Here is a 97,329-nt window from a genome sequence, read left to right as displayed (position 1 = left end):
TGCGCAAGAATTATAACAATCAGTATGGAAACATTTTATTTGTTCTTGGTCATATTTTTGTTTGTATTGGCCATCGTAGATTTATCGGTCGGTGTTAGTAATGACGCCGTGAATTTCTTGAATTCAGCTATCGGCGCAAGAGCCGCATCCTTTAAAGTTATTATCGCTATCGCTGCCGTGGGAGTCTTTGTTGGTGCGGCGTTATCCAATGGTATGATGGATATTGCCCGGCATGGTATTTATCAACCCCAGCATTTTTATTTCTCGGAGATCATGTGTATCCTTGCGGCCGTTATGCTTACGGATGTGGTGTTACTGGATATTTTTAACTCGTTAGGTATGCCGACCTCGACAACGGTTTCCATGGTGTTTGAGTTGGTGGGTGGAACGGTAGCGATTGCCTTGGTAAAGATCGCTAGTTCTTCAGGCGCTTTGCAATTGGGGGATCTGCTGAATACAGAGAAGGCTTTTACCGTGATTCTGGGTATCTTTCTTTCTGTGGCGATCGCTTTTTTCTTTGGTGTGATCGTGCAGTATCTGTCCCGGATATTGTTCTCATTTAATTATAAGAAAAGTTCTAAATATTTTATTGGTCTGTTCGGAGGTTTAGCGGCCACTTCCATCATTTACTTTATGCTGATAAAGGGACTGAAGACAAGTTCTTTTATGACGGGTGAGTTCAAGGATATGGTGTATGCCAATACGGGGATGATCGTTTTGGGATGTATGGTATTTTTTACGATCTTGATGCAGGTATTGCATTGGTTGAAGGTGAATGTATTCAAGGTGGTCATTTTGATGGGTACGTTTGCCTTGGCGTTGGCTTTTGCCGGGAATGACTTGGTGAACTTTATCGGAGTCCCCTTGGCTGGCTATTCCTCTTATATGGACTTGATGGCGCAGGGAGGGACCACTACCACGGATACATTTTTGATGACCTCCTTGTTGGGACCGGCCCAGACACCTTGGTATTTCTTGGTGGGGTCCGGGATCGTGATGGTAATCGCCTTGGCTACCTCCAAAAAGGCTCAGAACGTGGTGAAGACTTCCTTGGATCTGTCTCGTCAATCGGATGGAGAGGAGTCTTTCGGTACATCGCCTGTCGCACGGGTATTGGTACGGAATTGCAGTAATATATCCGCTACGATATTAAGTATCGTGCCCACTCCGGTTAAGAACTGGATTGATAGCCGTTTCAACCAAAGCGAGATGATCATGGATGACAAGGCTAGCTTCGACTTGGTACGTGCCTCGGTGAACGTGGTTTTGTCCGGATTGCTGATCGCTTTGGGAACCTCCTTGAAATTGCCTTTATCTACGACGTATGTGGCTTTCATGGTCGCTATGGGTACTTCGTTGGCAGACCGTGCTTGGGGGCGTGAGAGCGCCGTATATCGCATCACAGGCGTATTGTCCGTGATAGGTGGTTGGTTCATTACGGCAGGGGCTGCTTTTACGATCTGTTTCATCGTCGCTCTTTTGATTTATTGGGGAGGTATTCCAGCTTTGGTCGCTATGATTGGTTTGGCGATCTATTCGTTGGTTCGTAGCCACTTCGCTTATAAGGCTAAATTGCGGAAAGAGGCATTGAAGGAGGAGGTGAATTCTACGGTGTCTAAACTTCGTAAGGCTACGGATACCCGTGAGGCTTTGGCCCTGTTCCGCGAGCATAGCCGTGAGGAATTACAATCCGATCTGGATTTTACGGCGGAAGTATTCGGTAAGGCGGTAAATGGATTCATGAATGAGAACCTCCGTGAGTTGCGCAAGGTCTTGACTGCCGTGGAGGAGAAGAAGATTCATTTGAAGCAAGTGAAACGTGTCGGTACGCTTGGCGTTACCCAATTGGATCACGATATCGCCGTGGAGAAGGGGCTTTATTATTATCAAGGAAATGACTTCGCCAGCGAGATCATATTCAGTATCCGTCGCTTGGCCGAGCCGCTGAAAGATCATATCGATAATAATTTCAGCCCGTTGAGTCCGGTACAGAAAGATGATTTTGGTAAGGTATCTGAACAAATCATCTCCTTCTTGAGAAATTGCGCTACTATGATCCGTAAAAACGATTATATTGGTTTTGAGGAGCTGATCGCTGAGTCGATTACCTTGATGAACCAACTTACCGCCTTGAAGAAAGGGGAGTTGAAGCGTATCCAAGGGCAGTCCGGCAGCACGAAGGTGAGCATGGTTTATTTGAACATGGTACAAGAGGCCCAAAACGTGGTTTCTTTTACGGCGAACCTTTTGAAGGTGAGTAGGAAGTTCCAGAAGGAATAATCAGTCTCTATTATATTGGGATGATGGGAGACGGGGCATGCCCCGTCTCTACTGGTTTATAGGGTTAGCATCTTCTTTTCTTTGACTAAATCACTCTCGTCCATCCGCAGGGATGGGACTGTACACATCTTGATAAAATCTCCTGTCTGGCAAGTATAATCATAGTAGACCTGTTGTTCCGGGGTAAAATCTTCTTTATCGATCAGTCCGCTTTTCCGGCTCATGAATTCATCGATCTCCGTGCTTTCTGATTCCTTGATAAGAAGGATTCGGCGGGCGATCGGGTTACGATTATAATCTTGCCCGATGTATAATCCTCGTAATTGGCGAGGATTCTTGAAAAATGGTATTTGCAGGTATATCGTTACCATCGTGAATTGGGGCGCTTGGTTCTCGTTCAGCATGCAATGGAAATTCTGAGGATCGGGCATGATCCCGAATCCCCATTGAGCCTCTCCATAAGCGCTGATCCGCCCTACACGGACTTGATTATCCGAGGGGGAGAGTAGGAAGGGTTCCATCTTGAGGCAGTCCGAGGAGGAAGAAAGGCTGTAACTGGTATAGATTCCTTTGAAAGCCTCTATTTTAGAGGCGGAGAGCCGTGTCTCCTCCATCAATTGCTTGGCGAAAGGATTATCTTTTAGGCTATCCGGTTCGGCGAGCTCCATCTGGTCTAGGCGAAGGATCATCTCCTCTATATGGGAAAGCAAACGTTTTTTCGACACGTTATTCACTAGGGCGAGCGCCGAGTCCAGTGCTTCTTCCGGCGGGTAACTCTTGATGCCCTCGAAATAATTCGGCAATACGGTCGTATATAGGGAGGACAATATGCTGGGAGCCATATCGATCCAGTTGGCTATCTCTTTCATCTTAACCCCATTGCTTCGTAGATATTCGATCTTTCGGTAGAATTCTTGAAGATTGTTCATGTGTTTATATTCTTGATTTACTTTACAAAATAAGAGGACATATGTTGCGTTTCCGTTTCATGAATGTTACATAAATATTTCTTTATAATTTATTGATTCCTAGTTGGGTATTAATAATATACATTCATGGGTTCAGTAATATGTCTGTAACATGGCGGCTGTACTTTTGCCTTCGAAAATAAAACGACAGAAGATTATGGACACTGCGATACAGAGCAATAAAACATCCCGGAAACGGATTTCCGATCTCCTTTTCATCCTATGGGCCGGAGGGGCCGCCTTGCTTTCTTATTCCTTGGTATATATGTTGCGTAAGCCGTATACGGCTGCCGCTTTCGAGGATCTGGAGGTATTCAATATGGACTATAAGGTGGCGGTCACGATCGTGCAGATCTTGGGATACGTGGTGTCGAAGTTCATGGGAATTAAGTTGATATCGGAGTTGCGGCGGGAAGAGCGTTTGCGGTTCATCTTGATGTCCGTGGTGATGGCGGAACTTTCGTTGGTATTCTTCGGGTTGCTCTCGGCTCCTTATAATATAGCGGCGATGTTCTTGAACGGGCTTTCGCTGGGGTGCATGTGGGGGATTATTTTCAGCTTTATAGAAGGACGTAGGATGACGGATGTCCTCGCTAGTTTGTTGGGCGTAAGTATGGTGATCAGTTCCGGTACAGCGAAGTCTGTCGGCTTGTACGTGATGGATATATGGCAGGTCAGCGAGTTCTGGATGCCGGCTTTGATCGGGGCGGTGGCATTGCCTTTGCTAGCCTTGTTGGGATATGCGCTAAACCGGCTTCCACAACCTACGGAGGAGGATATCGCCTTGAAGTCGGAGCGGGAGACCTTGAACGGGCGGCAGCGTTGGGAGCTTTTCAAGAACTTCATGCCTTTCTTGACGATGCTTTTCGTGGCGAATATAGCGATCGTGGTGTTACGGGATATCAAGGAGGACTTCTTGGTGAATATCATTGATATGTCCGGTTACTCGCCTTGGTTGTTCACGCAAATAGATAGCGTGGTGACCTTGACTATCTTGGCGATCTTTGGTTTGATGGTGCTCGTGAAAGATAATTTTAAGGCGCTTTCAGTCCTGTACGGTTTGATTATTACGGGCATGATGGTCATGGCGTTCGTGTCGTTTGGGCAGGAGCGGATGGGATTGAGTCCGGTGACATGGCTTTTCTTGCAGAGCCTCTGCCTGTATATGGCTTACTTAACCTTCCAGACGATTTTCTTCGATCGCTTCATCGCTTGTTTCAAGATACGGGGAAACGTCGGTTTCTTTATTGTCTTAACAGATTTTCTGGGGTACACGGGTACGATACTGGTATTGGTGCTAAAGGAATTCGTGGGTACGAGATTGGATTGGGCAGTATTTTATAACCAACTTGCCGGATATGTAGGGATCTTTTGCTGTGCCACTTTTGTCGCTTCCTTCGTATATTTGCGGCAACGCTATCGCAAGGAGACCGCTTTATGTGGCTGCGAGGAAATAGCAACTCTTGAGCCTACCGAAAACAATGTCCTTACGATCGCTTAAACAAGAAAATTATTAAATACGATACATACAGAATATGAAGAAGATTTCAGGTGTCATTATGGATTGGGCCGGTACGGCCGTGGATTATGGATGCTTCGCTCCGTTGAACGCTTTCCTCAAGGTATTCTCGGAAGAGAAAGGGATTGATATCACTTACCGGCAGGCCCGTGAGCCGATGGGTCTCTTGAAGATCGATCATATCAAGGCGATCTTGAGTATGCCGGAGGTGAACGAGAAGTTCCGTGCCTTGTATAAGAGGGACTGGAACAAGAGGGACGTGGATGAGATGTACACTAGTTTCGAGAAACATTTGTTCGCTTCCTTGAAGGATTTCACCACTCCGATACCGGGAGTCTTGGAGACGATGGCGATGCTTCGCGAGCAAGGTATAAAGATCGGCTCTACGACCGGGTACACGGCGAAGATGATGGAGATTGTCCGTCCCGGAGCCGAGGCCAAAGGATATAGGGTAGATAATCTGGTGACACCGAACGAGGTCCCGGCCGGTCGCCCCGCTCCGTATATGATCTATAAGAATATGATCGATTTGGCGATTCCTTCCGTAGATCAAGTGGTGAAGGTAGGAGATACGATCGCTGATATTAAGGAGGGCGTGAACGCCAAGGTATGGAGCGTCGGTATCGTGACCGGTAGCAACGAGATGGGCGTGAGCGAGGAGGAATATAACAGCCGTCCGGCGGAAGAATGGGAATCTCTGAAGAAAGAGGTGCGTGAGCGTATGTTGGCGGCGGGGGCTCATTTCGTCTTGGATACGATCGCCGAGCTGCCTGCTTGCATTGAGAAGATTAACAACAGGGATCAAGCCTGATAACCGAATAAAATAAAACAATCATATGAGAAACTATTTATTATTGACACCGGGTCCGTTGAGTACGTCGCAGACGGTACGTGAGGCCATGCTTCAGGATTGGTGTACGTGGGATAAGGATTATAACGAGGGTATCGTTACCCCGATCCGTAAAGGCTTGCTGGCGATAGCGGGACTGGACGGGGATGCGTACACCAGTGTCCTGCTGCAAGGTAGCGGAACGTATTGTGTGGAGGCTACGATCGGGGCCACCGTGCGTCCGGAGGATAAATTGTTGATCCTCGCTAATGGCGCTTATGGCAAACGTATGGCGCAGATCGCCGATTATTATCATATCAATTACGTACTGGTCTCTTTGCATGAGACGGAACTGGTAACCGGCGAGGTAGCCCGACGTGCCTTGGAGGAGCATCCCGGTATCACGCATCTCTCAATGGTACATAGCGAGACCACGACCGGTTTGTTGAATCCGATTGAGGAGGTAGCCGAGGTGATCAAGGGCCGGGGGATTACCTTTATCGTGGATGCGATGAGCAGCTTTGGCGGTGTCCCTATCGACGTGAAAGGTTTAGGTATCGACTTCTTGGTCAGTAGTGCGAACAAATGTATTCAAGGAGTTCCCGGCTTCGGCTTTATCCTCGCCCAAAAAGATAAATTGATGGCGACGAAGGGGAATGCCCGCTCGCTTTCCTTAGATATCTATGCCCAGTGGGAAGCGATGGAGAAAGGGGGAGGCAAATGGCGTTTCACGTCTCCGACGCACGTGGTTCACGCTTTCTACCAAGCGATGAAGGAATTGAACGAGGAAGGCGGTATCACGGCTCGTTATAAGAGATATCAAGAGAATCACCGAGTATTGGTGGAAGGTATGCGTGGATTGGGCTTTAAGACGTTACTGTCCGATAACGCGCAAGGACCTATTATCACTTCGTTCTTATATCCCTCTGCGGATTTCGATTTCGCCTCGTTCTACGTGCGGCTAAAGGAGAAAGGCTTCGTGATCTATCCGGGTAAGATCTCGGATGCGGATACATTCCGTATCGGTAATATCGGAGATATCTTCCCGAAAGATATGGAAGCCTTGATACAAGCGATTAAAGAGATCCGGTAATCGATGCCCGTAACGTAACGAGTCCTTCGGGGCCCATATTGAACAGCAAATCAGCAATACTCAGATTGGGGAGGAATCCGAATTTCTCCCGGAATACTTGATAATAAGGTTCCGGGCGGAAGGCGGGATCTTCCCCTTCGTGTTTCGGGCGGATCGTTTCCCGGAAATCGTTGGCTACCTCCGGTTCATAATGCTCGGTGTAGACGACTGCGGGTTGCATATCCAACAGGTCACAGACCAGACGGCGCAATTCCTCGTTGAAGTCGAGGAGGAACTCGTATTTCTTTTCGTAGAAAGGAGCGAGGTCATCGGCATAATACTCGAAAAACGGACTCATATTGTAGGCCGACACCAAGGCGTTCCAGTGTAGGTGCCGCCAGTTTCCGTGGTCGGAGATACGGATGTCCTTGGTCTGGCATTTCAAGGTATCCGGCTTGACGATGGGGATGGATAGGGAGAGCGGGCCGTTCGCGGCGGCGATGACGCAGCGGTTACGATAGGTTTGCTTCACGTAATTCTCGGCGGTCTCGATACGGACTTCCGGGTATTGGAGCATCTTGCAATATTGTTGTATGGGGCCTAGATAGGCGGTCGCTATATATACAGGTCGCATGATTAATGAACGGGTTTAAAGATTCGTTGTTTGTCGGGGCTGTACCAGCAGAGCCAAGCGTTGCCGACGATATGGTCGGCCGGTATGAAACCGAGATGGCGGGAATCTACCGCCTCGTTGGTATTATCGGACAGTACCCAATAGTAGTCTTGTCGGAAAAAGAAGAAATTAGTCTCCCGCCCGTCCAGATATAACTTTCCGTCGCGGAAGGAAGCCTTGCCATCCGTCTCCCGCAGGATGATCTCCTTGCAGGCGGTGAGCGAGGCTGCGTCCAGCGGGTAAGCCCGGTCTTTCCGGGGGACGATCAACATGTATTCTTGCATTTGTTCCCCGATAAAATGACGGTTTATGGCATCGGGCAATTCCTCCCTCAATTGATATTCCTCGAAAGCCGTGAGGCTGAGCATGCAGCCAAAACTTTCCTGCCTGAAATCCCTAAGTGGGATGTCCAACTTCTCTAACGTCTCCAAGAACGTCTCCTTGGCGCTCAGTGTTATGAAATAGGAGCTGAGGGAGCGGGGAGAGCGGGGGATTTTCTGCCCGTTTATCGTATATCCGTCCATGCTGACCCGGATCGTATCGCCCGGCATACCGATGCAGCGGCTGATGAATAAGGGAGCATCCGCTGAATCTCGAGAGAGCGGACTGGTAAAAAGCACGACCTTGCCCCGGACGGGCTTATTCTTCCCCGGTATTTTATTGACTAGGATATAATCCCCTTTATGCAAAGCCTCTTCCATAGAGTCCGTGGAGATGCGATAGGACTCTATGCAGAAAAGGCGTATGAGCATGACGATCCCCGAGGCTAGCGCGAAAGCTGCCAGCCATTTCATGAGAACTATCAGGAATCGTTGGATTGTCATAATACGAAGTTTTCACCTCTTAATCCGGATGAACCCAGCGGAACAGGCGGTTCCAACGGATACCACCGTCGAACAGGCTGCGATCCTTGTCCAAGGATAGCCAAACCAAGATCGGCTTGCCGACAATGTGATCCTCGGGTACGAAACCCCATGAGCGGCTATCTGCGCTATTATGGCGGTTATCGCCCATCATCCAGTAATAATCGTATTTAAACGTATAGGAAGTCTCGGGCTTGCCGTTGATGTAGACCTTGCCGTCCTTCACTTCCAAGGTGTTGTTCTCGTAATTCTTGATACAACGGCTGTACAACGCCAGATTACGTTCGTCCAACGGGATGGTAGCCCCTTTCTTCGGGATCCAAAGCGGCCCGAAGTTATCACGGGTCCAGCCAGTATTGTATCCGACCGGATAGGTAGGGCCGCCCAACGTCTCCGGCTCGATGATAACCTTCTTCACGGTAGGTAACTTCTCCGCTATCGCCAAGGCCTTTTTCGTGAGTGGCAGGCGATATACCGGGTTGTACTGTCCCTTCGCGTTAGGCGTAAAGCCTAGGTATGACAATAGGTTTTGGTAATAACCGCCGCTGGAGGCCAGCATACGGTCATCCTTGCTTACGTCCATCAAACGGAATTGCTCCTCTGTGATCGGGGAACCGTCTGTTTCGATGAAGTAGTTGAACTGCATATCTTTCGGGTTCTCGGCGGGTTTACCGTCTATGTACACTTGGTTGTCTATGAGTTGGAGCGTATCACCCGGCATACCGATACAACGTTTCACGTAATTCTCCCGTTTGTCGACCGGGCGGTACATTACCTCGCCGAACGTGGCCTTATCCAATAAGATACGTTCCCGTCCGTACTCCTCGACCAAGGAGTAGTAATCCGGGTTTTGCACTTTCACGGCGATCGTGTCGCCTGCGGGGAAGTTGAACACTACGATATCATTACGTTTCACGTGGCCCAAACCTTTCACCCGTTTGTAGCCCCATTCCGGCCAATCCAGATACGATTTGCAGTTAAAGATCGGCAACGTATTTTGTACCAACGGGAAGGAGATCGGAGTGTTCGGAATGCGAGGGCCGTAACTTAATTTGCTGACGAACAGGTAATCTCCTACCAGCAAGGATTTCTCTAGGGAAGAACTCGGTATCTGATAGTTCTGGAAGACGAACAAATTGATGAAATAAACGGCTACCAGTGCGAATACGATATCGTCCACCCATTCCAATACGTTGCGTACCGCCGGGTTCTTAGACCGTTTCCAAGCTCCCCAAGGGATGTAGTGCGTCAAGAATATATCGACTAGGACGATTAATCCCAGCAGTAACCATAAGTTTTGCATCCAGATAGCGAACAACGTGTATAATACGGCCGCTATACTAAACTTGATCCATTGTTTTTTCGTGAACTTCTTCATCTTTTAGCTAATACGTTTAGAATTTGAATAAGTCATTCATGCCTAGGAAACCTTTCTTTCCGGCGGTAAACTCTGCCGCTATTACGGCGCCTAGCGCAAATCCGGCACGGCTCTTGGCATCATGCTTGATACTGATCGTATCTACGTCCGACTCATACGTGATCTCGTGGATACCCGGAACCTCACCCTCACGGATGGCGTGGATCGGCAGGTCGGTCACGCTCTCGGCGTTCTCTAAGGTCCAGCGGTCTTTACGATCGATGTTTTCCAAGATACCTTCGGCCAACGTGATAGCCGTTCCACTGGGTGCGTCCAGCTTGTGGATATGGTGGACTTCCGTCATCTTAACGTCGTAGGAGGGGAAGTTGTTCATGATTTTCGCCAGATACTTATTCATGGCGAAGAAGATATTTACGCCGATGCTGAAGTTGGAGGCGTAGAAGAAGGTTTTGCCCTCTTTCTCGCATTTCTCCTTGATCTCGCCGATACGGTCCAGCCATCCGGTAGTACCCGATACGACCGGCACGCCTACCTCGAAACATTTCATATAGTTATTGAAAGCGGTAGCCGGGGTAGTAAACTCAATCGCCGCGTCGGCGCTCTTGAACGCTTCTGAATATATATCCTCAGCGTTATTGATATCTATGATGGAAACAATTTGATGTCCTCTTTGGATGGCGATCTGCTCGATCGTTTTGCCCATTTTCCCGTAACCTATAAGTGCAATTTTCATACTTTAATTCAATTAATGTCGCAAATATACAGAAAATGAATTACATTTGAATCCAAAATCTTAACTCTGAAAGAATATGGAACGTTTATTACACTATGTTTGGAAATACAAACTCTATGCGAGTACTCCATTGACTACCACCGAGGGGCTTCCTATCGCTGTTATCGATCCCGGAATACAAAACACCGACGCCGGTCCCGACTTCTTCAACGCCAAGGTAAAAATCGACGGCACGGTATGGGCGGGAAGCGTGGAGATCCACGAAAAAGCTTCCGATTGGTTGCTGCATCATCATGATTCAGATAAGGCATATGACTCCGTTATCTTGCATGTAACGGGTGTGAATGACGCATCTATCTGCCGGATGAACGGTGAGCCTATTCCTCAATTGATATTATCCGTTCCGGAACCTGTCCGGAAAAATATCGATTGGTTATTGGTAAGAGAGGTGCCCGTCCCCTGCCTCGAGCGGATTCAAGATGTGGACTCCGTACATCTGGCCTCATGGATGGATGCCTTGCTCGGTGAGCGGCTGGAACGAAAGACAGAGGATATATACCGTCTGTTGGATCAGTATCAAGAGGATTGGAACGAGGTGTTCTATATCCTATTAACCCGTAGTTTCGGCTTTGGCGTGAATAGCGACGCTTTCGAGTGGTTGGCGAAAAGCCTCCCCCTGCGATATATCCAAAAGCAAAGGGCTAGCGAGTCGCAAGTAGAGGCGATGCTTTTCGGACAAGCGGGTATGCTCTCGGAAGAGGGCTCCTGCCATTACTACCGTCTGCTGAGGCGGGAATATGAGTTTCTCCGCCATAAGTTCGGGCTCAAGCCTTTGGATGACTCCTTGTTCAAAAGCCTCCGTATCCGTCCGACCAACTTCCCGCATGTGAAGTTGGCGCAACTGGCCGCTATCTGGCATCGGTACGATACGTTATTCTCGATGATCCTGTCCGCTTCTTCTCCTAAAGAGATCAAGGATTATTTCCGTATCCAACCCTCGGATTATTGGAAGAATCATTATCATTTCCAATACGCCTCGGTGGAAAAAGATAAAATGATCGGGGAGAATGCCTTGAATATCCTGTTAATAAATACGGTAGTCCCTCTGCTATTCGCTTACGGCGGTCGAAATAAACTTCCTGAGTATTGCCTGCGTGCGACCCGCCTCTTGGAGAGTATCCCGCCGGAACGCAATCATATCGTAACCGCTTTCGCTCGATCCGGTATCGAAGTCCATAACGCTGGTGATACGCAATCACTCATCCAGTTAAAACGAGAATATTGCGAGAAGCGAAAGTGTTTGTATTGCCGGATTGGGTTCAGGTTGCTGAAACGGAGTGTTAATCCTCCTCCTTGATGGGGGCATGTATGTATTTGCCGTCTTTGTGGTTGTTAGTAATATAATTATATATAAGTCTTCCTGCCGGGAGAAAAATATATACCAAGTGGTATGCTTACTGCTTTTCCTTTTAAAAAAGGTATATTGTAAATTCTGCCCGTATCTGCTGAAATAGACTTGAGCGTAGGGGGTAAGATGATAATGTGGCGCATAGGGGATCGTTTTTACGAAGTCAATGATATCATCTACGATGTTTTCTCCATGTTCTATGTATGAGACGTAATCTTTCTCAAGTAAGGTTTGGGCTAAAACATCTAAAAAATCGTAAACTTCAGGGAGTAAGGCTACTTTATTGGTTTACTTCATGGCTATGTTTTTGATTGAATAATTCTCTTAATCGTATTTTCGCTTCTTTCCGGAATGTCTCCGGGTCGAGTGCTCTTTCCCAATCCTTGTCAAATTGAGTTTGTCCGATAACTCCTAGCTGTTTCAATATAGGATTGATCATATCCCCATATTTCTTTAAGTCGATACGGACGTAGCTGTTGTTCCCTGCCGCATCTTTCTCCAATTCGATACCTGATACTTCTGACATAGTCGTTGTATTTATTTGGTTATATTCCTATTAGATGCAAAGATACTGTTTTATATAAATGCCCGCTTCATTTTTAGTGATTTATTTTACAATAAGTTCGATACGAATTGCCATTTTGTAAATGATTGATAACCAATTTCAGAAAAACACGTACATGTTTTTTGCGAAACACTATGGTGTTTTTTCGAAAACATGTACGTGTTTTCTGGAAAACAAGCTAATGTTTTTTCCTGTCTGAGTTGCGATGACATACTTTAAGAGAAAAAAATGACAATAAGGGCTTCTGTTTACTGTCTTACAAAAATTAGTTGATATGAAATCCGTGATGTGGGAATATCCGGACAATGCTTTATTTATAACATGATATGATTAAGAAAATCTCTCTTTATCTACTCAAATATCTTGGAATAGTTAAATATAAGACCTATATTTGTTGATAGGATTTAACCTATTGTTAATAAAGAAAGGACGGTGGAAGTAAACAAAAATTTTATCATGTTATTGGCATATTTATGCCTTAGTCATATACTGACGAATATTCGGGGATACGGAGTACTATATATGCTTGATATCTCTGAGGTTGGATCGGGAAGTTATCAGTTAACTGGTAAGGGCTTTGGGAGGCTATCTTTATGGAGTTATTGAAAGATAGTTTTTATATCGAATATTTATGAACGTGCAATATGGGATGGAGTATGAGTAAGAAGTATATACTGAGGAGTAAATGGTTTTTGTCTATGGCTGTTCTTTTATTATTTGCGACAGCCAATGCGCAGGAGATTACAAAGGAAAAGGAACCGGCTCGGTTTGGTATTGGTATCGCCTATGGTTTTAAAGATCGGGTGAAGGAGCTAATACATCCGATAGAGCTTACGGTACGGTATAATCTTTCAGAAAAGCATTCATTTTATGTGAATGTGCCGTTGGGATGGAAAAGTTGGAGAGACGATTATGCTTCTGTAGATCCCGTCATACGGGGTTACTATACTCATAAAATGCGATTGTATGGTTTGGGCATTGGATATGATTATTCCATTGTGTCGTATAAGAACTTAGATCTGTTTGCGGGTGGAGGATTGGAATACCAAAGATTCTATTTTCGATATCAGGAGGTTCAAGAAGGAAAGCCTTACCCTTTTCTGAGAGATAGATTCAATGATTATTCTTTATATCCCAAAGTGGGATTGAGATATACGTGGCGATTTGTAGGTGTTGAGTTTGATTATAGATGCTATTTCTCCGTGAGAGGGTTGGATCATTATTCCGAACAATTCTCAGAACTTCCTCGTGAAGTGGATTATGATACACATATCGATCATGCTTTTCGATGTGGAGTGTATTTTTTGTTTTAAACCTTTAAATTGATTTATTATGAAACGAACAAAGTTGTTTTTATCCATTTTGGTATGTTTTCTTTTGCTATTTGCGACATCCAATGCGCAGGAGATTACAAAGGAAAAGGAACCGGCTCGGTTTGGTATTGGTATCGCCTATGGTTTTAAAGATCGGGTGAAGGAGCTAATACATCCGATAGAGCTTACGGTACGGTATAATCTTTCAGAAAAGCATTCATTTTATGTGAATGTGCCGTTGGGATGGAAAAGTTGGAGAGACGATTATGCTTCTGTAGATCCCGTCATACGGGGTTACTATACTCATAAAATGCGATTGTATGGTTTGGGCATTGGATATGATTATTCCATTGTGTCGTATAAGAACTTAGATCTGTTTGCGGGTGGAGGGTTGGAATACCAGAGATTTTATAATCGATATCAGGAGGTTCAAGAAGGAGAGCCTTTCCCTTTTCAACGTGATAGATTCAATGATTATTCTTTATATCCCAAAGTGGGATTGAGATATACGTGGAAATTTGTAGGTGTTGAGTTTGATTATAGATGCTATTTCTCCGTGAGAGGGTTGGATAATTATTCCGAACAATTCTCAGAACTTCCTCGTGAAGTGGATTATGATACACATATCGATCATGCTTTTCGATGTGGAGTGTATTTTTTGTTTTAAACCTTTAAATTGATTTATTATGAAACGAATGAAATTGTTGTTATCCGTTTTGGTATGTTTTTTTCAGTATAGTTAGTGCGATGGCACAGCATCCAGTGTTAAAACCAGACAAAGACGTACCAGAGTTCGTTACTCCAAAAATGGGATATTATTATGTATTGGATGCAGGGAGTAATATTGCCCGAGTAAATTGGACTGTCTCGGGTGGGTCTTTTTCCCTTGGTTCATCCCAAACCTCAATCCCCGGTGGGAATTTCTATGGTATAACCGTATATTGGGATAATGTGAAGTCTACAAATGGTAGTACTCCTCAAGGGAAATTAACGGCTGAAGTTTATTATAGTTCGGGAGTTAGCGGAGTGCAGTCAGCCTCTTACACTCAAAAAATAAAAAGTTTGAATGGAGTAACTCCGCCTTCTCTTACTTCAAAAACTTCTACTAATTTAGACTATGGAGTTCAGAATATAACAGTTTTGCTTGGTCAAAAATTTTATTACCCGGGACAAACAACAACTGGAGATAAAAATCTGGTTACTAAATATGAGTAGACTTTACCTGAAGGATGGAAAAGTGGTACTCAAACAGGTGTATTTACTACTTCTTCTGAATCCATCAATATTACGACAAATAATGTCGGTACAGGAACAGTCAAGGTACGTGGTGTAAATCAAGGTGCTGAATTTGATAAAAGTGGGTATTCCTCTATATCTTTCACTCGTAAATTTGGCTTTACGGCTTATCCAACTTCTGTTCCTTTTGGAAAAACTCAGACTAATACATTTACCACTCAATTAGTGAAAGGAATGACTTATGAATGGAGTACGCCCTCCGGATGGAAAATCAATAATGGAGGAAATACGAAGGAAGGGTTGGAATAGAATAGCGTAAGTATCACCTCAAGTGTGTGCCCTACAGATGGAATAGTTAAGGTCCGGTTGAAGAAAAATGGTGAAGTATCTCAATGGTATAATTGTCCTTATAAAGGAATTTCAGATCCAGCGATAACTTCTACAGCTGCTTACCAATTTGAATATAGTACGTTAGCGTTGGATGTCGCTTCTTCTTCGTTAAGCAAGGCTACATGGTCCGGAACGGGTATATATGTGGCATCAGGGCAAGGAACAGCTGCCCCTAAAGTGATATTTACGAAGTCCGGATCTGTTACGGTGCAAGCTGTTGTTAGCTTGTCGGGTTGTTCCGGTGTGCGAACTATCTCTAAGACATTTACCGTATCACCTTTCCGTTATCTGATTTCTGGAGAATCCATGATTTGCTATAATGGTAATTATACGATTAGTAATGTAACTGTTCCTTCTGAGGTACAATTGACTTGGAGCTATACTAATGGCAAGCTAGAGATACAGGGAGGACAGAGTACGAAAACAGTATCTGTAGGGATAGCTCCGGGTAAGTTTGGAGATGAGTGGATACGCTTGACCGCTAGTTTAGGAGGACAAAGTGCTGCGGTATCTAAAGCGATTTATGCAGGATATCCAACAGTAACTAAAGTTACCGGACCTTCGAGTGTACGCCTAAATCAAGGGGGGAGTTTTATAGCGAATCCTCTTTATGATAATAGTGTTTGTGAGTGTAAATGGACCGTATCACCAAGTCAGGGAGCGAGCCAATCTCCTTCTCGTAATACAAATTATATAACATTCTCGATTCCGGGCAGTTATTATATAGCGTGTCGTGCTTATACTACTCAGTGTGGGGCGGCGGGCTCTGCGGCATCAACAACTGTATCCGTGCAAAGCTCTTATATGGTTTATTCTGATGGATCCAGTAAAATTGTGGATGTCATAGAAAATCAATTAGAGAATGACGAGTCATCTATTTTGTCTGATGTGGTTGTTTCAAATCAAGTCTCTTATCAGCTATATAATCAAGCGACAGGCCTATTAGTCGCTGAGGGGAAAATGGAACGAAGCGGGGGTACGCTTGATTTTAATCAAGTGAATTCCGGCATATATATTTTAAGGATACAAGTAAGCGATGCGATTTTTGAGGTTCATAGAGTAGCGTTCAAATAATTGAGATACTTGTAGAGCCCCTATCTCTTTTATTTAATAGGAGATAGGGGTTTTTTCATTTTAAGATAGATTAATTAGCGTATATATCCTTATCGTTCACGGGATTTTTCCCTATTTTTGTCCCTCAATTGAAATGAGAGTATTGAATGGAAGATAAATATGTGAGAAATAGTTTACGGTTCTTTATAGGGGTACTTCTGCTGGTCGTGCTGTATTCGTGCGCGAATATAGCCTCGCCGAACGGAGGGCCTTATGATGAGGCTCCGCCTAAGTTCGTAAGCAGTACGCCGTTGCCCGGCCAGATAAACTATAAGGGAAAGAAGGTGGAGATTATTTTTGATGAGTTGATCCAGATCGATAAGCCTACCGAGAACGTGATCATCACTCCACCCCAAATGGAGCAACCCGTTATCCGGGCGAACGGCCGGAAGGCGGTCATCGAGCTGATGGATACGTTGAAGGAGAATACGACCTATACGATAGACTTTACCAATTCGATCTCCGATAATAATGAGAAGAATGTATTGGAGAATTATTCCTTCGCGTTCTCTACCGGCGAATCCATTGATAGTATGGAGGTGTCCGGAGTTTTGCTGAACGCCGAGAATCTGGAGCCTATGCCGGGTATTACGATCGGCGTGCATACGAATCTGGAGGATTCCGCCTTTACGACGATCCCATTTGTCCGTACTTCCCGTACGAACGACAAGGGAGAGTTTACGATTCGTAATATGGCCCCCGGAACCTATCGGATCTATGCCTTGGAGGATGTGATGCGCTCCTACAAGTACAGCCAGCCCGGGCAGCAGATCGCTTTTTACGATTCCTTGATCGTCCCCGCGTTCGAGTTGACGACCCGTCAGGATACGATTTGGAAAGATAGCTTGACGATCGATACGGTGATGACAGTCGGTTATACCCATTTTATGCCGGACAATATCGAGTTGCGCCTGTTTAAGGAAAAAGTAGAGCGTCAATATATGTTGAAGCCGGAGCGTACGGATGAGAAAATACTAACCTTGCGTTTCAATACCTCCTTGGATACTATTCCGGTACCGGTTCCTTTGAATTTCACCCCGGCGGATAGCAATTGGTATTTCTTGCAGACAGCGGAGGAAGGAAAAGCCGTGCATTACTGGTTGACCGATTCTTTGATCTGGAAGCAAGATACGCTGCAAGTGGAGGTGAATTACCTGAAAAGCGATTCCATGAATATACTTCGTCCGCAGACCGATACGGTACAATTTACCATGCGTCGCCGTCCTGTGGAGAAGAAGAAAAAGAAAAAAGACGATGAGCCGGAACCCATCGAGTTTCTGGGAATGAACGTAAACGCTTCCGGTTCGATCAACCTGTATGATACGGTCGCTGTTACGTTTAGCGAACCGGTAGCGGGGTTAACGAAAGATCATTTCTATCTGGATCAGAAAGTGGATACGCTTTGGGAAGCCGTAGACTTCGATTTCTTTCCGGATACGACGAACTCTTTGAACTTCTTCATCAAGCGCCCGTGGAAGTATGGAGAGGAATACCGTTTGGAAGTAGACTCCGCCACGATATTCAGTGCCTATGGTAAATGGAACGATGTGTATAGCGGGGAATTCAAGATCAAGAAGGAAGATGAGTACGGGCATTTATATATCAATATTGAGGGAGCGGATACCACCGCTTTCGTGGAATTATTGAATAGCAGCGACCAGCCGATCCGTAAGGTGAAGGTAAAAGATGGCGGCGTGCTTTTCATGGACTTGAAACCGGATAAATATTATGCCCGTTTAGTATTAGACGTGAATGATAACGGTGTCTGGGATACCGGTAATTACGCCGATAAACGGCAGCCGGAACTTGTCTTCTATTGCCCGAAGATATTCAATATCATGCAGAACTGGCAAGTGGAGGAGACTTGGAATATCAAGGCTACACCGATGAAACGGCAGAAACCGATCGATATCACGAAGAATAAACCGAAAGAGCTAACGAAAAAGAAAAGAGATTACAAAAATGAGGGAACACAGTCTTCGTCCAATAGGAACAGCGGTGTGGGCGGCTTGCGCTTCTAAACTGTATATATGCGTTTTCTTTTTGTGTGTAGCGAGTCTTACGTCTTTGCGGGCACAAACGTTGCCGTTATCCCATGGGGAACGGGTGGATTACGATCTTTATTTCAAATGGGGGCTGATCATGTCGAAGGCCGGATTGGCTACCCTTTCCGTGAAAGAATCGGAATACCAAGGAGCGCCGTCATGGCATTATAACCTGTTGTTCCGCTCTGCCGGCGTGATCGAGAAAGTCTTCAGGATGCGTGATACGATGGATTGCCATTACTCAAAGGAGCCTCGGCTCTTGTTCAGCTCGAAGCGCACGAACGAGGGAGACTACTATCTGGTGGATAATCTCCAGTTTGAGTATCAAGGAAGCGGTAGGATCGATATCCACTCGCATCGCCATACATTAAAGGAGACGAAGATCGACACGATGCTAATGGCGAAAGGGCGTGTATTCGATATGCTGGGAGCTACGATGTATCTCCGTTCGCTGGATTGGCGGACGATGAGTTATGGTGCGGAGTTCCCTTTCATGATCGCTATCGGCCGGGAGCTCGTGAACGCTCGTTTCCGCTATACGGGACAACAGATCGTCGAGCATAAGGAGGCGAAATTCCGTACCCGTCATTTCTATATCGATATCTACGATGAGGCATTTTCCCAAGCCAAGGAAGCGGCGGAGGTTTGGATCGGTGATGACGAGAACCATATCCCGGTAAAGATCCGGGCGAAACTGAAGATCGGGGCGGCCGAGGTCTATTATAAAGACTCCTATAACCTGCGTGCCCCGCTTACTTGCCGTATCGTGGTGCAGAAGAAATGAAAGCTTTTTAGATAGGCTTGTGTTTCTCGCACCCAGCTCATCACGGAGCTGGGGCGAGAGCTTTTTATAGAATTTCTTTTTTAAACCAACGGAGTGAAGGGTAATTCCGTGTCTTTGCGGTAACCTGTACCATTAAAAGTCGCGATTAATTCTTCGGCTTCATTGGTGATACGGACTTCGCAATTCGCCAGTCTCTTATGGCTGAACGCTTCTTTCGCTTCCGCATATAAGTATCCCTTACTCTCCGCCTTAAAGAAATTGATGTTTGAGGTAATGGATAATGTCAGGCGTGCGTGGCTATTAGTCGCCGCGGCGAAAGCCAGATCCGCCAACGTGAAGATCGCCCCACCTTGACATACGCCTCCACCATTTAAATGTTCGGGCTTGATGAGCATACGCGCCTTGGCGTAACCGTTGCCCGTTTCTAATAATTCAACGCCCGCAAGCAAGGCGAATTTATCGCCTTGAAGAAATTCATGGATTGTCATAACCTCTTACTATTCGCTTGGTGGATTATTTGCTTAGTTTCCATTCCGCTCCATCCTTGGTATCCTTGATCTCGAATCCCATAGCGGTTAATTCGTTACGGATTTTATCGGAAGTTGCCCAGTCTTTGTTTGCCTTGGCTTGCTGGCGGATGGACAGCAATAAATCCACGGCTTTGCCAAACGCCTCGTAATGGTTGCCGCTGGCGGAAGCCTCGTCTTTCATGCCAAGGATATCGAACAAGAATAAATGGAATACCTCTTGTAACTCTTTCAAGTCTTCCTCGGACAGAGTAGCCTTACCGTCTTTTACGGAATTGATCGCACGGGTAGCGTCGAATAGATGAGAAATCACGATTGGTGAGTTCAAATCGTCATTCATGGCCTCGAAACATTTCTCACGAAGACCTTTCGTGTCTACGGTAGAGGTAGCGGACGGCTGCAACTTCATCAAATGTCCGTATGCCTCCATCAAGCGTGACAAGCCCTTCTCGGCAGCCTGTAAAGCCTCGTTGCTGAAATCGACCGTGCTACGGTAATGCGCTTGCAGGATGAAGAAACGGATGGTCATGGCGGAATACGCTTGTTGCAAGGAGGGATGATCACCCGTGAAGAATTGCTCCAGCGTGATGAAATTACCTAATGATTTACCCATCTTCTGCCCGTTGATGGTGATCATATTGTTGTGCATCCAATAATGAACCATATCATCTCCTTGGGAAGCCACGGCTTGTGCGATCTCGCATTCATGGTGCGGGAAGATCAAGTCCATGCCACCTCCGTGGATGTCGAAATGCTCCCCGAGGTATTTCTTGCCCATAGCGGTACATTCGCAGTGCCAACCGGGGAAGCCGTCGCTCCACGGAGACGGCCAACGCATGATATGCTCCGGCTGGGCGCATTTCCAAAGGGCGAAGTCGATGGCGTTATGCTTCTCGTCCTGCCCGTCCAACGCGCGGGTCGTATTCAACATATCCTCGATATTGCGACCCGAGAGGATGCCGTATTTATGATCTTTATTATATTTCTCTACGTCGAAATAGACGGAGCCTTGACTTTCGTAAGCGTAGCCGTTATCCAGAATCTTCTTGACTAACTCGATTTGTTCGATAATATGTCCGGAAGCGTGCGGCTCGATGCTGGGAGGAAGTACGTTCAGCGCATCCATCGCTTGATGATAACGATTGAGGTAATATTGAACCACTTCCATCGGCTCCAACTGTTCTAGCCGTGCCTTCTTGGCGATCTTATCCTCCCCATCATCGGCGTCGTGCTCCAGATGCCCTACATCCGTTATATTACGTACATAACGCACTTTATATCCTAGGTGGGTAAGGTAACGGAATAGCAAGTCGAACGTGATCGCCGGACGTGCGTGTCCCAAGTGGGCGTCACCATAAACCGTGGGGCCACATACGTACATACCTACATGCGGCTCGTGCAGGGGTATGAATTGCTCCTTCTTTCTCGTAAGCGTGTTGTAAATATTCAATGGATGTTCCATATTCTATTATATATTTAGGAATCGCGAACTTACATAAAATCCTTGGTATTATCAAGCTGATCGTGAATAGTCTGTAGTTTTCATAGGCATTCATTGACTCTTGATGACTTCCGACGGATTCTCATTGGCTGCCTTACATACCTGTTCACGTATCGTACCTAGAACCATGCTGGTAATGGTGATGAATATTCCCACCAACCACCAGATCTGGATTTGGATGCGATAGGCGTAGCCTTGCAACCAGTAGTTCATGACGAGATAGCTGATCGGGAAAGCGATGATTCCGGCGATGACAATTAATCGCATGTATTCCTTGAAGAACAAGAAAATGATCTCGGAGGCTTTCGAGCCTACTACTTTCCGGATAGCGATTTCTTTACGCCGCCGTTTCGTGGAGGCTGTAGCGACGGCGTAGATGCCGAACAAGGAGATTAGCAAACAGGCGAAAGCGAGGAACGAGAATATTTTCAGCCCGACGATCTCGGATTGGTTCAGTTGATCGTAAAGCGTTCCGATCGGGGTGATCCGGGTATCCGCTAATGTCGGGTCTATCTTGGGCAGTAGCTCCGTGATATGGTGGGCGATGTCTCCTTCCTCGCCCGGTATGACCCGGATATACAGATTATTCACCAGTCCACCCGAAGGAATGAATAGCATCGGATGGATACTTTCCCGGAAAGATAGCGCATGGAAATCGTTGACGACACCGACGATCTCGTATTCTTTGATCACGCTGAAATCTGACCACCACGGCATACGGATGATGCTGCCGACTGGGTCTTGTAAGCCCATGGCACGAACCGCCGACTCGTTGAGCACGACACTAAGTTCGTTGCCTTCTGTCCACCATCGGCCCATTAACATCTTTAGGTCGAAGGTCTCACCAAATCGGTGATCGGTTCCATAGAGGTGGAAGTCCACCTTTGTGTCCAGCGGTTTTCCCTCCCATTCCACATTCGTGAAGATCGCCATGGGATCGACATGATGTTGAGGCTTAAAGTTCGTGTCGGTGAAACTTTTGACCTGCGGCAGGGCACTTAACTCTTGCATCAACGTGGATTCTATTTTTCCGGATACGTCTACGAAGCCGGATAGTTGGATAAGGCCTTTTGGATCGAAACCTAAATCTTTTTGATTTACGAATCGCATTTGCTCCATGACAACCAGCGATGCTACGATGAACAGGATACTGATCATCAATTGTAAGGTCACGGCCATGCGGCGTAACAAAAGGGGTTTGACTGTCTCTTTGGGAACGAGCGAGGTGGTTGCCGTATGGCTGAACTGCCCGAAGAATACTAATCCTGCACATTGGAGGATGAGGAATGTACCTATACCTACCCCTGCGAAAAGAAACAGGAACCGGCCCATCTCCAAATCAATCTCTAGCCATCGGGCGAAAAGCGGCTTGACTTGGACTATGAAGATCAAGGCTACCAACAAGGATGCAAGTACGGAACAGCCTAACTCGACAGACATTTGTCCGATCAATTGCTTTCTCGTAGCGCCGTTGACCGTCCGTAAACGCCATTCCCGCACACGTTGCCGAAAGAGATCCATATAGGAATTCAAGAAATTGAAGAGGGCGGCAAACAATAATAAGGCACCAGATACGACAAACAAGCCGATGAAATTTAAGGTAAAAGGTGTATCTTCATTCAGATGATGCCGGATCTCACGGATGGGGAGTATTCTCAACTCGATCTCCTTGTTCACCCCGATACGTTCGGGTAGCTCTTTTAGTTGATTGGCGAAGGCTTTTGGGTCTGCGCTTGGATGGAGTTTCACGTATAAGTCCATCACGAAGAAGCTCCATTGTGCCTCCGGAGGTAACTGGGAGAAATGCTGTATCATGTTATGGTTGATGATTGCGTCGAACGGTAGATTGGTATGAGCCGGTGGATCTTTTACCACCGCCGTGACGATGTAGGGAGGTAAGGAGGCTCTCATCAAGGTGTGTATCGGTTGTCCGATCGCCTTTTCCGCGTCGCCAAATAGACGGACCGCCATGCTTTCGCTCAAGATCATGTTGTTTACGATTTGTAGCGGATGACTCATTTCTCCACAAACGAAAGATTGCGGGAATACCTCTAGGAACGTGCTGTCCGTATAAAGCATATTCATTTGGATATAAGGAGTCGCTTGGGTACGGCAGTTTTCGGTTGAAAGCATAAGCGTGGTGGAGGCTTCGATAGCTGGGACTTGCTCTCGTAGGCTATTCTCGATACCTTTCGAGGCTCCTTTGTTTACTTTCCCGGATTGTTTCTCTACGCTATAGACACGGTAGATGGATTCGGAATCCTTGTAGAAAGAATCGTAAGCGGTCTCATGATCCATCCAATAGAGTATGGGCACGAAACAGACGAGGGCGAAAGCCAACCCTAGGATACTGATGGAGGCGCTGACTTTATACTTCCAGATGTTTTTGAAGGCAATGACACAGTAATGTATTAACATGGCAATTCCGTTTTTTGATAATATCGCTGATGACTCAATTTCGCTGAATCCGATTCAAATATCATGCCATAAATGTAACGTATTAGAAAATAGAATCATAGAAAAATCTGTATTTCTTCATGTAGTGCGATAGCGTACATTTTTTGTGCGATAATGCACGTACAAGCTGTCTTTATTCCCTTTATCTTTGTCCGTATGGAAGAAAAAGGAAAGATATTGATCATCGACGATAATAAGGATGTGTTGTTCGCATTGAACTTACTGTTGGAGCCGTACATGCAAAAGGTGAAGGTAACGACACAACCGGCACGCATCGAGTATTTCATGCGGACGTTCCAACCGGACGTGGTCTTGCTGGATATGAATTTCCATCGGGATGCCGTGAGCGGGCAGGAGGGTTTTGAGTATTTGGGACAAATCTTGGAGATCGATCCGCAGGCGGTCGTGATCTTCATGACGGCCTATTCGGATATAGAGAAAGCGGTCAAGGCCATTAAGGTTGGCGCTACCGATTTCATCTCCAAGCCGTGGGAAACGGAGAAGTTGCTGGCTACCCTCTCGTCGGGCATTCGATTGAGCCATTCCCGTAAGGAGGTAGGACGTTTGCGAGAGCAAATGAAAGCCATGAAGGAGGACGACACATTGCCGGAATTGATCGGTGAGTCGCCGGCTATGCTGAAGGTAAAAGACACGATCTACAAACTTGTGGAGACCGACGCGAATATATTGATTACCGGTGAGAGCGGTACCGGAAAAGATCTGGTTGCCCGTTTGTTGAGGCATTACTCGCCCCGGCGTGACGATGCTTTCGTGACGATCGACTTGGGAAGTATCCCGGAACAATTATTTGAGAGTGAGTTGTTCGGCTATGAGAAAGGTGCCTTCACGGATGCCCGAAGATCCAAGCCGGGACGTATGGAGATGGCTTCCGGCGGTACGCTCTTTCTGGACGAGATCGGTAACCTGTCCTTGCCGATGCAATCTAAATTGCTGACAGCTATAGAGAAACGTCATATCACCCGTTTGGGAGCGGTGGAACCGATCTCGATCGATGTTCGTTTGATCTGCGCCACCAACGCCAATCTGCGTCAGCTGGTGGGCGAGGGGAGTTTCCGGCAAGACTTGCTCTATCGGATCAATACCATAGAGATAGCCATACCACCGCTGCGTGAGCGGGGAGAGGATATCTTGATGCTGGCCGATCATTTCCAGAGGCTGTATAGCCGGAAATACAAGAAAACGATCAAAGGGTTGAGCCGGGAGGCGGGGAGTAAGCTGATGAAATACCCTTGGCCCGGTAATGTCCGGGAGTTGCAGCATGTTTTGGAGCGAGCCGTGATCTTGAACGAGGGTACGGTGCTGAGACCGGATGATTTCCCTCTCTATACAGCCTCTTACGAGCGGAAGAAGGAGCTGGACCCTGATTTGAATCTAGAGCAAGCCGAGCGGAAAATCATCGAGCGAGCCTTGCGGCAAAGCAATGGTAATATGAGCTATGCCGCCGAGCTATTGGGTATCACCCGTTTTTCCTTGTATCGTAAAATAGAGAAGTTCGGCTTATGAGATCGTATGCGTTCACGGTCATCTCGCACATCCTAGGCATCGTCTTGTCTACGGGACTCCTGTTCTATTGCGTGCATGAGGAGATTATCTTTTGTCCTACTTTTTGCGGGATCGCGATCTTGTATTTCTCGATTCATCTTTATTTCATACAGATGCGGCAGGTGAAGTATTGGCGTTATGTGGTGGATTGCTTGCGGCAGCAAGACTTGATCCAGATCGTTCGTTCACCTTACGAGGATAAGGTGATGCGGGAGTTGGCGGACGATTTGTCCGCAGCCCTGCGATCCTTGCGTGGCCGATTGATGGACGAGGAGGTGAGGCGGCAGTATTTTGAGAGCCTGTTGAATAAGGTGGATACAGCCGTACTTGTTACCGACAAGGAAGGGGCTATTGAATGGAAGAACCGGACCGCCGACGCGTTGCTGGATACGAGGTGTCGGTTACCCAATGAGTTTTTGGAGGCTATCAAGGCGGGGAAGACGGTGGTGCGTTACGGAAAACCATCCGTTCCGCAAGATTGGGCGATCGATGCCACTCGTATCGACTTGCGAGGTTGCGAGCGTTGGATCGTCAGCTTGAAGAACATCCATTCTACCTTGGAGCGGAATGAGATGGAGGCTTGGCAGAAATTGATCCGTGTCTTGACGCACGAGATCATGAACTCCATCACACCCGTTATCTCGTTGTCCGAGACCTTGAGCAAACGTTGCAAAGCAGATCCGGATGATGTCCGGAATCGTTCGTATATCCAGCATGGGGTAAATGTCATCCATCGCCGGAGTAAAGGGTTGCTGGATTTCGTTGAGAATTACCGGAGATTGACCCGGATCGCCTCTCCGGTAAAGACCCGTATCTTAGTGAAAGATTTCTTTTCGGATTTAAGGCGTTTGTGCCCTGAGCCTTCTATCCGTTTCCGCTTGCCGGACGAGCCTCTGGAATGGTTCGCGGATCGGGCGCAGATGGAGCAGGTCTTCTTGAACTTAGTGAAGAATGCTTGTGAGGCTTGTGCGGAAAAGTCAAACCCTGAGATTATCGTGGCGGCTCAGCGGGAGGGAAACGAACTTGTCTTTACCGTGCGAGACAACGGTATCGGTGTCTTACCCGAGGTTATCGACCGGGTTTTTGTACCTTTCTTTACCACCAAGCCCTCCGGCTCGGGTATCGGTTTAAGCATCTGTAAGCAAATAATCACCTTGCATGGCGGCCATATCTCGGTAGAATCCGAGAATGGAAAGGGTAGCTGTTTCTTTTTGTACTTTAATTGATTATCAGCCTATTGCAGTTTTTCTAAATTTCTTATACGGAAAACTTTAGTTTCTTCAAGGAAAAACTTTCGTTTCTATATAGGGAAACAAAAGTTTCTTACTGAGGAAACTTTTGTTTTATTAGGAGAAAACTCAGGCTGCTATTATAGGAGATTCGTGATAGGATTCATGAGACGGAAAGTTGTTGTCTGTTTTTAGTGCGCTTACCCTGTAAAATACATACCTTCGCGGATATATTTAATTGATTTTCTATGAAATGGTATCTATGGGGGGCAGTTGTCCTGCTTTATTCCCTGTTTGGAAGCGCTTGTTCTACGGAATGGAGGTATGATTTGTCGGCTTATGGTTTATCCCCGGTCGAGAATGTGGATAATGCGCCCGCTATGGCGAGGGCATTGGAGCAGATACGGGAGAAATGCGAGGAAAACCAGACAATTGTGGTGACCTTGCCTAAGGGCCGCTATGAGTTTTATCCCGATAGCGCGGCGGAGCGTGTCTATTTCATCTCGAATCATGATCAAATGAATCCGAAGAAAGTAGGCTTGCCTTTCGAGGGGATGAAGAATATGGTGTTCGACGGGCAAGGTTCGGAGTTAATCTTCCACGGCAGGATGTTGCCGGTCTCTTTGCTGGATTCGAGGAATTGTGTCTTGAAAAACTTTAGTATAGACTTCAAGCACCCTCAGATTTCACAGGTAAAAGTGGTGGAGAACGATACGGTGAATGGTGGGATCACTTTCGAGGTGGCTCCGTGGGTACACTATGAGATACGGGATAGCGTGTTTGTAGCGAAGGGAGAAGGCTGGGAGTTGACTCCCGGTTCCGGTATCGCCTTCGAGGGAGATACACGTCATTTGGTGTATAATACAAGCGATATCCCGGTAGGCGTGCGGGGCTTGATCGAGGTTTCTCCAAGGCTGATAAAGTCTCCCCGTTGGAAAGACAACCGTTTGGTGCCCGGTACGGTGATCGCCATGCGTTCTTGGGAACGCCCGGCTCCCGGTGTCTTCCTGTATCATGACGTGAATACGACTCTGGAGAATATCAAGGTTCATTATGCCGAGGGAATGGGCCTCTTGGCGCAAATGAGCGAGAATATCACGCTGGATGGTTTCTCCGTTTGCTTGAAAGGGGCGGACGATCCGCGGTATTTCACGACACAGGCGGACGCTACCCATTTCTCGGCCTGCAAGGGAGCGATCATCTCCAAGAATGGTTTGTACGAAGGGATGATGGACGACGCTATCAATGTGCATGGAACTTACCTGAAAGTGGTGAGACGAGTGAATGACTCTACCTTGGTAGGCCGGTATATGCACCCGCAATCGTATGGTTTCGAATGGGGAAGGGTAGGGGATTCCGTGCAGTTCATCCATTCGAGCACCATGGAATTGATAGGGGCGAGAAACCGGATTACCGCTATCAAGGCGGTAGATCAACCGGATTACCGAGGGGCGAAGGAGTTCGAGATCCGGTTTGAGAATACGGTGAATCCTTCGATCCATGAGGGAAGCGGTTTCGGCATAGAGAATCTGGAGTGGACACCGACGGTCCTATTCTCGGATAACTTAATCCGTAATAACCGTGCCCGCGGTTCCTTGTTCAGCACGCCTCGGCAAACGGTCGTAGAGAATAATGTTTTCGATCATACCTCGGGGACGGCGATCCTGCTGTGCGGTGATTGCAACGGCTGGTTCGAGACCGGCGCTTGCCGGAACGTGTTGATCCGTAAGAATAAGTTCATCAACTCCTTGACGAATATGTTCCAATTTACGAACGCTATTATCTCTATTTATCCCGAAATCCCGGATTTAGCGTCGCAAAGGAAATATTTCCATAGTGATATCGTGATCGACGCGAATGAGTTTATCACGTTCGACAGACCTTTGGTATACGCCAAGTCCGTGGACGGGTTGGTGTTCACGAATAATATTGTCAAACAAAATAAGGAATATCCGGCTTTTCATTGGAATAACTATCGTTTCTATTTCCAGCGGGTGATCCACTCGAAAATAGAGAACAACTATTTTGATGAAGGGTTTATCCGGGAGAGGGATGTCTTAGAGGAAAATAACGGATATGATATATAGGAAATTAATCGTCTTGGTAAGCCTTTTGATAGGCTTCGTAAACATTGCGTTCGCCGGCGTTGGTGATCTCGATACGTTAAACGTACGTTCTCAAGCCCCTGTCAAGGAGAGAATGCCTGTCGTTGCCTATAAGTTTAACCCGAAAAGCTTGATTCTTCCGGCCTCATTGATAACGGTGGGAGCCGTAGGCACGGCGATTGACGGGATGAATGACTTTCACCTGTTTTCCCGGAAAGATTCCGTGAAGCAAATCCATATCGACAATTACTTGGAGTGGGGAATGCTCGGTTGGGTATTTGTCTGCGACCTTATGGGAAAAGAGAAGCATAACTGGGTGGACCAACTTTGCTTGGTCGCTTTAGCGGAGGGGATGAACGGATTGATGGTGCATGGACTGAAGAACTGGGTAAATGAGCCTCGCCCGGATGGGGCGCCTTATTCGTTTCCTTCCGGACATACCTCGAATGCTTTCTTAGGGGCGCATATGGCTTATAAGGAATTTAAGGATAGCTCACCTATACTCGCTTACTCGGGTTATGCGATAGCGGCGTTCGTGGCGGGTTCCCGCTTATACAATAACAGGCATTGGGTGGCGGATGTAGTGGCTGGTGCCGGCTTCGGTATCTTGTCGGTTGAGTTATCGTATCTGATCTATTTCCCGATTCGTAACGCTATCGCCCGGCGGATCAATCGAAATGTGAAGAACTGCCCGATCGTGGCCGCTCCGGTATTCAGTTCGAATATGGCGGGATTCTATCTGACTTATCAATTTTAATGCGTCTTATGGATCAAGCGCATGTCGGCTTATAGAGACTGGTTGATGCGCAAAAGCTCCTCTATATGCGTGCGGTCGTTGCTGAGGCGTGGGATCTTGTGTTGGCCGCCTAATTTGCCTTTCTGCTTGAGCCATTCATAGAAAGCGCCGTCGTGGGCGATAACGATTTCCAGCGGTTGGAGGGAGATCTCTTTATACCGCTTCGCCTCATAGTCCGAGTTCAGCTTTTGTAAGTTCTGATCTAATAAAGTGGCGAATTCATCGAGAGATTCCGGTTTCTTGTCAAACTCGATAAACCATTGGTGCCGTCCTTTCGCCTTATCCAGCATAAAGAGTGGGGCGGCGGTATATTCTTTTACTTTCGCCCCGGTTCGTAGGCAAGTCATGGCGATCGCTTTATCGGCGTTATCCACCATTAGCTCCTCGCCAAAGGCGTTGATAAAGTGCTTGGTGCGTCCGGAGATGACAAATTTATGAGGGAATAACGAGGTGAAACGTACCGTATCCCCGATCTGATAACGCCATAATCCTCCCGAGGTCGTGATTACCATCGCATAGTTTTTCCCGGTCTCTACCGATTCCAGCGGCAACACGGTCGGATGGGCGTTACCCACCTCGTTCATCGGGATGAACTCATAGAAAATACCGTAATCCGGCATCATAAGCAAACTGGGGTCTGTCGGATCGTCTTGCAGCCCGAAGAAGCCCTCGGATGCGTTATAGGTCTCCATATAATGCATCTTATTCGATGGAATCAAGGTTTTATATTGCTCCCGGTAAGGCTCGAAACTGATTCCCCCATGGAAGAAGACCTCCAGATTAGGCCATACGTCCGTAAGATATTCCCTACCCGTTTTTTTCAATACGGCCTTGATCAAGACCAACATCCAAGAAGGAACACCGGATAGGCTGTTTACATCCTTATTCCAAGTGTTCTCCACGATCGCCTTGATCTTGCTTTCCCATTCATCCATTAGGATAATGGGTTTCTTGGGGACGCGTATTAAATTGACGAGCGGATTGAGATTTTGAAGTAATACGGCGGATAAGTCGCCTTGATGAGCCTCGGAGTTTAGCGGAGAAGGGCTATGGCTGCCACCTAAAATCAAGCCTTTCTTGGAGAAGAAACGGCTTTCCGGGTTGTTCCGCAGATAAATGGCTACGCAATCAAAGCCGCCTTTATAGTGGCAACCCTTTAATATCTCGGGGGTGACGGGCAGGAATTTACTTTTGTCGTTCGTGGTTCCGCTACTCTTAGCGTACCACCGCACCACCGAAGGCCAGAGAATATTCCTTTCTCCGTTGATCATTCGGGTGACATACGGCTTTATCTCGTCATAAGTCTGTAAGGGAAGACGTTGGCAGAAGTCTGAATAAGAGCGAATGCTTTTATAATCATATTTGAGTCCCCATTCCGTCTTGCGTGCCGTCGAAAGCAGAGCATGCAGCTGTTTGCGCTGGATATGGTCTATATCCTGCCCAAATCGTCCGATCTCCGTTTGTCGATGGCGGAAAAGGAGCGAAATCGTCTGTGTTAAAATATCCATGCCCTTTTTATTTGTTCGAGTGCAAATGTAGGCATTCTCTTTTTATTTATATCTTTGCTAAGTACTAAATTAACGTTACGATGAAAATAGGGATTCTCTCATCGGGTGGCGATTGCCCCGGTATCAACGCTACGATCCGTGGTGTTGGCAAGACCGCTATCATGCATTACGGCATGGAAGTGATAGGTATTCATAGCGGTTTTATAGGTCTTTTGAATAAAGACGTCCAAGTTTTCGATGAACGGAGCTTATCCGGCATATTAAATTTAGGGGGAACCATTTTAGGAACGTCCAGAGAGAAGCCTTTCCGTAAGCTTTTGGCCTCGGGAGATTCGGAAAAGCCGGAGATCATTAAGAAAAATTATGAGGAGCTGGGGCTGGACTGCTTGGTTTGTATCGGAGGTAACGGTACGCAGAAGACGGCCAATCTGTTATCTCAGATCGGATTGAACGTGATAGGCGTTCCCAAGACAATCGATAATGACATATGGGGTACGGATATTACGTTCGGTTTTAATACCGCCGTGAATATCGCCACGGAATCTATAGACCGTCTTCATTCTACGGCTAGTTCACATAAGCGGGTGATGGTCGTGGAGGTGATGGGCCATCATGCCGGATGGATCGCCTTGTATGCCGGGATGGCTGGAGGTGCCGACGTGATCTTACTTCCGGAATTGGGATACGATATCGATAAGGTGAACGAGGCGATCTTGGATCGGGCTCGCAGGGGCAAACCTTATTCCATCGTTGTAGTAGCCGAGGGTATCGAGACTCCGGATAAAAAGCGTCCTTCTGATTATATCACCCGGGCTATCGAGGCGGGAACGGGTATCGAGACCCGGGATACCGTATTGGGATACACCCAACGGGGTGGAAACCCCTCTCCGTTCGACCGTAACCTCGCTACCCGCTTGGGAGGCCATGCCACGGAACTGATCGCTAATGGTGAATTCGGACGTATGGTTTGTATAAAAGGAGATAGGGTAGAATCCATTCCTTTGTTAGAAGTAGCGGGAAAACTAAAATTAGTGACACCGGATCATGATTTGATCGTACAAGGAAAGCGGATGGGGGTAACATTCGGGAAATAAAATAAAAAAGGTTGTGCGTTCTCTGACACACAACCTTTTTTACTTTATACTAGTAGGCGGCCGTTTATTTCTTAATACCTTGAACGGTTTGGCTTCCCTTTTCGGTAGTCAAGCGAAAGATATACATTCCAGTGGCAAAATCACCCGTGCTGAGACTGCTTCCCGGTTGCGGGATGCTACGTATCAACTTTCCATCGGCCCTGTAGATCTCAAGCGATTTCAGTTGTTGATAATTCTGGATCTGTACTTCATTCGAGAAGATACGTGGTTGAATGTCTACTTCTTCGCCTGTTGGCTTCAGTTCGTTACCTACGCTCGTTTCCGGAATTACCGTAGCCGGAGCGCTCTCGTCGGTACCATAAAGTGCCGTTACTTGGAGCAGAGGGGTATTTGTTGCCAGATTTTTCACCGTATAATTCCGTTGAGAAACAGGTAATGTCGTCAGTTCCCGAGTATCTTGATATACCTTATAACCGGTCAGCTCCGGAAAAGCCGTAATCAACTCTGCTTCTTGCGCATCGGAGGCGATAGCCAGTTTCCGGAATGATAATCGGCCCGTTCTCATGGGTTGCGGTTTCTCCGAGAAAGTGCTCGTGGAGAATACGGAACTTGAGGGGAGCTCACCTTCTTCCGCGCTTATTACGATCGATAACACAACATTGGCATCTAGCTCATCATCTGAGAATGTTTCCCATTTTTTTCCGTCCAAAGAATATAAATTCCCTTTTCCATCGACTGCGGGGCCTTCATCGGAACATGCCGGGTATGTGTTATTGGCATAGCTTATCACATGAATGGCTACCAGTAAATCCTGCTTCGCGTCGATTACGAATGGTGTTTTAAGTGTGACCGAATTTATTTTACCTGATTTCAGTTGAGTGAAACTCTCTTCATACTCCCGGTTTCCCTGTTTGATATAGACTCCATAGGTGACTCCTTCCTGCGGATAGAAATTAACCTTCCGGATCGTTTTTTTATGCACCGGTTGTAGATCTTTCGTATCCCATTTCTGAGCGAAATAGAATGGATCTCCTCCGAGACCGAACTGTTGATAACGATCTTGTGATCCCCAACCAGCTATTTTTTCGAGGACTGGGGCATTCCATGTCAGTTGAATCTCACCCGTGGAGATCTGTTTGTATTTCAAATCAGTCGGACTTTCATACTCGTTTCCGATCGTTTTCCCATCCTGCGTCATTCCCTGCAACGAGGTGACGCCCGTTCCGAGTGGATCTAGCCAGACATCCATCCGGGCTGTATCATTATCACTGTATTTATTCCAGTGATAATACAATTTACCGTATAAATTCAATCCTTCGGGCAGTTCGCAACTGGAGCTTCCACCGCTCAGCGTACCTATAATCAAACCTTTGCTATTAAATAAAGGCGAGCCGGAAGAACCTCCCTCGGTCACCCCGTGTCCGTTTAGCGTGGCATCGAAAGTCGCATTCCAATGAGCGTTCGTGGCCCCGGTTTTCCCAACATCACTATTACGCCATGTAATCGATTCTGTCGGATAATTTCCATAGGTGGAGATTTTCATATAATCGCCGGAAGGATGATGGATGCCTACGCCCGAGAGTGAAAGCATATTTGAACGATCCCATCCGTTAAAGAATACATTATAATCGTCGGGGATCTCGTCGTTAAGCAACAGCAACAGTCCGTCGGAACCGTTTTCGACAGGGGTAGAGGCTTTCCGTGTACATCCTACCATGGTTTTTATCGGATAAATGGGTGACTCATTATCGCAGCCCACATGTTCTTGGTGGAAATAAAACAACCAGACTGCTAATTCCTCGGGAGTAACCGTCTGTTCGCCCAGCATATCTTGCGAACAATGGAAGGCGGATAATACATAAGGCTTTTTGTCACGGGCCGTATTATTTACCAGAGAAGCCGTACAAATATAGCTTCCTCCTTCTCCCTCTTTATTACGGATGTATTGAATCATTTGTATCACCCCCTTCTTTTGCTCCTGCCAATCGGCTCCCTCCTCGCAATTGATATTCACTTCGCAAGCTTCTGAAAAGCCGGCTCCCGGCGCTTCCTGTACTTCTGGCATGATCGCTTCAAGATGATTATACCCGTAACCGACCTCCCGGATGCGTAGTCGAGGTGTCTCGCCGGATGGTGCCGGTACATATTCGAGGATCACCTCATCGCCTGCTACGGCTTGGGTTGCGAACGGTCCGTTTTCAGGATGCGTACGATGCGTATAGGCACCCAATACTTGGGTTTTCGCTGCGTTATACAGGTATAACCGGGCACCTTTGGGGATATAAAAATCGGAGTAATACAGGATCAAGGCGATCGCTCCTTTCGCTTGAAGGTGAAGTTGCCATACTTGGCTGCCGTCGGGTAGTGAAATCCAATCGCCACTATCGGCGATGTCGAAGCTGGTTGGGATCGACTTGGCTACACGCAACGGAGCGCCTTGGCTGACCCTCCACGCATCGACCGTCTTGAGGTCTTCCACACTGAAATTCACTGGAACTTGTTCTGCTAGCTTTTCACTTCGAAGTGAACCTGCAAATTGAAAGCTGGGGGGGAGTCCTCCTTCGCTGATCTGCGCCAACGAACTTGAAATCGAGAAATAACCAATATATAATATGCCGGTTATTGATATTCGGAGAAGTTTACTGTACTGGTTTTTCATACATACAACTTTATATGAGCTTATTCTTAATATAACGAAGAACTTGGGTATATCAAACGATTTACCCAAGTTCTGCTGTTTATCATACAGTTTCTTCCTCTGGGAGGTCAGAAAACTCTTTTTCATCGGTTAGTTCACCAGCCTTCTTTTTCTTTGTGGCAGAGATACGTTGCTGGAGTTCTTTGTCTGTCCGCAATCTTTTGACCGCCATTTTAGAAGCCGCTTGCTGGGATTCTTTTTTGGAGTAACCGATACCTATGCCAATTTGCTCGCCCAGCAATTTAATCGCGCTTTGGAATACAGGATTCCCATCATGATCCGTAAAAGACTCTATTAGATCGAACGAGATCGATATTTTGTTCTTTTGGCTCCATTCAATCAAGTTTGACTTGAAATTTATCTCTTTCCGGACGAGCATATCTACATCGATATACTTTTCTATCATCACGTCACGGATAAACTTATAACAAACGTCATAACCTTGATCCAGATAAATAGCGCCGATCAAAGCCTCGAGCGCATTACCATACATATGATTGTTATGAGAGTTTATCTTGGTTGAATAGACTACCATTTGATCGAGGCCGAGTTGTACGGCGACCTTATTCATCGTTTCCCGTTGTACGATCTTGGAGCGTGTGTTTGTCAAAAAGCCTTCCCGCTTATTTGGGTAGCGCTTATAGACAATATCGGCGACCGCCGCATCCAAAATTCCATCTCCTAAAAATTCAAGACGCTCATTGTTAAGCCATTTACCATCACCCGTCTCTACCGATGATGATTTATGCAACAAGGCCTGCTCGTAAATCTGGAGATTATCCGGATAAAAACCTAGAATCTTTGATAAAGACAAATAAGGCTCCCTACCTTTATTATGCAGGAGCCTTATTCTTTTATGTAGCTGTTTGTATAGCTTTCTAAACACGTTATTTCACGAATTTTTTAACAATGGCGCAAGCGTTGTGTCCACCGAAACCAAACGTATTCGATAAAGCGGCTTTCACTTCTCTCTTTTGAGCCTTATTGAATGTGAAATTCAGTTTATAATCTATTTCAGGATCATCGTCGCCTTCCGCATGGTTAATGGTCGGCGGGATAATACCATCGTTTATAGCCATAATACACAGGATCGCCTCTACCGCTCCGGCAGCACCAAGCAAGTGACCGGTCATTGACTTTGTGGAACTGATATTCAGTTGATAAGCATGTTCTCCGAACACATCTTTGATCGCCTTAACCTCTGAGATATCGCCTACGGGAGTCGATGTTCCATGAACATTGATGTAATCAATATCTTCCGGAGCCATTCCAGCGTCTTCCAATGCGTTGCGCATAACCAGCTTCGCTCCTAAACCATCCGGATGAGAAGCGGTCAAGTGATAGGCATCGGCAGACATTCCGGTTCCTGCGATCTCGCAATATATTTTAGCGCCACGAGCCAATGCGTGCTCCATTTCTTCCAATACCAAGCAAGCTCCACCTTCACCCATCACGAATCCGTCACGGCTAGCGCTGAACGGGCGAGATGCGGTCTCGGGAGAATCGTTACGTGTCGATAACGCGTTCATGGAGTTGAATCCACCTACACCCGATTCAGAAACAGCAGCTTCCGCTCCACCGGTGATGATGACGTTAGCCTTGCCTAAACGGATATAATTGAATGCGTCGCTGATAGCGTTTGTAGAAGATGCACAAGCTGAGACGGTCGCAAAGTTCGGGCCGTGGAATCCATAAAGCATGGAAATATGTCCAGCCGCGATATCCGAGATCATTTTCGGGATGAAGAACGGGTTAAACTTCGGACCGATCGTATCCTTGATCTTCGCATAACTCAATACTTCCTCGTCAAATGTCTTGATACCACCGATACCTGAAGCGAAAATAACGCCGATACGGTTCTTATCTTCTTTATCCAAGTCCATTGCCGCGTCCTCGATCGCTTGTTTCGCCGCATCGATCGCGAATAAGCTATAACGATCACACTTGCGGGCTTCCTTACGATCCATAACTTTCAACGGATCGAAGCCTTTAACTTCGCATGCAAATTGTGTCTTGAATTTGGATGCATCAAACTGAGTAATAGGTCCAGCGCCACTTTTTCCGTTGATAATACCTTCCCATGTTTCGGGGAGGGTATTACCAAGAGGAGTAATAGCTCCAAGACCTGTTACTACAACTCTTTTTAATTCCATACCTTTAGTTAAAAGGATTGATTACTTCGCATTAGCCTCGATGTAAGCGATAGCGTCACCTACAGTTGTAATCTTTTCTGCTTGATCGTCAGGAATTGAGATACCGAATTCTTTTTCGAATTCCATAATCAATTCTACAGTGTCAAGAGAGTCTGCTCCTAAATCGTTAGTAAAGCTTGCTTCGTTTGTAACTTCTGTTTCTTCAACACTTAACTTGTCAACGATGATAGCTTTTACTCTTTCAGCAACTTCAGACATAACTTTTTCAATTTAGATTAATAAATACGAATATACTTTTTAAATTTGCAGTGCAAAGAAAAGAATTTTTTATGTTACAAAGCAAATTTAATAAGCTAAAAATGCGGAAAACTGCACATTTTTTCTTTTCTTGTGCATTTAAACATCTGAAAATATGAAAAACATAGCGATTTTTGCTTCCGGATCTGGTACGAATGCCGAGAACATCACCCGATATTTTGCTAACAGTGAAAACGTTAATGTTGCGGTTGTTTTATCAAATAACCGCAATGTTGGCGTGCATGGGCGGGTAAACAAGTTGGGCGTTCCTTCTTTCGTGTTTTCACGGGAGGAATTTATTGCCGGTGTGCCGATCTTGAAAAAGTTGGCGGAATATGATGTCTGCCTTATCGTGTTGGCCGGTTTTATGAATAAGATCTCAGACGTTATTCTTCAGGCTTTTCCCGGAAAGATCGTGAACATCCATCCTGCGTTACTCCCTAAATATGGCGGCAAGGGGATGTATGGCATGCATGTGCATGAGGCGGTCGTAAAGGCTGGTGAGCGGGAGTCGGGTATTACTATACATTATATTAATGAGCATTATGATGAGGGCGCTATCATCTTCCAGGCTTCTTGCCCGGTATTACCTTCGGATACGCCAGATGAGGTAGCCGCGAAAGTGCATGCCTTGGAGTATGCGCATTATCCTCATGTGATCGAAAGTTTACTGTAAGGCTTTTTTGTCATTAGCCTACTTGAAAACCTAGTTTTTGGAGTACGGCGAATTCTTCCGGGTCAGCTTTGATCGCTTGGTAAGCATGGAACTCACGGGGATGATCATACGCTGCCCTAAATCGCTCGAAATGATGAGGATTCGCTCTTAGTGCTTGGTCGATTACTTCTGGGTTGAAACTTCTCAAGATGGCTTCTTCCACACGGTGCTCCTTGAATTGTCCCAAGTCGATGAATAGGTTGGTTGGGGCAGGCGGAATGACTTCCTTGATCTTTTCGATACGGATACCGAAAAAGCATCCTATATTCTCTAGGCACATTCGTGTCCCGTTCGCCTTCCCGTCGGCGGAGAAACCGGCTATATGAGGAGTGGCGATCGTGGCTTCCGACAGTAATTTCCGGTCGATATCCGGTTCGTTCTCCCAGCAATCGATGATCAGTTCGCTGACCTTGCCGGTTCGTTTGGCCTGCAATAAGGCCTGCGTATCATGTACGGCGCCCCGGCAACTGTTGATAAACCATGGTTTTCGTTCCAATTTGTCGAAAAAAGCAGGATCGGCGAGATGGCGGGTGGCGAAACGTCCCTCTTTGGTCAACGGCACATGCAAGGTTATGATATCCGCCTCTTTCGCGATCGTGTCCAAGGATACGAATCCACCGTCGCCTTCCTGCTCGGCACGGGGCGGGTCATTGCGAAGCACACGCATCCCCATGGCCTCGCATAGCCTCTCCACGATACTCCCTACATGGCCTACGCCAACGATACCGATAGTCTTCCCTGCTAGTCTCTCTCCTTTGCGGAGGGCGACGGCTACCAAAGAGGATAATACATATTGCCCCACGGAAGCGGCGTTGCAACCCGGGGCGTTCTTCCACGTGATCCCTGCCTTCTCGCAATAATGGATATCGATATGGTCGTATCCGATCGTGGCTGTCGTGATGAGGCGAACCCGGCTACCTTCCAATAGCTCGCGTGTACATTTATCTATGCTACGTACGATCAAGGCATCTGCGTCTTTTATGTTCGTGGGTGTAAACTCTTTGGAGTCAAGGTAGGATACGTCTGCTATCGGCTCCAAGATCCCTTTTAGGTAAGGAACCGTGTTATCTGCTATTATTTTCATCTTATCAGCTTGATTATCGTTACGCGATATTAAGTAAAAAACAGGGGATATACAAGTGATGATGGCTTCTTGTCGATTTCTATATGCGCTTTTGTTCTCAGCCGAAAGATTCGGGAAAACACGTACGAGTTTCATCCAAAACACGTACGACTTTTTGAAAAAACATGTACGTGTTTTGACGGAAAGATTCTCGTGTTTTTTTTTGACGCTGATTCTTAGCTTCTTACGTGCGCAGCTCATGAGTAGGCTTATTGTATGGAATTAAAGCTTCTCGGCTTAACTAAAACGGATAGATTAATGGAAGAGCCGTGCAGTACTTATCTCAGCTTGTACCGATTGAAATGAGGCCCTGCCTTGAACAAGAAGAAAAACGTAGACAATACCGTAAGGCAAGCGCCGGACAGGTAGGCGTAGTTGAAGCCACCCAGCTCTTGTGCGATGCTGCCCCCGGCCATCAACCCGATACCGATACCTACATCCCAACTAGTTAGATATGTAGACGTGGCCGTACCCCGCTGGTTATTGGGTGCCAGATTCACGAAAAGCGTGTTGAAAGCAGGGAACATGGTTCCGAACGCCACGCCTTGCGAGAGGGCTATACCTATGTAGAGATAAGAGGAAAATACCGGATTCCAATGCATCAACTCCTTGAGCGCCGCAAGAAGAAAGAATGTGACCGCCGCCAAATACATCCCGAGGGAGATAACAAGCGTGATCCGTCCTTTATCCACTTGCCGTCCGGAGAACAGGCGGGAGACAGCGAGTCCCACGGCCATAAAGGTGAAATAAAGTCCGGAGTTTACGCTGATCCCGATCTCAGCGGCGTACATCGCTACATAAGTGGTAGTCATACCATAAGGAATGGAGAGCAATAATAGGGAGATACCCGCCCAAGTTCCCTTCACCAAGAAAAAGCGGTCTAGGGAGATCGGTTCTCGTTTGACTGGTTGCTTATAAGGAGTCTTGACCATATAGGCCATGATAAAACCAAGGCTTCCGGATAGCAACGAGCAGGAAAAGATCACGTCGTATGTGAAGTTCCCTTGCATGAACAGACCGATCATCGGCCCGAAACTCATGGCGATGTTATTGGCTAGGCCGTAATAGCCAATACCTTCCCCACGGCGGGAGGAGGGCAAGATGTCGATCAGTATCGTATTTCCGGCCACCGTCACCATGCCGAAGGCGAAACCGTGTACGACGCGTAAGGCGATAAAGAGGGTAAGCGCCGTGGCTACCATGTATCCGCCAAATATGGCGGTGAAAATGAAATAAGCCACCAGATATAAGGGACGGCGGGCGAAAGTATCCAGTAAATATCCGGCGAACGGACGGATACAGAGCGCCGCTAGCGTATAGCACGACAAGATAAACCCGATCATAGACTTCCCGATCATGAATTCTTCCTTCAGATAAAAAGGCAAGATCGGCAGGATTAGATAGAAAGCGAAAAAAAGCAGGAAATTTGCCGCTAGTATATAGCAAAAGCTGGGTGTGATTATTTTATCGTTATTCATAAAGCCGCTTATTTATCAGAGTGCGAAATTAGTTGATTTTTCACAATTGTTTCCCCTAAACGGCCTAATAATTATAAACGGTAGCGGATCGCTACCAGAAACTCCCGGGGACGGATACGTACCCATGAGGTATAGCTTTCCAACGATGCGTATCGTGTGTATGCGTAGGTACGTTTGTCGAACAGGTTTGTCGCCGTGGCGGTGATTTGCCAACGCCCGGATTTCCATGAGACCGAGAAGTCCGCGAAAACGGCGTTGACGGATTGGTCTTCATTCACGTCATTGTGGTAATGATCTACGGAAAGACTTGCCTCTATGGGTGAGAAAATGTAGGAGAGTTGTACTTGTTGGATGACGTTCCATAAGGGCGCCAAACGGGTACGTTCTCCTATTTTACTTCCTCCGTACCGGATATCGGTTTGGTAACTGGTTTCCCAATGGCGGTTGGGAGTCCAGATCACTTTGGGCTCTAGGCGCATGAGGCGATATTGATAAGGAAGCCTTTGTCCCCCGCTGATTTGCTCGGCCTTGCTGATATTGAGGAGCGCCATGAGCGAGGTCTTTAGCCCTAGATCGTAAAAGCCTTTGGATAGCGTGCTTTTGACGGTATAGCCGGAACCGTGGTTGGACAGTGGTAAGGAGACTCGTTGTACCTGTCCGTTCTCTATACGTTGCTCGTATATACGGTTGTACCACTCCCGGTTGTGTGTCAGGTTTACCGTGGCGAAGAATTCCCGTGCCGTATTCTTGTACTCCCCATAAACGGAATAAAGCTGTTGTCTGTAAACCGGGAGGATTCCGCAATTCCAGACGCTATTCCGGTAATCCGTTTGATAAGGCCGGTCGTATAAGTCGGTCATCTCTCCGTATCTTTCCTTATAGGAGGCGTGTACCGTGAAACGCCATGCGTAATTCAGTTTGTAGATAATGGACAGGGACGGATTAACTGAGATGCGGGAGAAACCGACCCCTGTATATCCGGTCCATCTGAGAGGGGCGCTGAGGGATAGGGTCCATTTATAGGTATTCCATTGGTAATCGGGTGAGAGATAAGTTTGCAGGCTTTTCTCGATATTGCTGATCTCCCCGTTTATGCCCACCGTATATCGCTGGGTGAGGGAACCGCTCTTTTTCAGGAATGAGAAGGAATTATCGGTATAAAAGTCGCGTAAGCTCATTGGATAAGGGTGGTTATCCAAGCGAAGATCGGCCGCGTTGCTGTGGTAACGGAGCGAAGACTGGGCTTCCAACGTGTATTTGTCCAAGCTCCACAGGGTCCGTAAATTATTACGTAAGTCGAGGTTCGGGGTTTTGATGCGTTGGTCCAATGTTGTACGGCCGGTGGAAATTGTGTTTCCGGTTATATGGGAAAGGCTGGATTGCCAATCTCCGGTGGCTGAGAACTGGTTCTTGAGATACCTTTCCTGCGAGTTGTTTTCCACTCCGATATTGAGGTTGGCTTGATCCGAGCGAATGCGGCTATCGCTTTGTTCCGTTAGATGAATCGTGTCCTCGGATTGGTAATAAGTCGTCTCACTCCCCCTTTCCTGTGTTCGCAGGTCGTGGATATAACCGGCGTTTATACGGAGTTGGGTGTTCTCGTTCAGTTTATATAGGCGATTTGCGGATAGGCTGTGTATATGGTTGAACAGCCAGCGCTCTTTCTTTAGCGGGGCGGAAAATGAGGGCTGTAGCAGAAATTGGGGAACCTTGGGCTCGGATAAACGGGATTCGGGTGATTCGGTAAGCGTATTTTGCTCGCCCGATACATCCTGCCCGGTATTATTCCCTTTATATAGATAAGCGGATTGGCTGCTGCGGCTGATCTGCAAGGCGTCAGCGGCTCCTTTCCATAAGAACGGGGATGCGCCGAGACCGCCTTCGGCATTGATCAGCCAGCGATCCCGGAATTCCGGTCTCAGCTTGAGGTTCAACGCTACGTCTTCGGTCTTGATCTTTCTCTGTAACACACGGATCGGTTGGTGGTTCTCCATCACTTGTATGTTCTGTACGGCGTCGGCTCGCAGGTTCTCGCTGATTTGTTTGTATTTCCCGTTGGTGAGATCCAGTCCCTCCACATAGAAATTACGGATCTCTTTCCCGTTGTAAGAGATCTTCCCCAGATCATCGATATCGATACCCGGAAGTTTCCGTAATACGTCCTTAATGGCTTGATCCTTTGGGGAGAGAAAGCGGGTGACATCATAATTGATCGTATCTTGCCGCCCCCAGACACGTCCCGGATGGATTTCCACCTCCTTTAGGCTGAATACCTGCGGCTCCATCTCAAAACGAAGCGTTTGTCCGGCATGTACGGCTTGTTGCTGGGTTTGGTACCCTAAGAGCGAGACGGAGACGCTCTTGAGACCTTCCGCTTTTAATCTCCGTGAGTTGGTGGAGAAGGTGGTGCGCCTAACCAATATCCCTGCCGGGAAAAAAGTCTCTTTCTCGACGGCCTTTCCCCCGGATATGCCGGATCTGACAGCCGATCCGGTACATGTGGCGAATGTCTTGTCTAACTTGATAGAGAACGCTATCAAATATTCGGGAGAGGAAGTGAATATCGATATCGTAGTGCTTTGGAATCAGCAAGGGGTGGGATTGACCGTTTCGGATAATGGCTTCGGTATCGCTCCGGATGAGCGGCGAAAGGTATTCGAGAAGTTTTACCGTTCGTCTCATCTGCCGGATAAGCAAATTCCGGGTATTGGGTTGGGATTGAGCTACGTTCGCCAAATAGTAGAGGCGCATCATGGTTCAGTATCCCTGCGAAGTGAATTAGGTGAAGGCACTCGAATTACTATAAATCTACCTACTGCAGCTTTATGAAATCGACATTGAAAATACTTTTCGCTGACGATGACTTTAAGTATTCCCTCGTCTTGAAGCGATTCTTGGAACGGGAGGGGTATGAGGTGACTTATACCGGCAATGGTACCATGGCTTTGAAGCAATTCCCGGTCGTGAAACCGGATCTGGTCTTGCTGGATATCAACATGCCCGGCCTAAACGGTTTCGAGGTAGCGGAAAAGATCCGTGAGCAAGACCGTCATGTCTTGATCTTTTTCCTTTCCGACCGTTCCGATAAGAACGACCGTTTGAAAGGTTTTAGCTTGCGCGGAAACGATTACTTGGCGAAACCCTTCTATCCGGAAGAGCTGATCGCCCGTATCAAGGACCGTTTTGAGATCGGTGTCCATGAAAGCGTGCAGGAGGAGAGTTTCCATTTCGGAAACACGACCTTCAACTACACCACGAACGAGATCCGTACGGGTAATAACAAGGTATTGATCACTTCCCGCCAAGCGGATCTTCTGCGAATCCTGGCGACAAACCTGAATCTGGCGGTGGATCGTGACCTTCTGTTGGAAACCGTCTGGGGAACTAGCTCATACGCCAACTCCCTGGCCTTGAATGTGCAGGTCACCTATCTCCGTAAAGCGCTTCATAACGATCCGTCTACCGGCATCGTATCCTTGCCGAAGAAAGGATATATGCTAAGAGGATAGAATTTATCCGGTAGAATTGGGTTTCTGATCCGTAAGCATTATCTTTGTCCCACAAAGTATTCACAGAAAGAAAATGAATCATATATGAACTTCAGCGAACAATGTTTCCGCATTTTTGAGCAAGCTACGGAGGCTTATCATGTAACTGACAATGTAGATGCTACAGTGCATAATCCCTATGCGGTAAAGAGCATCGAGTTTTATCTTTATCTTAAGAACTGGATCGATGCCGTACAATGGCATTTGGAGGACATTATCCGGAATCCGGAGATCGACCCGGTGGAAGCGCTGGCTATCAAACGCCGCATCGACAAGTCGAATCAAGATCGTACGGATTTGGTAGAGTTGATCGATAGTTTCTTTCTGGATAAATACAAGAACGTGAAAGTCTTGCCGGACGCTACGATCAATACGGAAAGCCCGGCTTGGGCGATCGATCGTCTGTCGATCCTTACGCTTAAGATCTATCATATGCGTGAGGAGGCGAGCCGTCCGGACGCTACTGCCGAGCATAAGGCTCGTTGTGAGCAGAAACTGGCGGTGCTGATGGAGCAGAAGAAGGATTTGTCGATGGCTTTGGATCAATTGCTATCCGATATCCGTGACGGTAAGAAATACATGAAGGTCTACAAGCAAATGAAGATGTACAACGACCCGGCCTTGAATCCTGTGTTGTACGGTAAGAAATAATGGCAAATATATTAGTAATACGACTTTCGGCTATCGGGGATGTGGCGATGACCGTTCCCGTTATCTATTCCGCAGCCAAGGCGAATCCTACGGACTCGTTTACCGTGTTGACGCAAGCGTTCTTGATCCCGGTTTTTATCAACCGCCCGAAGAACGTGAACGTGATCGGTATCAATACGAAGAGCACGGAGAAAACGTTGGCGGGATTGCTTCGTTTTGCCTCTGCCTTGGTGAAATACGATTTCGATATGGTGCTGGATTTGCACGATGTGTTGCGAACCATGATTATCCGTACGCTGTTCCGCTTGAACGGCAGACGAGTGTTTGTCGTGGATAAGGCCCGGAAAGATCGTGCCCGGTTGACCGACGCGAAGCATAAACGATTTAAACAACTTCGCCCGGTGATCGAACGTTATGCGGATGTGTTCCGTAACGCCGGACTTCATTATACGGAATCGTTCACCTCGCTTTATGAGACCTCGACCCCTGATTTATCCGCCTTGGAACCCCTTGCGGGAACGAAGACGGGCAAATGGATCGGTATCGCCCCCTTCGCCAAGCACCGGGGAAAGATTTATCCGACCGGGGAGATGGAGCTGGTCATGGCCGAGCTTTCCGATCGAGAGGATTTTACCATCTTCCTGTTCGGTGGTCGTGGCTACGAGGAGGCGCTCTTGGATCAATGGGCTTTTGAGTATCCCCGGGTAAAAAGCGTGGCGGGCAAGTATTCCTTGGATCAGGAACTGGCCTTGATCAGCCGGTTGGATCTGTTGATTTGCATGGATTCCGCCAATATGCATTTCGCTTCCTTGGTCGGTACACGGGTGCTTTCCGTTTGGGGCGCTACCCATCCCTATGCCGGATTTTACGGATATCATCAGGATCCGGAAGATTGTATCCAGTTGGACTTACCTTGCCGTCCTTGTTCCGTATTTGGCCAAAAGCCCTGCCTGCGGAAGGATTGGGCGTGTATGAGACAGCTCAATCCGGATCTAATCATAAACAAGGTATTAACCTCTTTAAATGAAATGGTTTCGGATGAAGGAGGTCATTAACCCGGCGTACGGGCGATTCGAGGATTTTGTAAGGCGTGTACCTCGTATATTTTCGGAAGAGGGAAAAACGATTTATAAGGCGAGGAATGAGATCAAGGTTTTTGAGGTAGATGGTGTGGAACTGAATGTCAAGCGATATAGAGTCCCCTTCTTGATAAACCGTGTTATTTATCGTTTTTTCCGTCAGCCTAAGGCTGTGCGAGCCTATGAGTACGCTCTGCGATTGGTTGCCAAGGGGTTTGAGACTCCTGCCCCGATCGCTTATATCCTTTTTAGGAAGAAAGGGTTTTTGGGATATAGTTATTTTATCAGTCTGCAATCCAGCTATAAGACATTGTATAAAGTCGGACAGCGTCCGGTAGAGGGGAACGAGGATATTTTTCGTGCGTTAGGCACTTATATGGCAGAGTTGCATGAGGCGGAGGTCTATCATGCCGATTTCTCTCCCGGAAATGTGTTGTACGATCGTACGGAGGAAGGGGTTAGGTTCTCCTTGATCGATATAAACCGGATGCACTTCGGGCCTGTATCGCTAAAACGAGGATGCGCGAATTTCTCCCGCTTGTGGGGACGGGAAGCCGCTTTTCATTTAATGGCGGAGACCTATGCCGAGAGCCGGCATTTTGATAAAGCGGAATGCCTTCGTTGGATATTATACTATCGAAATCGTTTCTGGAAGAAATATGCGTTGAAGCATGAGATTGAATTTGAATTATAGACTTTTATGAAAACACAAATACTCCGGTTCTGTTTAGTCGTTAGTTGTCTTTTTGCCTATGTATTTCCGGTTAAGGCGTTAGAATGGTGGGAAAAGGTAGAGTATCTGACTTACTCGCCCCGTTATTTCGGACCAAATGCCTTTCCGATTCCCGAGTTGGTAGGAGGAAGCCTGTCCAGCCGTTGGGAAGTGGAGCTTCGGGGGGAATATCATAAGACGCAAGGCGATCAGACAAAAGATATCTTTACCCGTTTGTACATTCCTGTCGTAAAGGGGCGTGTAGGAGTGAATGTCAGTTGGGTATTCCAAGAATGGTATGAGATGTCGCCGGAAGTGCGGGATGAGCGTTATGCGGTAGAACTGAAATCCCCGATTGTTTGCCGGGGCGACGTGATCTTTAATTTTTATTTCCAAGCTCTCCGGAGCGAGAAGTGGATGGATATCGTGGTAAGCGCCAACCTGAAAACCGCCAGTGGCGGACGCTTGTGCGACGCTCGTTATACGGATGCGGCCTCTTATTGGTTCGACGCCAATCTGGGACGTACGTTGTGGAAGCGGAAAGATGTAAACGCTTCGATCCGTGTACAAGCTTTAGCGGGTTTTTATTGTTGGATGACGAACGATGTCGTTAATCGTCAGAACGACGCTTTCTGTTATGGGGCAGGTGTGTTAGGAACCTATCGGGGGGTCTCGTTGGATTGTAATTATGCCGGTTTCCGGGGATATCGGGATAATGGGGATAAGCCGATGATTCTACGGACAAAGCTAAATTATGAGCTTAAGAAAAATATCCTGTCCTTCCAATATAAACATGGAATGAAGGACCATCTTTATGATAGCTATTCATTAGCTTATATCCGTTGTTTCTGAATCTGTAAATAATCTATGCTTTCTTGATCGACCTGAATAACGTGGCGAAGCCGTCTGTATAAGCCTTTACGCTGAAATCTTGGATGATATGCTCACGTGAGGCCTTGGCGAACGCTTCCAATCGCTTCGGGTTATCGATAAGCGAGAGGATAGACGCCGCCATTTGTTGAGGAGAAGAAGGCGGCACTAACAATCCGGTGACTCCGTCTATGATTAAGTCTCTTGCTCCCGGTATGTCTGTTACGATACAAGGTACTGAACAAGCCATAGCCTCTCGCACGACTCTTGGGGAGGCATCCCGGTGCGAGGGAAGTATAAACAACTGGGACGTGACCAGAAAAGAGATGGCGTCGGAACGCTGTCCCAGAAAATGAATTTGTGCGCTTACCTTCGACTGTTGGGCTAATTGGAAATCATTTTCCCCATATTCTCCCACGATTGTAAGATGTACCCGTGGATCATCCAATAAGATAAACGCATCAATCAAATCGGTTAAGCCTTTGAACGGCCTGTTCTTCGTCGCTCCGATATAGATGCAACGAAAGGCGTCGTCCGGAATATCGTCTGCTTGTTTGGGCGTACGGACTGCCTCCTTGATCCAATCGATATCAAATGGCTTTGTGCTGGTCGTTAGTCTTTTTCGTGCGATGAATCGGGAGAGATATTCCTCGATATCTTTGGTCTCGCATACGACATGCTCCACGGCGGGATTTAATATGCCTAGATAATAGGTCGGATCGAACCGCTTCAATTTAGCCTGCGTACCTCGGTATGCGATATTCTTCGCCCGTGTGCCTATGGAAGCGAATAGAGCGTTTGATAAACCGGAACTACTCGGTGAGTAGATAAGGTCGATCCGATAAGTCTTGATGATTTTGCGCAGGGCACGAATAACGTTCCAGTTGAACTTCGAGGTAATGACCGGCAGATCCAAAGGTGTACAATTCCCATAGATCTTTTTGTCGGTATACGATTGGGGAGAAGCGATATAGATGTTGAAGTCCTCAAGCTTGGACAATCCTTCCAGCATTTTGTAGGTTGCTATATCGGCTTCTTTATAGACTAAAAGTATATTCATTGTGTATGGATAAAATGGATTTGCTAAGATCGTGAGATATTCTCGTATACTCGCATGAAATGAGCCGCTAATACGTCGGGCATGAATCGCCGTATATTCTCTCGTCCGCCGGAACGCATGGATTCGGCCAGCTTCGGCTCGTTCAATACGGACTCTATCAAGCCGCGCAGTTCTTGTTCGTTTCTTGGATCGGTATATAAAGCGGACGGTCCGCCCGCCTCTTCCAGACAAGAACCGGTAGCCGCTATCACCGGAATACCGGCAAGCTGGGCTTCTAAGATCGGGATACCGAATCCTTCGAAAAACGAGGGATAGACAAATAAGGTCGCCATCTGATAGAAAGCGGCTAATTCGTTAAAAGGTATATGAGTCAAGATATGGACGCGACCGGACAGGTTGTTTTCCCGGATATAAGTCTCTACCGTGTCCGTATAAGGCGTATGCTTACCGATAGCGATCACGGAGATATCTTCTTTCAGCTTTTTCAGGGCTTTTACCAGAAGCAATAAATTTTTCCGTTCCTCGATGCTCCCTACATATAATATATAAGGCCCGTTTATCTGATATTTCTCGCGTACGGACGATTTCACGTCTTCTTGAACCGCTTGCCCGAATATCGGGTCACAACCTTGGTAAACAACCTCGATCTTGCTTTCCGGAATGTGGAAGAAGTCCCGGATGTCTCGCATCGTCTGTCGGCTGATCGCTATGATCTTGTCCGACCGTAAACAAGCTTGCTTGAATTTGTAGGTATAGATGGAACGATCGATCGGTTTATAAAGCTGCGGGTAACGCAAGAAGATCAAGTCATGTATCGTTACGACCGCTGGGATTCCGTTCTGTTTTAGATTCATAGGAATCTCATTACTCAAGCCATGGAACAGATCTACGTGCTCTTTTCGAAGCGTAGCCGTTAGGCCCGAGGTACGCCATAAAGACGGAAATAGTTTATCGAACCTGCCTTCCGGATAATGGAATGAGACACTTGGACGCTCCTCGATCCGTTTCCGTAACGCTTCTTTGCCTTTGCCCGGCGTATAGAGTTGATAGGTATGCTCCGGGAAAGAAGCGGACAAACTATTCACTACGAACCGGCTATAATTACCCAGTCCGGTAGCGTTATGCGTAATCCGTTTTGCGTCGAAAGCGATCTTCATAGGCTTGAATTCGATATATTGGGCAAATATACGATATAATTTTAATTACCTTTACCTCATTTCCTTCCGAAATCCGCCGGGATCTCCCCCCATTCGGATGTTTCCCATTTGAGGATCCGGGTGGTATAGGTATGGGTGTTCAACCATTTCTCGGCCCGCTCGATGAGGTCGAAGATAGGTTCGTTGATCGGTTTACGTGCTAATAGGGTTTTGCATTTCTTTTTCTTGACCCAGCTGATGGCGTTGCGGCTATCCGAATAGATCGGCAGGTCGCTTCCCTTTTGCTGTAGCAAGGCGAGGCCGTGTACTAAGGCGAGGAATTCCCCGACATTGTTCGTGCCCTCCTTCAGCGGGCCGATATGGAAGATCTCTTGCCCGGTGGCGGTATAAACGCCTCTGTACTCCATATCCCCGGGATTACCGCTACAGGCGGCGTCTACGGCAAGACTCTCATTGATGGGGTTCCCGATCGGGGCTTCTGGCGCGAGACGGGCCACGGCTTTCGGGGAAGAGGCGGTCTTTAGGTAATGGGTATAGCCGGCCTCGAAGGCTTTGGCGGCTTCCTCCCGGTTCTCGAAGGATTTATATTTGGCTCCCTCTTGTCCGTCTACCTGTGCCTTGCATTCCGCCCAGTTATCATAGATTCCCGGGTTCAACCCTTTCCATACGACATAAAACTTATTCTTGGCCATGACTCTTACTCAAGATTTCTTGTGAGAATTGCGTATAGGTACCGAACGGCGCTCTTTTATCCTTGAAGAAACGGATCAAGGCGTCCAGCCTTCTTTCCATGCCGCAACCGGAATGGTTGGTCATGATAAACGGCAACTTTAGCTCTTTCCGGTCGCTCAAGGAGGTAAACTCCCACGGATGGAAATAGGTCAGGAAATAACCGTCCTCTTTCCAAGTCCAAAGCGCTAACTTACGGTACAAGGTGGCCGGAAGGTTATGGTAAGCCAGCCAAAACAAGGGGAAACGGACGATCGGGGTCACCGAGGCGGGCAGTTGCAATACGCCATCTTTCATGAAATAGGTGCGGGGTTGCCCCAGATGGTTATAACGGCCGGGAATACAAGTCGGGTTCAAGGACGAGTTGTATAAGTAACCGGCCTTATGGATCTCTTCTTCTTCGACGGGCATCATGCGGGCCATACGGAAACCGTTCACCGGTTGTCCGGTCAGTTCCTCCAATGCCTCTTTGGACTTGCGTAGATCGGCGGTCTCGAACGACGAGTGATAAAAACCATGCGAAGCGATCTCATGTCCACCCTTTTGGATGTCCAAGATCAAATCCTTCGCATGAAGGGCGAAGTTCGCCGTGCAAAAGAAAGTCGCTTTTACCCGGTGACGGGCCAGACATGCCAATATCTTCCGGGTTCCTTCCACGGAAGTACGCATTTGTTCCTCGAACGGCAATTCCACGCCGTGTTCCAATGGAGCGTCAAACTCCTCGATATCAAAACTAAGTAATATCATGAATGTTAATTAATCTCTATGAAATAAGATGGATAAGAAGTTCAACGCTTCCCGCCGCAGGACCTTGAATCCCATATCGGATACCGCTAGTCCTTCTTTGATGTTCGCATTGATCGTCCGTAAGTTTATCTCTTTCCGGCGACTTGCCTTATAGATAAATTCTGTATCGAACAGGAAGCTATTGATACGGGTGGTCAGGAATATCGCTTGTCCCGCTTGACTGAATCCTTTCATACCTCCTTGCGTATCCTTGATCTTGATCCTCAAAATCCATGTGTTACATATATGGGATAGCTTGGATAGCACTTTTCGGAAAGGAGGCAAATTCTCCTGATAACTTTTGCTACGGGTAGCCACGACCACGTCCGCTCCTCCTAGCAACGTCTCGACCATCCTGCCGAACGAGTCGTTTGTATAAGGGAAATCGTAGTCCGTATAAATAATGTAGGGAGAGGTACATCGCTTTACTGCCTCTCGCAAGGCATATCCTTTTCCCCTGTTGGGCTTATAGTCTACGACGCAGACATTCGGTATCAATTGCCGGAGGCGGTCAATCGTTTCCGGCTCGTATCCCCGTCTCGAACCATCACTGACAATAAAAAGGTGGAAACGTACCGGGCTGAATAATCGCTCCACTTCGCGGAAATGGGTGGCTACTCGTTCCTCCCAGCCCGAAGGCGGGTTGTAACAAGGTAATACCAAATCTATGTCTGCTTGTGCGTTCATTCCATTTATACCTTTACCGGATTATAACTCCTCGTACACATCTCAAATGTCAGCTTTAGCCAGATCAGCATACAAGGCAACGCTTTTAACGCATACGGGTATACATAATGCACTCGTATGTATTTCGGGAAAAGATCGGACGGAGACATGCTGGTCAATATAAAGGCGAAGACCATCAAGACAATATCCAATGTCGAACGTTTCCACGGTACAGCCGTATACCAAATAGCGACTCCGATAAACGCTATGATATAGGTACTGGACTCGCTACCCGTGCTGAACAGTACGACAAACATCAACACCGAGGCCAATAACGTTTTCCGGAAAGCCTCATATTTATATTGACTGATGCGTAGATAAGGCAGGCCGAATACTATTAATCCCCCTATTATCAGATAAATGTCCGAGTAACTGACCGATCCCGATATCTTACGAACCATTCCCAAGAAGGAAATGTTCTGCATGAGCGCGAATAAGTTCTCCGAATTTTTTCCGGATAAGTCCTCGAACCAACCGGTATATTGGGACATTATATAATCCGGCCCGGACAATATCATCGGGGCTACGACCATGACGACCGCCCATCCTACGCAAGATAGGCTGAACTTCATCTTATGGCGAGAGAAAAAGAAGAACGCCAATCCCGTGATCCCATACAATTTAGTAAAGGTACCCAACATGATCACGAAAGCGGCCCATACGTCTTTCTCTTTCTCTATCAATGCGTAGGCGAGGACAATGATAGCGGCGATACTGATATTAAATTGCGACATGAAAAGCGAGGTAAGCAACTCGTGGGCACAGAACCAATAGATAAAGATACGTTCCCGCTTGATCCCCGGTAGCATCTTGACCGCCCAGAATAAGAAAAGGCTTTGCGCCACTGACCAAGTAAGCAGTCCTAACCATAACGGTGTAATGGCGAACGGAGCCACTACCAAGCTAAATACCGGCCCGTAGTGAAAAATATCGTTGTATTCTTCCGGATAGGCGGCATAGAGCGGTAACTCATTCAACGTATGCCAAAAGGATTGCCTGAAGATGGAGAAGTTGTTATATTTCCCGGGGAAATACTTGGTAATCCATGCGATAACCCCCAGCAATGCCCATAGCCCCATTAAGGTACTATATTTGCTGAAAAATGGCTTATGGATGATTGTATTGAACTTATCTATAAATTTCATCATCGAATCTACATCTGTCTACGGGGCAAAATTACATAAAAACGGTGACTTTTATGCGAGTTAAATAAAAATACTATTTTTGCGTCCAAAACTGGTAAGAGATTATTTATGAATGAAATGTTGAGATACACGATCATTCGTGTCATTCTGTTTGTAATGGGAGGCTTTCTTGTTCTCGGATGTTCGGATGAAGATGATGTGGGTAATAGTGGAGGAACGAGTAAATATGGTTTGATACGGATGGCGGAGGAGGATTATGATTCGTCGAATACTTCTTACATCCTTCAGGATGAGGAACCGGACGAGGTTCTTTTCGATTCGTCAAAGCGAAAATTCAAGGTGAATGAGCCTTTGCAGGTGTCAGTTACCGGGCAGAAGGAGTTGATGCTTCGTTTCTATTCTCCTAGAGCTATCCATAATGTGATTGTCTGGGCTACGGTTGAGGGTTATGAGGATGAGGTACGGTTTGCGGAGTTTACTACGGTTTTACCTTTTCAGGAGTTTAAAATGAAGTTGCCTTTTCTAGAACGGGCGAAGGTTTATTATACACGTTCCGGCGAGGAGGTTACCATAGATGCCCATCCGGATATCGTGGCCGAGAATATAAGTTTGCGGGTTGAATGTGGAGATCCGGTCTATCAAGGAATGATAAACGTGAAACCTAAGTGGGATATTTGGTTTGGTAAATATTCCGGTTCGAACTGGGGCAACTTTAGGCCACATCTGGCTCGTGAGGCGGTTGCCCTTTCCTTGAATATGGCCGCGATGTTTTCTTCCTCGCTTTTTGATGAGGAACTGGAGAAGTGGCGTGGCAAGCTGATAAATAACGAGCAAATCGTGGATATAGATGTGTTGAAGAAACAGATCACGAATCATGGCGGGTTGTGTTATGGACGCGTGGTGAATGTTGTCGGTCTGGGTGGAGGAAATACCTTTGGGCTAGGTGAATATGTCTATCTGACCCATTATGCCGACGATGCCAATGGTTCTGACACGCCGTATCATGAGCTGGCACACTGCTTGGGGTATGGGCATAGTGGGAATATGACGTACTATCCGGCGGAAGGCGGTTTCCCTACAATTTGTATGAAGGTTTACTCACAGCTTTCCGTGAGCAAGAAATTACCGGTTTATTCCCGCCGTTTCTTGCATACCCGGAGGAATAAGAATCTGGTAGAGAATAAAAACGTGTATACTTCCTCGAAATACATTATCGATGATCCGGAATTGGATGCCATAGATGGCGGGCTTGGGCTTGCTCCGATGGAGACGGATAGGGCTGGTGATGAGGGTTCTCCTCTCTCATTTACACTTTCTGTCTTGGATATTCCCGGTGCCACTGTGGAAACTTTTCATCCGAAAGCGGTCCATCTTTATGGGAATACGCTATATGTAGCAAATGACGCTCCGGGACATTATAGTTTGGAGGTCTTTGATGTATCTTCCGGTAATGTGCGTCATGTGAAAAGTATGGTTGAGTGGATGAACGGAGATAAGAAAGAGACCTTTGCGGGGGAGCCAAACGGCGTGACTCGCTCGTATGGGAAAATATATGTCACGAATACGGGAAGCCGTACGGATGTGTTTGATGCGGAAACGTATGAGTTCATTACTTGTATCGGTACGGGTACTTGGGGTGAGGGTGGTTATCAGACCGTTCATGCGTTTGATGTGACGGCTAGTCAAGGGGCTGTCTTTATCCGGGATAAACGGAAACTGGTAGTTGTCTTGGAGCAAGATGTACAGCCCGGTTCCGCTGCTCGGGTACCTATATATAGCCGTAGCGTAAATTTACAAGAGGCAATGGGTACTTATGCAGTAGCGGCACGAAATGATGGCTTTTTATATGTGACGGCCCAGAATAAAAATATAATCTATTTGTTCGATCCTGCGGACATTCGGGCAGGGGACACGGGCTTTGCGCCGTATCTGGTGACATTGGGATTTGAAAAGTCTCCCCAGTCGATAGCGTTTGTAGGGGATCGTTTGTTTGTTACGCTTCGTGTCGATGATAAACGGTCGGAGCTATGGGAGATCAGCCCTAAGAACGGAAAATTATTGCAGGACTTTACAGATTCGATGGTCTATCCCGAGAAAATAGCCGGTGCTCGTCATACTTTATTGGTAGTGGATCGTGCGACCCAGACAGTAAAAGCCATTGGCCTATGATTTTTTTATTGATTCTTAGGAATAAAGAAGATGGAGTTCCCGGAAAAAGTTTACATTTGCGAAAACTATTATAATAACGTATGAAACGTGTTTTTTTGGTCGGATATATGGGAGCGGGCAAGACAACGGTGGGAAAAGAGCTTGCCAAGCTCGCCGGTCTTTCGTTCATAGATCTTGATTACTATATCGAAGGGCGTTATCATAAGGCCGTTTCGCAGATATTCGCCGAGAGAGGGGAGGAGGCTTTCCGAGAGATAGAACGGAATATGCTTCACGAGGTCGCTGAGTTTGAGGACGTGCTGATCTCCACGGGAGGAGGCGCTCCTTGCTTTTTCGATAACATGGAGTTTATGAACGCTTCTGGCACGACGGTTTACTTGAAGGTGTCAGTCGAGGAGCTGGCGAAGCGTCTGGAGTTGTGCAAACATACCCGTCCGGTGTTGAAAGGACGTTCCGGGGAGGAACTGAGGGCGTTTATCGCCGAGAGTCTGGAGAAAAGGAATCCGTTTTATACGAAGGCGTCCATAACGTTTGATGCCGAGAAGATGTTAACAGAATCTGATGTACATGACATATCGAACGCGTTAATGAAAATCCTATAGCATATGGAAGCGAACGACGGCCGGCAGGCACAGGGGGCCTATATCCCGCAGGAATTATTGAAAGAGATCAGCAAGGTGAATAACCGTTTGCTCATCGGTATTCCTCGTGAACGATGCGAGGCGGAAAAACGTTTGCCGTTAACTCCGGAGGCGGTGGATATGCTGACCGATTGCGGTCACCGGGTGCTGGTGGAAAGTGGCGCCGGATTAGGCATCAACTATTCCGATAATCATTTCTCGGAGGCGGGGGCGGAGATCGTCGATACGCCCGCAGAAGTTTTCCAAGCGGATCTGATCTTGAAGATATTGCCTCCGTTACCGGTGGAAATCGCGTTTATGAGACCTCGCACGACCGTTTTCTCATTGGTGCAGTTTAATTTATTCGCTCAAGAGGCTTTCGAGTTGATGATGGCGAAACGGATTACCGCTATCTCTTATGAGTTGATGGCGGATGAATATAATCGTTTCCCGGTGCTGAATGTCACTTCCGAGATCGAGGGGGCGGCTTCCATAACGATCGCTTCCGAGCTGTTGAGCAATACCCAAGGAGGTAAAGGGATCTTATTAGGCGGTATCCCGGGCGTATCCCCTACGGAAGTGGTGATTATCGGGGCCGGAAACGCCGGGACCGTGGCCGCGCGTGCCGCGTTGGCCTTGGGAGCATCCGTGAAAGTATTCGATGATGATATCAATAAATTGCGTATAATACAACAGGTCTTAGGGCAAGGGCTTTTTACTTCCACGTTCCATCCGAATGTGCTGCATAATGCGTTTCGTAGCGCTGACGTGGTGATCGGGGCGATGCGTTATATTAATACGAGACATCGCTATATTATCGCTACGGACTTGGTGCGTACGATGAAAAAGGGAGCTTTGGTGATCGATCTGAGGGTAAGCCAAGGCGGTTGCTTTGAGACGACTTGCTGCTTGTCGAGGGAAGATCCCGCGGTGTTCGAGCAATATGGGGTATTACATTATTGTAAACTGAATATCAGCAACCGGGTGGCTCGTACTACCTCGATGGCTTATAGTAATATATTCGTACCTTTATTATTGTCGTTGGGCGACGCCGGTTCCGTGCAAGGAATGATCAAATCGGATAAGGGCTTTAGGGCGGGAGTATATATGTATTATGGGAAGACAGTGAATAGTTATGTGTCTAACCATTTTAATCTATCATCTAATAATCTTGATCTATACCTCTCTGCTTTTTGATGCGGAAAAGTTTTGAACTCGCAAAGTTTATGCTTTACTTTGCGGACGATCTAAATACCAATAAGCGATAAAGCTAATAAAGTATATTATGGCAGAACAGACAAAAGTTAAGACGCTGGAGAAGGTTGTAATTCGTTTCTCGGGAGACTCGGGAGATGGTATGCAGTTAACCGGTACAATCTTTTCAAACCTGTCCGCGGTTTTCGGGAACGAGATTTCTACATTCCCAGACTATCCGGCAGAAGTACGTGCTCCACAAGGAACACTAAGTGGTGTATCTGGATTCCAAGTGCACTTGGGATCGCGCAAGATCTTCACACCCGGTGATAAGGCCGACGTATTGGTGGCCATGAATCCCGCCGCGCTGAAGGTGAACGTAAAACACCTAAAACCCAATGCGATTGTTTTAATCGACACGGACTCTTTCAAGAAAAGTGATTTGGATAAGGCCTTGTTTACGACCGATGATCCGTTTACTGAGCTGGGATTGACTGGCGTGCAGGTTGTTGCCGCTCCGATCTCTACGATGGTAAAAGACGGATTGGTTGAGTTTGGCTTGGACAATAAATCGGCTCTTCGCTGTAAGAATATGTTCGCCTTAGGACTTGTTTGCTGGTTGTTCGAGCGTCCGCTGGAGGAGGCTATGCACATGTTGCAGAATAAGTTCGCTAAGAAACCGGTTATCGCCCAAGCTAATATCAAGGCTTTGACGGACGGTTATAATTATGGTAATAACATCCATGCCTCAGTTTCTACGTATCGTATCGAGAGTAAGAAAGCCGAGCCTGGATTCTATACGGACGTGAATGGTAATAAGGCTACTTCCTATGGTTTGATAGCCGCTGCCGAGAAGGCTGGTTTGCAGTTGTTCTTGGGTAGTTACCCGATCACTCCGGCTACTGATATTTTACATGAATTATCTAAACGTAAGGATTTAGGCGTTATCACGGTTCAGGCCGAGGATGAGATCGCCGGTATCTGTACTTCTATCGGAGCTAGTTTCGCCGGTTGCTTGGCGGCTACATCTACTTCCGGACCGGGTCTTGCCTTGAAGAGCGAGGCGATCGGTTTGGCTGTAATCGCCGAGTTGCCTTTGGTGATTATCGATGTTCAGCGTGGCGGTCCTTCTACGGGCTTGCCGACGAAGAGCGAGCAAACGGACTTGATGCAGGCTCTGTATGGCCGTAATGGTGAGAGCCCTGCCGTGGTAATAGCGGCCTCTACGCCGACTGATTGTTTTGATGCCGCATTTTGGGCGGGTAAGTTGGCCGTGGAGCATATGACTCCGGTTATCTTGTTGACCGATGCCTTTATCGCTAACGGTTCTTCCGCTTGGAGAATTCCGGAAATGGATAAATATCCGGAGATTAAGCCGAATTACGTAGCTAATTATCAAGACGAGAAAGTCTGGAAGGCGTATCGTCGTAACAAGGAAAGCTTGGTTCGTTACTGGGCGATTCCGGGAACGGAAGGTTTCGCTCATCGTCTGGGCGGTCTGGAGAAAGACTACGAGACGAGTGCGATCTCTACCGATCCGGCTAACCACCAGAAGATGGTGACGACCCGTCAGGCTAAGATCGATAAGATCGCCGACTATATCCCCGAACTGGAAGTGATCGGAGATGAGGACGCTGATTTATTGATCGTTGGTTGGGGTGGAACCTACGGACACCTTTACGAGACGATGGAGACGATGCAAGAGAATGGCAAGAAGGTGGCTTTCGCTCACTTCAAGTTTATCAACCCGCTGCCTAAGAATACGGCTGAGGTTCTTTCTAAGTATAAGAAAGTGGTGGTGGCTGAGCAAAATAACGGCCAGTTCGCTAACTATTTACGTGGAAAGGTACCCGGATTTAACCCGTATCGCTTCAATCGTGTAAAGGGACAACCTTTTGTCGTTGCGAGATTAGTTGAGGAATTCACTAAAATATTGGAGGCTTAAAAGATGACAACAGAAGAAACTAAATTTCAACCGAAAGATTATAAAAGCGACCAGTACGTACGTTGGTGCCCGGGTTGTGGCGACCATGCGGTACTGAATTGCCTGCATAAGGCTATGGCCGAGGTAGGAGTGGCTCCTCACAATATGGCAGTTATCTCAGGTATCGGCTGTTCTTCCCGCTTACCTTATTATATGAATACGTATGGCTTCCATACGATCCATGGTCGTGGAGCGGCTATCGCTACCGGCGTAAAGACGGCTCGCCCGGACTTGAGCGTATGGTTGATTACGGGTGATGGCGACTGCTTGGCTATCGGCGGTAATCATTTTATCCACGCTGTCCGTCGTAATATCGATTTGAATATCGTTCTTTTCAACAACAAGATCTATGGTTTGACGAAGGGACAGTACTCCCCGACATCTGACCGTGGTTTCGTATCCAAGAGCTCTCCTTATGGGACGGTGGAAGATCCGTTTATCCCGGCCGAGTTGGCGTTGGGTGCCCGTGGTAATTTCTTCGCCCGTACGATTGACGTGGATTTGAAGAATACGACCGAGGTATTGACGGCTTCCGCCCGTCATAAAGGCGCTTCCGTTACGGAAGTGCTAGTAAACTGCGTGATCTTTAATGATGGTATCCATAAGGGGATCGTTGATAAGGCATACCGTGCGGATCGTACGATTTTCCTTCGCCATGGCGAGAAAATGGTTTACGGCGCTAACATGGATAAAGGCCTTGTGCTAGACGGCCTAAAACTGAAATCCGTAACGATCGGACAAGATGGTTATACGATGGATGACGTATTGGTACACGACGCCCATGAGAAGGATAACACCTTGCATATGATGCTTGCCATGATGAGCGGTGATATGCCAATTGCGTTAGGCGTAATACGAGATGTGGAGGGACCGACCTATGATGAGGCTGTCCACCAGCAAATCGAGGAGGTACAAGCGAAGAATCCTACACGTAAATTACACGACCTTTTGATGAAAGGTGAGATTTGGGAGGTAAAGTAATATATTTCTGATTGGATATAAGAGAAGGCGCAAGATATTTATCCTGCGCCTTTCTTATATTTATACGCTGGATTTGTTTGTGCGGAAAAAAGTATATATCTTTGTTTCAGTCACAATAAAAGCGAATACCTATGATGACAACTTCGGAAATAGTTGAGATGCTAGCTAAAAGTATATGATTTGTAAACTCCATATTACAAATAGACTAAGGGTTTTGTTAATTGCATGGAAAAGAGTAATTATTACTGAAAAATTTCCTTAATAAGCTGTGTACGATAAAAAAAAATATTACTTTTGTACCGCGGTTAACAAGGTGGAGTCGCAGCAAGCTCCAAAAGGTCGGAAAGCCTCACCGTATCGAACTAGAGTAGAGAGAAAAGTTATATAAAGTCAATCATTTAAATTAAATTCAAGATGGCTAATTTAGATTTAAGCAAGTACGGAATTGTTGATGTGAAAGAAATCGTTCACAATCCGTCTTATGATGTTCTGTTCGCAGAAGAAACTAAACCGAGTTTGGAAGGCTTCGAGAAAGGCCAAGTAACTGAGCTAGGTGCTGTAAACGTGATGACTGGTATTTATACAGGTCGTTCTCCTAAAGATAAATTTTTCGTAAAGAATGAAGCCAGCGAAGATTCTGTATGGTGGACTTCTGATGAATATAAGAATGATAACAAGCCTTGTTCTGAGGCCGCTTGGGCAGACTTGAAGGCTAAAGCCGTAAAAGAATTGTCTGGCAAACGTTTGTTCGTTGTCGATACATTCTGTGGCGCTAACGAGGCTACTCGTTTGAAAGTACGTTTCATCATGGAGGTTGCTTGGCAAGCTCACTTCGTAACTAATATGTTCATCCGTCCGACAGCTGAGGAATTGGCTAACTACGGCGAACCTGATTTCGTTTCTTTCAACGCTGCTAAGGCTAAAGTTGACAACTACAAAGAATTAGGCTTGAACTCTGAGACTGCTACTGTTTTCAACTTGAAGACTAAAGAGCAAGTTATCTTGAATACTTGGTACGGTGGTGAGATGAAGAAGGGTATCTTCTCTATCATGAACTACTTGAACCCGTTGCGTGGTATCGCTTCTATGCACTGCTCCGCTAACACGGATAAAGAGGGCAAGAGCTCAGCTATCTTCTTCGGTTTGTCTGGTACTGGTAAGACAACTTTGTCTACGGACCCGAAACGTTTGTTGATCGGTGACGATGAGCACGGATGGGATAACGAGGGTGTATTCAACTACGAGGGTGGTTGCTACGCTAAGGTTATCAACTTGGATAAAGAGAGCGAGCCGGATATCTACAACGCTATCAAACGTGACGCTCTTCTTGAGAACGTAACAGTTGCCGCTGATGGTAAGATCGATTTCGCTGATAAGTCAGTTACAGAGAACACTCGTGTTTCTTATCCGATCTATCACATCGAGAACATCGTTAAGCCGGTTTCTAAAGGCCCGCACGCAAAACAAGTTATCTTCTTGTCTGCTGACGCATTTGGTGTATTGCCTCCAGTATCTATCTTGACTCCGGAGCAAACTCAATACTACTTCTTGTCTGGATTTACCGCTAAATTAGCAGGTACAGAGCGTGGTATCACGGAACCGACTCCTACATTCTCCGCTTGTTTCGGTGCTGCTTTCTTGTCATTGCACCCGACAAAATACGGCGAAGAGTTGGTTAAGAAGATGGAAATGACTGGCGCTAAGGCTTACTTGGTGAACACAGGTTGGAACGGTAGCGGCAAACGTATCTCTATCAAAGATACAAGAGGTATCATCGACGCTATCCTTGATGGTTCTATCAATGAGGCTCCGACAAAGAAGATCCCGTATTTCGACTTCGAGGTTCCGACTGCATTACCGGGCGTAGATCCGAAGATCTTAGATCCTCGCGATACCTATGCTGATCCTGCTCAATGGGATGAGAAAGCGAAGGATTTGGCTGCTCGCTTCCAGAAGAACTTTGCTAAGTTCACGGGCAACGAAGCTGGTAAGGCATTGGTTGCTGCTGGTCCTCAGTTATAATTGCTTAAAAAACCTTGATCAAAAAAGGTCAAGGTCTAAAAATATCTTTATAAAAAAGCGTGGAATTACTAATTCTGCGCTTTTTTTATGATAACTACGTTAATTTTATTATAAATGTAAAGTAGTTAAAAAAAATATTCCTACCTTTAGACCGGATTATCTGTTATAAGAAGAGCTTAAAAAGGAGTAATGATAAAAAAACTGGCACTTATTATTGGCTTTATAATTTGTTTGTCATCTTGTGGCAAGGATTATGTCTATCGGATTGAAGGGGAACTTTCTAATCTGGAAGATCAAACCGTATATGCTGTATTTGAGAAGGATAATTATAAAGTGGTTGATACGGTGGTTTGTACGAAACCCGGGCAGTTCCAGATCGATCAAAATGAAGCGGGTTTCCATTGTGTGACTATCTTCTTTGCGGATAAAGAGCATTGGGTTACGGCTTATCTGGAACCGGGAGAAACCGTAAAAATCACGGGCGACGCTAACTCTCCATTGCTATTGCAGGTAAAGGGGGGACGGACAAATGATAAGTTGACCGCTTTTAAGAAAAAAATCGCTCCTTTATTGACGGAATTGACAAATTTATCAAATTCTTTAAATAGCAAGGATTTGAACGATACGATCGAGGAGACGGATATCGCCGCTCGTTTGGCGAATGTTAATATGCAATTGAGCGAGGAAGCGATCCGGTACGTAAAAGAGAACCCGGATGAAGAGGTATCCGTTGTCTTGATTCAATCTTTTTTCTCAGATCCCGATGATACTCGTAAAATTGATGAGTTGTTGGCGTTATTGAATCCAAGGTTGAAAGACTTTTATCTGGTGAAGGAGCTGGAGCAATATAGCGCCCGTGCGAAACGTACGGCTTTGGGTGCGGAAGCCCCAGATTTCTCCGTAAGGAATATTTATGGGAATACGGTAAGTTTGGATTCTTTCCCGCAGAAATATTTATTGCTGACATTTACTGCTCCTTGGTGTGATATGTGCCAGACAGAGGATCTATATCTGGATAAGGTAGCGATGAAATATCCGAAAGATCAGTTGGATATTCTTTTGGTTAGCTTGGACGATAATCCGGATAATGTCCGGGATGTACTGAAGAAAGATAGTATAGCGTGGAATCTGGTAACAGATTCGGCCGGACAAGCGGCTATGTTGATAGATCTGTATAACGTAAGCGTATTGCCACGCTGTTTCTTGATAGATGAGGATCATAAGATCTTGATGAAAACAGAGAATGGAATCGAGATCAAGCAAACACTGGAAAACTTGTTCGAAGACTGAGCGATTGAAAACAGGAGGTTCCGGTTTTAATTTGTAATTAGTAACTCAAAATTCTTAACTATGTTAGTAAAATCTTATGCCGCTGCCGTGCAGGGGATTTCCGCTACGGTCGTTACCGTAGAAGTGAACTGTTCCAAAGGTATCCAATTCTTTTTAGTCGGTCTTCCGGACGTGGCCGTTCGTGAGAGCCATGAACGCATTATCTCGGCTCTTCAAGTATGTGGTTATAAATTCCCCCGCAATCGTATCGTTATTAATATGGCCCCCGCAGATATCCGTAAGGAAGGGTCTTCTTATGATCTGCCTTTGGCGATCGGTATTCTGGCGGCGGCAGAGCAGATAGATTCATCCAACTTATCCAAATTCGTATTGATGGGCGAGCTTTCTATGGACGGGAGCCTCCAACCGATAAAAGGGGCATTGCCTATCGCTATCAAGGCTAGGGAAGAAGGCTTTAAGGGCTTTATCTTACCCAAGCAAAACGCTTGTGAGGCTGCGGTAGTGAACGATCTGGAAGTGTATGGAGCTTCGAATATCAAAGAGGTGCTGGAGTTTATGGAGGGGAAACCGACATTGCGGCCTACGGTCATTGATACCCGTAAGGAGTTTTACGACCGCCAGCAATTGTTTGATTGCGATTTCTCCGATGTCCGGGGACAAGAGAACGTGAAGCGTGCGATGGAGGTGGCCGCCGCCGGCGGACATAATCTGATCATGGTAGGCCCTCCCGGAAGTGGCAAGTCCATGTTGGCGAAACGTCTCCCCACGATCTTGCCCCCTTTTACCTTGCATGAGTCCTTGGAAACAACTAAAATCCATTCCGTAGCCGGTAAGATAGGAGGTGGCACCTCCTTGATGGTACAACGTCCTTTTCGCTCTCCCCATCATACGATCTCTAATGTCGCCATGGTAGGAGGGGGCACTTTCCCGCAGCCGGGAGAGATCAGCTTGGCTCATAATGGTGTCCTTTTTTTGGATGAGTTGCCGGAATTTAACAGGAGTGTCTTGGAAGTCATGCGGCAGCCATTGGAAGATCGAGTGATCAATATCTCCCGTGCCCGTTTCACGGTGGAATATCCAGCCGGCTTTATGCTTGTGGCCTCCATGAATCCTTGTCCCTGCGGCTACTACAACCATCCGGACCGTCCTTGCCTCTGTTCTCCCGGAGCCGTCCAGAAATATATGAACCGCATTTCCGGCCCTTTATTGGACCGTATCGATATCCAGATAGAGATTGTCCCTGTCCCTTTCGAGAAGATTTCCGAGCAACAGCCCTCAGAGCCTAGTATCGCTATCCGTGAGCGGGTCATAAAAGCCCGTGCGATCCAGGAAAGGCGTTTTGCCGCTTATGAGGGTATTTATTGCAACGCCCAGATGAACTCCAAGCTACTCCATCAGTACGCCGTTCCCGACGCTTCCGGCCTCTCCATCCTCAAAACCGCCATGCAACGTCTCTGCCTCTCCGCCCGTGCCTATGACCGTATCCTGAAAGTCTCCCGCACGATAGCGGACTTGGATAATTCGGAACATATCGAAGTCCGGCATTTGGCGGAGGCTATACAGTATAGGAGTTTGGATAGGGAGAATTGGGGAATGTGAGTATCGACTAACTATTTCTATACTCCTGTGGGCTCATGCCCACATACCGCTTGAAATACTTTCCAAAAAAAGACATATTCGTGAAATTTAGCGTATAGGCTATGTCGTGGATGGAAAGGTTCGTTGATTTCAGTTGAGCTTTAGCGTCCATGATTACCATGGAGGTTATGATCTCTATGCAAGTTTTTCCGGTAGTTTGTTTGATAATGCTGCTTAGATGCGCTTGTGTGATGCCAAGCCGCTTGGCATACCATGCAACGGATCGTTGCATGGTATAGTTTTGCATGACTAATTGAGTGAAGTTCTTGCTGATAATTTCGGCTTTAGAGAGATTGGACGTGTCTGTTGTCTTATCTTTATACATGATGCTGACTCCCATTAATATTCCGGAAAACAGGTGGTTGATGAGACTCCTGTTTAATTGCGAGACACAAAACTGATATGTCTTGATCAACAATTCGAAATAATCTCTCAATAATGATTGGGCTTCTTCTTTTAGTTTGAAAACAGGACTATCTTTTATGGCATAGTGCATATCCATGACCGATTTATTGATATTCGCTTGATTGATGAAATCAGACGAGAATCCCATGAAATAAATTTGCAGATCTCTATCCATTCTATGAATCTGGAAAATCGTACCCGGCAGAATCGTAATAAAACTCCCGGCCTCTACTTTAAATTGCGTCAGATTTATAGATGCTTCCACTTCTCCCCTTAGGCATAACACGAATATTCCCGCTTTTAGTCGACAAGGATAATTAGCGTATAAATTCAGCAATCCAATGTCTTTCTCCGAGAGTTTTCCTATTACCCAATCTTGTGGCAGGTCTATTTTAGGGATGTCATTTTCCATATTCTTACGTAATTTTGATGGCAAATATACGTTTTTTTGAGGATATTTTTATTTGGACTCAATCTAATAAATAGAATAATGAAGAATAAAAACAGGATAGAAGATAATCGTAAGACGCTCTGTTCTTGTTGTTGTATAAAATGGAATCTAAAAAAAAGAATAGGTAATAATAAAAATTGACCTTGTGAGATTCCTAACGAAGTCGTTCTTTTGTACACTTTTTATTAGGTAAATTAAAAAAACAGAAATCAATAAATTTTTGCATGAGAAAATTGAGGACTTTATTAGTAAAAATGGTCTGTGCCTTGGCGGGAGGCCTAATGTTGAGCGCTTGCTCCTCCGAGGAGGGAGGCTCGCAGGCTATGGGCGGAAAAGGTGCGGTAATACTAGACCTTGCCGCCGAGACGGTCTTTGATACGAAGACAAAAGCTGTCGATGAGAGTACATACCTGACGGATCGTCCCCTTGCGGATTACAAGGTGAAAATCTTGGATGCGCAAGGCCATGTGGTATCGGGCTGTGAGTGGAAATACTCGGAAAGGCCCACAGGTTTGATCGAGTTGAGCAACGGCTCTTACACGGTAGTAGCTTCTGATGGGGAAGAGTTTAACGTGAATGCCTCCACCCGTAACGGTATCTATATGTATGGCTCTAGCCGATTCGACGTGAATAGCGATAAGGTAGCGGCTGTAAATGTGGCTTGTAAGCCGGCCTGCGGAAAGCTGGTCGTGAAATTTGGCGATACGATGGCTACTTATTTCTCTGATTACGCCGTTCATTTCTCTACCCAAGCGGCAGGTGAGAACGGTTCGATCATCTGGCCGAAGGGGGATACGGATCCTCTTTACGTGAAGCTGGCCGAGGCCGGGGAGAACGTGACGGCGACTTTCCAGTTTACCAAGAAGGCAGATGGAACGAATGCCGAGGTCAATACCTTGACCCGCGAGATGAAGTGGGGCAGCATGTGGACAATCACTGTCAACCCGAAAGTAGAGGATACCACCGGCAAGGTAGGCATCACGATTACTTTCGATGATTCCACGAACGATAAGCCTATCGATATCGAGATCCCTTCCGATTGGCTCTAATAGTTATTAGGATGTAAAACCAGTAGAACGAATTTAATGATGAATATAAAATATACGATAATGGCAGGTTGCCTTCTAGTAATGGGGCTGGCTTCCTGCGAGATGAAGAACGAGATCCTCGGGAAAGAGGATGGCTCCTCCGAGATGGGCTTGCTGAATCTTGGGGTAGCTGTAGACGCGAAGAACAACGACGTGCAGACCAAGGCCGATGCTAACCCCGGAACTCCAGAGTCTATCCCATCGGTGAGCGCCACGGGATATATCGTGGAGATCAGTAACAGCACGGGCGTTTACAAAACCCTTACTTACGATCCTACGAATGCCTCCGTGGAACTTCCGGTAGACAGCTACACGATGTATGCCCATAAGCCGGGCGGTCCGACAGAGACAGATCCTTACTATGGTGGAAGCACCTCTTTCGCCGTGAAGAAAGGTGAGGCTACCGATGTCACCGTTACTTGTAAGATGGAAAATACGAAGATACAGCTTGTTTATTCCACGGAAATGCAGACTTCCTTTACTAGCTGGTCGATCACGGTGAAGGCCGGTACGCGGAGCAAGGTGCTTGCCTACTCTGGAACGGAGGCTTTCGCGCAACCCTCCGCTTTCTATTGGATGCTAGATGAGGGCGTAAAGGAGATAACAGTCTCTTTCGTGGGAAAGAATAAGGATAATAAGGATATACGCGAGAGCCGTGTGATCACGAAGCCCGCCTCGGCCGAGAGCTCCGACTGGCTGGGTGGCGATGCGTTGGCCATCACGATGAAGCCGGGCGCTTATGATCCGGAAAATCCGAATGGTTTGCAGGGTATCGAGATCTCCGCTGAGGTGACGTGGAATGGGCTGACGGATTCCGTAGATGTGCCGGTGGTGGACGATGGCGGCGATGAGCCGGAGGGTCCGGTGGATCCGAGTGAGAATACGGTAGAGATCACCCTGCCACAAAATACATATACTTTGCCGGATGAGTTGAGTAAAGCCAATGATGCGAAGGTGACATTTAAGGCAAAGAACGGATTGGCTAGCTTGAAAGTGATTATTAAGCCCGGGAATGATCCGTTTGCAGGAGCACTGGCGGTAATAAATGGGGATTTCAATGCAGGAGTTGAATTGATTGGTAATAGCGAGTTTCAGTCTCAAATGGGATTAGTCGTTCCGGGGATAACTGTCCCAGAAGCAGTAGGTGTTACGGAGTATACTTTCCCGTTGGGGCTTTTCTTTGCGGTGTTGAACGATCCAGATTTTGGGGCGACCACGGATACGGGACATATATTTAAAATCATAGCGACTGCTGTAGGTGGTACTGAATCTGTCTCAGAAGAGTTGAATATAATCGTTAAATGAGAGGAAGACTAATTCATGAAACAAATTAATAATATTTATTAATAGGTATAGCTTGTGTGTTCTTTTTTGCTTGCCAAAGGGACGAATTAAGTACGCAAGAAAATGTAGGCTACTTACGTGTAGCCTTAGAACAGAGTACGGAGGTGAACACGAAGGCCGATGCGACGTATAAGCCCAAGCAGATGCGTGTGGTGATCAAGAACTCGGCTGGTATGACGAAGTTTGAGACGAATGACCATACGGCGGACTTGGAGGGTAAAGAACTCTCGTTGAAGCAAGGTGAATATACCATCGAGGCCGTTTCTTACGGATGGGACGGCAACGCCGGGGCGGATTGCGCCTATTACACAGGCAAGACCACGGTGACGATAGAGAAAGGCAAGACAGCGACAGCCAATTTGGTTTGTTCCTTGGCGAACGTGAAGGTGACGGTGGCTTTCGAGCAGGCTTTTTTGGATAAGTTGGGCAATGGTTCCATCAATGTGCAGGTAAAGAGCGCTACCACTACGGTCACTCCGGTGGATTTCGCCCCGAAAGGTACGAGTGTGGCCTATTTTCCGGTTTCCGACCTAACGGTGACTTATACGGTTGTTTCCGCTGCCGGAAAAATGAGCTCTAATGAGCTGCCAATCTCGGAGGTAAGCGCAAAAGACCACTATATCTTGAACTTTAAGAATCAGGCTGCCGGCACGGGAAATGTAACCGTAACGGTAGATCCTACGATGAACCAATACACGTACGACTTCACGATCGATCCGAATGCGAAGAGCGGTGCTACCTTGTCTGCGAACCCGTGGAGCCAGCTCGCTTATCTGACGGCTACTGACATCACGCTTGATTCCGGCGATCTTTCATCCTTGAAGTTCCAGTATCGTCCAAAGAATACGGATACTTGGATGGATGTGGCGACCACGGTCAATACGGCGGCCTCTTCCGCTACGGCGACCTTGACGGGATTGACTTCCGCCACGGCTTACGAATATCAGCTGACAGACGGAGAGATCAGTATCGCCAAGGTAGAATTTACCACGGAGACGGAGATCGCTTTACAAAATGGAAATTTGGATGCTTGGACAGGAAATCCAGACTCAGAGACTGTATCTCCTAATAGTCCGTCGGATTCTAAATTTTGGGATACAAGTAATACTGGAGCCAATACAATAACTAAAAAGAATCCGACACGTGGGGTAACTTCGCCTGTGCATACCGAAGGTGGAATGGCGGCGCAACTAGAATCTAAGAAAGTTATATCGTTCTTTGCTGCCGCTAGTTTATATACTGGCTCGTTTGGCAAGGTTAGTATTCCTAATGCGATTGTGAATTTCGGTCAGCCATTTACCTCACGGCCTGTTGCGTTGAAAGGATTTTATCAATACAAGCCGGTTGTAATAGATATAGTAGGGGGAAATGCTCCGGAAGGTGTGAAAGCAGGGGATATGGATCAGTGCGCCATTTATATTGCCTTGGCGAAGAAAGCCTATACAATTAATAATGGTGATTTAAGTTCTTTCATTAATTTCAAGGATGACCCCAACATCATCGCCTACGGCGAGCTCCCTTCCGGGGCGGCTACGGAGGGCGATGGCTACGTGGAGTTCAACATCCCGTTGAAATATAAGAACCTGACGGATCAGCCCACCCATATCATCGTGGTTTGCTCATCCAGTAAATATGGCGATTATATGACCGGAGGCGTCGGCAGTACCTTGTATGTAGACGATCTTTCCCTCATTTATGACGGAACGCCTACTATCTGGGAATAATTCCCTATATTCGCGAAACCCGTTTCGACCCCTCGAAATTCATTTCCTAAGACCGGGAAATGCCTTTCGAGGGCTCGAGATGCCTTCCCGGGACAAGAAAATACATTTCGAGGTCTCGAGATCCACCTCCTGAAGCGGGAAAACGGCTCTCGACTCCTCAAAATCTATTTTTGGAAACCGAAATGGGCTTTTCGACCCCTCGAACGGGTACAAACGAATAATAACCTTCAAAAAAAATCGAATTATGGGTACATTCACATTGATTCCTCCGATGTCGTTAGGTAACTTGAACAAGGCCGAGAAGCTAAGTCTGTTGAAACGCTATATGAAACTGATGCCGAGCGGCTCCGATTCCGAATCGCCGGACGAGATCTCGTTGCTAGCCGATAGCGGAGTGCCCGCGCTTAACATTTCCGCCGGACAGGTGATGCGTATGAACGGCATTATCGATGAGCTGACCGAACTGACGATGCAAGCCTCCTCCTCGGAGGAAACCCCGGAAATGCAGCAAGTGGAGGCCGATCGGGATACGGCGGGTAACTACATAGTCCGCCGCGTGCTCGATTACGCCAAGTTGCCCCTTGCCGCCGAGCGTACCGCCGCCCAACGGATGGAACCCGCCTTGCGCGGTTACCGCGACTTCGCCAACCTGCCCACAGCGCAGGAGACGGAGGTGATCAATGGCCTGCTTATCGACCTAGCGAAGCCCGAGTTCGCCGACTCGGTAGTCACTCTGCAACTGGCACCTTACATCGCCGAGCTACGACGGCTCAACGATCGCTATGCCGAGCTGGCCGCCCTACGCGACAAATCGAGATCGGTACGCACAGAGAATGTGACCTCCAAGGAGCTGTCCTCCGAGGCGCAAGACCTGCTGGACGATATGTGCGCACTGGCCAATGCCTCCAGCCTGTTGCAACCCTCGGAAGAGGCGCGCGTATTTGTTCGTGACGCGACTCATCTTTTCGCCCAGGTACGAACCGCCTACAAGCAACGTTCCAAGGGCACGCCCTCTGGACCCGCCGAACCCGGCACGCTGGAGCCCGGTGGGGGAGGGGATTCCGAATCTCCCGATGAAATATGACTAGAATAGGAAAAATGAGAATAAATAAACTAATCTGTCTGGCCCTCCTCTGCGCCCTTTGCGTAGGGGAGACTTGGGCCCAACGTGGCAAGAGAGCCATGAATCGTATCGACCGAGAAGTGCAAGAGACCGTCTTCATCCCGAAAGGTACGTGGATGGCGGGAGGAACTGTTTCCTACTCCGAGCACGATGAGGGGAATCTGAACTTCCTCGTCTTGAAGAACGTGGAGGGAAAAGGCTACAACTTCGGTGTCAGTCCCTACGTGGGTTACTTCTTCCGCAACAACATCTCCGCGGGCATGCGTTTCGCCTATCACCGCGACTACCTCGACTTGAAGAACTTCGAGTTGAATCTCGGCGAGGATTTCAACATCAGCCTCGACAACCTCTATTATCTGGAGCATAAGTACGAGGTATCCGGTTTCTTGCGCACCTATATGCCTATCGGACGCAGCAAGATATTCGGCCTGTTCAACGAGGCGCGCCTCACCTATGGATACGGTACGGGCAAGAATTCCACCGGTACGGGTGCCACCTACGACGGCTCTTACCAAACGGCGCAGAACCTGCAGATCGGTATCGCTCCCGGGATGACGGCTTTTATCACCGACTGGTCGGCCGTAGAGGTATCGGTTGGCGTGATGGGTTTCGATTTCAAGTGGATCGACCAAAAGACGAACCAGATAGAGGAGGGGCATCAGCGTGTCTCCTCCGGCAATTTCAAGATCAACCTCTTCTCGATCAACATAGGCATGACCTTCTATCTTTAATGGAGAAAATATAATTTAATGAAGATTCAACGATTGATGTTTAAAGAGAATTTACGTGCGGCCGGTCTGGTAACTTTGTTGGGACTGGCCTCGTGCGCTATTGATAACGATATTCCTTACCCCTGGTGGAGGGAACGATCAGTGAGATCGTGACTGAGGGCCTGCGTGCCTCGGAAGACGGGACGGTAGCCTCCGGTGTGGATATAGATCGCTCGGCTCGCACCGTGACACTCTATGTGAACGACTCCGTGGATGTGTCACGGCTGAGACTGACGCGCCTCATCCTCGATCCGCGCGACGCGACGATCGAGCTGGACTCCGCACGATGCGACGATAAGGAGAAATTCCCTTTTCATGATTTTGCCTCGCTTGATAGCCTCTCGTTGTCGGCCAATACGCGGCTCGACCTCTCCACGCCGCTTGAGCTGAACGTCCGTACCTACCAAGATAATCCATGGACACTTACCGTACGCCAGATCGTGGATCGTACGGTAGACGTAGACGGCATGGTGGATCATTTGGTAGATCCTGTCAGCCGTGTCGCCGTGATCTACGTGAGTGCGGATCAGGATCTTTCCAACATCAAAATTCGTACGCTTAACCTTGGTGGGGCCTATGGACGTGTCACGCCCGATCCTACTACCGTGCGCGACTTTACCTATCCGCAGACTTTTTATGCGGCTCGTGCCGGCGAGGAGGTATGGCAGGAATGGAAAGTGGTGATAGAGCAAAGCGAGGGCGGTGCCTCTACCTCGTCGAGCGTCTTCCCCATGGTGACGAAAGCCACGCTTACCGGCTCTGTGCAAAGCGGCAAGACCCCGGTGGTGGAATATAAGGAACAGACGGCTTCTGCGTGGAGCACGGCGGCAGACGTGAAGACCTCGGGTGCCTCTTTCAGCGCTACGATCGGCGGGCTGCGGGGCGGTACAGCCTATGATTATCGCATCAGCGTAGACAATGCGCAAACGGGCAGCGGCTCGTTTACCACTGCCGGTGAGATCGCTTTGACAAATGGCGGTTTCGAGGATTGGTCGCAAGACGGCAAGCAATGGAATCCGTGGCCTTCGGGTGGAACCTCCTTCTGGGGAACCGGCAACCCGGGTGCGGCGGCTTTCATCGGTAATCTGACGACGCCTACGACCGAGAGCGTGTCAGGGAAAGCTGCCTTGCTGGAATCCAAGGACGCCGTGATCAAGCTGGGGGCCGGGAATATCTTCACGGGCGATTTCGCGTTGGACGGCACGAATGGCGTGCTGCAATTGGGCCGTCCGTTCACCTCATTCCCTACCTCCCTCAAGTTCCAATATAAATATACCTCTACCACGATCAATCGTATCGGGCAGGATGTGGGCAGTCTGGAAAACCTTCGGGGCCGTCCGGACTCTTGCCAGATATATATCGCCCTCTCGGATAAGCCGGAACCTTACGAGATCCGTACCAAGCCCTCTGTCCGGCAGGTCTTCGACAAGAACGACCGTAATATCATCGCCTATGGCGAGTTCATCAGCGGACAGTCTACCACGAGCTATAAGCAGGTTGAGATACCCTTGGAATATCGTGCGACGAATCGTACGCCCAAATATATCGTCATCGTGGCGGCGGCTAGCAAGTACGGTGATTACTTCATCGGGGGGGAAGGCAGTACCCTTTGGATAGACGAGATGGAATTGGTTTATGAATAAAAAGCATTGATATAGGATATGAGAAAGATGATACGACAGATAATGACCTTGGCCACCCTTTGCTGGATGGTGGCGGGTTGCGCCGATGAGGTTCTTAACCGTGATGGAGGCAAGGGCGAAGGACGCTTGCTCCTCACCGGGATCGAGGTGGAGTCTGCTGTCGGCGACGTACAGACGAAGGCTTCGCTGGCGGAAGAGGATCTTCCTGAAATTACAGATTTTACGATTGAAGTAGTGAGTGCATCGAATGGTTTGACAGTAAAGATTTTACAGCCCGGAACTACTCATTGTACTCTTTCTGTGGGAAGTTACTTGTTGAAAGCCAGTTATGGTGATCCAACAGCATTGTCTTATACACCGGCTTTTTATGGAGAGACTTCGGTTACCATCGCTCCAAACACTGATACGGAAGCTGAAATTAAAGCTTCTCTTCTACAAGCTGTTTTCCATCCCCGTATGTTGGATGAGTTGATCGCTCAGTTTAGAAGTTATGAATTGACTCTCGGAGTGGCGGGGGAAAAACCGGCCCGATTAGAAAATGATAAGGATTTCTTTTTACCTGCTGGGGATGTTACTTACGAGTTGAAACTTATCGGTACCAATCAAATAGGAGGAGGCGTATCTCATACTTGGCAATATAAGAATCTCGTAGCGAAGACCCGGTATATAGTTGTATGTGATCCTGATCTTCCTGCCTTCACTATTCCAGATCAGAAGGAAAACGATGTCTGGAGTAAATTTATTTATATAACCCCTATGACTGCGGATAACATGACTACCCATAAGGAGATGACAGATAAGGTACTCGCCAATATCGTTTACGAGGCTTCCGCTGATGGACAGACTTGGATCCCCTCCGAATCTACTGTTGATGATCGATTGGTGATAAAGGGTCTTGAACCTTCCACACGATATACGCTTCGCTCTCGTTTTGGAGCGGTATATAGCAGTAATACCAAGACGGTAACTACAGAGGATGCAGCTCCTGTTCCTAATGGGGATTTTGAGGAGTTGAAGGAGACGATTAACGGAACTATAAATCAAGGGGGAAGATGGTCTATAGTGACTGCTGTGTTTTTGAAGTGGTTTCAAACAACACTCTCTATGAAGATTTCTGAACCTGCTAATTGGGCTAGTGTTAACCAAAAAACATATAATACTGCTTCTTCTAATCAAAATTCATGGTATATGATTCCATCTACGTTTAATACATCTTTAAATTGGCTTTCACATCAACCTGAAGCTAAAGCTGTGGGTATTGGGCAGAATCCTTATGATTCGACGGCAGATATTTATAAGGAGCTGTCTGCACAAAACGGAGATAATGCGATGGTCATACGTAATGTTGCTTGGGATCATAGTGGTGCCTCTATCGCTGATAAGAAGCAGACAGGAAATACTTCTTATAGTAATTATTATTGTAGTAATGTCCCTTCAGTCAGCAATCGTTCTGCCGGAAAACTCTTTCTAGGCTCTTATAGTTATAATAATGGTTCGGAAGTTTACAATGAAGGTGTTGCTTTTCTCTCTCGCCCCGTTAGTCTTAAAGGTTTTTATAAATATGTGAATGATTCTCAGGATACTGCAGAGAAGGGTTCTGTAACCGTTCAAGTATTGAATGGTACTACGGTTATAGCTTCTGGTAATATTGAATTGGTTGTGGCGAGTGAATATACAGAATTCTCGCTTCCATTAGTTTATTCTCGTTACGATTTAAAAGCTACAGATCTTCATATTATGATTTCTTCTTCTAATCATACGAATGAGGGAGATATAAAGACTACTAATTATGTAAATAAGGAGGAATGTTGTTCTCGTGGTGCGATGTTGACAATTGATAACTTGATATTCTCTTATGAATTATAAAACATAACATTGAATTATGAATAAGCGAATCCTATATATATTATCCGTCCTGTGTTTCTTGTTGCTCGTCTCTTGCACGAGCGAGGAAGAGCTTGCGCCTGCTGAAGAGCAGGGCGAGATCTGGCTATCCGTAGTCGATACCTCGAAAATCGAGATTGTTACCCGTGCCTTGTCCGGCTTTGATGTAAAGGATTTCAACGTGAGCCTTTCCCGTGGCGAGACGGTGGTTTTCTCCTCCCGTAAATATGGCGATATCGCCGGTGCTCCAATCACTTGTAGCGCTGGCTCCGGCTATCTCCTTACGGCAGAGAGTTGCACGGAGAGTGAGGCAGAGCGTACCAATAGCGGTTGGGGGCAGGCTCGTTTGGCGGGGAAAACCTCGTTTACTGTCAAACCCGTGGAGCCAACGGAAGTAACGCTGAAATGTGCCTTGGCAAACTCCTCGGTAAATGTCGAGTTCAGCGATTTTATCAAGAAAAACCTCTCGGATTACGCTATCACCCTGTACGCCGCCGACGCGTCGAGCCGTAGCTTTACCTTCAACAAGAACAACTATAGCTACAAGACCGCCTATTTCAACGTAGGTGCGGTGGGGAGGGCCTTACAATATACCGTCAGTCTCACCTTACCCGGCGAGAAGGAACCTCATACCTATTCGAACGTTTTGACCTTGGAGCCTTCGCATAGCTATCATCTTACGGTGAAACTGGATGATGAATCCAAGTCAAAAATCTCGATCGGAATTATGGTGGATGGTACGCTAGTCGAGGAAAAGACTTTCACGGAGATTATCAATCCTTATGAATAATCGGAATATGTTTGGGCATTGAAGGATGGGTGCAATCTTTCAATGCTTAAATATATATTCTCAATTTAAATTTAGATAAACGAGATTAAGGTCCCTTTCTCGGAAGTCGTAATAGCCGCCGTGTAAATCTTATCTTCGATCTTTATTATAATAATCTTCTTTTTGTCGAAGAAATTACCTTTTTCGATGATGCCAAGAGCTTCCGCCTTATGTCCCCTAACGGTAAGCTCTTTTTTTATACCTTGTTTTTATGTCTTCTTCCCATATATATTATTATTAGAGGTAAAGTTCCTAGCCTCATTAAGAGGAAACTCACTCACAAAGGAAATTATTCTTTTTCGTCTAACCAAATTATTCCGTACCTTTGCCCCTCAAAAAGAGAACACAAGGTATGGAAAAACATTTTAAGAGAACGCTGATTACTACGGCGTTGCCGTATGCGAACGGACCGGTGCATATCGGCCATTTGGCCGGGGTATATGTGCCTGCTGATATTTATGCCCGTTACCTTCGTTTGAAGGGGGAGGAAGTGTTGATGATTGGTGGTTCGGACGAACATGGGGTACCCATCACGTTGAGAGCGAAGAAAGAGGGGATCACACCGCAGGATGTGGTGGATCGTTACCACGGTATTATCAAGAAATCGTTCGAGGAGTTCGGTATCACGTTTGATATCTATTCTCGTACTACTTCCGCTACGCATCATCAGATGGCCTCGGATTTTTTCCGTACATTGTATGATAAAGGCGAATTCATCGAGAAAACAAGCGAGCAATATTACGATGAGGAGGCGAAGCAATTCTTGGCCGACCGTTATATCATGGGTACTTGTCCGCATTGTGGAAACGAGAAGGCGTATGGCGATCAGTGCGAGGCTTGCGGTACGTCTCTTAGCCCGACGGATTTGATCGATCCGAAATCCGCTATCAGTGGCAGCAAGCCGGTGATGCGTGAGACGAAGCATTGGTATCTGCCTTTGGACAAGTGGGAGCCGTTTTTGCGTAAATGGATCTTGGAGGATCATAAGGAATGGAAACCGAACGTATATGGGCAGTGTAAGAGCTGGCTGGATATGGGACTGCAACCCCGTGCGGTGAGTCGTGATTTGGATTGGGGTATCCCTGTTCCCGTGGAAGGGGCGGAAGGAAAGGTGCTGTATGTCTGGTTCGACGCTCCGATCGGTTATATCTCTAATACGAAAGAGTTGCTGCCGGATAGCTGGGAGACTTGGTGGAAGGATCCGGAGACTAAAATGGTCCATTTCATCGGTAAAGATAATATCGTGTTCCATTGTATCGTGTTCCCTTCCATGCTGAAAGCGGAAGGTTCTTATAACTTGCCGGAGAATGTCCCCGCTAATGAGTTCTTGAACTTGGAGGGCGACAAGATCTCTACTTCCCGCAACTGGGCGGTTTGGTTGAACGAGTATCTGGTGGATATGCCGGGCAAGCAAGACGTGTTGCGCTATGTCTTGACGGCCAACGCGCCGGAGACAAAGGATAATGATTTCACATGGAAAGATTTTCAGGCTCGTAATAATAATGAGTTGGTCGCTATCTTAGGGAACTTCGTGAACCGTGCGTTAGTCCTTACGGATAAGTATTTCGAGGGTAAGGTGCCGGTGGCTGGCGAGTTGACAGATTATGATCGCCAGACCTTGAAGGATTTCGCGGATGTGAAAGAGAACGTGGAACGCCTGTTGGATACCTACCACTTCCGTGACGCTCAGAAAGAGGCGATGAACCTAGCCCGTATCGGAAATAAGTATCTCGCTGATATGGAGCCTTGGAAGTTGGCGAAGACGGATATGCCTCGTGTCGCTACGATCATGAACATCGCTTTGCAGATTACGGCTAATCTGGCGATCGCTTTTGAGCCGTTCTTGCCGTTTAGCATGGAGAAACTGAATAAGATGCTGAATGTAGAGCCGTTGGGATGGAATCGCCTAGGTGCTACGGATCTATTGGAGGCCGGTCATCAATTGGGCAAGGCAGAGTTGTTGTTCGAGAAGATAGAGGATAGCGTGATCGAGGCCCAAGTGCAGAAATTATTGGATACGAAGAAAGCGAATGAGGAAGCGAATTATAAGGCGAAACCGATCCGTGAGAATATTGAGTTCGATGATTTCATGAAACTGGATATCCGTGTGGGTACGGTTCTGGAATGTGTGAAGGTTCCGAAAGCGGATAAGCTGCTTCAGTTCCGTATCGACGATGGCCTGGAGAAACGCACGATCGTGTCGGGTATCGCCCAGCATTATAAACCCGAGGAATTGGTAGGCAAGCAAGTTTGCTTCATCGCTAACTTAGCTCCCCGTAAGCTGAAAGGTATTGTTTCCGAGGGTATGATTCTCTCCGCCGAGAATTTCGATGGAAAGCTGGCCGTTATCACTCCGGAGAAAGAGGTGAAACCGGGTAGTGAGGTGAAATAATAAGATAAACGCAATAATGAGGGGGCTATTTCGTTTTAACGACGGGATAGCCCTATTTTTTGAATGGATAAGATGCTAGAGAAACAGATACAGATGGTAGATCTGCGGAGGCAGTATGAACGTTTGCGTAGCGAGATCAATCCCGCCATGCAAACGGTGATAGATGCTTGTGCCTTTATCAATGGCCCTCAGGTGAAAGAATTTTGTAACCATTTATCAGGTTATTTAGGTGTTCCTTATGTGATCCCGTGCGGCAACGGTACGGATGCCTTGCAAATCTCCTTGATGGCATTAGACTTACATCCGGGCGATGAGGTGATCGTTCCTGCTTTTACGTATATCGCCGCGGCTGAGGTCGCTTTGGCTCTTGGCCTAGTGCCGGTATTAGTGGATGTAGATCCCGGTACATTCAATATAGACCCGGAAAAGATAGAAGATGCCTTGTCTGAAAAGACGAGAGCTATTATCGCAGTTCATCTTTTTGGCCAGTGTTGTGATATGGAACCGATCTTGCGTATCGCCAGCCGTCATAATCTATATGTGATCGAGGATAATGCCCAGTCCATCGGTGCTAATTATACTTTCTCGGATGGAACGGTGAAGAAAGCCTGTACGATCGCCTCTATAGGAACGACCTCCTTCTTCCCTTCGAAACCGTTGGCTTGTTATGGTGATGGTGGGGCGATGTTTACTTCCGACGCACGATTGGCCGAACGACTGCGAATGATCGCCAATCATGGGCAAAAGGTAAAATATCATCATGCTTTGGTGGGCTGCAACTCCCGTTTGGATACCTTGCAGGCCGCTGTCTTAGATGTTAAGCTTCGGTATTTGGATGAATTTGCCGCCGCTCGTTGTAAAGTGGCTGCTAGATACGATGCTGCCTTTTCCGGATTGGATGCTGTACGCAAACCACTAAAATCAGCCTTTTCATCGCATGTTTATCATCAATATACGGTACAGCTAGCTGTAGAAAAGAGGGATCAAGTACAAGCTGCGTTAAAAGAACGAGGCATTCCTTCTATGATTTATTATCCATTGCCTTTGCAGGAGCAAGAGGTGATGAGGGGTCGATGCCGGATTTCCGGGGATTTGAATGTCGCTTCTCGCTTGAGCCGATCCGTATTATCCTTGCCGATTCATACGGAGATGACAGAAGAGGAGCAGGCTTATATTATAGAATCTATAAAGAGTGTTTTATGAATAAGAAGATACGTTTCGCCGTGATCGGCTGTGGTCATATAGGTAAGCGTCATGCCGAGATGATTACCCGGGATGAAGGGGCGGAGTTGGTCGCTTTATGTGATATCCGTCCGAAAGAGGAGCTGGGGATCGAGGCTTATGTGGTCCCTTTCGCCCGGGATATAGATGAACTATTCCGTTTGGGATTGGATATAGATGTGGTGAATATTTGTACACCCAACGGCTTACATGCCGAGATGGCGATCCAAGCGATAGAGAGCGGACATCATGTGGTCATAGAAAAGCCGATGGCCTTGACCTTGGCGGATGCCGAGAAAGTGGTTTATACCTCGTTGAGATTCCGTAAGCAGGTATTTTGCGTGATGCAAAACCGATATTCCCCGCCTTCGGTCTGGATCAAGGAGATGGTTGAGTCCGGAAAATTAGGCCAGATTTATATGGTGCAGCTGAATTGCTACTGGAACCGTGATGAACGCTACTATAAACCCGGAGGATGGCATGGCGACGCTGCCTTGGATGGTGGTACCTTATTCACCCAATTTTCCCATTTCATCGACATTATGTACTGGTTATTCGGGGATATCTGTAATATCCAGACCCATTTCGCCGACTTCAACCACGAGAAACTGACCGCCTTTGAGGATTCCGGTTTCGTGAATTTTAATTTCGTGAACGGTGGAATGGGCAGTTTGAGCTACTCTACGGCGGTATGGGACAAGAATCTGGAAAGCAGCATGCTGATCGTGGCCGAGAATGGCAGCGTGAAAATCGGCGGTCAATATATGAATGAGGTAGAATATTGCCATATCAAGGATTATGAGATGCCGGAATTGGCCCCTACCAACCCCGGCAATGATTATGGCCCTTACAAAGGCTCCGCTCAAAACCACAACTTCGTGATCCGTAACGTAGTCAATGTCCTTTCCGGCGCCCCCGGCGAGATCATAACGACCAACGTCTTGGAAGGTATGAAGGTGGTGGATATTATACGGAGGATTTATGCGGGGAAAAGTGTGAAATAGCAGTGAGTAGATATGTGAAATCATTACAATAAGGTGATGATTTTGTGTGTCGCTATAATTATTTGATAATCAGAGCTCCAAAAAGACGTGCATGTTTCTCGGAAAACATGTACGTCTTTTTTGAAAAGTTGCTCATGTTTTTAAGAAAACACGTACGTGTTTTTCTATGGAAGATAAAGAGGGTTCGAAGGATAAAAAGAATTTTTACAATAACTCTTTGTTCCCACATCATGTGCGGAAGATCGTAAATATACATAAAGCAGAGAAAAGCTTCCCATTTTTCACTGTTAGCCAAAGGTAAATGTTTATCTTTGTTGCACTTTTACCATAAATGTCAAATGGCGGAACAATCATTAAAAGATAAGACAGCGAAAGGGCTCTTCTGGGGAGGGGTAAGTAATGGTGTGCAACAGCTGTTGGGGATGTTGTTTGGTATTTATCTGGCACGTACACTTAATGCCGAGGATTATGGATTGGTAGGTATGTTGGCGATATTTAGTGGAATTGCTAGTACGATTATTAATAGCGGATTTTCGGTAGCCTTGACTAACAAATTGGATGCTACTCATAAGGATTATAATGCGGTGTTTTGGTTTTCTTTTGTTGTAAGCATCTGTTTGTATATTGTTCTTTTTTTTTCAGCTCCGCTGATTGCGTCATTTTATGATCGTCAAGAACTGGTTAATTTATCTCGGGTAATATTTGCGAGTTTTTTGTTTTCTGGAATGGCGATTGTTCCTCATGTTATCTTATTTAAGCAATTACAAGTCAAGATGCAGGCGAAGATTGATGTTTTTGCGTTGTTCTTGTCGGGTATGTGCGGGGTTCTTTTGGCATTCAATGGTTTCGCTTATTGGGCATTGGCAATTCAAAGTACGGTGTATGTGGCAAGTGCATCTTTGTTGAAATGGATGGTTGTATCTTGGCGTCCTAGTCTTGATTTTTCGATCGAACCTCTGAAAGAGATGTTCCCGTTTAGTGTAAAGTTGTTCCTTACGAATATTTTCCAACAGGTCAATAATAATGTGTTTTCTGTTTTGTTAGGTAAATTATATAACGCTAATGTGTTAGGCTATTATTCGCAAGGAAATAAGTGGATGACTATGGGAGGTTCAATGTTGAACAATATGATCAATTCGGTGGCGCAACCTGTATTCGTGCAAGTGAATGATGATTTGGAACGTCAGCGGAATGTATTCCGCAAGATGGTTCGTTTCGCTGCGTTCGTGTCGTTTCCAGCTATGCTGGGATTGGCTTTTGTAGCTGAGGAGTTTATCTGTGCCACGATTGGCAATAAATGGTTGGAAAGTGTACCTATATTACAAATATTGTGCGTTCAAGGGGCGATAGGACCGATTATATTGCTATATACCCAAGTTCTTGTCTCGCACGGGAAATCGGATATGTTTTTATATGCGAATGTGTTCCATGGTATATTACAATTGGCTATATTATGGCTTACTGCATCTTTTGGTATTCTTTGTATGGTTGTTGCATATGTGCTTACTTATGTATTTATGTTATTTGTGTGGCATCTTTTGGTTTATCGATTGATTCGTGTCCGTTTGGTACAATTGGCGCAAGATGTGTTACCTTATTTGGTGGTTACTTTGTTCGTCTTCTTTGTGGTATATGTCTTAACGATTAAGATTGAGAATCTATATATATTGTTACTATTGAAAATTAGTTTGTCAATTCTTTTTTATGCGTTCGCTTTATGGCGGTTGCGTTCTGTCGTATTCTTGGAAGGCGTGAATTTACTCCTTAATAAATGTCGGAAATGAAAGAGGTAAAGATAGGAAAGGATAAAATAAGTGTCGCATTATGTACTTATAATGGAGAGAAATTCATTCGTGAGCAGTTGCGGAGTATCGTTGGACAGACGATTCTACCGTGGCAGATCGTAGTGTGTGATGACCAATCGACCGACCGTACGATGGATATTGTAAGAGAGTTTGCGGATGACTATCCAAGTATCCGTTGGATGATTATACGGAATGAGGTTCGTTTGGGTGTCCGGCGTAATTTCGAGAAGGCGATTGCTTTAGCGGAAGGTGACTATATCGCTCCTTCAGACCAAGATGATATCTGGGAGAGAAATAAATTGGAGATCTTGTTGCATATAATGCGTGAAAAGAAGGTATCGTTAGTACATTCAAATATCCGTTATGTGGATGTGAAAGGGCGAGAGATGACTGAGAGATTGGATTTCCCTTGTTCGGTTCCGTTAGCTACATATCTTTATGGCTTGAATAATGTGATGGGCTGTACTTGTTTGTTTTGTGCGTCATTGAAAGACATATTATTTCCTTTTCCGATTCATTATTATTACCATGATCAATGGCTGGCGATTATGGCTTATCATAACGGAGGTATCTATCTTTGTGATCATAAACTGGTTCGATATAGACAACATGCGGATAATGTAGTATCTGCGATTTGTGGAGGGGGCAAAAGAGAGGGTGAAGAATTGGGGCTCAGCTATTTTGTCGGCAAGGCGGAAGACATATATCTCTTGCTGCATCGACGTAAGCAGATTAAATATTCTCAGAAAGATTGGTGGCGTTTAGCTTGGTTGTATGTTTCGAATCGATTAGGGCTAGCGTGGTTGAAATTCAAGCTGTTATAATTTATGAATTAGTATGATAATATATTGAACATAGAATTGTTGAATAATAAATTTCATAAACAATGGATAGTGTGGATTTGTTAAATAAATATAAAGAGTTAAATGAGTCATATAAACCGATATTGGTATATCATGTGGGGATAGATGCTGGTTTTTTCAGTGAGTTTAATGATTTGATTTTTATGATCCTTTATTGTTTGGAGCATAAAATTCAATTTAAATTATACTCTGATGATGCTAATTTTGGAATAGAAAAAGGTTGGCAAGATTATTTTGAGCCATTCTGTGAAGAAGTGCATGAACGATTTCATAGAATTTATAACAGGCACCCTCATTATGTTTCATGGAGGAAGATCGTAAATGCGGATTCTTACAAAATGAGTTGCTCATTATTGCGATGGCGATTAAAGTCAGATTTACTCATAGGTGTATCAAAGTGTATCCGGTTTTTCCAAGAAGGAAAATCTTTTGATTATTATACGCATGATTTGTTTGAGAAAATAAGTGTCAAGAATAAACGATATTATGTACCAGAACTGGATATTGATGGAGACTATATCCAAGCTTATAATGTAATTTATAACATCATATATCGTTTCAAGAAAACCGTGAAAGAAGAAATTTGCAGTTTGATAGAGGGATTCTCCCTACCTGAGCAGTATGTTGGTTGTCAAATACGAGGAGGTGATAAGTTTATAGAGTATGATTTGTTATCTGTTGACTTATATTTGCGAAAAATAAAGGAAGTGACGGATTTGAAGAACGTGTTTGTATTGACTGATGATTATGAAATAATTAAGTGTTTGAGAAAAATGGCACCAGAATATAATTGGTTCACATTCTGCCAATCAGATGAGAAAGGTTATTATAATTCTGCGTTTTCAAAAACAGATCCACTGATTAAGCGTAAAAGGATGATTCATTTCTTTGCGTCAATGGAGTTGTTGGAAAGGGCCTCGTTGATGCTGGGTACGATAACCTCTACTCCTTGTTTGGTTTTAGGCATTAGAAAATTAGGAAATGTTCATTGGGTGGATTTTGAAAAGAATGAATTCTTTCCGTCTATCGATTATTCTATTGCAAAGAAGAAAACCTTAACAGAACAATTTTTGAGGAGGAAATAAATGATGTTGAAAGATTTCATGGTATGATTGCTATATTTTGAGAATACAGTTTTGAAAGAAAGCTTATATGGTTAAAGAATTAAATATTAATATAATATCTCCAATTGCGGAGCTTTTTGAGAAACAATTGTCTTTAGATTGGGAATCTAGGGGAGTTCGGTTTTTTTTTAATTCCAAAGAGGAACGGTTGTGGGACGCTATTGTAGTATATGAAAATATAAGTGAGCCTTATACGTTGAGATGCCGTAAAGGAGGATTGTTTTTTATCTCTGGTGAACCTCCTATTGTGAAAGTATATTCTCAAGCATTTATCAGTTTATTCGATCATGTGATATCAGCACATAACTTAAAGCATCCTAACAATCATCGGGATCAACAAGCTTTGCCTTGGTATTTTGGTTATAACTTCCAAACCGCTTCTCCGTCTTATGCTTATGAAGAAATAGAGAAAATGGAAGTTCCTGAGAAAAAAAGAAAAATTTCTTTTATAACTTCTAGTCGTACATTTTTGCCGGGGCATACAAGAAGACTTGCTTGGATGAGAAAGATCCGTGAACTTTATGGAGATGAGATAGATTTCTATGGAAAGGGCATTTGTTCCGTAGATGACAAAGCCAAGGCCTTGGCTTCATACGAGTTTTCAATTTGCATTGAAAACTCGTATGAATATGATTATTGGACAGAAAAAATAGCAGATGCTATTTTGGCATATACGGTACCTATTTATTGTGGTTGCAAGAACATTGATGCTTATTTCCCTTCAGAGGCTATGATTTCTTTGAATATTAATGATGAACAAGGTTCTATTGCGCTTATAAATAATGTGTTGAATGATTCTAAACGTATTTATCAGGAGAAACTGCCATTCTTGAAAGAGGCTAGAAATCGTTTGTTATTTAAATATAATTTGTTCCCCTTTGTGAAATCATATATAGATAAATATGTAGATTTGGACTGTGATGAATATCGAAGTGTCTTGATTAAACCTTATGATACTTATCCAAAGGATTGGATACAAGATGTATTGCTTAAAACAAAAAGAGTTGTTTGTAAAATATTTTAGATATGAATGATATAATAACGGTTACTTCTCCTTTGATTCCTCCTTTAGAGGAGTTTATCCCTTATTTGGAGGATATTTGGAGACGTAAATGGTTGACAAATAATGGGTATTATCATCAAGAATTGGAGAGAGCACTTTGTGAATATTTGAAGATTCCTTATATCAGTTTATTCACGAATGGTACTTTACCGTTGATATGCGCTTTGCAAGCGATGCGTATTACGGGGGAGGTTATAACTACACCTTATAGTTTCGTGGCGACTACGCATGCGCTTTGGTGGAATGGAATTAAACCGGTGTTTGTCGATGTTGATCCTATGACAGGAAATATGGATCCTGAAAAGATAGAGGCTGCAATAACTCCGAAAACAACAGCAATAATGCCTGTACATGTATATGGGCAGCCTTGTGACGTGGATCGTATTAAGCAAATAGCAGACACTTATGGCTTGAAAATCATTTATGATGCTGCTCATGCCTTTGGTGTAGAGAAAAATGGAGAGTCTGTTATTGCAGCTGGCGATATGGCTACATTGAGCTTTCATGCTACGAAGGTTTATAATACAATAGAAGGGGGGGCTTTGGTTTGTCATGATGCGGAGACAAAACAGCGCATTGATTACATTAAGAACTTTGGTTTCGCTAATGAGACAACGGTAGTGGCTCCGGGTATCAATGGGAAAATGGATGAGGTACGTTCGGCTTATGGGCTGATGGCTCTGAAACATGTAGATGTCGCTATAGAATCTCGAAAGCGAGTGGCGAGACGTTATAGGGAGGCGCTAAAGGAGGTCCCGGGCATTCATCTTTTTGAAGATAAAGAGGGGGTTAAGGCTAATTATTCTTATTTTCCTATATTTATAGATGAAAGGATGTATGGTATGAGTCGTGATACATTATATGAGAAGATGAAAAATGCAGGAGTTTATGGAAGACGTTATTTTTATCCGTTAATCAGTACGTTCTCTACTTATCGGGGATTGGATTCAGCAGGAAAGGATAATTTACCAGAAGCGTATAAGATGGCTGAGCGGGTGATTTGTTTGCCTATGCACCATGCTTTGAGTGAGGATGATGTAGAGCGAGTGATAGGTCAAATAATAGAGTAAGATGTTTATGGATTCTTTTTATTCACGATCTGAATTAGAACATATAGGTTTTGCTACCATAGGCAAGAATGTACTGTTGAGCCGTAAGGCTAGTATCTATTCTCCCGCTATGATATCGATTGGAGATAATGTGAGGATTGATGACTTTTGTATCCTGTCCGGTTGTATTGGAATTGGTTCTCAAGTTCATATTTCCGCTTACGTGGCTTTATATGGAGGTATGGGAATCACAATTGAAGATTATTCAGGTGTATCGGCAAGGACTACAATTTATAGTGCTGTTGATGATTTTGGAGGAGATTATCTGATTGGGCCAATGTGTCCGGTAGAAATGACACATGTGATGGGAGGTCCGGTTGTTTTGCAAAAATATGTTCAAGTGGGGGCTTCTTGCGTAGTAATGCCGAGCTTAACAGTTGCGGAGGGTAGTGTCGTGGGAGCAATGAGTTTTGTTAATCAATCCTTGGCTTCATGGGGCATTTATGCTGGAGTACCGGTAAGAAGATTGCGAGATCGAAGCAAAAAATTATTAAAATTTACAAAATAACTTATATGTCAGAAGGTAATTACGCACCTATCATTGTTTCTGTATATGATCGTTTGGATCATTTGAAAAGGAATATAAAGGCATTGTTAAACAATAGATTAGCGGCTGAATCCCTGTTGTATATCGTATCTGATGCAGCTTATAAGTCCGAGCACCAATCCCGAATAAATGACGTTCGTAAATATGCATCTTCGATATCTGGTTTTAAAGAGGTTCGTTTGCTGTTTAGAGAGAAAAACTTAGGAGCACATGAATCGATTAAATCAGCGATAGAGGAGGTATTGCTTACTTATGATACTTTTATATTCTTGGAGGATGACATAATAGTGGCACAAAATTTCCTGTCTTATATGAACGAGGGACTAGCCTATTATAAAGGTATGGATAATGTGTTTGCTGTTTGTGGATTTAGTTTGCCATTTCCTTTACCTAAAGATTATAGGCAGGATGTTTATTTTTATCCATGTAACTCTCCTTGGGGATTTGCTACATGGCGGGATCGTTGGGAAAAAGTGAATTTAGATTATTTTGATCGTGAGGCAGAATTGAAGAAAAACCGTTGTCGTTATAAAGCGTTTGTATCTATTGGTTTTTTTATCAAAGGTATTTTGAAGGCAGATTCTCGGAGGGTGATAGAAGCGATGGATCTTCGTGTATATTTCCATATGTTTCAATGGGGGTTATGCTCTGTATTTCCGACTGTTTCCAAAACTCAAAATTGGGGCTTTGACGGAACAGGAGAGCATTGCGGGGAGAACAATGGTACGTGGTGGGTTAAGCCAGAATTGGATATTCGTAATCAACCAACTCAATTTATTCCTTTTAATGGTTATAATGCAGAGTTATTAAAGAATCATCGTGTTTTTCAAGATAAGATTAATGGCGGCTTCCTTGCAAAGTGGCTGAAATATACATGGATACATGATTTGTGGAAACGATTAAAAACACACACAAATTCTATCTGAAGAGTACATTTGTTTAATTAAGGTTTGGATTCGATAATTTTTAGATTGCTTTATGCGAGTTCTTTTTTATCATACAATTCCAGTAGAGACGTATTTTCAAGCATGGAAAAAGGGAGATTATCCTGGTCATCTTCTATATGGATTTACTCATTTTGAAAAATTCGGTATCAAAAGAGTTAGCTTTGAAATACCTTTTAACCCTTATAAGAATCGACTTAAATTGATGTGTTACAATTTAATTAGCATATTGTCTATGTTTAATCAATTTGATGCGATTTATGGAGCAACGCATCGAGGACTGGAACTGGTGATATTCTTAAGAGCTTTAGGGTTGTTTAGCAAACCTATAGTTATTTGGCATCATACTGCGGTAACGAATTCCTCCAATAAAATCAGAAATATTATATCCTCATTCTTTTATAGAGGAATAGATAAATTATTTTTCTTTAGTCAGCCTCTGTTGGATGCGTCTTTGCGAACAGGTAAGATAAAAAGAAAAGATGCGGTGTTGACGCATTGGGGGCCAGATTTGGCTTTCTATGACAGCCTTTTGAAACAAAGAAAAAGTAAAGATTTTTTTATATCTACAGGTAGAGAGAACAGAGATCTTATTACTTTAGTGAAGGCTTTTTCCGAAACAAAAGAGATGTGTGAGATTTATTTGGGAGCGAAAGTGGGAGCTGTTGATTATAAATCTATTTTTACAATGCAGTTAAATGATATACTCAAAAGTAATGTGCGTATTCATTTCGTCGATATGGAGTATAAAGAGATTGCGCTTATCACGAACGATGCGAAAGCGATAGTCATTAGTACTTATGATCTTCCTTATACGGTAGGATTAACAACATTGGTAGAGGCTATGGCTTTGGGTTTACCTGTTATTACGACTGACAATATGAATTATCCGATTGATGTGGAGGTTGAAAAAATCGGATTGAAGGTACCTTTTGGAGATATTAATTCTTGGAAAAAAGCTATAGAGTATGTGGCAATCCACCCTAAAGAAGCTAAAACTATGGGGGAGGCTGGCAGATACTTGGCTGAGAGGATTTATAACTTGGAACATTTTTCTTCAGAAGTGGCTTCTTGCTTATTGAGTGTCAGTGATAATTCCGTTTGATTTGCGAATTAACCGGTGGATAAGTGAATGGATTGAAACTAAGAAAAATAGTTGCAGGAAAATAATAGATAAGCGATGAATGTAGTGATATTAAATACAGCAGAATTAACAGGCGGTGCTGCAGTTGCTGCGAATCGTTTGATGAAGGCTTTGAATAGGTCTGGTGCGAATGTGTCAATGCTTGTGCGGGATCAAAAAAGCAGAGATCCAAGAGTTGTTTCGATCAATAATTCTAACTTGAGGGAGAAGTTTAACTTTATGCGTTTTGTATGGGAACGTTTAGTGATTTTTCTCTCTAATCATTTACGGCGGAAACCTTTGTTCCAGGTTTCTATTGCGAATACGGGAACAGATCTCAGCTCCCATCCATTAGTCCAAAATGCGGATGTTATTCATTTGCATTGGATTAATCAAGGATTTCTATCTTTAGATGATATAAAAAAGTTGATACGGATTGGTAAGCCTGTAGTCTGGACTATGCACGATATGTGGCCATGTACGGCGATTTGCCATTATTCGTTCGGTTGCGAGAGGTTCAAGAAAGAATGTGGAAAATGTCCTTTCCTAAGTTCGAGCGATAAAAAGGATTTGTCGTATCATGTTTTTAATAAGAAACGTTTCTTAGCGGATTCTAAGATACAACTGGTGGCGGTAAGTACTTGGTTAAGACAACAAGCTCAAGATAGTGCGTTGACCAATAGGTTGCCTGTAGAGGTGATTCCGAATGTGATTGACACGAGTCTGTTTGTACTTTCTGATAAGGCGGAGGCTAGGAAGAGCTTATCTTTACCTTTGGATAAGAAAATCATCTTGATGGGAGCCGCACGTATCAATGATCCGATTAAAGGTTTTGAATATCTTGTCAAGGCTTTATCTATATTGAAAGAGAGGAAAGGAGAGGAAGATTATTTCTTGGTTTTGTTTGGAGGTATCAAAGGGGATGATTCTTTTTTGTCGGAAATTCCGATTTCTTATGTATGGATGGGATCTTTGAGTGATCCTTCTATGATCGCGAAATTATATGCCGCAGCTGACGTAACGGTGGTAGCTTCTTTGTATGAGACTTTTGGCCAGACTATTATAGAAGGGATGGCTTGTGGTTGTCCGGCGGTGAGTTTTGATAATAGCGGACAGACTGATATTATAAACCACTTGGAAAATGGATACCTGGCGAAATATAAGGATACGGATGACTTGGCTACGGGTATCAAGTGGGTAATCGATAATCGAGAGTCTTTGCGATTAGATGAGGCTTGTATCCGCAAGGTACATGATTGTTATAAGGAATCGATTATTGCCAAAAAATATATAGCTTTGTATCAGAGTCTGTGTAATAAGCGTGAATAGAATGAAAGAAGACCAGCATATCGAATTTAAGGAATCATGGCATGACGAATATACTCGTTATGTCTCTGCTTTTTGTAATACGCAGGGAGGCGTGTTGTATATTGGTTTAAATGATAATGGGACGGTTGTTGGCATAGAGCATCCAGAGAAACTAATAGAGAGACTTCCTAATTTTATTGCCCAGAAAACCGGAATTATGCCTCTTGTCCATTTAAAAGAGAGTAATGGTAAAGAGTATTTAGAGATAGAAGTTCAGCCTTCTGCTATGCCGATTTCTGTACACGGGCGATATTATACTCGGAGTGGAAGTGTTACTTCTGAATTGCAGGGGAATCAGTTGAATATGTTTCTTGCTGCGAAAATGGGGCTGACGTGGGAGAGTGTGGTTGAGGAAGATTTCTCTTTGGATGATATAGATATAGAAACTGTAGAACGTTTTAAGTTATTAGCTAAGGATAGGGTTCCTTCCATTGAGCAGGAAACAGATATATTGGCTTTAATGAAACGATTGAATTTAGTAGTCGGAGGTAGATTCAAAAGAGCCGCTGTGGTCTTGTTTGGAAAGAATGTACAAAAATATGTGCTACAGGCTCGGATAAAGATCGGTAAGTTCCTTTCGGAGACTGAAGTACTGACGACTGATATCATTGAGGGCAATTTGATTCAGCAGGTTGATCGGGCGTTGGATATCTTGCGAACAAAATACTTGTTAAGTTATATATCTTATGAAGGGATTCATCGGCGCGAGAAATTAGTTTATCCCTATGAGGCCTTGCGGGAAGCCCTATTGAACTCGATTATTCATCGCGAATATTTTGTCTCTTCCGAAATACAAATCCGTATTTATGACGATAAGTTAGTAATGGGGAATGAGGCTCGTTTGCAGGATATTACGGTAGAGGACTTATCTAGGCCTCACCCTTCCAGACCTCATAATAAATTGATTGCGGATGTCTTTTACAAGGCTGGTTTTATTGAAAGCTGGGGAAGAGGGACACAGCGTATTATTGATAACTGTGTAGCTGAGGGATTATCTGCTCCTGTGTATGAGTATAAGATGGGATTCTTGTATTTGACTTTTATGTCTAAACAGATTGTTGAATCGCCTTATGTTGCGGATGAAACCTTGCGACCTTTAGGTGAAACCTTGCGACCTTTAGGTGAAACCTTGCGACCTTTAGGTGAAACCTTGCGACCTTTGAATGAAACCTTGCGACCTTCGGATATGGCCTCAAAGAGAGTCCGAAGAATGAGTAAAGCAGAGATGATGGATTCTATAGTAGCTTGTTGTTTGAATGCCTATTTAACGATAGAAGAAATAGCGTCTTTCGTGAATAGAAATCCTGCTTATATAAAAAATGAGTTTATACCTTTGCTTCTGTCAACGGGGCGTTTGACGCGCTTATATCCCAATACCCCAAATCATCCGAAACAGGCTTATAAAACAAAGAAGGAAAAATGAATCAGCAACCTACATTTTCGATCATAACGATCACCTATAATGCGGAGCGATGGTTGGAGCGTACGATATTGAGCGTACTTAGCCAGTCGTATCCGAATATCGAGTATATATTGATTGACGGAGCGTCGAAGGATAAGACCGTAGAGATCATCAAGCAATATGAGTCCGGTATCGCTTCTTGGATAAGCGAGCCTGATAAAGGCTTGTACGATGCCATGAATAAAGGTTTAAGGCGAGCCACGGGGGACTATGTGTGGTTCTTGAATGCGGGCGATACACTTTATACCGCAGATACCGTGCAAAGAATTGTGGCGTCTTTGAAAAAGAAAGTATCTTTGCCAGACGTGATTTACGGAGAGACCCGGATCGTTGACGCGGCGGGCAAATCGTTGGGGATGCGCAGGTTGAAGGCTCCGGAGAGACTCAGTTGGAAGGGTTTTCGAATGGGAATGTTGGTTTGTCACCAGTCGTTTATATCAAAACGGGAGATAGCTCCGTTATATAATACGGATTATCGTTTGACGGCCGATTATGATTGGTGCATCCAATGTCTGAAGCGTGCGAAAAGAGTGCATAATACGCATCTGGTTTTGTCTGACTTCTTGGAGGAAGGATTAAGTAGCGCCAATCGGAAAGCTTCCTTGAAAGAGCGGTATGAGATTATGTGCAAATATTATGGGAAAGTCTCGACAATCGCATTGCATGGTTGGTTCGCCGTACGTTTCTATTTTGCCAAATGGTTTAAAGGTAGAGTATAAATAATTAAATATAAATAAGTTTTATGCGGAGTATAATGCAAAAATGGGGGAAGCATATCGCTGCTGTAGCCGTGTTCTTGGTGCTGACAGTGGTTTATTTTGCCCCGGCCGTATTTGAGGGTAAATCGATTCGTCAGGGAGACATGGAGAAAGCTGTTGGCATGGGAGGTAGCCAGATGGAGAAATATGAGAAATCCGCCCAGCCCGGTGAATTTAGCGTTTGGTCTGATGCCATGTTTGGAGGAATGCCCTATGCGGGAGGATATGGGAATCCTGCCCCTAAGTTGCCTGGGTATACTTTATTAGAGGCACCATTAAAAGATATCGGTTATTTGAATGCGGGCATGGTATTTACCGGTTTGGTATGTTTTTATATATTGATGTGTGTAATGGGGGTGAATTGGTGGCTGGCCCTTGCGGGCTCGATCGCTTTTGCGTTAGCTTCTTATAATATAATCATTATAGAAGCCGGGCATATAACGAAAGCATATGTCATTGCCTATATGCCGCTAACCCTTGCGGGTATGGCGCTCCTGTTCAAACGTAAGTATTTGTGGGGAGGAATCGTATTCTTGTTGGGAGTTGCCTTATCCATATCGAATGGACATATCCAGATCACTTATTATTTATTGCTGCTTTGTTTGTTTGTTTATCTGGGGTACGTGTTCGCTAAACTACGAGAGAAAACATACAAAGAGTTAGGCAAAGTGACCGTGATTATGGTTGGTTGCGTTATATTAGCGATTCTTCCCAACGCTCAAAATATGTATGCTCATTGGGATCTTGGCAAGAACTCTATCCGTGGTGCTACGGAATTGACTACTACTACGGCTTCCGGAGAGAAAATCTCTTCGGGCCTGGATAAGGATTATGCTTTTGCCTGGAGCTATGGTAAAGGTGAGCTATTGACATTGCTGGTTCCTAATGCTTATGGAGGGGGATCCGGAGGTATGTTAGGACCGGACTCTGAATTGTATAAGGAATTAAGGGCAAAGGGGGCTCAAGTAGGAAAAGAAGTACAAGCTCCTACCTATTGGGGGGAGAAGACGTTTACTTCGGGACCGGTGTATTTTGGAGCGTTGGTTTGTTTCTTGTTTATCATAGGAATGTTCGTGATCCGGAACCCGATAAAGTGGTGGCTGTTCGCTGGTTCGGTGTTCTTGATTTTTTTGGCTTTGGGACGTAATTTTGATGGTTTTAATGATTTTATGTTCCATTATTTACCGATGTATAATAAATTCCGTACGGTGGAGATGGCTTTGGTTATTCCGGGTATGGTATTTCCCATCATAGCGATATGGGGGCTGAAAGAGATCGTGTCGGGAAAAGTGGATGATGCTTTATTTAAAAGGGGGTTAATCGTTTCTTTAGCGATTACGGGTGGATTGTGCTTGATCCTTTGGGTGATGCCAAGCATGTTACTTGATTTCCGTTCCTCTTTTGATGCTCAATACCAATTACCGGATTGGTACTATAATGCCTTATTGATGGATCGGGCTTCTTTGGCTTCCGCGGATGCTATGCGCTCTCTGATTTTTATATTGCTGGGTGCCGCTTTATTATTCTGGTATTATACGGTAAAAGATCGAAAGAAGGCTGGTACGATTGTGGGAATAGGTGTGGCAGTTTTGATGTTGGCTGATTTGTGGACTGTCGATAAACGTTATTTGAATGATGGTGATTTTGTTCGTCAGAAAGCTGTGGACGTGTATAAGGAGACTGTTGCGGACCAAGAGATCTTTAAGGATAAAGATCCTTCTTATCGTGTAGTGACGTTAAATAATCCATTTCAAGAGACTAGTGTATCTTATTATCACCACTCCATCGGCGGTTACTATGCCGCTAAATTGAGACGGTACCAAGAATTGATCGACCACCGTCTGCAAGGAGAGCTTAACTCGGTTATCGGGGCTTTCCAGAAAGCGCAGACCGCAGAGGATTTGATGGGGGCGTTCGCTGCTTGCCCGTCCTTGAATATGCTCAATACACGTTATATTATCTATAATCCGGAGCAACCGCCTTTGAGGAATCCGTTTGCTTTCGGCAACGCTTGGTTTGTGGATAAAGTGGAGGTCGTGGAGAATGCGGATGCGGAAATAGCGGCGTTGAATACGATCAATCCGTTAACGACGGCGGTTGTCGATAAACGTTTCGCTGATGAGGTGAAAGGTTTCACGCCTCAATTGGACTCTACTGCTACGATAACATTGGATAGTTATCGCCCTAATAAATTAGTTTATACGACGAAGACGAATTCTGAGCAATTAGCGGTATTCTCAGAGATCTATTATCAACCGGGATGGGAGGTAACTATTGATGGTAAGCCCGCTTCGCATTTCCGGGCGGATTGGATATTACGAGCTATGTTAGTTCCTGCGGGAGAGCATCAGATCGTATTTGAGTTTAGACCGCAAGGTTATATTACGGCGGCTTATATTACCTCTTTCAGTTCGTTGATTATCTTGTTGTTATTGATTGGTGCGGTAGGATATTCGGTTTGGAAAGCTAGAAAGCAAAAAGAGATATAAATTCCGGTTGGTTGTAGAGACGGGGCACACCCCGTCTCTACAACTAGATGAAACCGCTATTGATAAAATCGAGCAGTTTTCTCGTTAGGGTTTCCCACGAGAGAGCTGCTTTTTCTTTGGATATGTTCGCAGGGATGGTGGCTTGCTGTGAGGGGGTGAAAAGTTCCTCGATACCTTGGGCGAGGGCCGTTGCGGATATCTCAGGCACTACGATGCCTGTACCCGGCTTTTCGATGCTGTTCTTGAAATCGCCTACGGGAGTACTTAACATAGGTAAATCGTAATTGTAGGCTACGGATACGACACCACTTTGAGTGGCGGAGCGATAGGGGAGTACTAAGGCATCCGCCGCTGAGAAATAAATGGGGATTTCCTCGTCGCTGATATATTCACAGTGGACGAATATACGTTCTTTTGCCGGAGATGCATCGATCAGAGCCTGATACTTCTCGAAACTACCGTAACATTCGCCGGCTATAATGAGATGGTAATCCTCGTTAAGCTGTCCCATCGCTTCTATCAGCAGGTCTAATCCTTTATAATCCCGTATCAGTCCAAAGAATAGAAGATTCTTTTTGGACGGATGGATTCCTAATTTCCGGCATGCCTCGTTCTTGTTGATCTTACTCCCGAAATGATTATAAAGCGGGTGTGGGTTCTGGATATATTTAGCGCCCGGGTAAAGTTTCCGCAAATCATACCGCACGTTATCGCTCATCACGATAAAGCCATGGCATTGCTTGAAAAGTAACGAAGCTAAAGGCTTGTCGAAGAAACGCGGCTCATGGGGAATCGCGTTGTGGATAAGGGTGATTACCTTACAATGCTTTTTCATCCGATTTGCTACGTGGGCGTATCCGGGAACGAAAAAGGACATCCAGTAAGAGATAATCAGTACGTCCGGCGCATAGGAACGAATGGCGTTTACGGTACTGAAATAACTAACCGGGTTGACGCTATCTAATACTCGCACGCTCTCGATTTCGATCGCACGGTCTCCCGCTTCTACGTATTGAGTCTTGCCGGGAAATAAGATATCCGGATAAAGACGTTTGAAGTTGAAAGCCTTTACTTCATGACCTTCTTTTACTAATTCCGTATAGAGCATCCCGCTGAATTGGGCGATACCGCCACGATAGGGATAAATGGGGGAGAGAATAGCGAAACGCATGGTAATTGAAAATTAAGAATTGAAAATTGAAAATTAAGAATCGAGAACTACAGGAGCTGCCCTCCCTTCATTATCAATTCTCAACTTTCAATCTTCAATTAATTAGTATCTGTAATGATCAGCCTTGTACGGTCCTTCTACCGGTACGCCGATATAATCAGCTTGCTTTTGTGATAATGTAGATAATTTCACGCCGATACGTTCCAAGTGTAGGCGGGCAACTTCCTCATCCAAACGTTTCGGCAAACGATATACGCCTACCTCATAGGCCATTTGCCATAAATCCATCTGGGCAAGAACTTGGTTCGTAAATGAGTTGCTCATTACGAATGATGGGTGTCCCGTAGCGCAACCTAAGTTTACCAAGCGTCCCTCTGCCAATAAGAAGATGGAGTTTCCGTTCGGGAACGTATATTTGTCCACTTGAGGCTTGATATTCGTGTGCTTGATATTCGGATAGTTGACAAGCTTATCCACCTGTATCTCGTTGTCGAAGTGACCGATGTTACATACGATCGATTGGTCTTTCATCTGTGTCATATGCTCGATCGTGATGATATCGCAGTTTCCGGTGGTCGTAACGAAGATGTTACCCTCTTTCACGGCCTCTTCCATGGTCGTAACCTCGAAACCTTCCATAGCGGCTTGCAGGGCGCAGATCGGATCGATCTCGGTCACGAGTACACGGGCCCCGTAAGAGCGCATGGAGTGAGAGCAGCCTTTACCTACGTCACCATATCCGGCAACGACTACCACCTTGCCGGCGATCATTACGTCCGTAGCCCGCTTGATGCCGTCCGCCAAAGACTCACGGCAACCGTATAGGTTATCGAACTTGGATTTCGTCACGG

Annotated in this window: 81 protein-coding genes (1 of these 81 running past the window's edge); 55 read left to right on the top strand and 26 right to left on the bottom strand. The window is 45.8% G+C overall.

Annotation, left to right across the window (positions count from 1 at the left end; genetic code table 11):
- Positions 1-24 precede the first annotated feature (24 nt).
- Positions 25-2,280 (top strand): inorganic phosphate transporter, encoded by a 2,256-nt coding sequence (locus BDI_RS14270; protein WP_011967031.1) that lies wholly within the window; start codon positions 25-27, stop codon positions 2,278-2,280.
- Between the two features lie 56 nt (positions 2,281-2,336).
- Here BDI_RS14270 and BDI_RS14265 read toward each other — a convergent pair whose 3' ends face one another.
- The gene (locus BDI_RS14265) at positions 2,337-3,209 is read right to left on the bottom strand and encodes a hypothetical protein (RefSeq protein ID WP_011967030.1); all 873 of its coding nucleotides are present in this window, start codon (positions 3,207-3,209) and stop codon (positions 2,337-2,339) included.
- A 196-nt stretch (positions 3,210-3,405) separates the two neighbouring features.
- On the opposite strand from BDI_RS14265, the gene BDI_RS14260 reads away from it, so the two are divergent.
- Genes BDI_RS14260 through phnW form a run of 3 tightly spaced genes read left to right on the top strand, consistent with a single transcriptional unit; the run spans position 3,406 to position 6,689 of the window.
- Positions 3,406-4,749 carry a DUF5690 family protein gene (locus tag BDI_RS14260; RefSeq protein ID WP_009018755.1) on the top strand — a complete coding sequence of 448 codons (1,344 nt, stop codon included), beginning with the start codon at positions 3,406-3,408 and terminating at the stop codon, positions 4,747-4,749.
- Positions 4,750-4,783: 34 nt separating this feature from the next.
- Positions 4,784-5,578 (top strand): phosphonoacetaldehyde hydrolase, encoded by a 795-nt coding sequence (phnX, locus tag BDI_RS14255; RefSeq protein WP_005860651.1) that lies wholly within the window; start codon positions 4,784-4,786, stop codon positions 5,576-5,578.
- A gap of 25 nt (positions 5,579-5,603) precedes the next feature.
- A complete protein-coding gene (phnW, locus tag BDI_RS14250; protein WP_005860653.1) occupies positions 5,604-6,689 on the top strand; it encodes a 2-aminoethylphosphonate--pyruvate transaminase in 1,086 nt (361 codons plus the stop codon).
- On the opposite strand, the gene BDI_RS14245 is transcribed toward phnW, so the two are convergent.
- Genes BDI_RS14245 through dapB form a run of 4 tightly spaced genes read right to left on the bottom strand, consistent with a single transcriptional unit; the run spans position 6,673 to position 10,315 of the window.
- The gene (locus BDI_RS14245; protein ID WP_011967029.1) at positions 6,673-7,302 is read right to left on the bottom strand and encodes a WbqC family protein; all 630 of its coding nucleotides are present in this window, start codon (positions 7,300-7,302) and stop codon (positions 6,673-6,675) included. The two genes, phnW and BDI_RS14245, sit on opposite strands and share 17 nt — an antisense overlap.
- Before the next feature lie 2 nt (positions 7,303-7,304).
- Positions 7,305-8,165, bottom strand: a complete 861-nt coding sequence (gene lepB / locus BDI_RS14240; RefSeq protein WP_005860657.1) for a signal peptidase I — start codon at positions 8,163-8,165, stop codon at positions 7,305-7,307.
- A 19-nt stretch (positions 8,166-8,184) separates the two neighbouring features.
- Positions 8,185-9,582, bottom strand: a complete 1,398-nt coding sequence (locus BDI_RS14235) for a S26 family signal peptidase (protein ID WP_011967028.1) — start codon at positions 9,580-9,582, stop codon at positions 8,185-8,187.
- Positions 9,583-9,598: 16 nt separating this feature from the next.
- A complete protein-coding gene (gene dapB, locus BDI_RS14230; protein WP_011967027.1) occupies positions 9,599-10,315 on the bottom strand; it encodes a 4-hydroxy-tetrahydrodipicolinate reductase in 717 nt (238 codons plus the stop codon).
- A gap of 76 nt (positions 10,316-10,391) precedes the next feature.
- Between dapB and BDI_RS14225 the strand changes: the two genes are divergently transcribed.
- A complete protein-coding gene (locus BDI_RS14225; RefSeq protein WP_011967026.1) occupies positions 10,392-11,672 on the top strand; it encodes a DUF2851 family protein in 1,281 nt (426 codons plus the stop codon).
- A gap of 331 nt (positions 11,673-12,003) precedes the next feature.
- Here BDI_RS14225 and BDI_RS14220 read toward each other — a convergent pair whose 3' ends face one another.
- Positions 12,004-12,249: a hypothetical protein gene (locus BDI_RS14220; protein WP_005860665.1), complete on the bottom strand. Its 246-nt coding sequence runs from the start codon at positions 12,247-12,249 to the stop codon at positions 12,004-12,006.
- Positions 12,250-12,986: 737 nt separating this feature from the next.
- Here BDI_RS14220 and BDI_RS14215 point away from each other — a divergent pair.
- The 7 genes from BDI_RS14215 to BDI_RS14190 all read left to right on the top strand — a co-directional run bounded on the left by BDI_RS14215 (position 12,987) and on the right by BDI_RS14190 (position 19,169).
- A complete protein-coding gene (locus BDI_RS14215) occupies positions 12,987-13,601 on the top strand; it encodes a hypothetical protein (protein ID WP_041525686.1) in 615 nt (204 codons plus the stop codon).
- Between the two features lie 19 nt (positions 13,602-13,620).
- Positions 13,621-14,268: a hypothetical protein gene (locus BDI_RS14210; RefSeq protein WP_009018745.1), complete on the top strand. Its 648-nt coding sequence runs from the start codon at positions 13,621-13,623 to the stop codon at positions 14,266-14,268.
- 80 nt (positions 14,269-14,348) lie between these two features.
- Positions 14,349-14,816: a hypothetical protein gene (locus BDI_RS14205; RefSeq protein ID WP_009276626.1), complete on the top strand. Its 468-nt coding sequence runs from the start codon at positions 14,349-14,351 to the stop codon at positions 14,814-14,816.
- A gap of 255 nt (positions 14,817-15,071) precedes the next feature.
- Positions 15,072-15,146, top strand: a complete 75-nt coding sequence (locus BDI_RS21265; protein ID WP_229038772.1) for a hypothetical protein — start codon at positions 15,072-15,074, stop codon at positions 15,144-15,146.
- A 57-nt stretch (positions 15,147-15,203) separates the two neighbouring features.
- Positions 15,204-16,301 carry a hypothetical protein gene (locus tag BDI_RS14200; protein WP_011967024.1) on the top strand — a complete coding sequence of 366 codons (1,098 nt, stop codon included), beginning with the start codon at positions 15,204-15,206 and terminating at the stop codon, positions 16,299-16,301.
- 146 nt (positions 16,302-16,447) lie between these two features.
- The gene (locus tag BDI_RS14195) at positions 16,448-18,361 is read left to right on the top strand and encodes an Ig-like domain-containing protein (protein WP_005860672.1); all 1,914 of its coding nucleotides are present in this window, start codon (positions 16,448-16,450) and stop codon (positions 18,359-18,361) included.
- Positions 18,303-19,169, top strand: coding sequence for a DUF3108 domain-containing protein (locus BDI_RS14190; RefSeq protein WP_005860674.1), 867 nt, complete (start codon positions 18,303-18,305; stop codon positions 19,167-19,169). The genes BDI_RS14195 and BDI_RS14190 overlap by 59 nt, the downstream gene beginning before the upstream one ends.
- An 80-nt stretch (positions 19,170-19,249) precedes the next feature.
- Here the strand turns inward: BDI_RS14190 and BDI_RS14185 are convergent, their stop codons facing one another.
- From BDI_RS14185 to BDI_RS14175, 3 genes are all read right to left on the bottom strand, one after another.
- On the bottom strand, positions 19,250-19,657 hold the full coding sequence (locus tag BDI_RS14185; protein WP_005860676.1) for a PaaI family thioesterase: 408 nt from the start codon (positions 19,655-19,657) through the stop codon (positions 19,250-19,252).
- A 25-nt stretch (positions 19,658-19,682) separates the two neighbouring features.
- Entirely contained in the window at positions 19,683-21,158 is a 1,476-nt protein-coding gene (gene cysS / locus BDI_RS14180; RefSeq protein ID WP_011967023.1) for a cysteine--tRNA ligase, read from the bottom strand.
- 90 nt (positions 21,159-21,248) lie between these two features.
- The gene (locus tag BDI_RS14175) at positions 21,249-23,615 is read right to left on the bottom strand and encodes an ABC transporter permease (RefSeq protein ID WP_011967022.1); all 2,367 of its coding nucleotides are present in this window, start codon (positions 23,613-23,615) and stop codon (positions 21,249-21,251) included.
- Between the two features lie 195 nt (positions 23,616-23,810).
- Between BDI_RS14175 and BDI_RS14170 the strand changes: the two genes are divergently transcribed.
- From BDI_RS14170 to BDI_RS14155, 4 genes are all read left to right on the top strand, one after another.
- Positions 23,811-25,178 (top strand): sigma-54-dependent transcriptional regulator, encoded by a 1,368-nt coding sequence (locus tag BDI_RS14170; protein WP_011967021.1) that lies wholly within the window; start codon positions 23,811-23,813, stop codon positions 25,176-25,178.
- Entirely contained in the window at positions 25,175-26,443 is a 1,269-nt protein-coding gene (locus tag BDI_RS14165) for a sensor histidine kinase (protein WP_011967020.1), read from the top strand. Before BDI_RS14170 ends, BDI_RS14165 begins: the two co-directional genes overlap by 4 nt.
- 251 nt (positions 26,444-26,694) lie before the next feature.
- Positions 26,695-28,533 (top strand): right-handed parallel beta-helix repeat-containing protein, encoded by a 1,839-nt coding sequence (locus tag BDI_RS14160; RefSeq protein ID WP_011967019.1) that lies wholly within the window; start codon positions 26,695-26,697, stop codon positions 28,531-28,533.
- Entirely contained in the window at positions 28,523-29,308 is a 786-nt protein-coding gene (locus BDI_RS14155; protein WP_005864018.1) for a phosphatase PAP2 family protein, read from the top strand. The genes BDI_RS14160 and BDI_RS14155 overlap by 11 nt, the downstream gene beginning before the upstream one ends.
- A 29-nt stretch (positions 29,309-29,337) precedes the next feature.
- On the opposite strand, the gene BDI_RS14150 is transcribed toward BDI_RS14155, so the two are convergent.
- Complete coding sequence (locus tag BDI_RS14150; protein ID WP_011967018.1) at positions 29,338-30,855, bottom strand: GH3 auxin-responsive promoter family protein; 1,518 nt, start codon at positions 30,853-30,855, stop codon at positions 29,338-29,340.
- An 80-nt stretch (positions 30,856-30,935) separates the two neighbouring features.
- Here BDI_RS14150 and BDI_RS14145 point away from each other — a divergent pair, with 80 nt between their 5' ends.
- On the top strand, positions 30,936-31,949 hold the full coding sequence (locus BDI_RS14145; RefSeq protein ID WP_011967017.1) for an ATP-dependent 6-phosphofructokinase: 1,014 nt from the start codon (positions 30,936-30,938) through the stop codon (positions 31,947-31,949).
- A gap of 64 nt (positions 31,950-32,013) precedes the next feature.
- Here the strand turns inward: BDI_RS14145 and BDI_RS14140 are convergent, their stop codons facing one another.
- The 4 genes from BDI_RS14140 to BDI_RS14125 all read right to left on the bottom strand — a co-directional run bounded on the left by BDI_RS14140 (position 32,014) and on the right by BDI_RS14125 (position 37,058).
- On the bottom strand, positions 32,014-34,608 hold the full coding sequence (locus tag BDI_RS14140; protein ID WP_011967016.1) for a T9SS type A sorting domain-containing protein: 2,595 nt from the start codon (positions 34,606-34,608) through the stop codon (positions 32,014-32,016).
- Between the two features lie 82 nt (positions 34,609-34,690).
- Positions 34,691-35,533: a ribonuclease III gene (gene rnc, locus BDI_RS14135; RefSeq protein ID WP_008781036.1), complete on the bottom strand. Its 843-nt coding sequence runs from the start codon at positions 35,531-35,533 to the stop codon at positions 34,691-34,693.
- 1 nt (position 35,534) lies between these two features.
- Positions 35,535-36,800, bottom strand: coding sequence for a beta-ketoacyl-ACP synthase II (gene fabF, locus BDI_RS14130; protein ID WP_008774316.1), 1,266 nt, complete (start codon positions 36,798-36,800; stop codon positions 35,535-35,537).
- A 21-nt stretch (positions 36,801-36,821) separates the two neighbouring features.
- Positions 36,822-37,058: an acyl carrier protein gene (locus BDI_RS14125; RefSeq protein ID WP_005639879.1), complete on the bottom strand. Its 237-nt coding sequence runs from the start codon at positions 37,056-37,058 to the stop codon at positions 36,822-36,824.
- Between the two features lie 154 nt (positions 37,059-37,212).
- Here BDI_RS14125 and BDI_RS14120 point away from each other — a divergent pair, with 154 nt between their 5' ends.
- Positions 37,213-37,773, top strand: a complete 561-nt coding sequence (locus BDI_RS14120; protein WP_008774317.1) for a phosphoribosylglycinamide formyltransferase — start codon at positions 37,213-37,215, stop codon at positions 37,771-37,773.
- A 13-nt stretch (positions 37,774-37,786) separates the two neighbouring features.
- Here the strand turns inward: BDI_RS14120 and pdxB are convergent, their stop codons facing one another.
- From pdxB to BDI_RS14105, 3 genes are all read right to left on the bottom strand, one after another.
- On the bottom strand, positions 37,787-38,896 hold the full coding sequence (gene pdxB, locus BDI_RS14115) for a 4-phosphoerythronate dehydrogenase PdxB (protein ID WP_011967015.1): 1,110 nt from the start codon (positions 38,894-38,896) through the stop codon (positions 37,787-37,789).
- Between the two features lie 317 nt (positions 38,897-39,213).
- On the bottom strand, positions 39,214-40,413 hold the full coding sequence (locus BDI_RS14110) for an MFS transporter (RefSeq protein WP_011967014.1): 1,200 nt from the start codon (positions 40,411-40,413) through the stop codon (positions 39,214-39,216).
- A gap of 71 nt (positions 40,414-40,484) precedes the next feature.
- Positions 40,485-42,698: a TonB-dependent receptor gene (locus BDI_RS14105; protein ID WP_227742505.1), complete on the bottom strand. Its 2,214-nt coding sequence runs from the start codon at positions 42,696-42,698 to the stop codon at positions 40,485-40,487.
- Positions 42,699-42,774: 76 nt separating this feature from the next.
- Here BDI_RS14105 and BDI_RS20410 point away from each other — a divergent pair, with 76 nt between their 5' ends.
- The 6 genes from BDI_RS20410 to BDI_RS14075 all read left to right on the top strand — a co-directional run bounded on the left by BDI_RS20410 (position 42,775) and on the right by BDI_RS14075 (position 47,255).
- On the top strand, positions 42,775-43,242 hold the full coding sequence (locus BDI_RS20410; RefSeq protein WP_227742504.1) for a sensor histidine kinase: 468 nt from the start codon (positions 42,775-42,777) through the stop codon (positions 43,240-43,242).
- Complete coding sequence (locus BDI_RS14095) at positions 43,239-43,922, top strand: response regulator transcription factor (protein ID WP_011967011.1); 684 nt, start codon at positions 43,239-43,241, stop codon at positions 43,920-43,922. The genes BDI_RS20410 and BDI_RS14095 overlap by 4 nt, the downstream gene beginning before the upstream one ends.
- An 84-nt stretch (positions 43,923-44,006) precedes the next feature.
- The gene (locus BDI_RS14090) at positions 44,007-44,612 is read left to right on the top strand and encodes a DUF4254 domain-containing protein (protein WP_011967010.1); all 606 of its coding nucleotides are present in this window, start codon (positions 44,007-44,009) and stop codon (positions 44,610-44,612) included.
- Positions 44,612-45,667 (top strand): glycosyltransferase family 9 protein, encoded by a 1,056-nt coding sequence (locus BDI_RS14085; RefSeq protein ID WP_009276644.1) that lies wholly within the window; start codon positions 44,612-44,614, stop codon positions 45,665-45,667. Before BDI_RS14090 ends, BDI_RS14085 begins: the two co-directional genes overlap by 1 nt.
- Complete coding sequence (locus tag BDI_RS14080; protein ID WP_011967009.1) at positions 45,651-46,385, top strand: lipopolysaccharide kinase InaA family protein; 735 nt, start codon at positions 45,651-45,653, stop codon at positions 46,383-46,385. The genes BDI_RS14085 and BDI_RS14080 overlap by 17 nt, the downstream gene beginning before the upstream one ends.
- Positions 46,386-46,391: 6 nt before the next feature.
- The gene (locus tag BDI_RS14075) at positions 46,392-47,255 is read left to right on the top strand and encodes a hypothetical protein (protein ID WP_011967008.1); all 864 of its coding nucleotides are present in this window, start codon (positions 46,392-46,394) and stop codon (positions 47,253-47,255) included.
- Positions 47,256-47,268: 13 nt separating this feature from the next.
- On the opposite strand, the gene BDI_RS14070 is transcribed toward BDI_RS14075, so the two are convergent.
- The 6 genes from BDI_RS14070 to BDI_RS14045 are packed head-to-tail and all read right to left on the bottom strand — an operon-like array spanning position 47,269 to position 52,879.
- Positions 47,269-48,333, bottom strand: a complete 1,065-nt coding sequence (locus BDI_RS14070) for a glycosyltransferase (RefSeq protein ID WP_011967007.1) — start codon at positions 48,331-48,333, stop codon at positions 47,269-47,271.
- A gap of 23 nt (positions 48,334-48,356) precedes the next feature.
- The gene (locus tag BDI_RS14065; RefSeq protein ID WP_011967006.1) at positions 48,357-49,490 is read right to left on the bottom strand and encodes a glycosyltransferase family 4 protein; all 1,134 of its coding nucleotides are present in this window, start codon (positions 49,488-49,490) and stop codon (positions 48,357-48,359) included.
- Positions 49,491-49,546: 56 nt separating this feature from the next.
- Positions 49,547-50,182: a viroplasmin family protein gene (locus BDI_RS14060; protein ID WP_011967005.1), complete on the bottom strand. Its 636-nt coding sequence runs from the start codon at positions 50,180-50,182 to the stop codon at positions 49,547-49,549.
- Positions 50,169-50,966, bottom strand: a complete 798-nt coding sequence (locus tag BDI_RS14055; RefSeq protein ID WP_009018725.1) for a polysaccharide deacetylase family protein — start codon at positions 50,964-50,966, stop codon at positions 50,169-50,171. The genes BDI_RS14060 and BDI_RS14055 overlap by 14 nt, the downstream gene beginning before the upstream one ends.
- A gap of 9 nt (positions 50,967-50,975) precedes the next feature.
- Positions 50,976-51,692, bottom strand: coding sequence for a glycosyltransferase family 2 protein (locus tag BDI_RS14050; protein WP_011967004.1), 717 nt, complete (start codon positions 51,690-51,692; stop codon positions 50,976-50,978).
- 5 nt (positions 51,693-51,697) lie between these two features.
- Positions 51,698-52,879: a glycosyltransferase family 87 protein gene (locus tag BDI_RS14045; protein WP_011967003.1), complete on the bottom strand. Its 1,182-nt coding sequence runs from the start codon at positions 52,877-52,879 to the stop codon at positions 51,698-51,700.
- Between the two features lie 105 nt (positions 52,880-52,984).
- On the opposite strand from BDI_RS14045, the gene BDI_RS14040 reads away from it, so the two are divergent.
- The 8 genes from BDI_RS14040 (at position 52,985) to BDI_RS14005 (ending at position 64,735) form a co-directional block, all read left to right on the top strand.
- Positions 52,985-55,045 (top strand): hypothetical protein, encoded by a 2,061-nt coding sequence (locus BDI_RS14040; RefSeq protein ID WP_005860722.1) that lies wholly within the window; start codon positions 52,985-52,987, stop codon positions 55,043-55,045.
- 80 nt (positions 55,046-55,125) lie between these two features.
- Positions 55,126-55,647 carry a shikimate kinase gene (locus tag BDI_RS14035; RefSeq protein WP_005860724.1) on the top strand — a complete coding sequence of 174 codons (522 nt, stop codon included), beginning with the start codon at positions 55,126-55,128 and terminating at the stop codon, positions 55,645-55,647.
- A gap of 3 nt (positions 55,648-55,650) precedes the next feature.
- A complete protein-coding gene (locus BDI_RS14030) occupies positions 55,651-56,862 on the top strand; it encodes an alanine dehydrogenase (protein WP_008781049.1) in 1,212 nt (403 codons plus the stop codon).
- A gap of 88 nt (positions 56,863-56,950) precedes the next feature.
- Positions 56,951-58,804, top strand: a complete 1,854-nt coding sequence (locus tag BDI_RS14025) for a 2-oxoacid:acceptor oxidoreductase subunit alpha (protein WP_005860728.1) — start codon at positions 56,951-56,953, stop codon at positions 58,802-58,804.
- 3 nt (positions 58,805-58,807) lie between these two features.
- The gene (locus tag BDI_RS14020) at positions 58,808-59,824 is read left to right on the top strand and encodes a 2-oxoacid:ferredoxin oxidoreductase subunit beta (protein ID WP_005860730.1); all 1,017 of its coding nucleotides are present in this window, start codon (positions 58,808-58,810) and stop codon (positions 59,822-59,824) included.
- Between the two features lie 414 nt (positions 59,825-60,238).
- Positions 60,239-61,846 (top strand): phosphoenolpyruvate carboxykinase (ATP), encoded by a 1,608-nt coding sequence (gene pckA, locus BDI_RS14015; protein ID WP_005860732.1) that lies wholly within the window; start codon positions 60,239-60,241, stop codon positions 61,844-61,846.
- Positions 61,847-62,035: 189 nt separating this feature from the next.
- A complete protein-coding gene (locus BDI_RS14010) occupies positions 62,036-63,136 on the top strand; it encodes a TlpA disulfide reductase family protein (protein ID WP_011967002.1) in 1,101 nt (366 codons plus the stop codon).
- Between the two features lie 60 nt (positions 63,137-63,196).
- The gene (locus BDI_RS14005) at positions 63,197-64,735 is read left to right on the top strand and encodes a YifB family Mg chelatase-like AAA ATPase (protein ID WP_009276655.1); all 1,539 of its coding nucleotides are present in this window, start codon (positions 63,197-63,199) and stop codon (positions 64,733-64,735) included.
- 7 nt (positions 64,736-64,742) lie between these two features.
- Here the strand turns inward: BDI_RS14005 and BDI_RS14000 are convergent, their stop codons facing one another.
- Complete coding sequence (locus BDI_RS14000; protein ID WP_005864065.1) at positions 64,743-65,591, bottom strand: helix-turn-helix domain-containing protein; 849 nt, start codon at positions 65,589-65,591, stop codon at positions 64,743-64,745.
- 263 nt (positions 65,592-65,854) lie between these two features.
- Here BDI_RS14000 and BDI_RS13995 point away from each other — a divergent pair, with 263 nt between their 5' ends.
- From BDI_RS13995 to BDI_RS13880, 23 genes are all read left to right on the top strand, one after another.
- Positions 65,855-66,679, top strand: a complete 825-nt coding sequence (locus tag BDI_RS13995) for a DUF4493 domain-containing protein (protein ID WP_011967000.1) — start codon at positions 65,855-65,857, stop codon at positions 66,677-66,679.
- A gap of 60 nt (positions 66,680-66,739) precedes the next feature.
- Positions 66,740-68,023 (top strand): DUF4493 domain-containing protein, encoded by a 1,284-nt coding sequence (locus BDI_RS13990; protein ID WP_237702608.1) that lies wholly within the window; start codon positions 66,740-66,742, stop codon positions 68,021-68,023.
- 56 nt (positions 68,024-68,079) lie between these two features.
- The gene (locus BDI_RS13985; protein ID WP_011966998.1) at positions 68,080-69,786 is read left to right on the top strand and encodes a DUF4493 domain-containing protein; all 1,707 of its coding nucleotides are present in this window, start codon (positions 68,080-68,082) and stop codon (positions 69,784-69,786) included.
- Between the two features lie 244 nt (positions 69,787-70,030).
- On the top strand, positions 70,031-70,870 hold the full coding sequence (locus BDI_RS13980; RefSeq protein WP_011966997.1) for a DUF6261 family protein: 840 nt from the start codon (positions 70,031-70,033) through the stop codon (positions 70,868-70,870).
- A 14-nt stretch (positions 70,871-70,884) separates the two neighbouring features.
- The gene (locus tag BDI_RS13975; protein ID WP_005864076.1) at positions 70,885-71,640 is read left to right on the top strand and encodes a hypothetical protein; all 756 of its coding nucleotides are present in this window, start codon (positions 70,885-70,887) and stop codon (positions 71,638-71,640) included.
- A 125-nt stretch (positions 71,641-71,765) separates the two neighbouring features.
- Positions 71,766-73,322 (top strand): PCMD domain-containing protein, encoded by a 1,557-nt coding sequence (locus BDI_RS13970; RefSeq protein ID WP_008778794.1) that lies wholly within the window; start codon positions 71,766-71,768, stop codon positions 73,320-73,322.
- Between the two features lie 18 nt (positions 73,323-73,340).
- On the top strand, positions 73,341-75,188 hold the full coding sequence (locus tag BDI_RS13965) for a DUF4493 domain-containing protein (RefSeq protein ID WP_011966996.1): 1,848 nt from the start codon (positions 73,341-73,343) through the stop codon (positions 75,186-75,188).
- A gap of 16 nt (positions 75,189-75,204) precedes the next feature.
- Positions 75,205-75,996 (top strand): DUF4493 domain-containing protein, encoded by a 792-nt coding sequence (locus BDI_RS13960; protein WP_011966995.1) that lies wholly within the window; start codon positions 75,205-75,207, stop codon positions 75,994-75,996.
- A 391-nt stretch (positions 75,997-76,387) separates the two neighbouring features.
- The gene (gene metG / locus BDI_RS13955; protein WP_011966993.1) at positions 76,388-78,427 is read left to right on the top strand and encodes a methionine--tRNA ligase; all 2,040 of its coding nucleotides are present in this window, start codon (positions 76,388-76,390) and stop codon (positions 78,425-78,427) included.
- A 72-nt stretch (positions 78,428-78,499) separates the two neighbouring features.
- A complete protein-coding gene (locus tag BDI_RS13950) occupies positions 78,500-79,630 on the top strand; it encodes a DegT/DnrJ/EryC1/StrS family aminotransferase (protein WP_008781060.1) in 1,131 nt (376 codons plus the stop codon).
- Complete coding sequence (locus BDI_RS13945) at positions 79,627-80,652, top strand: Gfo/Idh/MocA family protein (RefSeq protein ID WP_011966992.1); 1,026 nt, start codon at positions 79,627-79,629, stop codon at positions 80,650-80,652. The genes BDI_RS13950 and BDI_RS13945 overlap by 4 nt, the downstream gene beginning before the upstream one ends.
- Before the next feature lie 338 nt (positions 80,653-80,990).
- Positions 80,991-82,436 carry a lipopolysaccharide biosynthesis protein gene (locus BDI_RS13935; RefSeq protein WP_011966991.1) on the top strand — a complete coding sequence of 482 codons (1,446 nt, stop codon included), beginning with the start codon at positions 80,991-80,993 and terminating at the stop codon, positions 82,434-82,436.
- Positions 82,433-83,281 (top strand): glycosyltransferase family 2 protein, encoded by an 849-nt coding sequence (locus BDI_RS13930; RefSeq protein ID WP_011966990.1) that lies wholly within the window; start codon positions 82,433-82,435, stop codon positions 83,279-83,281. The genes BDI_RS13935 and BDI_RS13930 overlap by 4 nt, the downstream gene beginning before the upstream one ends.
- A 62-nt stretch (positions 83,282-83,343) precedes the next feature.
- The gene (locus tag BDI_RS13925) at positions 83,344-84,405 is read left to right on the top strand and encodes a hypothetical protein (protein WP_011966989.1); all 1,062 of its coding nucleotides are present in this window, start codon (positions 83,344-83,346) and stop codon (positions 84,403-84,405) included.
- A 67-nt stretch (positions 84,406-84,472) separates the two neighbouring features.
- Complete coding sequence (locus BDI_RS13920; RefSeq protein ID WP_011966988.1) at positions 84,473-85,468, top strand: glycosyltransferase family 10 domain-containing protein; 996 nt, start codon at positions 84,473-84,475, stop codon at positions 85,466-85,468.
- 2 nt (positions 85,469-85,470) lie between these two features.
- Positions 85,471-86,577 carry a DegT/DnrJ/EryC1/StrS family aminotransferase gene (locus tag BDI_RS13915; RefSeq protein WP_011966987.1) on the top strand — a complete coding sequence of 369 codons (1,107 nt, stop codon included), beginning with the start codon at positions 85,471-85,473 and terminating at the stop codon, positions 86,575-86,577.
- A 7-nt stretch (positions 86,578-86,584) separates the two neighbouring features.
- Entirely contained in the window at positions 86,585-87,124 is a 540-nt protein-coding gene (locus BDI_RS13910) for an acyltransferase (RefSeq protein WP_041525681.1), read from the top strand.
- A 5-nt stretch (positions 87,125-87,129) separates the two neighbouring features.
- Entirely contained in the window at positions 87,130-88,089 is a 960-nt protein-coding gene (locus BDI_RS13905) for a glycosyltransferase family 2 protein (protein WP_011966985.1), read from the top strand.
- Positions 88,090-88,141: 52 nt separating this feature from the next.
- A complete protein-coding gene (locus tag BDI_RS13900) occupies positions 88,142-89,212 on the top strand; it encodes a glycosyltransferase family 4 protein (protein WP_011966984.1) in 1,071 nt (356 codons plus the stop codon).
- A gap of 75 nt (positions 89,213-89,287) precedes the next feature.
- Positions 89,288-90,559, top strand: coding sequence for a glycosyltransferase family 4 protein (locus tag BDI_RS13895; RefSeq protein ID WP_011966983.1), 1,272 nt, complete (start codon positions 89,288-89,290; stop codon positions 90,557-90,559).
- A gap of 1 nt (position 90,560) precedes the next feature.
- A complete protein-coding gene (locus tag BDI_RS13890; protein WP_011966982.1) occupies positions 90,561-92,021 on the top strand; it encodes an ATP-binding protein in 1,461 nt (486 codons plus the stop codon).
- Complete coding sequence (locus tag BDI_RS13885) at positions 92,018-92,779, top strand: glycosyltransferase family 2 protein (RefSeq protein ID WP_011966981.1); 762 nt, start codon at positions 92,018-92,020, stop codon at positions 92,777-92,779. Before BDI_RS13890 ends, BDI_RS13885 begins: the two co-directional genes overlap by 4 nt.
- A 23-nt stretch (positions 92,780-92,802) precedes the next feature.
- The gene (locus tag BDI_RS13880) at positions 92,803-95,307 is read left to right on the top strand and encodes a YfhO family protein (protein ID WP_011966980.1); all 2,505 of its coding nucleotides are present in this window, start codon (positions 92,803-92,805) and stop codon (positions 95,305-95,307) included.
- A gap of 43 nt (positions 95,308-95,350) precedes the next feature.
- Here the strand turns inward: BDI_RS13880 and BDI_RS13875 are convergent, their stop codons facing one another.
- Positions 95,351-96,478 carry a glycosyltransferase gene (locus BDI_RS13875; protein ID WP_005864127.1) on the bottom strand — a complete coding sequence of 376 codons (1,128 nt, stop codon included), beginning with the start codon at positions 96,476-96,478 and terminating at the stop codon, positions 95,351-95,353.
- A gap of 102 nt (positions 96,479-96,580) precedes the next feature.
- On the bottom strand, positions 96,581-97,329 hold the 3' portion of the coding sequence (gene ahcY, locus BDI_RS13870; RefSeq protein ID WP_011966979.1) for an adenosylhomocysteinase. It continues 670 nt past the right edge of the window; the window shows 749 of its 1,419 coding nt (coding positions 671-1,419); its start codon lies off the right edge, out of view — the gene reads right to left on this strand; the stop codon is at positions 96,581-96,583.

The organism is Parabacteroides distasonis ATCC 8503 (assembly GCF_000012845.1).
In the GTDB taxonomy this organism is placed as follows: domain Bacteria; phylum Bacteroidota; class Bacteroidia; order Bacteroidales; family Tannerellaceae; genus Parabacteroides; species Parabacteroides distasonis.
This window is presented reverse-complemented; position numbering and strand designations above follow the sequence as displayed.

Bases quoted from the DNA above. Each gene is read 5' to 3' on its own strand.
- BDI_RS14270 (WP_011967031.1), top strand. From the start codon at position 25: ATGGAAACATTTTATTTGTTCTTGGTCATATTTTTGTTTGTATTGGCC.
- BDI_RS14265 (WP_011967030.1), bottom strand. From the start codon at position 3,209: ATGAACAATCTTCAAGAATTCTACCGAAAGATCGAATATCTACGAAGC.
- BDI_RS14260 (WP_009018755.1), top strand. From the start codon at position 3,406: ATGGACACTGCGATACAGAGCAATAAAACATCCCGGAAACGGATTTCC.
- phnX (WP_005860651.1), top strand. From the start codon at position 4,784: ATGAAGAAGATTTCAGGTGTCATTATGGATTGGGCCGGTACGGCCGTG.
- phnW (WP_005860653.1), top strand. From the start codon at position 5,604: ATGAGAAACTATTTATTATTGACACCGGGTCCGTTGAGTACGTCGCAG.
- BDI_RS14245 (WP_011967029.1), bottom strand. From the start codon at position 7,302: ATGCGACCTGTATATATAGCGACCGCCTATCTAGGCCCCATACAACAA.
- lepB (WP_005860657.1), bottom strand. From the start codon at position 8,165: ATGACAATCCAACGATTCCTGATAGTTCTCATGAAATGGCTGGCAGCT.
- BDI_RS14235 (WP_011967028.1), bottom strand. From the start codon at position 9,582: ATGAAGAAGTTCACGAAAAAACAATGGATCAAGTTTAGTATAGCGGCC.
- dapB (WP_011967027.1), bottom strand. From the start codon at position 10,315: ATGAAAATTGCACTTATAGGTTACGGGAAAATGGGCAAAACGATCGAG.
- BDI_RS14225 (WP_011967026.1), top strand. From the start codon at position 10,392: ATGGAACGTTTATTACACTATGTTTGGAAATACAAACTCTATGCGAGT.
- BDI_RS14220 (WP_005860665.1), bottom strand. From the start codon at position 12,249: ATGTCAGAAGTATCAGGTATCGAATTGGAGAAAGATGCGGCAGGGAAC.
- BDI_RS14215 (WP_041525686.1), top strand. From the start codon at position 12,987: ATGGCTGTTCTTTTATTATTTGCGACAGCCAATGCGCAGGAGATTACA.
- BDI_RS14210 (WP_009018745.1), top strand. From the start codon at position 13,621: ATGAAACGAACAAAGTTGTTTTTATCCATTTTGGTATGTTTTCTTTTG.
- BDI_RS14205 (WP_009276626.1), top strand. From the start codon at position 14,349: ATGGCACAGCATCCAGTGTTAAAACCAGACAAAGACGTACCAGAGTTC.
- BDI_RS14195 (WP_005860672.1), top strand. From the start codon at position 16,448: ATGGAAGATAAATATGTGAGAAATAGTTTACGGTTCTTTATAGGGGTA.
- BDI_RS14190 (WP_005860674.1), top strand. From the start codon at position 18,303: ATGAGGGAACACAGTCTTCGTCCAATAGGAACAGCGGTGTGGGCGGCT.
- BDI_RS14185 (WP_005860676.1), bottom strand. From the start codon at position 19,657: ATGACAATCCATGAATTTCTTCAAGGCGATAAATTCGCCTTGCTTGCG.
- cysS (WP_011967023.1), bottom strand. From the start codon at position 21,158: ATGGAACATCCATTGAATATTTACAACACGCTTACGAGAAAGAAGGAG.
- BDI_RS14175 (WP_011967022.1), bottom strand. From the start codon at position 23,615: ATGTTAATACATTACTGTGTCATTGCCTTCAAAAACATCTGGAAGTAT.
- BDI_RS14170 (WP_011967021.1), top strand. From the start codon at position 23,811: ATGGAAGAAAAAGGAAAGATATTGATCATCGACGATAATAAGGATGTG.
- BDI_RS14165 (WP_011967020.1), top strand. From the start codon at position 25,175: ATGAGATCGTATGCGTTCACGGTCATCTCGCACATCCTAGGCATCGTC.
- BDI_RS14160 (WP_011967019.1), top strand. From the start codon at position 26,695: ATGAAATGGTATCTATGGGGGGCAGTTGTCCTGCTTTATTCCCTGTTT.
- BDI_RS14155 (WP_005864018.1), top strand. From the start codon at position 28,523: ATGATATATAGGAAATTAATCGTCTTGGTAAGCCTTTTGATAGGCTTC.
- BDI_RS14150 (WP_011967018.1), bottom strand. From the start codon at position 30,855: ATGGATATTTTAACACAGACGATTTCGCTCCTTTTCCGCCATCGACAA.
- BDI_RS14145 (WP_011967017.1), top strand. From the start codon at position 30,936: ATGAAAATAGGGATTCTCTCATCGGGTGGCGATTGCCCCGGTATCAAC.
- BDI_RS14140 (WP_011967016.1), bottom strand. From the start codon at position 34,608: ATGAAAAACCAGTACAGTAAACTTCTCCGAATATCAATAACCGGCATA.
- fabF (WP_008774316.1), bottom strand. From the start codon at position 36,800: ATGGAATTAAAAAGAGTTGTAGTAACAGGTCTTGGAGCTATTACTCCT.
- BDI_RS14125 (WP_005639879.1), bottom strand. From the start codon at position 37,058: ATGTCTGAAGTTGCTGAAAGAGTAAAAGCTATCATCGTTGACAAGTTA.
- BDI_RS14120 (WP_008774317.1), top strand. From the start codon at position 37,213: ATGAAAAACATAGCGATTTTTGCTTCCGGATCTGGTACGAATGCCGAG.
- pdxB (WP_011967015.1), bottom strand. From the start codon at position 38,896: ATGAAAATAATAGCAGATAACACGGTTCCTTACCTAAAAGGGATCTTG.
- BDI_RS14110 (WP_011967014.1), bottom strand. From the start codon at position 40,413: ATGAATAACGATAAAATAATCACACCCAGCTTTTGCTATATACTAGCG.
- BDI_RS14105 (WP_227742505.1), bottom strand. From the start codon at position 42,698: ATGGAGCCGCAGGTATTCAGCCTAAAGGAGGTGGAAATCCATCCGGGA.
- BDI_RS14095 (WP_011967011.1), top strand. From the start codon at position 43,239: ATGAAATCGACATTGAAAATACTTTTCGCTGACGATGACTTTAAGTAT.
- BDI_RS14090 (WP_011967010.1), top strand. From the start codon at position 44,007: ATGAACTTCAGCGAACAATGTTTCCGCATTTTTGAGCAAGCTACGGAG.
- BDI_RS14085 (WP_009276644.1), top strand. From the start codon at position 44,612: ATGGCAAATATATTAGTAATACGACTTTCGGCTATCGGGGATGTGGCG.
- BDI_RS14080 (WP_011967009.1), top strand. From the start codon at position 45,651: ATGAAGGAGGTCATTAACCCGGCGTACGGGCGATTCGAGGATTTTGTA.
- BDI_RS14075 (WP_011967008.1), top strand. From the start codon at position 46,392: ATGAAAACACAAATACTCCGGTTCTGTTTAGTCGTTAGTTGTCTTTTT.
- BDI_RS14070 (WP_011967007.1), bottom strand. From the start codon at position 48,333: ATGAATATACTTTTAGTCTATAAAGAAGCCGATATAGCAACCTACAAA.
- BDI_RS14065 (WP_011967006.1), bottom strand. From the start codon at position 49,490: ATGAAGATCGCTTTCGACGCAAAACGGATTACGCATAACGCTACCGGA.
- BDI_RS14060 (WP_011967005.1), bottom strand. From the start codon at position 50,182: ATGGCCAAGAATAAGTTTTATGTCGTATGGAAAGGGTTGAACCCGGGA.
- BDI_RS14055 (WP_009018725.1), bottom strand. From the start codon at position 50,966: ATGATATTACTTAGTTTTGATATCGAGGAGTTTGACGCTCCATTGGAA.
- BDI_RS14050 (WP_011967004.1), bottom strand. From the start codon at position 51,692: ATGAACGCACAAGCAGACATAGATTTGGTATTACCTTGTTACAACCCG.
- BDI_RS14045 (WP_011967003.1), bottom strand. From the start codon at position 52,879: ATGATGAAATTTATAGATAAGTTCAATACAATCATCCATAAGCCATTT.
- BDI_RS14040 (WP_005860722.1), top strand. From the start codon at position 52,985: ATGAATGAAATGTTGAGATACACGATCATTCGTGTCATTCTGTTTGTA.
- BDI_RS14035 (WP_005860724.1), top strand. From the start codon at position 55,126: ATGAAACGTGTTTTTTTGGTCGGATATATGGGAGCGGGCAAGACAACG.
- BDI_RS14030 (WP_008781049.1), top strand. From the start codon at position 55,651: ATGGAAGCGAACGACGGCCGGCAGGCACAGGGGGCCTATATCCCGCAG.
- BDI_RS14025 (WP_005860728.1), top strand. From the start codon at position 56,951: ATGGCAGAACAGACAAAAGTTAAGACGCTGGAGAAGGTTGTAATTCGT.
- BDI_RS14020 (WP_005860730.1), top strand. From the start codon at position 58,808: ATGACAACAGAAGAAACTAAATTTCAACCGAAAGATTATAAAAGCGAC.
- pckA (WP_005860732.1), top strand. From the start codon at position 60,239: ATGGCTAATTTAGATTTAAGCAAGTACGGAATTGTTGATGTGAAAGAA.
- BDI_RS14010 (WP_011967002.1), top strand. From the start codon at position 62,036: ATGATAAAAAAACTGGCACTTATTATTGGCTTTATAATTTGTTTGTCA.
- BDI_RS14005 (WP_009276655.1), top strand. From the start codon at position 63,197: ATGTTAGTAAAATCTTATGCCGCTGCCGTGCAGGGGATTTCCGCTACG.
- BDI_RS14000 (WP_005864065.1), bottom strand. From the start codon at position 65,591: ATGGAAAATGACATCCCTAAAATAGACCTGCCACAAGATTGGGTAATA.
- BDI_RS13995 (WP_011967000.1), top strand. From the start codon at position 65,855: ATGAGAAAATTGAGGACTTTATTAGTAAAAATGGTCTGTGCCTTGGCG.
- BDI_RS13990 (WP_237702608.1), top strand. From the start codon at position 66,740: ATGGCAGGTTGCCTTCTAGTAATGGGGCTGGCTTCCTGCGAGATGAAG.
- BDI_RS13980 (WP_011966997.1), top strand. From the start codon at position 70,031: ATGGGTACATTCACATTGATTCCTCCGATGTCGTTAGGTAACTTGAAC.
- BDI_RS13975 (WP_005864076.1), top strand. From the start codon at position 70,885: ATGAGAATAAATAAACTAATCTGTCTGGCCCTCCTCTGCGCCCTTTGC.
- BDI_RS13965 (WP_011966996.1), top strand. From the start codon at position 73,341: ATGAGAAAGATGATACGACAGATAATGACCTTGGCCACCCTTTGCTGG.
- BDI_RS13960 (WP_011966995.1), top strand. From the start codon at position 75,205: ATGAATAAGCGAATCCTATATATATTATCCGTCCTGTGTTTCTTGTTG.
- metG (WP_011966993.1), top strand. From the start codon at position 76,388: ATGGAAAAACATTTTAAGAGAACGCTGATTACTACGGCGTTGCCGTAT.
- BDI_RS13950 (WP_008781060.1), top strand. From the start codon at position 78,500: ATGCTAGAGAAACAGATACAGATGGTAGATCTGCGGAGGCAGTATGAA.
- BDI_RS13945 (WP_011966992.1), top strand. From the start codon at position 79,627: ATGAATAAGAAGATACGTTTCGCCGTGATCGGCTGTGGTCATATAGGT.
- BDI_RS13935 (WP_011966991.1), top strand. From the start codon at position 80,991: ATGGCGGAACAATCATTAAAAGATAAGACAGCGAAAGGGCTCTTCTGG.
- BDI_RS13930 (WP_011966990.1), top strand. From the start codon at position 82,433: ATGAAAGAGGTAAAGATAGGAAAGGATAAAATAAGTGTCGCATTATGT.
- BDI_RS13925 (WP_011966989.1), top strand. From the start codon at position 83,344: ATGGATAGTGTGGATTTGTTAAATAAATATAAAGAGTTAAATGAGTCA.
- BDI_RS13920 (WP_011966988.1), top strand. From the start codon at position 84,473: ATGGTTAAAGAATTAAATATTAATATAATATCTCCAATTGCGGAGCTT.
- BDI_RS13915 (WP_011966987.1), top strand. From the start codon at position 85,471: ATGAATGATATAATAACGGTTACTTCTCCTTTGATTCCTCCTTTAGAG.
- BDI_RS13910 (WP_041525681.1), top strand. From the start codon at position 86,585: ATGGATTCTTTTTATTCACGATCTGAATTAGAACATATAGGTTTTGCT.
- BDI_RS13905 (WP_011966985.1), top strand. From the start codon at position 87,130: ATGTCAGAAGGTAATTACGCACCTATCATTGTTTCTGTATATGATCGT.
- BDI_RS13900 (WP_011966984.1), top strand. From the start codon at position 88,142: ATGCGAGTTCTTTTTTATCATACAATTCCAGTAGAGACGTATTTTCAA.
- BDI_RS13895 (WP_011966983.1), top strand. From the start codon at position 89,288: ATGAATGTAGTGATATTAAATACAGCAGAATTAACAGGCGGTGCTGCA.
- BDI_RS13890 (WP_011966982.1), top strand. From the start codon at position 90,561: ATGAAAGAAGACCAGCATATCGAATTTAAGGAATCATGGCATGACGAA.
- BDI_RS13885 (WP_011966981.1), top strand. From the start codon at position 92,018: ATGAATCAGCAACCTACATTTTCGATCATAACGATCACCTATAATGCG.
- BDI_RS13880 (WP_011966980.1), top strand. From the start codon at position 92,803: ATGCGGAGTATAATGCAAAAATGGGGGAAGCATATCGCTGCTGTAGCC.
- BDI_RS13875 (WP_005864127.1), bottom strand. From the start codon at position 96,478: ATGCGTTTCGCTATTCTCTCCCCCATTTATCCCTATCGTGGCGGTATC.